110 protein-coding genes, 4 tRNA genes, 1 other RNA gene, 1 pseudogene and 1 CRISPR repeat array (1 of these 117 running past the window's edge) are annotated in these 115,343 nt (G+C 39.5%); of the genes and pseudogenes, 81 read left to right on the forward strand and 35 right to left on the reverse strand.

Annotated features, from left to right (window positions below; translation table 11 throughout):
* A partial coding sequence (locus tag HMPREF1128_RS01775; protein ID WP_007522938.1) for an EF-Tu C-terminal domain-related protein occupies positions 1-463 on the forward strand: 463 nt, incomplete at its 5' end.
* A 183-nt stretch (positions 464-646) separates the two neighbouring features.
* Here the strand turns inward: HMPREF1128_RS01775 and crp are convergent.
* From crp to coaBC, 5 genes are all read right to left on the reverse strand, one after another.
* The gene (crp, locus tag HMPREF1128_RS01780; RefSeq protein ID WP_007523820.1) at positions 647-1,321 is read right to left on the reverse strand and encodes a cAMP-activated global transcriptional regulator CRP; all 675 of its coding nucleotides are present in this window, start codon (positions 1,319-1,321) and stop codon (positions 647-649) included.
* A 64-nt stretch (positions 1,322-1,385) separates the two neighbouring features.
* Positions 1,386-1,610, reverse strand: coding sequence for a YheU family protein (locus HMPREF1128_RS01785; protein WP_007523824.1), 225 nt, complete (start codon positions 1,608-1,610; stop codon positions 1,386-1,388).
* An 8-nt stretch (positions 1,611-1,618) separates the two neighbouring features.
* Positions 1,619-2,227, reverse strand: coding sequence for a nucleoid occlusion factor SlmA (gene slmA, locus HMPREF1128_RS01790; protein ID WP_007523773.1), 609 nt, complete (start codon positions 2,225-2,227; stop codon positions 1,619-1,621).
* Positions 2,228-2,238: 11 nt separating this feature from the next.
* Positions 2,239-2,694 (reverse strand): dUTP diphosphatase, encoded by a 456-nt coding sequence (dut, locus tag HMPREF1128_RS01795; RefSeq protein WP_007523795.1) that lies wholly within the window; start codon positions 2,692-2,694, stop codon positions 2,239-2,241.
* A 70-nt stretch (positions 2,695-2,764) separates the two neighbouring features.
* Positions 2,765-3,964, reverse strand: coding sequence for a bifunctional phosphopantothenoylcysteine decarboxylase/phosphopantothenate--cysteine ligase CoaBC (gene coaBC / locus HMPREF1128_RS01800; protein WP_007523912.1), 1,200 nt, complete (start codon positions 3,962-3,964; stop codon positions 2,765-2,767).
* A 162-nt stretch (positions 3,965-4,126) separates the two neighbouring features.
* On the opposite strand from coaBC, the gene radC reads away from it, so the two are divergent.
* The 22 genes from radC to trpS all read left to right on the forward strand — a co-directional run bounded on the left by radC (position 4,127) and on the right by trpS (position 26,699).
* Positions 4,127-4,804, forward strand: a complete 678-nt coding sequence (radC, locus tag HMPREF1128_RS01805) for a RadC family protein (RefSeq protein WP_007523887.1) — start codon at positions 4,127-4,129, stop codon at positions 4,802-4,804.
* 155 nt (positions 4,805-4,959) lie between these two features.
* Positions 4,960-5,196, forward strand: a complete 237-nt coding sequence (gene rpmB / locus HMPREF1128_RS01810; protein WP_005599762.1) for a 50S ribosomal protein L28 — start codon at positions 4,960-4,962, stop codon at positions 5,194-5,196.
* A gap of 11 nt (positions 5,197-5,207) precedes the next feature.
* Positions 5,208-5,378 (forward strand): 50S ribosomal protein L33, encoded by a 171-nt coding sequence (gene rpmG / locus HMPREF1128_RS01815; protein WP_005613503.1) that lies wholly within the window; start codon positions 5,208-5,210, stop codon positions 5,376-5,378.
* Between the two features lie 344 nt (positions 5,379-5,722).
* On the forward strand, positions 5,723-10,957 hold the full coding sequence (locus HMPREF1128_RS10140) for a S6 family peptidase (RefSeq protein ID WP_007523761.1): 5,235 nt from the start codon (positions 5,723-5,725) through the stop codon (positions 10,955-10,957).
* A gap of 271 nt (positions 10,958-11,228) precedes the next feature.
* The gene (gene glyQ / locus HMPREF1128_RS01830; protein WP_005695296.1) at positions 11,229-12,137 is read left to right on the forward strand and encodes a glycine--tRNA ligase subunit alpha; all 909 of its coding nucleotides are present in this window, start codon (positions 11,229-11,231) and stop codon (positions 12,135-12,137) included.
* A 53-nt stretch (positions 12,138-12,190) separates the two neighbouring features.
* On the forward strand, positions 12,191-12,841 hold the full coding sequence (locus tag HMPREF1128_RS01835; protein ID WP_007523757.1) for an FABP family protein: 651 nt from the start codon (positions 12,191-12,193) through the stop codon (positions 12,839-12,841).
* Positions 12,841-13,104 carry a hypothetical protein gene (locus tag HMPREF1128_RS01840; RefSeq protein ID WP_007523739.1) on the forward strand — a complete coding sequence of 88 codons (264 nt, stop codon included), beginning with the start codon at positions 12,841-12,843 and terminating at the stop codon, positions 13,102-13,104. The genes HMPREF1128_RS01835 and HMPREF1128_RS01840 overlap by 1 nt, the downstream gene beginning before the upstream one ends.
* Positions 13,101-13,481, forward strand: coding sequence for a hypothetical protein (locus HMPREF1128_RS01845; protein WP_007523747.1), 381 nt, complete (start codon positions 13,101-13,103; stop codon positions 13,479-13,481). The genes HMPREF1128_RS01840 and HMPREF1128_RS01845 overlap by 4 nt, the downstream gene beginning before the upstream one ends.
* Positions 13,481-13,927 (forward strand): hypothetical protein, encoded by a 447-nt coding sequence (locus HMPREF1128_RS01850; RefSeq protein ID WP_007523658.1) that lies wholly within the window; start codon positions 13,481-13,483, stop codon positions 13,925-13,927. Before HMPREF1128_RS01845 ends, HMPREF1128_RS01850 begins: the two co-directional genes overlap by 1 nt.
* A 9-nt stretch (positions 13,928-13,936) precedes the next feature.
* A complete protein-coding gene (locus tag HMPREF1128_RS01855) occupies positions 13,937-15,202 on the forward strand; it encodes a histidine-type phosphatase (protein WP_007523858.1) in 1,266 nt (421 codons plus the stop codon).
* 5 nt (positions 15,203-15,207) lie between these two features.
* Entirely contained in the window at positions 15,208-15,573 is a 366-nt protein-coding gene (locus tag HMPREF1128_RS01860) for an endonuclease domain-containing protein (protein ID WP_007523755.1), read from the forward strand.
* Between the two features lie 279 nt (positions 15,574-15,852).
* Positions 15,853-17,919, forward strand: coding sequence for a glycine--tRNA ligase subunit beta (gene glyS, locus HMPREF1128_RS01865; protein WP_007523771.1), 2,067 nt, complete (start codon positions 15,853-15,855; stop codon positions 17,917-17,919).
* Between the two features lie 50 nt (positions 17,920-17,969).
* On the forward strand, positions 17,970-19,415 hold the full coding sequence (locus HMPREF1128_RS01870; protein ID WP_007523768.1) for an SP_1767 family glycosyltransferase: 1,446 nt from the start codon (positions 17,970-17,972) through the stop codon (positions 19,413-19,415).
* Between the two features lie 39 nt (positions 19,416-19,454).
* Complete coding sequence (locus HMPREF1128_RS01875) at positions 19,455-19,742, forward strand: DUF5377 family protein (protein ID WP_007523880.1); 288 nt, start codon at positions 19,455-19,457, stop codon at positions 19,740-19,742.
* A gap of 123 nt (positions 19,743-19,865) precedes the next feature.
* Positions 19,866-20,777, forward strand: a complete 912-nt coding sequence (gene xerC, locus HMPREF1128_RS01880; RefSeq protein WP_007523901.1) for a tyrosine recombinase XerC — start codon at positions 19,866-19,868, stop codon at positions 20,775-20,777.
* A gap of 3 nt (positions 20,778-20,780) precedes the next feature.
* Entirely contained in the window at positions 20,781-21,704 is a 924-nt protein-coding gene (locus HMPREF1128_RS01885; RefSeq protein WP_007523729.1) for a DMT family transporter, read from the forward strand.
* A 341-nt stretch (positions 21,705-22,045) separates the two neighbouring features.
* A complete protein-coding gene (rppH, locus tag HMPREF1128_RS01890) occupies positions 22,046-22,678 on the forward strand; it encodes an RNA pyrophosphohydrolase (RefSeq protein ID WP_007523869.1) in 633 nt (210 codons plus the stop codon).
* Positions 22,675-23,466 (forward strand): sulfite exporter TauE/SafE family protein, encoded by a 792-nt coding sequence (locus HMPREF1128_RS01895; RefSeq protein WP_007523848.1) that lies wholly within the window; start codon positions 22,675-22,677, stop codon positions 23,464-23,466. Before rppH ends, HMPREF1128_RS01895 begins: the two co-directional genes overlap by 4 nt.
* A 7-nt stretch (positions 23,467-23,473) precedes the next feature.
* Complete coding sequence (lgt, locus tag HMPREF1128_RS01900; protein ID WP_007523759.1) at positions 23,474-24,268, forward strand: prolipoprotein diacylglyceryl transferase; 795 nt, start codon at positions 23,474-23,476, stop codon at positions 24,266-24,268.
* An 84-nt stretch (positions 24,269-24,352) separates the two neighbouring features.
* Positions 24,353-25,018, forward strand: a complete 666-nt coding sequence (locus tag HMPREF1128_RS01905; protein ID WP_007523670.1) for a phosphoglycolate phosphatase — start codon at positions 24,353-24,355, stop codon at positions 25,016-25,018.
* 63 nt (positions 25,019-25,081) lie between these two features.
* Complete coding sequence (locus HMPREF1128_RS01910; protein ID WP_007523914.1) at positions 25,082-25,531, forward strand: hypothetical protein; 450 nt, start codon at positions 25,082-25,084, stop codon at positions 25,529-25,531.
* Positions 25,532-25,670: 139 nt separating this feature from the next.
* Positions 25,671-26,699, forward strand: coding sequence for a tryptophan--tRNA ligase (trpS, locus tag HMPREF1128_RS01915; protein ID WP_007523865.1), 1,029 nt, complete (start codon positions 25,671-25,673; stop codon positions 26,697-26,699).
* Positions 26,700-26,760: 61 nt separating this feature from the next.
* On the opposite strand, the gene matP is transcribed toward trpS, so the two are convergent.
* Positions 26,761-27,207, reverse strand: coding sequence for a macrodomain Ter protein MatP (gene matP / locus HMPREF1128_RS01920; protein ID WP_007523829.1), 447 nt, complete (start codon positions 27,205-27,207; stop codon positions 26,761-26,763).
* Between the two features lie 75 nt (positions 27,208-27,282).
* On the opposite strand from matP, the gene HMPREF1128_RS01925 reads away from it, so the two are divergent.
* From HMPREF1128_RS01925 to ptrA, 8 genes are all read left to right on the forward strand, one after another.
* Positions 27,283-28,923 (forward strand): S16 family serine protease, encoded by a 1,641-nt coding sequence (locus HMPREF1128_RS01925; RefSeq protein WP_007523791.1) that lies wholly within the window; start codon positions 27,283-27,285, stop codon positions 28,921-28,923.
* A gap of 111 nt (positions 28,924-29,034) precedes the next feature.
* On the forward strand, positions 29,035-29,565 hold the full coding sequence (gene fabA / locus HMPREF1128_RS01930) for a bifunctional 3-hydroxydecanoyl-ACP dehydratase/trans-2-decenoyl-ACP isomerase (RefSeq protein WP_007523727.1): 531 nt from the start codon (positions 29,035-29,037) through the stop codon (positions 29,563-29,565).
* 96 nt (positions 29,566-29,661) lie between these two features.
* Complete coding sequence (locus tag HMPREF1128_RS01935) at positions 29,662-30,204, forward strand: pilus assembly FimT family protein (RefSeq protein ID WP_007523677.1); 543 nt, start codon at positions 29,662-29,664, stop codon at positions 30,202-30,204.
* Positions 30,164-30,856 carry a hypothetical protein gene (locus HMPREF1128_RS01940; protein ID WP_007523714.1) on the forward strand — a complete coding sequence of 231 codons (693 nt, stop codon included), beginning with the start codon at positions 30,164-30,166 and terminating at the stop codon, positions 30,854-30,856. The genes HMPREF1128_RS01935 and HMPREF1128_RS01940 overlap by 41 nt, the downstream gene beginning before the upstream one ends.
* Positions 30,853-31,509, forward strand: a complete 657-nt coding sequence (locus HMPREF1128_RS01945; protein ID WP_007523676.1) for a DUF2572 family protein — start codon at positions 30,853-30,855, stop codon at positions 31,507-31,509. Before HMPREF1128_RS01940 ends, HMPREF1128_RS01945 begins: the two co-directional genes overlap by 4 nt.
* Complete coding sequence (locus tag HMPREF1128_RS01950) at positions 31,502-31,795, forward strand: DUF5374 domain-containing protein (protein WP_007523871.1); 294 nt, start codon at positions 31,502-31,504, stop codon at positions 31,793-31,795. The genes HMPREF1128_RS01945 and HMPREF1128_RS01950 overlap by 8 nt, the downstream gene beginning before the upstream one ends.
* A gap of 72 nt (positions 31,796-31,867) precedes the next feature.
* On the forward strand, positions 31,868-35,116 hold the full coding sequence (recC, locus tag HMPREF1128_RS01955) for an exodeoxyribonuclease V subunit gamma (RefSeq protein ID WP_007523874.1): 3,249 nt from the start codon (positions 31,868-31,870) through the stop codon (positions 35,114-35,116).
* A 9-nt stretch (positions 35,117-35,125) separates the two neighbouring features.
* Positions 35,126-38,095, forward strand: coding sequence for a pitrilysin (gene ptrA / locus HMPREF1128_RS01960; RefSeq protein ID WP_007523837.1), 2,970 nt, complete (start codon positions 35,126-35,128; stop codon positions 38,093-38,095).
* Between the two features lie 274 nt (positions 38,096-38,369).
* Positions 38,370-39,408: direct repeats of the CRISPR family, unit length 37 nt; unit sequence GTCGGAAGACATTGCCCTGTTCCAAAGGGATTGAGAC.
* 87 nt (positions 39,409-39,495) lie between these two features.
* Here the strand turns inward: ptrA and HMPREF1128_RS01965 are convergent.
* A complete protein-coding gene (locus tag HMPREF1128_RS01965; RefSeq protein WP_007523781.1) occupies positions 39,496-40,374 on the reverse strand; it encodes a DUF3298 domain-containing protein in 879 nt (292 codons plus the stop codon).
* An 11-nt stretch (positions 40,375-40,385) separates the two neighbouring features.
* Complete coding sequence (gene hemH / locus HMPREF1128_RS01970; protein WP_007523749.1) at positions 40,386-41,345, reverse strand: ferrochelatase; 960 nt, start codon at positions 41,343-41,345, stop codon at positions 40,386-40,388.
* A gap of 202 nt (positions 41,346-41,547) precedes the next feature.
* On the opposite strand from hemH, the gene rpmH reads away from it, so the two are divergent.
* The 3 genes from rpmH to yidD are packed head-to-tail and all read left to right on the forward strand — an operon-like array spanning position 41,548 to position 42,365.
* On the forward strand, positions 41,548-41,682 hold the full coding sequence (gene rpmH / locus HMPREF1128_RS01975) for a 50S ribosomal protein L34 (protein ID WP_005599701.1): 135 nt from the start codon (positions 41,548-41,550) through the stop codon (positions 41,680-41,682).
* A 30-nt stretch (positions 41,683-41,712) separates the two neighbouring features.
* Complete coding sequence (gene rnpA / locus HMPREF1128_RS01980) at positions 41,713-42,093, forward strand: ribonuclease P protein component (RefSeq protein WP_371475854.1); 381 nt, start codon at positions 41,713-41,715, stop codon at positions 42,091-42,093.
* Positions 42,036-42,365 (forward strand): membrane protein insertion efficiency factor YidD, encoded by a 330-nt coding sequence (gene yidD / locus HMPREF1128_RS01985; RefSeq protein WP_035529997.1) that lies wholly within the window; start codon positions 42,036-42,038, stop codon positions 42,363-42,365. Before rnpA ends, yidD begins: the two co-directional genes overlap by 58 nt.
* Here the strand turns inward: yidD and rsmC are convergent.
* Positions 42,362-43,351, reverse strand: a complete 990-nt coding sequence (gene rsmC, locus HMPREF1128_RS01990) for a 16S rRNA (guanine(1207)-N(2))-methyltransferase RsmC (RefSeq protein WP_007523656.1) — start codon at positions 43,349-43,351, stop codon at positions 42,362-42,364. The genes yidD and rsmC overlap by 4 nt on opposite strands.
* 82 nt (positions 43,352-43,433) lie before the next feature.
* On the opposite strand from rsmC, the gene HMPREF1128_RS01995 reads away from it, so the two are divergent.
* From HMPREF1128_RS01995 to ypfJ, 3 genes are read left to right on the forward strand one after another with little or no spacing between them, the layout of a single operon-like run.
* Complete coding sequence (locus HMPREF1128_RS01995; protein WP_007523913.1) at positions 43,434-43,844, forward strand: DNA polymerase III subunit psi; 411 nt, start codon at positions 43,434-43,436, stop codon at positions 43,842-43,844.
* The gene (gene rimI, locus HMPREF1128_RS02000) at positions 43,841-44,278 is read left to right on the forward strand and encodes a ribosomal protein S18-alanine N-acetyltransferase (RefSeq protein ID WP_007523737.1); all 438 of its coding nucleotides are present in this window, start codon (positions 43,841-43,843) and stop codon (positions 44,276-44,278) included. Before HMPREF1128_RS01995 ends, rimI begins: the two co-directional genes overlap by 4 nt.
* A 29-nt stretch (positions 44,279-44,307) precedes the next feature.
* Complete coding sequence (ypfJ, locus tag HMPREF1128_RS02005) at positions 44,308-45,135, forward strand: KPN_02809 family neutral zinc metallopeptidase (RefSeq protein WP_007523733.1); 828 nt, start codon at positions 44,308-44,310, stop codon at positions 45,133-45,135.
* Positions 45,136-45,173: 38 nt separating this feature from the next.
* Here ypfJ and dtd read toward each other — a convergent pair whose 3' ends face one another.
* The 8 genes from dtd to HMPREF1128_RS02045 all read right to left on the reverse strand — a co-directional run bounded on the left by dtd (position 45,174) and on the right by HMPREF1128_RS02045 (position 54,921).
* On the reverse strand, positions 45,174-45,611 hold the full coding sequence (gene dtd / locus HMPREF1128_RS02010; protein WP_007523904.1) for a D-aminoacyl-tRNA deacylase: 438 nt from the start codon (positions 45,609-45,611) through the stop codon (positions 45,174-45,176).
* Entirely contained in the window at positions 45,586-46,437 is an 852-nt protein-coding gene (locus HMPREF1128_RS02015) for a virulence factor BrkB family protein (protein WP_007523745.1), read from the reverse strand. The genes dtd and HMPREF1128_RS02015 overlap by 26 nt, the downstream gene beginning before the upstream one ends.
* Positions 46,438-46,443: 6 nt before the next feature.
* On the reverse strand, positions 46,444-47,121 hold the full coding sequence (locus HMPREF1128_RS02020) for a 7-cyano-7-deazaguanine/7-aminomethyl-7-deazaguanine transporter (RefSeq protein ID WP_007523804.1): 678 nt from the start codon (positions 47,119-47,121) through the stop codon (positions 46,444-46,446).
* Between the two features lie 117 nt (positions 47,122-47,238).
* Entirely contained in the window at positions 47,239-47,523 is a 285-nt protein-coding gene (locus HMPREF1128_RS02025) for a hypothetical protein (protein ID WP_007523674.1), read from the reverse strand.
* Between the two features lie 38 nt (positions 47,524-47,561).
* Entirely contained in the window at positions 47,562-48,812 is a 1,251-nt protein-coding gene (gene pgaC / locus HMPREF1128_RS02030; protein ID WP_007523662.1) for a poly-beta-1,6-N-acetyl-D-glucosamine synthase, read from the reverse strand.
* 2 nt (positions 48,813-48,814) lie between these two features.
* A complete protein-coding gene (gene pgaB, locus HMPREF1128_RS02035; RefSeq protein ID WP_007523731.1) occupies positions 48,815-50,536 on the reverse strand; it encodes a poly-beta-1,6-N-acetyl-D-glucosamine N-deacetylase PgaB in 1,722 nt (573 codons plus the stop codon).
* 18 nt (positions 50,537-50,554) lie between these two features.
* A complete protein-coding gene (pgaA, locus tag HMPREF1128_RS02040; protein WP_010129394.1) occupies positions 50,555-53,029 on the reverse strand; it encodes a poly-beta-1,6 N-acetyl-D-glucosamine export porin PgaA in 2,475 nt (824 codons plus the stop codon).
* Positions 53,030-53,289: 260 nt separating this feature from the next.
* Positions 53,290-54,921 (reverse strand): ABC transporter substrate-binding protein, encoded by a 1,632-nt coding sequence (locus HMPREF1128_RS02045; RefSeq protein WP_007523889.1) that lies wholly within the window; start codon positions 54,919-54,921, stop codon positions 53,290-53,292.
* Positions 54,922-55,358: 437 nt separating this feature from the next.
* Here HMPREF1128_RS02045 and HMPREF1128_RS02050 point away from each other — a divergent pair, with 437 nt between their 5' ends.
* Positions 55,359-55,667, forward strand: coding sequence for a toxin-antitoxin system YwqK family antitoxin (locus HMPREF1128_RS02050; protein ID WP_007523891.1), 309 nt, complete (start codon positions 55,359-55,361; stop codon positions 55,665-55,667).
* 56 nt (positions 55,668-55,723) lie between these two features.
* Here the strand turns inward: HMPREF1128_RS02050 and HMPREF1128_RS02055 are convergent, their stop codons facing one another.
* Both HMPREF1128_RS02055 and HMPREF1128_RS02060 read right to left on the reverse strand, forming a co-directional pair.
* A complete protein-coding gene (locus HMPREF1128_RS02055) occupies positions 55,724-56,290 on the reverse strand; it encodes an acetate uptake transporter (RefSeq protein ID WP_007523841.1) in 567 nt (188 codons plus the stop codon).
* A 132-nt stretch (positions 56,291-56,422) separates the two neighbouring features.
* Positions 56,423-57,463 carry an extracellular solute-binding protein gene (locus HMPREF1128_RS02060; RefSeq protein WP_007523906.1) on the reverse strand — a complete coding sequence of 347 codons (1,041 nt, stop codon included), beginning with the start codon at positions 57,461-57,463 and terminating at the stop codon, positions 56,423-56,425.
* A 188-nt stretch (positions 57,464-57,651) separates the two neighbouring features.
* On the opposite strand from HMPREF1128_RS02060, the gene HMPREF1128_RS02065 reads away from it, so the two are divergent.
* The 4 genes from HMPREF1128_RS02065 (at position 57,652) to HMPREF1128_RS02080 (ending at position 61,948) form a co-directional block, all read left to right on the forward strand.
* Positions 57,652-58,311 (forward strand): trimeric intracellular cation channel family protein, encoded by a 660-nt coding sequence (locus tag HMPREF1128_RS02065; protein ID WP_007523789.1) that lies wholly within the window; start codon positions 57,652-57,654, stop codon positions 58,309-58,311.
* A 127-nt stretch (positions 58,312-58,438) separates the two neighbouring features.
* Complete coding sequence (locus HMPREF1128_RS02070; protein ID WP_007523753.1) at positions 58,439-59,362, forward strand: aminoimidazole riboside kinase; 924 nt, start codon at positions 58,439-58,441, stop codon at positions 59,360-59,362.
* A gap of 73 nt (positions 59,363-59,435) precedes the next feature.
* Complete coding sequence (locus HMPREF1128_RS02075) at positions 59,436-60,851, forward strand: glycoside hydrolase family 32 protein (RefSeq protein WP_007523893.1); 1,416 nt, start codon at positions 59,436-59,438, stop codon at positions 60,849-60,851.
* A 77-nt stretch (positions 60,852-60,928) separates the two neighbouring features.
* Entirely contained in the window at positions 60,929-61,948 is a 1,020-nt protein-coding gene (locus HMPREF1128_RS02080) for a LacI family DNA-binding transcriptional regulator (RefSeq protein ID WP_007523907.1), read from the forward strand.
* Between the two features lie 12 nt (positions 61,949-61,960).
* Here HMPREF1128_RS02080 and yccS read toward each other — a convergent pair whose 3' ends face one another.
* Positions 61,961-64,180, reverse strand: coding sequence for a YccS family putative transporter (gene yccS, locus HMPREF1128_RS02085; RefSeq protein ID WP_035530002.1), 2,220 nt, complete (start codon positions 64,178-64,180; stop codon positions 61,961-61,963).
* 107 nt (positions 64,181-64,287) lie between these two features.
* Positions 64,288-65,988 (reverse strand): YadA family autotransporter adhesin, encoded by a 1,701-nt coding sequence (locus tag HMPREF1128_RS02090; protein ID WP_007523725.1) that lies wholly within the window; start codon positions 65,986-65,988, stop codon positions 64,288-64,290.
* Positions 65,989-66,311: 323 nt separating this feature from the next.
* On the opposite strand from HMPREF1128_RS02090, the gene rnr reads away from it, so the two are divergent.
* The 3 genes from rnr (at position 66,312) to HMPREF1128_RS02105 (ending at position 71,228) form a co-directional block, all read left to right on the forward strand.
* Positions 66,312-68,657, forward strand: coding sequence for a ribonuclease R (rnr, locus tag HMPREF1128_RS02095; protein ID WP_007523897.1), 2,346 nt, complete (start codon positions 66,312-66,314; stop codon positions 68,655-68,657).
* A 236-nt stretch (positions 68,658-68,893) separates the two neighbouring features.
* A complete protein-coding gene (recN, locus tag HMPREF1128_RS02100; protein WP_007523845.1) occupies positions 68,894-70,573 on the forward strand; it encodes a DNA repair protein RecN in 1,680 nt (559 codons plus the stop codon).
* Between the two features lie 76 nt (positions 70,574-70,649).
* Positions 70,650-71,228, forward strand: coding sequence for an NAD(P)H-dependent oxidoreductase (locus HMPREF1128_RS02105; protein ID WP_007523793.1), 579 nt, complete (start codon positions 70,650-70,652; stop codon positions 71,226-71,228).
* Between the two features lie 181 nt (positions 71,229-71,409).
* Here HMPREF1128_RS02105 and HMPREF1128_RS02110 read toward each other — a convergent pair whose 3' ends face one another.
* Complete coding sequence (locus tag HMPREF1128_RS02110; protein ID WP_007523665.1) at positions 71,410-72,363, reverse strand: GlxA family transcriptional regulator; 954 nt, start codon at positions 72,361-72,363, stop codon at positions 71,410-71,412.
* A gap of 140 nt (positions 72,364-72,503) precedes the next feature.
* Between HMPREF1128_RS02110 and HMPREF1128_RS02115 the strand changes: the two genes are divergently transcribed.
* Together HMPREF1128_RS02115 and HMPREF1128_RS02120 are read left to right on the forward strand one after the other, a co-directional pair.
* Positions 72,504-73,376 carry an MBL fold metallo-hydrolase gene (locus HMPREF1128_RS02115; RefSeq protein ID WP_007523751.1) on the forward strand — a complete coding sequence of 291 codons (873 nt, stop codon included), beginning with the start codon at positions 72,504-72,506 and terminating at the stop codon, positions 73,374-73,376.
* A 9-nt stretch (positions 73,377-73,385) separates the two neighbouring features.
* A pseudogene (locus tag HMPREF1128_RS02120) lies at positions 73,386-73,631 on the forward strand (NAD(P)H-dependent oxidoreductase); the annotation flags it as partial.
* 93 nt (positions 73,632-73,724) lie between these two features.
* On the opposite strand, the gene HMPREF1128_RS02125 reads toward HMPREF1128_RS02120, so the two are convergent.
* The 4 genes from HMPREF1128_RS02125 to ssrA all read right to left on the reverse strand — a co-directional run bounded on the left by HMPREF1128_RS02125 (position 73,725) and on the right by ssrA (position 78,027).
* Complete coding sequence (locus HMPREF1128_RS02125) at positions 73,725-75,851, reverse strand: DEAD/DEAH box helicase (RefSeq protein WP_007523778.1); 2,127 nt, start codon at positions 75,849-75,851, stop codon at positions 73,725-73,727.
* Entirely contained in the window at positions 75,851-76,756 is a 906-nt protein-coding gene (locus HMPREF1128_RS02130) for a HamA C-terminal domain-containing protein (protein ID WP_007523854.1), read from the reverse strand. Before HMPREF1128_RS02130 ends, HMPREF1128_RS02125 begins: the two co-directional genes overlap by 1 nt.
* A 422-nt stretch (positions 76,757-77,178) precedes the next feature.
* Positions 77,179-77,424, reverse strand: coding sequence for an integrase arm-type DNA-binding domain-containing protein (locus HMPREF1128_RS02135; protein ID WP_007523802.1), 246 nt, complete (start codon positions 77,422-77,424; stop codon positions 77,179-77,181).
* Positions 77,425-77,660: 236 nt separating this feature from the next.
* Positions 77,661-78,027, reverse strand: a transfer-messenger RNA (tmRNA) gene (gene ssrA, locus HMPREF1128_RS10195).
* 86 nt (positions 78,028-78,113) lie between these two features.
* On the opposite strand from ssrA, the gene rpoH reads away from it, so the two are divergent.
* From rpoH to HMPREF1128_RS02160, 5 genes are all read left to right on the forward strand, one after another.
* Positions 78,114-79,076 carry an RNA polymerase sigma factor RpoH gene (gene rpoH, locus HMPREF1128_RS02140; protein WP_007523743.1) on the forward strand — a complete coding sequence of 321 codons (963 nt, stop codon included), beginning with the start codon at positions 78,114-78,116 and terminating at the stop codon, positions 79,074-79,076.
* Positions 79,077-79,340: 264 nt separating this feature from the next.
* A complete protein-coding gene (locus HMPREF1128_RS02145) occupies positions 79,341-80,615 on the forward strand; it encodes a hypothetical protein (RefSeq protein WP_007523798.1) in 1,275 nt (424 codons plus the stop codon).
* Positions 80,616-80,724: 109 nt separating this feature from the next.
* Positions 80,725-82,989 carry an AAA family ATPase gene (locus HMPREF1128_RS02150; RefSeq protein ID WP_007523684.1) on the forward strand — a complete coding sequence of 755 codons (2,265 nt, stop codon included), beginning with the start codon at positions 80,725-80,727 and terminating at the stop codon, positions 82,987-82,989.
* 150 nt (positions 82,990-83,139) lie between these two features.
* Positions 83,140-84,249, forward strand: a complete 1,110-nt coding sequence (locus HMPREF1128_RS02155) for an AAA family ATPase (protein ID WP_007523847.1) — start codon at positions 83,140-83,142, stop codon at positions 84,247-84,249.
* A 1-nt stretch (position 84,250) separates the two neighbouring features.
* Positions 84,251-84,706 (forward strand): type II toxin-antitoxin system VapC family toxin, encoded by a 456-nt coding sequence (locus HMPREF1128_RS02160; RefSeq protein WP_007523908.1) that lies wholly within the window; start codon positions 84,251-84,253, stop codon positions 84,704-84,706.
* A 315-nt stretch (positions 84,707-85,021) separates the two neighbouring features.
* On the opposite strand, the gene HMPREF1128_RS02165 is transcribed toward HMPREF1128_RS02160, so the two are convergent.
* Positions 85,022-85,558, reverse strand: a complete 537-nt coding sequence (locus HMPREF1128_RS02165) for a KdsC family phosphatase (protein WP_007523827.1) — start codon at positions 85,556-85,558, stop codon at positions 85,022-85,024.
* A 55-nt stretch (positions 85,559-85,613) separates the two neighbouring features.
* Here HMPREF1128_RS02165 and HMPREF1128_RS02170 point away from each other — a divergent pair, with 55 nt between their 5' ends.
* Positions 85,614-86,309, forward strand: a complete 696-nt coding sequence (locus tag HMPREF1128_RS02170) for a YggS family pyridoxal phosphate-dependent enzyme (protein ID WP_007523833.1) — start codon at positions 85,614-85,616, stop codon at positions 86,307-86,309.
* 96 nt (positions 86,310-86,405) lie between these two features.
* Here the strand turns inward: HMPREF1128_RS02170 and HMPREF1128_RS02175 are convergent, their stop codons facing one another.
* Complete coding sequence (locus HMPREF1128_RS02175) at positions 86,406-87,845, reverse strand: DegQ family serine endoprotease (RefSeq protein WP_029495422.1); 1,440 nt, start codon at positions 87,843-87,845, stop codon at positions 86,406-86,408.
* A 263-nt stretch (positions 87,846-88,108) separates the two neighbouring features.
* Here HMPREF1128_RS02175 and mlaF point away from each other — a divergent pair, with 263 nt between their 5' ends.
* From mlaF to HMPREF1128_RS02280, 21 genes are all read left to right on the forward strand, one after another.
* Positions 88,109-88,912, forward strand: coding sequence for a phospholipid ABC transporter ATP-binding protein MlaF (mlaF, locus tag HMPREF1128_RS02180; protein ID WP_007523864.1), 804 nt, complete (start codon positions 88,109-88,111; stop codon positions 88,910-88,912).
* On the forward strand, positions 88,905-89,681 hold the full coding sequence (gene mlaE / locus HMPREF1128_RS02185) for a lipid asymmetry maintenance ABC transporter permease subunit MlaE (RefSeq protein WP_007523831.1): 777 nt from the start codon (positions 88,905-88,907) through the stop codon (positions 89,679-89,681). The genes mlaF and mlaE overlap by 8 nt, the downstream gene beginning before the upstream one ends.
* Positions 89,682-89,700: 19 nt before the next feature.
* Positions 89,701-90,216, forward strand: coding sequence for an outer membrane lipid asymmetry maintenance protein MlaD (gene mlaD, locus HMPREF1128_RS02190; protein WP_007523899.1), 516 nt, complete (start codon positions 89,701-89,703; stop codon positions 90,214-90,216).
* A gap of 114 nt (positions 90,217-90,330) precedes the next feature.
* Positions 90,331-90,969: a phospholipid-binding protein MlaC gene (mlaC, locus tag HMPREF1128_RS02195; protein WP_007523884.1), complete on the forward strand. Its 639-nt coding sequence runs from the start codon at positions 90,331-90,333 to the stop codon at positions 90,967-90,969.
* 7 nt (positions 90,970-90,976) lie between these two features.
* A complete protein-coding gene (locus HMPREF1128_RS02200; RefSeq protein ID WP_007523776.1) occupies positions 90,977-91,303 on the forward strand; it encodes an STAS domain-containing protein in 327 nt (108 codons plus the stop codon).
* 24 nt (positions 91,304-91,327) lie between these two features.
* Complete coding sequence (locus HMPREF1128_RS02205) at positions 91,328-91,588, forward strand: BolA family protein (RefSeq protein ID WP_007523722.1); 261 nt, start codon at positions 91,328-91,330, stop codon at positions 91,586-91,588.
* An 87-nt stretch (positions 91,589-91,675) separates the two neighbouring features.
* On the forward strand, positions 91,676-92,953 hold the full coding sequence (gene murA / locus HMPREF1128_RS02210) for a UDP-N-acetylglucosamine 1-carboxyvinyltransferase (protein WP_007523868.1): 1,278 nt from the start codon (positions 91,676-91,678) through the stop codon (positions 92,951-92,953).
* 54 nt (positions 92,954-93,007) lie between these two features.
* Complete coding sequence (locus HMPREF1128_RS02215) at positions 93,008-93,976, forward strand: aminodeoxychorismate synthase component I (RefSeq protein ID WP_007523911.1); 969 nt, start codon at positions 93,008-93,010, stop codon at positions 93,974-93,976.
* The gene (locus HMPREF1128_RS02220) at positions 93,954-94,553 is read left to right on the forward strand and encodes an aminotransferase class IV family protein (protein ID WP_007523685.1); all 600 of its coding nucleotides are present in this window, start codon (positions 93,954-93,956) and stop codon (positions 94,551-94,553) included. The genes HMPREF1128_RS02215 and HMPREF1128_RS02220 overlap by 23 nt, the downstream gene beginning before the upstream one ends.
* 218 nt (positions 94,554-94,771) lie before the next feature.
* Positions 94,772-95,896, forward strand: a complete 1,125-nt coding sequence (gene recA / locus HMPREF1128_RS02225) for a recombinase RecA (protein ID WP_007523835.1) — start codon at positions 94,772-94,774, stop codon at positions 95,894-95,896.
* 46 nt (positions 95,897-95,942) lie between these two features.
* Positions 95,943-96,419, forward strand: a complete 477-nt coding sequence (gene recX / locus HMPREF1128_RS02230; RefSeq protein ID WP_035530014.1) for a recombination regulator RecX — start codon at positions 95,943-95,945, stop codon at positions 96,417-96,419.
* Positions 96,420-96,424: 5 nt separating this feature from the next.
* Entirely contained in the window at positions 96,425-96,970 is a 546-nt protein-coding gene (locus HMPREF1128_RS02235; RefSeq protein ID WP_007523654.1) for a DNA topoisomerase family protein, read from the forward strand.
* Positions 96,963-97,517 (forward strand): Sua5/YciO/YrdC/YwlC family protein, encoded by a 555-nt coding sequence (locus HMPREF1128_RS02240; protein ID WP_007523766.1) that lies wholly within the window; start codon positions 96,963-96,965, stop codon positions 97,515-97,517. The genes HMPREF1128_RS02235 and HMPREF1128_RS02240 overlap by 8 nt, the downstream gene beginning before the upstream one ends.
* A gap of 2 nt (positions 97,518-97,519) precedes the next feature.
* The gene (gene aroE / locus HMPREF1128_RS02245; protein ID WP_007523850.1) at positions 97,520-98,341 is read left to right on the forward strand and encodes a shikimate dehydrogenase; all 822 of its coding nucleotides are present in this window, start codon (positions 97,520-97,522) and stop codon (positions 98,339-98,341) included.
* A 153-nt stretch (positions 98,342-98,494) separates the two neighbouring features.
* Positions 98,495-98,571, forward strand: a tRNA-Met gene (locus HMPREF1128_RS02250).
* Between the two features lie 3 nt (positions 98,572-98,574).
* Positions 98,575-98,659, forward strand: a tRNA-Leu gene (locus HMPREF1128_RS02255).
* Positions 98,660-98,683: 24 nt separating this feature from the next.
* Positions 98,684-98,758: transfer RNA gene (locus tag HMPREF1128_RS02260), tRNA-Gln, on the forward strand.
* 42 nt (positions 98,759-98,800) lie between these two features.
* Positions 98,801-98,875, forward strand: a tRNA-Gln gene (locus HMPREF1128_RS02265).
* A gap of 147 nt (positions 98,876-99,022) precedes the next feature.
* Entirely contained in the window at positions 99,023-100,663 is a 1,641-nt protein-coding gene (pgi, locus tag HMPREF1128_RS02270; protein ID WP_007523686.1) for a glucose-6-phosphate isomerase, read from the forward strand.
* A gap of 67 nt (positions 100,664-100,730) precedes the next feature.
* Complete coding sequence (locus HMPREF1128_RS02275; protein ID WP_007523915.1) at positions 100,731-101,657, forward strand: LysR family transcriptional regulator; 927 nt, start codon at positions 100,731-100,733, stop codon at positions 101,655-101,657.
* Between the two features lie 10 nt (positions 101,658-101,667).
* Complete coding sequence (locus HMPREF1128_RS02280) at positions 101,668-102,495, forward strand: NAD(P)H-hydrate dehydratase (protein WP_007523705.1); 828 nt, start codon at positions 101,668-101,670, stop codon at positions 102,493-102,495.
* A 69-nt stretch (positions 102,496-102,564) separates the two neighbouring features.
* On the opposite strand, the gene dxs is transcribed toward HMPREF1128_RS02280, so the two are convergent.
* The gene (gene dxs / locus HMPREF1128_RS02285; RefSeq protein WP_007523860.1) at positions 102,565-104,424 is read right to left on the reverse strand and encodes a 1-deoxy-D-xylulose-5-phosphate synthase; all 1,860 of its coding nucleotides are present in this window, start codon (positions 104,422-104,424) and stop codon (positions 102,565-102,567) included.
* Between the two features lie 121 nt (positions 104,425-104,545).
* Positions 104,546-105,358 carry an inositol-1-monophosphatase gene (suhB, locus tag HMPREF1128_RS02290; RefSeq protein ID WP_010130099.1) on the reverse strand — a complete coding sequence of 271 codons (813 nt, stop codon included), beginning with the start codon at positions 105,356-105,358 and terminating at the stop codon, positions 104,546-104,548.
* Between the two features lie 124 nt (positions 105,359-105,482).
* On the opposite strand from suhB, the gene HMPREF1128_RS02295 reads away from it, so the two are divergent.
* On the forward strand, positions 105,483-106,232 hold the full coding sequence (locus HMPREF1128_RS02295; RefSeq protein WP_007523800.1) for a class I SAM-dependent methyltransferase: 750 nt from the start codon (positions 105,483-105,485) through the stop codon (positions 106,230-106,232).
* On the opposite strand, the gene tusA is transcribed toward HMPREF1128_RS02295, so the two are convergent.
* Positions 106,229-106,471 carry a sulfurtransferase TusA gene (gene tusA, locus HMPREF1128_RS02300; protein WP_007523822.1) on the reverse strand — a complete coding sequence of 81 codons (243 nt, stop codon included), beginning with the start codon at positions 106,469-106,471 and terminating at the stop codon, positions 106,229-106,231. The genes HMPREF1128_RS02295 and tusA overlap by 4 nt on opposite strands.
* Positions 106,472-106,480: 9 nt before the next feature.
* Between tusA and pepQ the strand changes: the two genes are divergently transcribed.
* From pepQ to trmB, 6 genes are read left to right on the forward strand one after another with little or no spacing between them, the layout of a single operon-like run.
* Entirely contained in the window at positions 106,481-107,821 is a 1,341-nt protein-coding gene (pepQ, locus tag HMPREF1128_RS02305) for a Xaa-Pro dipeptidase (protein WP_007523852.1), read from the forward strand.
* Positions 107,822-107,830: 9 nt separating this feature from the next.
* Positions 107,831-108,298: an FxsA family protein gene (locus HMPREF1128_RS02310; protein ID WP_007523903.1), complete on the forward strand. Its 468-nt coding sequence runs from the start codon at positions 107,831-107,833 to the stop codon at positions 108,296-108,298.
* Positions 108,286-109,002, forward strand: a complete 717-nt coding sequence (locus HMPREF1128_RS02315) for a pseudouridine synthase (protein WP_007523710.1) — start codon at positions 108,286-108,288, stop codon at positions 109,000-109,002. The genes HMPREF1128_RS02310 and HMPREF1128_RS02315 overlap by 13 nt, the downstream gene beginning before the upstream one ends.
* A gap of 10 nt (positions 109,003-109,012) precedes the next feature.
* Positions 109,013-109,774: an NAD(+) diphosphatase gene (gene nudC, locus HMPREF1128_RS02320; protein WP_007523910.1), complete on the forward strand. Its 762-nt coding sequence runs from the start codon at positions 109,013-109,015 to the stop codon at positions 109,772-109,774.
* 54 nt (positions 109,775-109,828) lie between these two features.
* On the forward strand, positions 109,829-110,779 hold the full coding sequence (locus HMPREF1128_RS02325; protein WP_007523839.1) for a beta-ketoacyl-ACP synthase III: 951 nt from the start codon (positions 109,829-109,831) through the stop codon (positions 110,777-110,779).
* A 9-nt stretch (positions 110,780-110,788) separates the two neighbouring features.
* Positions 110,789-111,538: a tRNA (guanosine(46)-N7)-methyltransferase TrmB gene (trmB, locus tag HMPREF1128_RS02330; protein ID WP_007523672.1), complete on the forward strand. Its 750-nt coding sequence runs from the start codon at positions 110,789-110,791 to the stop codon at positions 111,536-111,538.
* A 41-nt stretch (positions 111,539-111,579) separates the two neighbouring features.
* On the opposite strand, the gene HMPREF1128_RS02335 is transcribed toward trmB, so the two are convergent.
* The 4 genes from HMPREF1128_RS02335 to HMPREF1128_RS02350 form a co-directional block, all read right to left on the reverse strand.
* Complete coding sequence (locus tag HMPREF1128_RS02335; protein WP_007523895.1) at positions 111,580-111,843, reverse strand: GrxA family glutaredoxin; 264 nt, start codon at positions 111,841-111,843, stop codon at positions 111,580-111,582.
* A gap of 128 nt (positions 111,844-111,971) precedes the next feature.
* Entirely contained in the window at positions 111,972-114,287 is a 2,316-nt protein-coding gene (locus HMPREF1128_RS02340) for a Tex family protein (protein ID WP_007523783.1), read from the reverse strand.
* A gap of 35 nt (positions 114,288-114,322) precedes the next feature.
* On the reverse strand, positions 114,323-114,865 hold the full coding sequence (pilW, locus tag HMPREF1128_RS02345; protein ID WP_007523764.1) for a type IV pilus biogenesis/stability protein PilW: 543 nt from the start codon (positions 114,863-114,865) through the stop codon (positions 114,323-114,325).
* A gap of 126 nt (positions 114,866-114,991) precedes the next feature.
* On the reverse strand, positions 114,992-115,343 hold the 3' end of the coding sequence (locus HMPREF1128_RS02350; RefSeq protein WP_007523681.1) for a bifunctional tRNA (adenosine(37)-C2)-methyltransferase TrmG/ribosomal RNA large subunit methyltransferase RlmN. It continues 818 nt past the right edge of the window; 352 of the gene's 1,170 nt are visible here — the last part of the coding sequence; its start codon lies off the right edge, out of view; the stop codon is at positions 114,992-114,994.

The following is a 115,343-nucleotide window of genomic DNA, read 5'->3' on the forward strand; positions in this document are numbered from 1 at the left end:
TGAAGTTGAAATCGTAGGTATCAAAGATACAGCGAAAACAACAGTAACTGGTGTAGAGATGTTCCGTAAATTATTAGACGAAGGTCGTGCGGGAGAGAACGTTGGTGCATTATTACGTGGTACTAAACGTGAAGAAATCGAGCGTGGTCAAGTATTAGCGAAACCGGGTTCAATCACTCCACACACAGACTTCGAATCAGAAGTTTACGTATTATCAAAAGAAGAAGGTGGTCGTCATACTCCATTCTTCAAAGGTTACCGTCCACAGTTCTACTTCCGTACAACTGACGTAACAGGTACAATCGAGTTACCAGAAGGCGTAGAGATGGTAATGCCAGGCGATAACATCAAAATGACAGTATCATTAATCCACCCAATCGCGATGGATGAAGGTTTACGTTTTGCGATTCGTGAAGGTGGCCGTACAGTAGGTGCTGGTGTTGTTGCGAAAATCATCAAATAATTAAGTTTAAGCTTAATTAGAGATAGCAATATCCGAGAAGGGCATATCGTAAGATATGCCCTTTTTGTATCTAAAAATTGGATGTCTTTTGTGATATTTAAAAATAAAAACAAGCGGTTAATTTTTATCTAACTTTTGCAAAAGTTTAGTAGAAATTAACCGCTTGTTGAATAAAGAAATCGTTTAGCGAGCGCGATACACTACGATGGTTTTACCATGCGCAGAAATGAGACCGTCATCTTCTAGCATTTTTAAGATTCTGCCAACCGTTTCACGGGAGCAACCAACCATCTGTCCGATTTCTTGACGGGTAATGCGAATTTGCATACCTTCAGGATGGGTCATTGCATCGGGTTGCTTTGTCAAATTCATTAAGGTTTGTGCAATTCTGCCAGCCACATCTAAGAATGCTAGGTTGCTCACTTGGCGAGAGGTTTGTCTGAGACGGCGCGCCATTTGGGCAGAAAGATACATTAAAATATCCGGATTCATATGGATAATTTGTTTGAACTTTTTATAAGAAATCTCTGCAATTTCACAGGTTTCTTTGGTTTTTACCCAAGCTGTGCGAGGTTGAGTTTTCTCTTCAAACAAGCTAATTTCGCCTAGAAATTCTCCTTGCCCTAAGTTGGTTAACAGCATCTCTTTGTGTTCATCATCTTTGACAAACACAGAAACTGAACCGTTTACGATGTAGTAAAGTGAATCGGCATCATCGCCTTCTTGAATAAGTGTATATTTTGCTGGATAGCGATGAACATGACACTGAGTTAAAAACCACTCGACTACAGGATCGTGGATCGAGGGTGATGGAGTTAAATTATCAATAGGTGCCGTGCTAAGCGTCATATCTTGCATAAAAATTCCTGTTTCCGCTTCTTTTGATGATTTAGAGGTAGTTCGGGGTATCTTAGCATAGAAATTAGTGAGAACCTAAAAAGGATTTTTTATCCTTAATATCTAGGCTTTCATGTAATTCAGACCAAACAATTACCACTTTTTCTGCCTTTAATTGCGCTAGCAGACGCGCTCTTTTTTCTTCAAGCGATAATTCTTGTCTGCCGTAGTCTGTCCCTTCTCGAAGAATGAAAGAGTCCAACACGTTATAAAGCGTACTTTCTTCTAGCTCTTCCCATGGAATGATCATAGATTCTCCTAGTCAAACAGAGGTCTTATCATGCTCCACTGTTTTTCAAAATTTTGATGTTGATTGGAGGTGAAATTTGAGCGAATCAAACGTAGAAATTGTCCTTCACAATAACTTACCAAATAGCCAGCTAAAAGGCGCTCATCTTCAAACCGTCTTCCCGGTTCCAATTTACGCATTTGCAGAATATTAGTTAGCTGTAACTCTAATCCATCAAAGAATTTAGCAATACGAGCTTTGAGCAACTGATCTTCAAACATAAGTGCATGGCCGGTTAGAATACGAGTTACCCCAGGGTTTTTGCGTGCAAATTCAATAATGGTATAAAGAATCGCTTTGATGACTGTCGCGGTTGTTTGTTCTTTGCGTTTGCAAGTGTAAATATAACGGGTAAGCGTTTGTTCAATACGTTCAATCAATGCCTCAAACATTTTGGACTTGCTTGGGAAGTAGCGATAAAGCGCACCTTCAGACACACCAACCGCTTGTGCTAAGCGTTCCGTGGTGACACGTTGCATTCCATCTTCTGAATTCAATAATCCAATGAGCACTTCCAATACTTGTTCTTGGCGCTCTTTAATGGATTTTTTGGGCATTTTGATTTTTGGTTCTGTCATAGTTTCTCGAATTATTGCTTGCCTGAGTGACCAAAACCGCCTTCACCACGTTCTGTTTGTTGGAAGTCGGTTACAATGTTAAAACTTGCCTGTACAACAGGAACAAAAACTAATTGTGCAATGCGGTCGCCTACTTCGATAGTAAATGGTTTATCGCTACGATTCCATAAAGAAACCATTAATGGCCCTTGATAGTCTGAATCGATTAAGCCAACTAAATTGCCCAGCACAATCCCATTTTTGTGACCTAAACCCGAGCGAGGAAGAATGACTGCTGCGAGATTTGGATCTGCAATATAGATTGAAATACCCGTTGGGATTAACACGGTTTGTCCGGCTTCAACGGTCATTGGTGCTTCAATTAAAGCGCGTAAGTCTAGGCCGGCTGAACCTTCAGTTGCATAAGTTGGCAGCGGGAATTCGGTGCCAATACGGCTATCTAGGATTTTTAAATCAATTTGTTTCATGGTCATTTTTACCTTTAAAGAAATGGGTTATGTTAATTTGGTTGAACGAATCATTTGTTATTTGAATGTGTTATTTACGATAACGTTCAACAATTTCATTAACCAATAATTCTGCTAATTTGCCTTTTTCAGCAAGCGGTAAGATTTTCTCGCCATTTTGCCAAAATAGATGGAGTGCATTTTGGTCTTGTCCAAAAACTTGCCCTCCAGAAACATCATTGGCGCAAATCATATCTAAATTTTTACGTTGAAGTTTGCTTTTGGCATATTCTGCCACGTTTTGCGTTTCTGCTGCAAAGCCGACCACAAATGGACGATTTTCCGTTAAATGGGCAACACTTGCGATAATATCGGGGTTTTTGACCAATTTCAGCGTAAGTTCATCGTTATCGTTAGTTTTCTTGATTTTCTGGGTAGCAATTTCCGCAACACGATAATCAGCGACAGCAGCGCAACCAATAAAAATTGCAGATTGTTGTGCAAATTTGACCGCTTGTTCTGCCATTTGCTCGGCTGAAACTACATCAATTCGTTTAACTTTAGCCGGTGTTGCTAAATTAACTGGGCCACTAATGAGTGTGGCTTTTGCGCCTCGTTTTGCAAAAGCCTCAGCAATCGCAAAGCCCATTTTTCCTGAACTATGATTAGAAATATATCGTACTGGATCAATAGCTTCTTGAGTTGGGCCAGCAGTAATAACAACACTGATATCAGCGAGATTTGGTAGCAGATTAAATGAATCGCTTACTGCTTGGAAAATCTCCATAGGTTCAGACATTCTGCCTTTGCCTACATCACCACATGCCTGAAAACCACTATTCGGACCAATAAAGGTGATGCCACGCTGAGCTAAAATTGCTAAATTCTCTTGTACAGCTGCTTGTTTGAACATTTGTTGGTTCATGGCTGGTGCCAATAAGATTGGTGCGCTTGTTGCCAAACAAAGGGTAGAGAGTAAGTCATTTCCCATGCCTAAGCGAAGGCGCGCAATAAAATCTGCTGAAGCAGGCGCAATCACAATACGATCTGCCCATTTTGCCAGCTCAATGTGCCCCATTGCTAATTCTGCTTGTGGATCTAACAGAGAAGTAGAGACCGCATTGCCTGAAATGGCTTGTAAAGTAAGCGGGGTAACAAAAGCTTCTGCAGCTGGTGTTAGTACAACGCGCACCTCTGCACCTGCATTTTTGAAATGGCGAATGAGCTCAATGGTTTTGTAAGCAGCAATACCGCCAGTGATACCAACGAGAATTTTTTTATTTGTGAGCATGGCTTTCAATAAATGTGAAAATAGTTCCAGTATTTTAACGAAACAAGCAAATGCTCACAACCAAAAATTTTTGCGATGTGACTCGAAAAATTTAGGATGAGTTTTTGCAGGACGAGCTTTGCCATTTTATGCTAAGCCTATTTAAAAAGAGCATGAGCAAAAATGGAACAATCAGAAATTGAGTTGATGCCGCGAGAAAAATTATTGCAATACGGGGCGCAATCATTAACAGATGAAGAGTTGTTAGCAATTTTTCTTCGCACCGGCATAAAAGGAATCCCCGTCATGAATTTAGCGGAAAGTGTGTTGATTGCTTTTGGCTCGTTGCGCGGTTTGTTAAGTGCTAGTCAAGAAACGTTCTGCCAAATAAAAGGATTAGGCTTAGCACAATATGTACAATTACAGGCGACTAAAGAAATGACCAAGCGCTACCTTTCTCAAGAAATGGAAGCCAAAGCGAGTATCACAGATCCATTATTGGCGATTATGTACTTTCAGGCTGAATTGGAAGATTATGAACGAGAAGTGTTTATGGTATTATTTTTAGATAACCAACATCGTTTAATTCATACCGAAAAAATGTTTTTCGGCACTATCAATCAAACTAGTGTTTACCCAAGAGAAGTGATAAAAGTCGCATTAAAACACAATGCTGCAGCAATTATTGTGGCGCATAATCATCCTTCAGGCAGCTGTGTGCCAAGTGAGTCAGATAGACAATTAACCCAAAAAATGGAGCAGGCGTGTGATCTTGTTGATATTCGGTTTGTGGATCATATTATTGTTGGAAAAGGTGACTATTTTTCTTTTACCGAAGAGAAAGTCCAAGCGAAAATGTAATAACACTTGAATTTGGACTCTGAGATGCGTATAATCGCAAGTCTTTAAATATGACTTTGGTCGGGTGGATACCTGACGAGGTAGTGGGTATGCTGTGTTGAGTCAGCCCCCATAGCCCGAACCATATAACTTACTTAAGTAATTGGAGAATTAAAATGTCAAGAGTTTGCCAAGTAACCGGCAAGCGTCCAGCAGTTGGTAACAACCGCTCACACGCATTAAACGCGACTCGTCGTCGTTTTTTACCAAACCTTCACACTCACCGTTTCTGGGTTGAAAGTGAAAACCGTTTCGTAACTTTACGCTTAACTGCGAAAGGTATGCGCATTATTGATAAAAAAGGCATTGATGCAGTTTTAGCTGAAATCCGTGCTCGTGGCGAAAAAATCTAAGGAGCTAACAAATGGCAGCTAAAGGTGCTCGTGAGAAAATCCGTTTAGTTTCTACAGCAGAAACAGGTCACTTCTACACAACTGACAAAAACAAACGTAATATGCCTGAAAAAATGGAAATCAAAAAATTTGATCCAGTAGTGCGTAAACACGTTATCTATAAAGAAGCTAAAATCAAATAATTTTAGTCAAATTTCAAAAACCCAAGCAAGGCTTGGGTTTTTTTATGAGCAATTACAAGCGGTTTAATTTTGCCAATTTTTTGCAAAATTAAGCTGCTTAATTTTCATCATAATTTGACATTTTTTAACCTTTATTAGCTGGCTACTTTCAAGTATAATCGCCGAAAAATATATTTTAAAAATCCTAATGGCTTAAAATTTACGTTTTAAGCCATTATTTATAGCATAAATCCTGCCTTTATATTCTCCAGTGCCTTTTAATGGTTTGATTAAAATCCCTTCAGAAAATAACCGCACTTTTATGTTTCATTATTTTAATTATGAGGTCTTTTTAGGTAATTTTTATGAAAAAAATTGCATTTCGTCTTAACTTTTTAACCGCTTGCGTTTCATTAGGGATAGCCTCGCAAGCATCGGCAGGACATACTTATTTTGGGATTAATTACCAATATTATCGTGATTTTGCTGAGAATAAAGGGAAGTTCACAGTCGGTGCTCAAGATATTGATATCTACAATAAAAAAGGAGAAATGATAGGTACGATGATGAAAGGTGTACCTATGCCTGATTTATCTTCCCTAGCAAAAGGTGGATATGCGACGTTGGTTGGTGATCAAACGTTAATCAGTGTTGCGCATAATGTAGGTTATCAAGATGTTGATTTTGGGATGACAGGACATAATCCCGATCAGCACAATTTCAAATATAAAGTCGTCAAACGTTATAACTATAAAAATGATAGTACGCACCGTTATATGACAGACTATCAACATCCAAGACTTGCTAAATTTGTCACTGAAGTTGCGCCTATTGAAATGGTTTCTCGCATGAATGGGAAGGTTTATACCGATTTGAAAAAATACCCAATGCGTGTTCGTGTCGGTAGTGGTCATCAATATTGGAAAGATGATAACAATAATACAAACGCAGACTTGGCCTATGGCGGTGCTTGGCTTACTGGTGGTAATACCTTTATGGATGGCGGCACGGGAGATGGTCATCTCTATTTAAATGGCAGAGTGCAAACCCCTAATGAATATGGTCCATTGCCAATTGCAGGCGCTCAAGGTGATAGTGGCTCTCCTTTCTTTATTTATGATAAGGAACAGGGAAAATGGCTATTAAACGGTGTGTTACGTGAAGGGCATCCTTATGCTGCGGTGGGCAATGGATATCAAATTGCACGCCAAGATTATCTTGAAGAGGTTCTAGAGCAAGATCTTGCTGCCAGATTCTTTTTAAATAACGCAAATTACACATTAAAAACAACTCAAGATGGAAATGGCACCATTACGCAAAATGGCAGACGTTCCCAAACCATTGGTTTGTATAATAGCGCTTTACCATTTGATTCTCGTGGCGGAAATAATGGTGATGAAGCTCCAACTTATAAAGGGCCGAATCCATGGTCGCCAGCATTACATCATGGTAAAAATATCTACTTAGGGGATATGGGAAAAGGTACACTGACTATCGAAAATACGGTAAATCAGGGAGCTGGTGGCTTATATTTTGAAGGGGATTTTGCCGTTAAACCAAGTGATAACACCGTGACTTGGCAAGGCGCTGGTGTCTCTGTTGGAGAAGAAAGTACGGTTGAATGGCAAGTACATAATCCGGAAGGCGATCGCTTATCCAAAATTGGGCTGGGAACCTTACTTGTTAATGGTAAAGGGAAAAACTTAGGAAGCCTGAGTGTGGGTAATGGTCTTGTTGTATTAGATCAACAAGCAGATGATGCGGGTCAAAAGCAAGCCTTTAAAGAAGTCGGGATCGTTAGCGGGAGAGCAACAGTTAAACTGAATAGCGAAAACCAAGTGGATCCGAACAACATTTATTTTGGTTTCCGTGGTGGGCGTTTAGATCTTAACGGTCATTCATTAACCTTCGAGCGTATTCAAAATATCGATGAAGGTGCGATGTTGGTTAACCGTAATGAAACTCAGGCAGCCAATATTACCATTACAGGAAATGCCACTGTTAATAGTGATGCAAAACAATTAACCAATAAAAAATATATCGCATTTAACGGTTGGTTTGGTGAGCAAGATAAAGCCAAAACAAATGGTCGTTTAAATGTGAATTATCAACCAGTTAATGCAGAAAATCATTTGTTGCTTTCTGGGGGGACAAATTTAAACGGCAATATCACGCAAAATGGCGGTACGTTAGTTTTTAGCGGTCGTCCAACGCCTCATGCTTACAATCATTTAAATCAAAATCATGCCAAAATGGAAGGTTCAACCCGAGGAGAGGTGATCATTGATGATGATTGGATTAACCGCACTTTTACAGCTGAGAATTTCCAAATTCAGAACGGACAAGCGGTCGTTTCTCGCAATGTTTCTGCAATTAATGGTAATTGGCAATTAAGCAATAATGCTAAAGCCACTTTTGGTGTGACACCAAATCAAGAGAATTTGGTGTGTATCCGTTCAGATTGGACTGGCTTAACAGAATGTAAATCAGAAAATCTAACAGAACAGAAAACAATCGACTCATTACCAAGAACAAAAGTCAATGGTAACGTGCATCTAATGAGCTCAGCAAGTGCGGTGGCATCTGGCTTAGTTGATTTAATCGGTAACGTGAGTTTAGCACAGAATAGTCAATTTACATTAAGCCATAATGCAACCCAAACCGGTTTGTTAAACCTTGTTAATCAGGCGAATGCTACTGTGAATAATGCACGGTTAATGGGAAATGTAACATTATCAGATTCTGCTCAGTTTAATTTAGCGAATAGTCGTTTTTCACATCAAATTAGCGGGACAGAAAGCACAACGGTTAATTTAGAAAACGCAAATTGGACAATGCCTGCAAGTACTACTTTAGGTAGTTTGGCACTCAATAATAGTGAAATTACGCTGAATCCAGATTTTGTTACTCAAGCGAACAATAGCCAATTTAATACGTTAACGATCAGCGGCAATTTAAATGGTAACGGTATTTTTAATTATCGTACTTATCTAAACCAATATTTAGGAGATAAGTTACAAGTTAATGGCCAAGCGCAAGGTGATTTTAAATTAAAAGTGCATAATACAGGTGCAGAACCAACCGCTTTAGAACACCTGACTCTGATGACGCTTCAGCAAATGCCATCTTCTGGGCTTAATGTTACTCTCGTAGATAATTATGTGGATGCGGGGACATGGCGTTATGAATTGGTTAAAGATGGTAATCAATACCGCCTTTATAGCCCAATGAAAGAGGCTGAACTACAAGCAGAAGAAGCAAAACGCCTTGCTGAAGAGCAACGTAAAGTGGAAGAAGCGAAACGTTTAGCAGAAGAACAACGCAAAGAGGAAGAAGCAAAACGCTTGGCGGAAGAACAACGTAAAGCTGAAGAAGCACGTAAAGCTGAAGAGGCACGTAAAGCCGAAGAAGCTCGCAAAGCCGAAGAGGCTCGTAAGGTTGAAGAGGCACGGAAAGCCGAAGAAGCTCGTAAAGCCGAAGAAGCACGCAAAGCTGAAGAAGCACGCAAAGCTGAAGAAGCACGTAAAGCTGAAGAAGCACGCAAGGCTGAAGAAGCTCGTAAAGCTGAAGAGGCACGCAAAGCTGAAGAAGCACGCAAAGCTGAAGAAGCTCGCAAAGCTGAAGAGGCACGCAAAGCTGAAGAGGCTCGTAAAGCAGAAGAAGCTCGTAAAGCTGAAGAAGCTCGCAAGGCGGAAGAAGCACGTAAAGCTGAAGAAGCACGTAAAGCGGAAGAAGCTCGCAAAGCTGAAGAGGCACGCAAAGCGGAAGAAGCACGTAAAGCCGAAGAAGCACGCAAAGCCGAAGAAGCTCGTAAAGCTGAAGAGGTTCGTAAAGCCGAAGAAGCACGCAAAGCCGAAGAAGCTCGTAAAGCTGAAGAGGTTCGTAAAGCCGAAGAAGCACGCAAGGCTGAAGAAGCTCGCAAAGCAGAAGAAGCTCGCAAAGCAGAAGAAGCTCGCAAAGCAGAAGAAGCTCGTAAAGCTGAAGAAGCACGTAAAGCCGAAGAAGCTCGCAAAGTGGAAGAGGCACGTAAAGCCGAAGAAGCTCGTAAGGTTGAAGAGGCACATAAAGCCGAAGAAGCTCGCAAAGCTGAAGAGGCACGCAAAGCAGAAGAGGCTCGTAAAGCGGAAGAAGCTCGCAAAGCGGAAGAAGCACGTAAAGCTGAAGAAGCACGTAAAGCGGAAGAGGCCCGTAAAGCTGAAGAAGCTCGTAAAGCTGAAGAGGTTCGTAAAGCCGAAGAAGCACGCAAGGCTGAAGAAGCTCGCAAAGCTGAAGAGGTACGCAAAGCCGAAGAAGCACGCAAAGCCGAAGAAGCACGTAAAGCCGAAGAAGCTCGTAAAGCTGAAGAAGCTCGTAAGGCTGAAGAAGCTCGTAAGGCTGAAGAAGCTCGCAAAGCCGAAGAAGCTCGTAAGGCTGAAGAAGCTCGCAAGGCGGAAGAGGCACGCAAAGCGGAAGAGGCACGCAAAGCCGAAGAAGCACGTAAAGCCGAAGAAGCTCGCAAGACGGAAGAAGCTCGCAAGGCGGAAGAAGCTCGTAAAGCCGAAGAAGCTCGTAAAGCTGAAGAGGCACGCAAAGCGGAAGAAGCTCGTAAGGCTGAAGAGGCACGCAAAGCGGAAGAGGCTCGTAAAGCGGAAGAGGCACGTAAAGCAGAAGAAGCTCGTAAAGCCGAAGAAGCACGTAAAGCCGAAGAAGCTCGCAAGGCGGAAGAGGCTCGTAAAGCAGAAGAAACTCACAAGCAAAAAGAGCTTATTAGTCGTTATTCAAATAGCGCTCTTTCTGAATTGTCTGCAACGGTAAATAGTATGCTTTCAGTTCAACATGAGCTTGATAGCGTTTTGGTTTCGGATTCAGATCTTTCAGTATGGACGAATATTACGCAAGATAAAAAACGTTATGATTCAGATGATTTCCGTGCTTATCAACAAAATATGAATTTACGCCAAATTGGTGTTAAGAAAAAAGTTGAAAATGGACGGATTGGGGCTATTTTCTCACATGGTCGTGCTAATAATACCTTTGATGATCAAATCTCCAATCAGATGGATCTCACGATGGTGTCAGCGTTTGCACAATATCAATGGCATGATTGGCAATTGGGTGTTAACTCCGGTTATGGGGTGAGTTCAAGTAAAATCTCAGGTGAACAAAGCCAAAAAATCCATCGTCGTGTGATGAGTTATGGCCTTAATGCGAACTATCAGTTCCGTTTAGGCGAATTAGGTGTACAGCCTTATCTAGGTGTAAGTCGTCACTTTATCGAAGGTGAAAATTACCAATACGAAGGTGTAAATATCCAGACACCGAAAATAGCATTTAATAGCTATACTACAGGGGTTAAGGTAGATTACACCTTTACACCAGCTCAAGATGTGACAATTAAACCTTATTTCTCGGTAAATTATGTCGATGCGTCAAATGCTCGTGTGCAAACTAAAGTCAATCAGGCGACTTTACAACAACAGTTCGGGCGTTATTGGCAAAAAGAATTGGGCGTAAGTGGTGAGATCTCGCATTTCCATATGTCGGTATATGCGGCTCAATCTCAAGGTTCACAATTAAGTAAACAGAGAACACTTGGCGTGAAATTAGGGTATCGTTGGTAGGCAACGTATTTAAGTAAACAGCAATGTTCAAAATGAGAGTTTTCTTTATTTAGCATAGGGATATGTCAGAATAAAGAGACTCTCATTTTTTATGCTCGTTATCTTTTGATCAATCTCTTTTAAATTTAGTTAGATTAACTTTAGCCAACAACAGAAAAATTTGGTGTGATATAAGATCCAAGATTTTCTGACCGCACTTTTTCGCCTTTATCCGCCTTATAGTTTCAAGTATAATGCCTGTATTTTTCATCACATTGTTATTAAAAAAATTATGAGTACAAAATTCAACGTAAAAACATTCCAAGGCATGATTTTAGCCTTGCAAGAATATTGGGCAAATCAAGGCTGTACTGTTGTTCAACCTTTTGATATGGAAGTGGGCGCAGGGACTTCTCACCCAATGACTGCATTACGCGCATTAGGCCCAGAGCCAATGGCATTTGCTTATGTGCAACCTTCACGTCGTCCGACCGATGGTCGTTATGGCGAAAACCCAAACCGTTTACAACATTACTACCAATTCCAAGTGGTGATTAAACCGTCTCCAGACAACATTCAAGAACTCTATTTAGGTTCCCTTGAAATGCTCGGTTTTGATCCAACGCAAAACGACATCCGTTTCGTGGAAGATAACTGGGAAAACCCAACCTTAGGGGCTTGGGGGTTAGGCTGGGAAGTGTGGTTAAACGGTATGGAAGTGACCCAATTTACTTATTTCCAACAAGTGGGTGGCTTAGAATGTAAACCCGTAACAGGTGAAGTGACCTATGGTTTAGAGCGTTTAGCGATGTACATTCAAGGTGTGGATTCTGTGTATGACTTAGTTTGGTCTGACGGCCCGCTGGGCAAAACGACTTATGGCGATGTATTCCATCAAAATGAAGTAGAGCAATCAACTTATAACTTTGAATACGCAGATACCGATTTCTTATTCTACTGCTTCGATCAATACGAAAAAGAAGCGAAAAGTTTATTAGAATTAGAACGTCCGTTACCATTACCGGCTTACGAGCGCATTTTAAAAGCCGCACACAGCTTCAACTTGTTAGATGCACGTAAGGCGATTTCGGTCACAGAGCGTCAGCGCTATATTTTACGCATTCGTGCATTAACTAAAGGCGTGGCGGAAGCGTACTATGCGAGCCGTGAAGCCTTAGGTTTCCCTGGTTGTAAAAAATAAAGCGAAAAACGACCGCACTTTAAGCATTAACACAACGATATAAGGAGAAAATGATGAAAGATTTTCAATACCCCGACGATATCTACACGGAAGCAGAAACTGATCCTAATACACTCGCGAATTTAGGCCCATTGGCTAGATTAGCAGGTGTTTGGGAAGGTAAGCGTGGTGTGGATATCAACCCGAAAGCAGAAGGGCCAGAAAAAGATCCTTATATCGAACGTTATGAAGCCCATCCGACAGATGGTCAAACTAATGGTCCGCAACTCTATTATGGATTGCGTTATCACGCTCATATTGTACAACCGGGCGAGGTAGAAACCTTCCATGATCAAGTCGGTTACTGGTTATGGGAACCTGAAACTGGCAATATTTTGTTAACGGGTAGCATTCCACGCGGTCAAGCGTTTATTGCAGTCGGTAATGCACCGGCGGATGCGAAAGAGTTTACGGTAAAAGCGGTACGCGGTTCATTAACAAACGGCATCATTTCGAATCCGTTTTTAGAACGTTCATTTACCACGGAAAGTTTTGAAATGACGGTGAAATTCCATGATGATGGCACTTGGTCATATGATCAAACCACAACCATGATTATCCCAAATTATGATGCACCATTTGAACATCGTGATCGTAACCGTTTGACAAAAATTGGCGAACCGACATTAAACCCAACCGCGGCAGCAGAACAAGGAGGTGAATAATGAAACCCATTCTCTATTATGCGGCAGATTGCCCTGATACAGCGCCATTTGTGGCGGAATTAAAACGCCTAGGCGTGGATTATGAGGCTGTGGAAGTCTTATCTTCTATTCCAAATTTGAAACAATGGTTGCGTTTGCGTGATCGTCACCCAGCATTTGATAATGCCAAAGCGCAAGGCTATGCAGGCTTTCCGGCATTATTGTTAGATGATGATCGTGTTATTTTAGATGAATCCAAATTAAAAGAGATTTTTCTAAAATGATGAAAAAAGCGTTAGCCTTTGCAACTTCAGCGATGATTTTGACCGCTTGTAGCAATGCACAACCGCAAGCTGAAATACCAACCGTGGGCGGGGAAACCGATGCTCACGGTTGCTTACCCAGTGCGGGTCAGTCTTATTCTTATTTGAAAAAAGCTTGCGTACAAGTGTTTGATGTAGCGGAAATTAAGTTAGACGATCCCGCCAATAAAACTCAAGCGGTTTATGGCATTCTTTCGGAAGATAAGCAACAGGTTGAAGTGTTTGCTTCTGATTTGCCTGAAAACACGATTTTAGAGGTAGTCAAAGGCGGCTATGTCTCCAAAGACGGCAAAGTGCGTTTAATGAAAACCAAGAAAAGTTGGAAAATTCGTAAGTAATGAAGAAAGTCAGTTTTTTGCAATTTTTATTTAGAATTGGTGATGACTATTTAATGTTTTTGCGAAATTTAACACCCGCTGTGTTGTTTTTATCACTCGCGTTATTTATGTATTCTGAGCTGAATTGGACACATTGGGCGTGGAGTAATGTGCTAGTGCTGTTTTTAAGTTTGGCTTCAGGATTTATTGCACTCAGCGTCATGGCAATAAATACTGTCGCTTTTGTACGCAAGATGCTGAAAATCTTAAGAACACTAAGCGGAGAGAGCGAACTTGATGAAAATATTGGTACGCTCGCATTATTTAAAATGCTCTGGGTGGAGAGCAACAGTAAACAACTAATCTTTTTTGCGGTAGTCAATATTGTTGCAGTATTTATGGTGTTAGTTTACGGCACCAAATATGCCTTGAATTTTTATAGCTCAATTTCAACATTAAATGATTAGGTCTCGAATATGAAAAAAATAACCCTAAAATTCACCGCACTTTTGCTTGGCTCAGCTTTAGCAAGTAGTGCGTTTGCAACAGAAAATGGTCAAACTTCCTCAAGTTCTGATTATGAATTAGAGAAAGTATTGATTTTCAGCCGACACGGATTGCGTTCACCAGTGGAAAAAGATCCGCAAGAAATGGCGAAATATTCCCCTTATGAATGGGCAAAATGGAATGTACCATCTGGCTATCTCACTGCAAAAGGGACGGTGCTAGAAACCTATTTCGGACAGTATTTAGGTCAATGGCTTGCAGATAAAGGGTTACTAACAACAGAACGTTGTGCATCGGGCGAAGGTATTTTCGCTTATGCGAATGGTGTGCAACGCACCATTGCAACAGGGCAAGCGATTGTTTCTGGTGCATTTGCGGGCTGTAATGTTCAACTGCAACATCACGGTAAAATTGGTTCAGAAAAAGATCCAATTTTTAATACGCAGGCGCATAATCCAAGTCAAGCCTTGATTGAATCTGCAAAAAATAATGTTGATTTAACCGCTTTACAGCAAAAATTAGCACCAAATTATGCGCTATTAAGTGAAATCATCGATTACAAAAACTCACCAAACTGCTTGCAAAAAGGCGAGTGTGATTTAGGTGGAAAAGTCGGTGAATATAGTATTAAAGACGGCAAGTCGGTCAAGATTACTGGTTCTATCAGCACCGGGAAGAAAATTGTCAGTGCATTATTGCTCGCACATTATGTGGGTAAACCTGATTCAGAAATCGCAAACGGCCGAGTGGATAGCCAAGAAAAATGGCGTGCAATTAACGAAATTAAAAACGAATATTACCGCACATTATTTAAAAATAACGAAGCGTTAGCACAAAATGCATCATACCCGCTATTGGCATTTATTCAGCAACAGCTAAATAGTGAAAACAAAATTAACTTATTGGTTGGACACGATTCTAATATTGTTGCCCTGCTTGCAGCACTAGGTGTTGAACCTTATGAATTAGATGATTCATTGGAAAATATCCCAATCGGTGGCAAGTTACTATTTGAAGTGTGGAAACATAAACCAAGTGGTAAGCTCAAATTTAAGTTGGATTATGTTTATCAAACCACTGAACAGCTGATTAATATCACGCCATTAAGTTTAGCGACACCACCAAACCAAACGGCATTAACCCTCAAGGGCTGTGAAAAAGATGAACATGGTTTTTGTGATTATGAGCAGTTTAAAAAGGTGTTGAGTGAAGGGATTGAGAACGGTAAGAAATAGCGTTCATGCAACCCTATGAAAAATACTTAAAAGAGAATTCGCAAAAATTGCGAGTGGATCAAACGGATGCGGAAAGAAAGCTATGGCAACGCATCAATCGAGATCAATTATTAAGTTTTCGATTTAATCGACAAAAGCCACTTTTAAGTTATATCGTTGATTTTTATTGTGCAAAAGCAAAGTTGATTATCGAATTGGACGGTAGTCAGCACTATGAACCTGATTATCAGGAAAAAGACGCATTGCGAGATGCAGAATTAAATTCACTTGGTTTTACGGTGATGCGATTTAGTAATGATGAAGTCATGTGTGAAATTGAAGCGGTAGTCGAGCAAATTTATTTATTTTTAGAGAATGTAAGGGCTGATTGAGTATGAGGTTGGATTAACATCTGCCAAATCTCCCCTAACCCCTCTTTGCTAAAGAGGGGAATTCTTTAGTAAATTGATAGTAACTGACTCATTTACATTTTAATGTCAATAAAGATTAAATTATCTGCTTTCAAAAAACGTTAAAGTAGGACGTAAATATTTAACTCTCCAAAGATCCAATCCCCTCTTTAGCAAAGAGGGGTAGGGGAGATTTGGCAGAAGTAATAACGAAGAAAATAAGAATTTAAATCTACAGAATTTTTAAATAAGAGAAACAAAATGACAACCCAAAACTTCCTAGTAGAAATCGGCACGGAAGAGCTGCCACCAAAAGCTCTCAAAACATTAGCGACCTCTTTTGCGGATAACGTTGAAGCGGAGTTAAACCAAGCGGGTTTATCATTCGACAAGATCGAATGGTTTGCGGCACCGCGTCGTTTGGCGGTGAAAGTGTTGAACTTAGCCACACAGCAACCAAGCAAAGAAATCGAAAAACGCGGACCTGCAGTGTCTGCAGCCTTTGATGCGGAAGGTAAACCAACAAAAGCAGCTGAAGGCTGGGCGCGCGGTTGTGGTATTACCGTTGAGCAAGCAGAACGCATTTCAACTGATAAAGGTGAATGGTTAGTTCATCGTGCAAAAATTGAGGGGCAGCCAACCAAAAACTTACTTAACGACATTGTGGCAAATGCGTTGGCGAAATTGCCAATTCCAAAACCAATGCGTTGGGCTGACAAAACCGTGCAGTTTATCCGTCCGGTTCACACCGTAACTATGTTATTGGGTGATGAGTTAATTGAAGGTGAAATTTTAGGTGTAGCAAGCGCACGCACCATCCGCGGTCACCGTTTCTTAGGTGAAAAAGAATTTGAAATTCAACATGCCGACCAATATCCGCAATTATTGCGTGAAAAAGGATCTGTGGTAGCCGATTTCAACGAGCGTAAAGCAGAAATCCTTGCAAAATCTCAAGCCAAAGCGACTGCACTTGGCGGCGTGGCTGATATTGAAGAAAGCCTGCTTGAAGAAGTGACTTCGTTGGTGGAATATCCAAATGTTTTAGCGGCAAAATTTGAAGAACGTTTCTTAGCCGTGCCTGCGGAAGCCTTGGTTTACACTATGAAAGGCGACCAAAAATATTTCCCAATTTATGACAAAGACGGCAAATTATTACCGCACTTTATTTTCGTATCGAACATCAACCCAGAAGATCCAACCGCGATTATCGAGGGGAATGAAAAAGTGGTTCGTCCACGTTTAACCGATGCGGAATTCTTCTTCAAAACCGACTTAAAACAAAAACTGGTTGATCGTTTACCGCGTTTAGAAACCGTGTTGTTCCAACAACAACTGGGTACATTGAAAGACAAAACTGACCGTATTGAGCAACTGGCAGGTGAAATTGCAAAACAAATCGGTGCAGACGAAGCGAAAGCAAAACGTGCGGGATTGCTGTCAAAATGTGACTTAATGACCAACATGGTATTCGAATTCACCGATACACAAGGCGTAATGGGTATGCACTATGCTCGTCATGATGGTGAAGATGAAGAAGTTGCGGTGGCGTTAAACGAACAGTATATGCCACGCTTTGCGGGTGATGAATTACCAAAATCACTTGTTGCAAGTGCGGTCGCTTTAGCGGATAAATTTGACACCTTAACGGGTATCTTCGGTATCGGCCAAGCACCAAAAGGCAGCGCAGACCCATTTGCATTACGTCGTGCAGCATTAGGTGCGTTACGTATTATCGTAGAGAAAAACTTGCCGCTGGATTTAGAAGATTTAGTGAAAAAATCAGCCGCACTTTTCGGTGATAAACTCACGAATCAAAATGTGGTTGCTGATGTGGTGGACTTCATGCTTGGTCGTTTCCGTGCGTGGTATCAAGATGAAGGTATCGCAGTGGATGTGATTCAAGCGGTATTGGCGCGTCGTCCAACTCGCCCTGCTGATTTTGATGCGCGTGTGCGTGCGGTTTCACACTTCCGTACTTTAGATTCAGCAGAAGCGTTAGCGGCAGCAAACAAACGTGTAAGCAATATCTTAGCCAAAGCGGATGCTGCAATTGGCAAGATTAATTTGACCGCTTGCGTAGAGCCAGCAGAAAAAGCCCTTGCTGAAGCGGTACTTGCATTACGCACTGAAGTACAACCGCTTATTGCAAAAGGCGATTACACCGCAGTATTAGATAAATTAGCGAACTTACGCGCACCGGTAGACAGTTTCTTTGATAACGTAATGGTAAATGCTGAAGATCCAGCATTACGCCAAAACCGCTTAGCGATTTTAAACACGTTACAAGGCTTGTTCCTACAAGTGGCGGATATTTCGCTATTGCAATAATCTCAAATAGCCCCTTTATGGGGCTTTTTATTATCAAGTGAATAGAATCTATGAAAGGATTTGTGATTTATCTGCCAAGTCAGAAAACTGAACTTGCTCATTTCTTGGCTCAAGCAGATGGCTGCAATTATACGCCTATCGTTTCTGTTTCATCTGAGTTAGTTTCTCAGTTTGGTGGTGAAACGGTATTTAATTTGTCAAAAGCTAAAGCGATTTTACATCGAGAAATCACGGTGGATGAAATCGCTAATACGCTTTCACATATTGAATGTTGGCGGAAAATAGCGGCAGATGAAACGATTGCTGATAATGAATTTGCGATTGTCGCGGAAGCAGATTTACAGCTATCGCCAAATTACTTTAGTGCATTGCAAGAATATGTGAATGGTTATCTAGCAGGTTCTCAGTATCAGCTTGCATTACTAGAATGTTCACGTCAGCATGAGTTTTGGGATGATAAAATTTATCAGGGAGAAGGGCGACTTAATTCGGCACTTTTCCGACGGATAGAACATTACAATCTTGCACATTGTCAGATGTATTTGATTCGTAAGGCTTTCATCAAGGACATGCTGAATAAATTGACGAGCGAGAAACCTTATTGGTTGGCTCATCGATTAGGTGATTTTTGTGATATAGATAATCTTATCCAAACGTTACCTCTAATTGCTCAGGCAAATCATAAAGTTTTACCTCGTCAAATAAAGGTGAAATCTGTAGATGAAACCTTGGATTTTATGTTGCAAAACCCTTGCTCAGTGATTCGTTTTGGTGATGGTGAATTTATCCTGATTAAAGGGAATTGGATTGTTTACCAAGATTATGATCCAAAATTAGCGGCAGAATTAGAAAATATTTTACGCATGGAAAGCAATGAAAATCGCTTGATTTGTTTGCCTCCGATGTTTGATTCACTTTCTCCTTACATTGATTCGACACAAAGCTATTGGCGAACTCATTTAAACAATCATTCTCTTTATTATGAGAACGTATGTACTGCGAGTGAATATGCGAATACTTTTCTCTCTCGCCCTTATATCGATTGGCAAGATAAAACCCAGTCTGCTCTTTGGTTCGAGAAATTAAAACAGCTTTGGCAAGATAAAGATTTATTGATTGTTGAAGGGGTGACTTCGCGTTCTGGAGTGGGAAATGACTTATTTGATAATGCTCATTCCATTAAGCGAATTATTTGCCCTGCCAGAGATGCATATTCTTACATCGAACAAATTCAGCAAGCAATCATTCAGCATGCAGAAAATCGTCTCATATTACTTATGCTTGGACCAACTGCAAAAGTGTTAGCCTATAATTTATCCGAATTAGGTTATAGAGCTATTGATATTGGTCATATTGATTCGGAATATGAATGGTTTAAAATGGGCGCGACAGAAAAAGTCAGATTTACCCATAAACATACCGCTGATTTTAATGAAGATGGAATTAAGCTAGAGAATGATGCCGTTTATGAGCAGCAAATAATCTGTCGGATTTAAAGAAACATCACAATAATTTTTATATAAAAGGAAAACACAATGTCAAAAACTGAAACTTTATTTAGCAATCATTGGAATGTTCGAGTAAGCGATCCCGGTGAAGAGGGTAATGTAAACCATTTTTTTGAAACGGTTTATTTAACGCTTGAGGTAAAAGTTGAGAACGGTCAGGCAACTTACGAATTTGTGCGTAAGGTTGAAGACGATATCAAGGTTCAGCAACAGTTTACCGTGTTAGATGAATTGTTTGAGTTTTTGGGGCAGTATTTAAGTCCTGTGGCATTAGGTCATGTTGGCGTGAAAATTGGGCAGCTAAATCTTGCTTAATGTTTAAGTTTACGCACGCAATCGGTCGTTTTTTACAGAAAATTTGCAATGCGTGCGTAACTTTTTCAAGTTATATGTCATTATCATAAATTCGTAAATCTTAAACAAAATCTTACCGCTTGTATGCAAAATTCTAATCCGCTTTTCGCCCAAACCCAACCTTATTGGGATTTCCTTCGTATCGAAAAACAAGCCAGCCCTCATACTTTAAGTAATTATCAACGCCAACTGATGGCATCTTGCGAACTTTTTCTTCAAGCTGGCGTAAAAGACTGGGTTGATGTGGATAGTAGTGCCGTACGCTGGATGATTAGCCAAAGCCACAAGCAAGGGTTAAGTGCTAAAAGTATTGGATTGCGCATTGTTGCACTTCGTCAATGGTTACAGTTTCTCGTTGGGCAAGGTGTATTGAAAGTGAATCCTGCTGTTGGCATCAAAGCACCAAAAGTGGGAAAACATTTACCGAAAAATATAGATGCTGAACAGCTTGGCGAATTATTAAATATTGAAGAAACAGGGCCGTTGGCTGTGCGTGATCTAGCTATGATGGAATTAATGTATAGCTCAGGGTTACGTTTGTCTGAATTGCAAGGGCTTGATTTGGGCGATATGGATTTAGAGGGCGCAGAGGTGCGTTTATTCGGGAAAGGGAGTAAAGAGCGTATTGTGCCAATTGGGCGAAAAGCTATCACTGCATTGCAAAATTGGCTAGCTGTTCGAGCTAGCTTTGCTCCGAAAGATAATGCAGTATTTCTGAATCGCCGTGGAGGCCGACTTTCTCACCGTTCTATTCAGTTGATTATGGAAAAATGGGGTAAAAAGCAAGGGCTAGCAACGCATCTAAATCCACATAAATTACGCCACTCTTTTGCAACACATATGCTAGAAGGGAGCGGTGATTTACGTGCAGTGCAAGAGTTACTGGGACATAGCTCGCTATCAACCACGCAAATCTATACCCATCTAGATTTCCAACATCTGGCAACGGTTTACGATCAAGCGCATCCACGGGCAAGACGGAAAAAAGAGGAATAATTGATGACTCAAAAGCCTATTTTAGGATTTGTATTAGCGTTACTCGCTACGATGATGTGGGGAAGTTTACCCATTGCAGTAAAACAAGTCATGAAAGTAATGGATGCCCAGACATTGGTTTGGGCTCGGTTTGTTGTTGCGAGTGTAGGATTGTTATTAGTACTTGGATTTGCAAAAAAACTGCCAAAATTGACCGCTTGCAATGCCAAGACTTTGGGGTTAATTGCCTTAGGTACATTGGGGCTTTCAGGTAATTTCTTTTTAATTGCGGAAAGTTTGCATTCTATTTCTCCTACTACAACACAGGTGTTATGGCAGTTCTCACCTTTTACGATGATTTTTTTAGGCGTGTTGTTGTTTAAAGAACAATTTGGTTTTTTTCAAAAAATAGGCTCATTATTGCTATTGTTAGGATTAGTTGCTTTTTTTAATGATAAGTTTGACGAGCTGTTGCAATTAGGCGCTTATGCTATTGGGATCTTTGTTAGTTTATTAGGAAGCCTTATTTGGGTTTGTTATGGTATTGCCCAAAAATTGTTGCTAAAGCAATTTAGTTCGCAACAAATCTTGTTGATTATTTATACTTGTTGTGCCGTGTCGTTTTCCTTTGTGGCAACGCCAACACAAATTCCACAAATTGAAGGAGCCTTCTTTTGGGGATGTTTTATTTATTGCTGTTTAAATACCTTAATTGCCTATGGTTCTTATGGTGAGGCTTTGAATTTATGGGATACTTCAAAAGTCAGCCTAGTAACAACTTTGATTCCGATTTTCACAATGATTTTTTCTTTGCTTGGACATTTCTTTTTTCCTGAAATTTTTGAGCCATTAGAAATGAACCTGATTAGTTATTTGGGATCGATAGTTGTTGTAATAGGGGCTATGTTAGCTGCTGTAGGGGATAAATTTTTTCACCGCTATTCTTGACGTTAATCACGGGTTTATCCACAGATGATGGGGATAATTTTCTTCCTAATGTGAATAAGCGGTCATTTTTGTATAGAGATCTGCAAATTTATCCATAAGAAGAGGATTTTTCCACCAAAAAATTGCGTTTATCCAGTAGTTAAGATCCAAAATTTGGATCTTTTTTCGTTTTTAACGCAAACAAGAGATGACAACATTGCGTTGGGTTATCCTGAGTCTTTTCACATCTTTCCTTTGATTTATCCACAGATTTATTCACACAGGGGGATTTTCTTGTATAAAAGCCGGATTTATGAAACAATCAGGACATTTTTCAGTATTGATAGAATTAAGGTGGTCGAGTGATCGATTTCGATGGCTACCGCCCAAATGTTGGTATCGTTATTTGTAATAAACATGGACAAGTTCTGTGGGCAAAACGGTTTGGACAGAATTCGTGGCAGTTTCCGCAAGGAGGCATTAACGAAGGTGAAAACATTGAAACAGCAATGTACCGTGAGCTCTATGAAGAAGTCGGTTTAACGAAAAAAGATGTACGACTTATCTGGGCGTCAAAATATTGGTTGAAATATAAACTCCCGAAACGTTTGGTGCGTAATGAGGGAAATTGTAATCAGCCGGTGTGTATCGGACAAAAGCAGCGTTGGTTCTTACTGCAGTTAACGGCAGATGAATCGACTATCAACCTCAAAGCAACCAAGAATCCAGAGTTTGATGGCTGGCGTTGGGTAAGTTTTTGGTATCCCGTTAGACAAGTGGTTTCTTTTAAGCGCGATGTTTACCGTAAGGTAATGAAAGAGTTTGCTTTCGTATTATTTAATGAAAATCGCAAAACAGATTTAGAGCGAAATAGAAAACTTGAAAGAAAAGAGATTGTGCAGGTTGAGCGTTATGAGCCGAAGTCTGAAGGTTATAAGAAAGACGTACGCAGACCTTATCGGGCATGGCAATCAAATAAAGGGCGAGCATCATGATTGAATTTTTTGCACTTTGCTTATTATTGGGGACTGTAGTCGGCTTTTTAGCTGGCTTATTTGGTATCGGCGGTGGGTTAATTATTGTCCCAAGTTTGGTTTATCTCTTACCGATGATTGGGATTCCGCATGAATATTTAATGTCCACCGCATTAGGTACCTCTTTTGCAACAATTGTGGTGACAGCCTTTTCTTCAGCTCAGCGCCATCATAAATTAGGTAATGTAGATCTTTCAGTCAGTAAGATCTTTATTCCTACCATTATGGCATCTGTTTTCCTAGCAGGCTTGCTGATCAGCAATTTAGATACCCAGTTAATGACGCGTTTATTTGCGCTGATGGTATTTTACCTCGCAGGCAGAATGATCTTCTCTTTGAAAAAAGGGCCGGAAAATAAGCCATTAAATACCAAAGTGTTAGTGAGTGCTGGTGCCATTATTGGTGCGCTATCTAGTGTAGCTGGTATTGGCGGTGGTGCTTTTATCGTTCCGTTTCTTAATAGCCGTGGGCTTGAAATGAAAAAAGCAATCGGCACTTCTTCTTTCTGTGGTGCTTTTTTAGGGCTATCAGGCATGTTTAGCTTTATGGTTAGTGGCTGGGGCGTAAACGGTATGCCAGATTATTCATTGGGCTATATTTATTTACCTGCACTAGTTGGCATTACGTTAACTTCTTATTTCACTTCAAAATTAGGCGCCAATGCGGCAAATGTGCTGCCAGTGCCAATGCTTAAAAAAGCGTTTGCTGTGATGCTGGTTCTGATTGCCATCAATATGTTTTTAAAATAGGAAAATTATGCACGAACAATTTATTCAATTCCCGCAAATTAGTCCGATTATTTTCAGTTTAGGGCCGATTTCATTGCGCTGGTATGGTGTGATGTATCTTATCGGCTTTGGTTTTGCTTATTGGTTGGGAATGCGCCGTGCGAAAGCTTCAAACGGTATTTGGAGTACAGAACAAGTTGATCACCTTATCTACACCTGTTTCTGGGGCGTTGTGCTCGGTGGTCGCATTGGTGATGTCTTTTTTTATAATTTTCCCCGCTTTTTAGAAGACCCACTTTATCTATTTAGAATTTGGGAAGGCGGAATGTCGTTTCATGGTGGTCTAATTGGCGTTATTTTAGCCATGATTTGGTGCTCAGTTCGTCAAAAACGGAGTTTCTGGCAAACTGCAGATTTTATTGCGCCGTTAGTGCCATTTGGATTAGGGATGGGGCGCATTGGGAATTTCATTAACGACGAATTGTGGGGGCGCGTGACTGATGTGCCTTGGGCATTTGTTTCCCTAGGCGGTAACTTCCAACCACGTCATCCTTCACAGCTTTATGAATTTTTCCTAGAAGGCGTTGTGCTGTTTATTATTTTAAACGTCTTTATTCGCAAACCTCGCCCAATGGGTTCTGTAGCAGGATTATTTCTCATTGGTTATGGTGTGTTCCGCTTCTTAGTAGAATATGTCCGTGAGATGGATTTCTCTGTTAACCAAGTTGGCGATTTAATTACCCGTGGGCAATGGCTTTCTATGCCGATGATTTTCGGTGGAATATTGATTATGCTCTGGGCATATAAAACTAAAAAACAATAGCAACAAGCGGTCGGATTCAGGCAACAATTTGCAAAATGCCTTCAAAATCAGACCGCTTATTTTTTTGATAGAAGGAGAGAGAAAATGAGTCGATATAAAGTCATCGGATTTGATTTAGATGGGACTTTGGTAAACACTTTACCAGATTTAACATTAGTCGCTAATGGTATGTTTAGTGAGCATGGGTTACCAACCACGACCCAAGAAACTGTGCTTAGTTGGATTGGAAAAGGCGCAGATATTTTCTTCCAAAATGCGGTCGCTTCGACCGGTAAAGTATTTGATGCTGAGCAACTGAGCCAAATGCGTGCGAGTTTTGATAAGTATTATGCCACTTACGTTTGTGAAAAAAGTGAGCTCTACCCGAATGTGAAAAGCACGTTAGTTGCACTCAAAGAGAAAGGTTATACTTTAGTGGTGATTACCAATAAGCCTACACATTTAGTTGAGCCGGTATTAACCGCGTTTGGTATTTTTGAGTTATTTAGTGCAACGTTAGGTGGGCAATCTCTCCCTAAAATCAAACCGCACCCAGATCCAATGTTCTTCATTTGTCAGCAATTTAATATTGCGCCGCATGAAATGTTGTTTGTTGGCGATTCAGAGAATGATGTGATTGCCTCAAAAGCCGCAGGCTGTGATGTGGTTGGACTGACTTATGGCTATAACTACAATGTGCCGATTGCGAAAGCTGAGCCAACTTTTGTGGCGGATGATTTTGCTGATGTATTAAAAATAGTGGAAAAGTGATATGCTTAATTAAACATAGCACTTCTAATCACAATAATTAAACTTATTAAATAAGGATAAACCATGAAAAAAATAGTTTTAACATTATTTGCCTCTGCAACATTATTAACTGCTTGTGATCAAAATGTTCAAACAAAAAGTACACAATCGGCAGCGCCTGCAGCACAAACGGCACCAGCTCAACAAGCAGCACCTGTAATTGATTATAAGCAAGTGGCTCAAGAAAAAGCAGAAAAAGCAAAAGCAGCAGCCGAGGTTGCTAAGGCTAAAGCAGCACAAGCTAAGGAAAATCTGAAGCTAATGACGCAAAAATATGACGAAGCTAAAGCAATTTTAGCTCAAGGTGGTGAACAAGCTCAGCAGTTAGCAGATCAGAAAATTGCGGAAGGGAATGTATTCCAACAACAAGTCATCAAACTTTCTCAAGAAGCACAAGAAGCTGCAAAACAGGCTGATGGATTTGCAAAAGAGGCCGATGCGGCTTCTCAGCAATCTCATGCAAAAGCAAAATAAGTAAACTATACATACAAGCGGTCGAATTCTTACTAGATTTTGCAAAAAATCTATGGAATCCGACCGCTTGCGCTTTTCTCATGCCTTAATAACGGCTAAGATAGCCACCATTCCTTTCTAATCAATAAAAGAGATAATTATGAGCAAACCTATTGTATTTAGTGGCGTGCAGCCTTCTGGTGAATTAACGATTGGTAACTATTTAGGTGCACTACGCAACTGGGTGAAAATGCAAGACGATTATGACTGCCTATTTTGCATTGTTGATCTTCATGCTATTACCGTTCGCCAAGACCCACAAGCCTTACATAAAGCAAGTTTAGATGTTTTAGCCCTCTATTTAGCTTGTGGTATTGATCCTGAAAAAAGCACAATTTTCATTCAATCTCACGTGCCAGAACATACGCAATTAGCATGGATTTTAAACTGCTACACCTATTTCGGTGAAATGAGCCGCATGACGCAATTTAAAGATAAGTCTGCTCGTTATGAAGAGAATGTGAATGTTGGGTTATTTACTTATCCTGTGCTTATGGCGGCAGATATTCTGCTTTATCAAGCAAATCAAGTGCCAGTAGGGGATGACCAAAAACAACACTTGGAAATTACCCGTGATATTGCTAACCGTTTTAATGCGCTTTATGGCAAAAAATATGCAGAAGGCAATGTGATAGAGCCTGTTTTTGCTATTCCGGAAGTGTTTATTGCAAAAGCTGGTGCACGTGTGATGTCGTTGCTTGAGCCAACTAAAAAAATGTCTAAATCGGATGACAATCGTAATAATGTGATTACCTTGTTAGAAGATCCAAAATCAGTCGTGAAAAAAATCAAACGCGCGATGACCGATGGCGATGAACCACCTGTAGTGAAATATGACCCACAAAATAAAGCGGGCGTATCTAACTTGTTAGATATTCTTTCTGCAGTAAGTGGTAAAACCATTGCTGAATTAGAAGCTGAATTTGAAGGAAAAATGTATGGTCACTTAAAAACAGAAGTGGCAGAGCAAGTTTCTGGTTTACTCAGTGAATTACAAGCGCGTTATCATCACTATCGCCAAGATGAAGCATTATTAGAAAAAATCTTCCGAGAAGGCGCAGAAAAAGCGCGTGCAAGAGCGAAAAAAACCATTGATGAAGTTTACCGCTTAGTTGGCTTCGTACAATAATTTCTGTTATAGATTTTTAATAAAATAAAAACCTCTCAGGAGATATGCTGAGAGGTTTAGATTATTTAAGGAGTTCTGAAATACTAGATTTCATTTTAGCAATTTGTTCGCGATAAATATCTTGGTTTTCTACTTCATCAATTAACTGATTGACGGCTTCTGATAAGGTAATGCCTTGCGATTTGGCATATTTTGAAAGGCTTAACCAGCTAGCATATTCTAAATCAATTGATTTTTTACGCGTACTGAGCTTTTCGGCATTAAAGAAACGTTTACGTCGTGCGCGAATAGATTGTCGCATTTTTTTACGCTGCTCGGCGGTCATTTCTGATTTAATCCATTGCTCAATTTCTGCAGGAGAGTTTTGTAGGGTCGTCAGTAATTGCACTTTTAGCTCAACCAAACTTTGCTCTTCATGCTTAGTAATGTTTTCGCCTTCACGGTACTTTTTTAAGAGATATTTCCATTTCCAATTGGCTTCTTGGCTCTCTAATTTCTGATATCGCATTTTTCCCCCTTTTAAACCCCAACAGTATAGCGGAATTCGGTATAATAAACCAAATTTCTATAACGAGGTATTTTTGTGAGATTAAGCCCATTAGCTTGGCAATCGCTAACCCCCCAACATACTTTTTCGGACACTGCACAAGCGGTGCATTTTTTTGATTTTCAAACCGAAGCCAAACAAGCACTCAATCAATTTAAACGTCGTGCTTGTGGTAGCTTATTGGTAATGAAAACGGAAACATTTCCAGAATATATTCAAGCTATTGAAGATGATTTAATACAAGGTGCAACGCAACCTGTTTGTACCCAAATACATTTTGATAGCCAAATGCTTTTTGGTTATCAGGTTTTCTTAGAAAAAGAGAATCGTATTCAAACCGTTGATGGGCTACTAGCAAAAACAGAACCTCAAACAATAGTTTTGAGTATTAAAGCCTTATTATCAGATATTGCGCAGTGGGATAAATTAAAACAAGCGCTATTATTGGGCGAATACACACCGTTAGCGTTAACTCCGATTCCACAGAAAATTTTACCGATTAAAACCGCATTTAAACTGTTATTAGTGGGCAGTCGGGAAGACATCGCCGCATTATTTCAATATGACGATTCGCTTTATCATTTTGGTGAATATAGCGAAATTCATAATTATTTAACGGTAGACGCAAATAATATCCAGCAATGGGGCGATTATGTCCAAACGTTGACAAAACGCTATACCGAACAATCTTTGACGACTTCAGCATTAAGTGAGTTTTTTGCTCAGTATGCACGAGAAAGTGAAAGCCAAGATTTAGTGACGATTTCACCGACGAAAATTAAAAAAGATGTTACTTCGCTTGCAAATTATTTTGAAAATTTGACCGCTTGTCAGTCAATTTCAGCATATTTCCGTTATCAAGAAAAACAAGCTGCACAGCTCAACCAGTTTGCATTAAATGATATGTTAACGGATCAACTGCATATTGAAACGGAAGGAGAAAAGATTGGACAAATCAATGGGCTTTCGGTGATTGAGTTTGATGGCGTTCCCACCGCTTTTGGTGAGCCTTTACGAATCAGTTGTCAGGTGCGTTTTGGTGATGGCGAAATTACCGATATTGAGCGAAAAGTAGAATTAGGCGGGCATTTACACGCAAAAGGTATTCTTCTTGCTGAATCTTGCTTGATGAATTTATTGGAATTGCCCACTCAACTGCCATTCTCTGCCTCTCTCGCTTTTGAGCAATCTTATGGTGAGGTTGATGGTGATAGCTCTGCATTAGCCATTTTTTGTGTTTTAGTCAGTGCATTAGCAAAATTGCCATTACCACAATCTATTGCGCTGACTGGTGCGATTGATCAATTTGGTCAAGTACAAAGTGTGGGTGGCGTAAATCAGAAAATCGAAGGATTTTTCCAGCTTTGTCAGGCTCGCGGATTAACTGGAACACAGGGCGTGCTCATACCAAAAAGCTGTCTTTCGCATTTAAGCTTAAAATCTGAGCTAATTGAAGCAGTAAAAGCTAAACAATTTCATCTTTGGGCTGTTGAAGATGTGTTTGAGGCTTGCGAATTGCTATTTGGTTTACCGTTCTTTGAAGCAGAATCAGACGAAGAACAAGATACGCTTGCAAAAAGAATTCAGCAAGAATTGGCAGCACATCCAGATGAAGAGCATGCATCTATTTGGTCGCGTTTATTTGGGATATTTCTCAAACGTAACTCATCCGATTAGTTAGAATAATTTCAGCTAACAGTTGTTCACTAATTTAAAAGCCTGTACTATGCCAGTTAATTCTGAGCGCTGTGATAACAGGCTTTTTTTCTTTAAATAGGATTCTAAAAAATGAACAGTTGTACACCAAACATCAAATCTAGCTATACTTACGAAGACTTATTAGCCTCTGGTCGAGGAGAGTTATTCGGTAAAGAAGGCCCGCAATTACCTGCGCCAACCATGCTTATGATGGATAGAATTAACCTCATGACTGAAAACGGTGGTTTATTTGATAAAGGTTACATTGAAGCAGAATTAGATATCCATCCAGATCTTCCATTCTTTGCTTGCCACTTTATTGGTGATCCCGTCATGCCGGGCTGTTTAGGGCTTGATGCAATGTGGCAATTAGTCGGTTTCTTCCTTGGATGGATTGGTGGTAAAGGTAAAGGTCGTGCGTTAGGCGTGGGCGAAGTGAAATTTACAGGTCAAATTTTACCAACGGCAAAAAAAGTGGTTTATCGCATTCATATGAAACGTGTGATCAATCGCAAATTAGTGATGGGTTTAGCTGATGGTGAAGTAGAAGTAGATGGCCGCGTGATTTACACTGCAACCGACTTAAAAGTAGGTTTATTCCAAGATACTTCTGCCTTCTAATTATTTTTGCGATCTTGATCGAATAATCGCTTTCGATTGATTTACAGATTTTTATAAACGGTTCATATTCTGCTAAAAGAAGATGAACCGTTTTTTATGTCGCATTATTTTAAATTATTTCCTGCCTTTAGTCTGATTGAAGGGCTTATTACCCTAGCCATTTCTGTAATTGCACTTTATTTCATTTCGATGGTGGCTTTTCATTTACAAGATATTACTGCGCTAAACCAAGAAATTAACCAAATCCAAGCCTTTATTTATAAAATTCAAAGCAAAGCCCGTTATGAAAAGCGAAGTTATTCCTTAACTATTTCACAAAATGAAAAACAAAAATCCTGGTGTTTAATTGCGATTGAAAAACCTAAAAATAACCGAAAAGAAATGATATGCGACTGCCTAAATTTGACCGCTTGTTCATTACAAACAGACTATTTCTTATATCGCAATCAACATACTGATATTTTATTAAAAAATAAAAGTTTATATCCAAAAACGTTTATTAATATTGACGGCAGTGCTGGCAATCTTGAATCAAAATGTTTGCAAATTAACCGTCATGGTGTCATGGAGATTTTACAATATCAAGGAGGGCGGGCTTATGTTATTGATAAAGCGAAACGTAGCCAATGTAAGGATTAGCGCTTTTACCTTGATTGAATTATTACTGAGCTTAAGCCTTGCTAGTTTAATTTTATTAGGTGCCAGTAAGCTATATAGCGATTTTCAACTGAATCTACAAAAACAACAACGGCTGATGTGGTTACAAAAAGAATCGCATCAGTTGCTGAATTATTTACAGCAGCATTTGCAACATCTGGGTTATCAGGGAAGCTCCAGAGATCAGAGCAATTTTGAATTGTTTGAATATCAAGGCAGACGCTATGCTGAGTCAAATAAGAACTGTTTTATTTTTTTCTATGATGCGAATCATGATGGCTGTTTAGGCAAACGCAAAACAAAAAAATCTGCCTGTCGAATAGGAGAACTGAACCAAACCAGTGAATTAGCGAAAGAAATATTTGGCGTAAAAGTGGAGCATGGCGAACTTTCATTTTATGCAGATAATCAGTTAGAAAATTGTACTGGGGAGCTTTGCCAACAATTATTAACAAATTGTAGTAGTGGAAAGTGGCAGAAATTGATTACGCAAGCTGATTTTAAAGTAGAACAATTAACCTTTAAGTGGCTGGCAAAAAATCTTGTTAGTATTGCTTTAGTCTTAAGCTATCAAGATATTCGTTATGAGAATGAAGCGAAAGTGTTTATCTTAAATGCGGAAGATATGCCATGAACAAACAATTATTTCATGCCAGTAGTTTATTAGCTTCGTTAATTTTATTAAGTGGATTACTAATATTGCTTTTTCTCCATAAAGAAAGTTGGTTAGGTTTAGAATCTTCCAGTTTAATGGATTATGAGCGTTATTTATCGAGAAGAATTACCCTCTTAAACTCAATGTATAAAGAGGATGTTTGTCATGATAAAAAAGAATCTTTTGTAAAAATCAAAGTAGGTGAGGAAAGTTACCAATATGCTTGCCAAGAAAAGAGTATTTTTATTCATCCTAAACCCACTAAAGAAAAATATATTCAAGTAGATAATATTAAACATTACTTAGATGTTGATACTTATCGTTCAGAAATTTATTTCATTTCTCATTTGTCAGAGTTGCCAGAAACGACGATTTCAACACCTAAAATTGTAGTCGCAAAAAATGCGATTGATGAAAAATTAGAAAAAAACTTTTATGGCATAATTATTACCGATTATTATTTTGATATTACAGGCTCAAAAAAGATTTATGGTGTTTTATATTCTAGTTTTGATAATTTGAGAGAAGAGCGAAATTTAACATTTAGTCGTGCGGTAGTAGAGAATATTGCTGCCCGTTACGCACATTGGACACGTTTACCTTATTCTAATTATTTTTCAACTTATGAATAAATTATATCAAGCAGAAAGTTTTATCAGTATATTGGCTGCGATTGGTGTGTTGAGTGTAATGTTGCTTGGTTATCAAGGTTGGCAGCATCAACAAAATCGGCATACGATGCAACTTTATCAGCGCCAACAAGCGCTACAAATTGCAGAAAATCAATTAGCACTGCAATTTGCAGATAAGTCATGTGAACAACAAGCGGTGCAAAATTCACTAAAATTTACCATTTCTTGCCAGAGTGAAAAAGTGGAGGTGCGTTATCCACTCGGCAAGGTTGAAATTACACCTTAGCATCCGCTAATCGTTGAATCTTCCTGTTAATTCAAGCAAAATGCATATCGTATTTTTTGATGAGGTGGGAAGATGTTTACGGTTTATTACTCTAATAAATTATCGCCATTGAGCGAGATGCTAATTGAAGTTCAAAAAGTGGCACCCAATGATAATCCGTTTGAGCCTGAAACCATTTTGGTGCAAAGCCAAGGTATGGCTCAATGGTTGCAAATGCGAATGGCGGATGCTTTTGGCGTTGCTGGCCAGTTTGATTTCCCTTTCCCTACCAGTTTTTTATGGCAACAATATCGCCTATTATTTCCGCATTTGCCTAAAGAGAATATTTTTGAAAGACAAACCATGATTTGGCGCTTGATGCGGATTATTCCTAATTTATTTTCAGAACCAGAATGCCAAGTTTTAAAACATTATTTATCTGAAGAAAAATCAGCAACAGCATATCAATTAAAATTATTCCAACTTTCGAGTAAAATTGCAGATTTATTTGACCAATATTTAGTTTATCGTCCACATTGGTTATTGGCTTGGGAAAAAGAAGACTATCAAACAATTTTAAATGAATTACGTTCATCAGCTAATTCAACTGAATCGGATTCAGATGCCTTATTAACTAATATTATTTGGCAAGGTAAATTATGGTTGGCTTTAGTAAAAGATATTCAATCAGATACAGATGAATTAGTTTTCACTACCTCACATCGTGCTTATTTACAACAACAATATTTCTCTCGCTTAGATAATTTAACCGAAGAAGAGAAATTACTTTTACCGAAAAGAATTTTTATTTTCGGGATTTCCTCATTGCCAGCGAGTCAATTAGCCGTATTAAGTAAATTAAGTGAACATATTCAAGTGCATTTATTTTTCTTAAACCCAAGCGAAATGTATTGGGGAGATAATATTGAAGATCGTGTGGTAGAGAAAATTGCGCTAAAACAGTCTCTTTCTGAAGAAGATCTTCAGGCATTATTAGCACAACAAGGCAATCAATTATTGGCAATGTGGGCAAAACAAGGCCGAGAGTTTTTAGCGCAGTTAGTTGAGCTAGAACCCAACCAAATTGAGGTCTTTTTGCCACATGAAGAAACGCACGCATTAGCACAAATTAAAAATGCGATGCTTAATAATGAAAATGCGGTTATTCGTGAAAAAGATAGCTCTATCCAAGTGCATGCTTGCCATAGTTTGATGCGAGAAGTGGAAGTGCTACATAATCAGCTATTAAGCTATTTTGAGGAAAATCCTGCGCTTTCCCCGAAAGATATTATCGTGATGGCAGCGGATATTGAGCAATATGCGCCTTATATTCAAGCGGTCTTTTCTCGCTATAAAAAAGAAGATAGTCGTTATATTCCGTTTACGATTTCAGACCAACGGATGAGCCAGCTTGATCCAGTTATTGCGAGTTTCTTGCAATTACTCTCCATGAAAGAGAGCGAATTTAGCGCCGAAACCGTCTTTTCCTTATTAGAAGTGGTTGCAATTCGTGAAAAATTTTCGATAAGTGAAGCTGAGTTAGCGCGTTTAAGAAGTTGGATTAACGCAGCTGGCGTACGTTTAGGATTAAATATCGAACAACCAAATTGGCAAAATTACAACGCGTGGGAAAATGGTATTGAACGATTGTTGCTCGGTACCTGTTTGAAAGCAGAAAATGGTATCTGGGAAGAGCGGATAGCGCTAGATGAAAGCTATGGGCTGAGTGCTGAAAATGTGGGGAAATTAGCAAATTTCTTACAAAATCTGACCGCTTGGGCAGCGCTTTTACATCAAGAAAATTCCATTCAAATGTGGGCTGTAGCGCTACGTGATTTTGTGCAACGTTTTTATGCCGATACCGCAGAAGCACAGATGGCACTAAGCAGTATTGCAACAGAAATTGAGCAGCTTGAAACGCGCATTACCCAAGCGCATTTTACCGTGCCGATTAGTCTTGAAGTATTGAATTTATTATTACAAGAGCGACTTAACCAAACGCAGAGTCATTTGACCTTTTTAGCCGGTAAAGTGAATTTCTGTACGTTGTTACCTATGCGGGCAATTCCGTTTAAGGTAGTGTGCTTATTAGGCATGAATGAAGGTGAGTTCCCGCGTCAGCATACGCATAACGGTTTTGATTTAATGCAAATTAAGCCACAAAAAGGCGATCGTGCTAGACGAGATGATGACCGTTATTTGTTCCTCGAAGCGCTGCTTTCCGCTCAAGAAATTTTCTATGTCAGCTATATTGGGCATACCTTAACCAAAAATGAACCGCTTTATCCATCTATTTTGGTTTCCCAGCTGTTAGAACAATTAGCGGGCGAATCAGGTGAAATCAAGCCAGCTGAGATGATAACCGATCATCCAATGACTAATTTTAGCCATAAAAATGAAGTGAGTTTTGATAATGAATGGCTACAAGTGTTTGCAAACCATGCAGAAATACAGCCGTTTATGGATACCCAAGAAACCAATGCACAAGATGTTGGTCAGATAAACCTAGATGATTTAATTAGTTTTGTTCAGTCACCAATTAAACATTATTTTAATCAGAAATTAGGTATTTATTTTAATCATGTAGAAGATGGAATTGCAGAAACTGAACCATTTTCTTTTTCAGCACTAGAAAATTATCATGTATTAAATGCCTTGGTTGAAATTCAAGAAGATGAACTTAAGACGTTCATTTCGCATGAAAGATTAAAAGGACAGTTACCAGTTTCTTATTTTGGAGAATTAACGGCTAAAACATTAAATCAGAAAGTTTCAATATTACGTGAAGCCTTATCTGAATATTTAGTCATGTTGCCAGAAAATATTCATGTTGAGATGGATTTTACACCATGGCTAGATTTTAAATGCAAATTAGAAGGGCTTATTCCACACCGTTATCACAATAAAATCGTATTATGGCGGGTTGGTACTTTGCGAGATAAAGATTTGATTCAACTATGGATTTATCATTTAGTGTTATCGGCATTAGAGCGGAAAGAATCTGTTGTTTATTACTATTTAGATAAAGAAAAGCAAAATGAATTATCTATTTGTAAGTTTGAAGATATTTCTTCAGAACAAGCTAAACAACAACTAGCTATTTATTTAAAAGATTATTTTACTTCTACAAGCCAACTTGCATTGGTCGTGACTGAGAAAATTGAAGAATATTTAGAAAATGGTAAAGAAACGACATTAGAAATGTTAGAAAAACTCACAGAAAGAAAAGATGGTATTTATTTAAAACGAGTATTAAAACAAACAGAAAATATTAATACTCAACAAATTTATCAAACCACAGAAAATTGGTTTAAAACGATGTTTGAACATCAGATTATTTAAGGGAAAAGCATGCAAAAATCTTATTTAACTCGGGCAGTGGCTACGGCTCTTTGTTCTCTTTTGGTATTAAGCAGCAGTACAAATGTCTTTGCAAAATCTTCTGAAAATCCGACCGCTTCTCAGGCTGCAGCATCAGTAATACCTGCGCAATCTGGATTCTCACTGATTCATACCACAATTAACAAAAGCCCAAATGATAAAGCAATTTATCAAGCAATTAAGTTAAATAATGAAATGACTGTGCTGTTAATTTCGGATGAAAAAGCGAATAAATCGCTCATGGCAACGGCAGTGCCGATTGGCTCAATGGAAGATCCGAATACGCAACAAGGTTTAGCGCATTACCTTGAGCATATGATTTTAATGGGCTCTAAACAGTATCCTGAAACCAATAGTTTAGATAACTTTCTCACTAAAAATGGAGGATATAATAATGCCTCAACGACAAGTTATCGCACAGCTTACTATTTTGAAGTGAATCATGATGCGTTTGATGAAGCGGTAACACGTTTTGCTGATACTTTCGCTTTTCCATTATTATCTGAAAAAAATGCGAAAAAAGAAATTAATGCTGTCAATGCAGAAATGATTCGTGCGAAATCTAGCGATGGACATTTATTAAATAGCGTCAATTTAGCCACGGTAAACCCAGCACATCCTGCCACAAAATTTACTGTTGGTAATCATGAAACATTATCGGATAAACCGAATAGTCAATTACAAACTGAATTAGAAAACTTCTATAAAAAGTATTATTCAGCTAATTTAACCAAAGCGGTTTTATATTCTAATCAACCCATTGAGAAATTAGCGAAGCTGGCAGAAAACACTTTAGGAAAAATGGAAAATAAACATTTAGTTGCACCTAAAGTCGATATTCCTTATTTGTGTGAGGAAGATAAAGGCGTCGTGATTGAATATAAACCAATTCAACCTGCTAAATTATTAGCAATTTCGTTTGATATGCCAAATGATGAAGATAAATTTGCTAATAAAAGCGGTGAATATTTAGCTTATTTGTTTAATAACAATACGGATGGCACTTTATCTGATTATTTAATTAAACAAGGGCTTTCTGATAGTGGTATTTCTGCAAGTAGTAGTGCAAACACGGTCAGAAATCGTGGTGATTTTACTTTTTATATTGCATTAACCGAAAAAGGTCTGAAAGAGAAAGATAGAATTATTTCGTTAATTTTCCAACAAATTGAGCAAGTAAAAAAAGCCGGCATTCAAGAAAGTTATTTCAAAGAATTACAAGAGAGCTTAAAACAAGAATTTGCCCACCTGCAAGTAGAAAAAGATGGCAATTATATTGAATGGCTTGCTGAACAAATGTTGTTTTATCCGTTAGAACACGTTTTAGATGAAAGTTATTTAGCTGAGAAAATGGATACTCAAGCAATTGAAGCAAAATTGGCTGAAATGACATTGGATAATGCGCGTATTTTAGTCGTTTCCGAGCAAGCAAAAACGGATCAAAAAACACCTTATTTTGAAGCAGGTTATCATATCGCCAAAATCAGTGAGGCAGAAAAAGCAAAATGGTTAGATTTTAGTCAAAACCCTGAATTAAAACTGCCGGCGCTTAACCCTTATTTTGCAACCGATTTTTCGCTTATTGAGCGTGATGATCGCAATAAGCCTAAAATGATCGATACCGCAAAAGGCACTAGAATTTATGCGATGCCAAGCCATTATTTCCCACAAGATCCAAAAGCGCGGGTCTTAATCAATTTTGGGATTATGCCGAAAAATGACGATCTCAAAACTACCGTGGCGAGCGCATTGTTAAATTATATGAATGCATTATCGCAAACGCAGTTGGATTTTCAGGCTTCTGTAGCAGGAATGGAAAGTAGCGTAAGCGGGAAAACGAACGGCTTATCGCTACAAGCGGAAGGGTATACCCAACATTTAGCAAAATTGATGATCGATAAACTGCGTAATTTCAGCGAATTTGAACTTAATGAAGTTTTCCTAGCGCAAGCGAAGCAGCGTTATTTGGAAGGGTTAGATGGCTTGAAAAAAGCAAATAGTATGAACCAAGCTAATGAAACAATTAGCAATTTCAGTGGGTATCCTTATTTTGAAGAGCAAGCGCAACGTGAAATGCTCAAACAAATTACCCTAGCGGATATTCAAAAAGTACGCGAAAGATTACTAAATGCCCCAACAAGCCTCACGCTACTTTCTGTCGGGAATTTTACGGATGCGCAAGTAAAAGCATTAGCACAAGCGGCAGAAAAGATCGTAAAAAATCAAAATAGCGAATTAGCACGCTCACGTTATTTGTCGGTAGAAGGTTCAACGCGTAAATTAAATGCGATTAAAAATGTGCCTAATGAAGATAATGCGCTGATTGTCATGATGATGTCGAATGGCTATGAAGAATTTAGCGGTAGAGCGCGAGCATCATTATTACGCGATATTATTGGACGTTGGTATTTTGATGATTTACGTACCAATAAACAGCTTGGCTATGTAGTGTATGCAACTGATGCGCATATTGGTACCACATCAGGATTACGCTTTATGGTACAAAGCCCGAATAGCCCACCTAAAGCGATTATGGCGCATAACGAACGCTTCTTTAAAGAAACGCTCACTAAATTAGAAGGTTTAACAGAAGCTGAATTTAACCGCTATAAACAGAGTTTGCTAGAAAAATTGGATCGTAAGCCCGAATCGTTGGCATTAGAATTTAGCGAGTTTACGTCTGATTTAGCCCGTAATAATCCAGACTTTAATCAACGCGCTAAAATGATTGAGGCAGTGAAAGCACTCACACACCAAGATATTGTGAAATTCTATCGAGATGCGGTGATTGAGCAAAAAGGTTTAGTCTTTATTAGCCAAGCATTAGGGACAAAAACGAAATCGGAAGAAGCAGTGCAACCTGCCGAATTTGAGAGAGTTGAAAGCATTGAAGCATTGCAAAAAGGATTTGAAGTGAAGTTTTACGATGAAGTGAAATAGCTTTTAATAATTTGAATAAAGCAACGAAGTGAAATGCATTTCGTTGCTTTTTATTATGCGTTTAGATTAGATCAGTTATAGCACATGGAATCTATTTTCTTTTCTTACAAATTCTCGTAAAATAATGCTGTCTTTTAGATTGTATAGATGAATTCAGAATGGTTAATTTTGTTCAAAAATTAAACAAATCGATAGCTAACTCTGAAGGAGTGATAAAAAATTGCGAAGTGCCTTTGGCAAGCCTTGCGGCACAATGCTCTAGCACCCCAGTACAGTCGGAAGACATTGCCCTGTTCCAAAGGGATTGAGACAACTTCTAAGCCGTAGTTTTCAACAAGTTTACGCGTCGGAAGACATTGCCCTGTTCCAAAGGGATTGAGACAATAACATCCTCAGGTGTTTCCCAGTTGACCAATTTGTCGGAAGACATTGCCCTGTTCCAAAGGGATTGAGACTTGTAACTTGTTTTTTAATTCATCTGCTTTTTTGTCGGAAGACATTGCCCTGTTCCAAAGGGATTGAGACTCAGATGGCGGATTTTCTAAAGCCGCCAATGTGTGTCGGAAGACATTGCCCTGTTCCAAAGGGATTGAGACATGTGCCCAAACAGTTAGAGCGTAGTCATTGTTTGGTCGGAAGACATTGCCCTGTTCCAAAGGGATTGAGACTTCCACGGCTCCAATTAATTGGTCTTTGGTTAATTGTCGGAAGACATTGCCCTGTTCCAAAGGGATTGAGACGTAATCTTTTTGCCAGCGTTCTCTCCATTCTGGAAGTCGGAAGACATTGCCCTGTTCCAAAGGGATTGAGACAAGCTTTAAAATTTGCATTATCAACCACTCTTTCTAAGTCGGAAGACATTGCCCTGTTCCAAAGGGATTGAGACTTTTATCTTGTACGTTTGTAGGAGCAATTACGTCGGAAGACATTGCCCTGTTCCAAAGGGATTGAGACTCCTAATAGTGATTCTAATGCTTGTAATTTTTCGGTCGGAAGACATTGCCCTGTTCCAAAGGGATTGAGACACCATTCATTACGATGGTGTTAGCTCTACCTAATACGTCGGAAGACATTGCCCTGTTCCAAAGGGATTGAGACGTTTTCATCAATACCGTTAAAAATGCCAGCAAAATAGTCGGAAGACATTGCCCTGTTCCAAAGGGATTGAGACTAAGAATAGAGTGGCACAGCATCCATAACCTAAGTCGGAAGACATTGCCCTGTTCCAAAGGGATTGAGACTATATTCATAACCTTCGAATTGCTGGATTGTTGTCGTCGGAAGACATTGCCCTGTTTTAAAGGGATTACTTTTGAGTGAAATCGGTGGAATGTGGAATATTGAAAGGTTGGTTAATATAAAGAAAAAATGCGGCTAATGCCGCATTTTTTATGTTTGTGTTATTCCCCAAAAGAAGAAATATATTTTTGTTGAATAAATTTAGGTTTGAGCAGATCTTCAATTTCTGCCCAATCTAAAGCAAGGGTGGTTTGTGTATCTGGTTCAAGTTCGCCAGGATTATAGTGGAAATTAAACCCTTCATCGTTAAAGTCGAAGTTGGTATTTACTTTAAAATTCTCTTTGCGCATATCCACGTCTTTGCGTGCGCCATAATCAGTATATTTTTCCCAAAGTAGCGCGTTAAGTTTAGCTTGGCTATCGGCTTTGAACACATCATTGAATTCAATTTGCTTACGAGTATCAAGATCAAAATTTAAGAAATAGCTATGTCCTGCGCCATGAGCACCGCCGCCAAATTCGTAATCGTTAACAATAAAGGTGGCAAGTTTTCCTTTTTGTCTTAAGAAGTAAATACTTAAACTTTTATCAATGCCAAAAACAGCGCCTTGAGCCATCTCTTTTTTAGTTTCCTGATAAAAGGCTTTATAAGCTTCGGCTAGTTGTGTTTTATCTAAATTTTTAGTTTTATCCAGTTGAATCGCATTTAATAATTTCGCATTAAGCCAATCAATATTGGTGTGTAGTGTAGCGATCTCAAAACGAAATTCTTCTTCACCTTCTCGGTGATAAGATTTTGGATAAGGTAGCATTTCTCTTGCTTCAAAAATGAATTCTTTCTCAGCAAAAATGGCTGGAATGATATTTTCTAGCTTGGCTTTTTCGGCATTTAATGCGGCTTTTAATTGGGTATTTTCTGTCGTCAGCTGGTTAATGATTTGCGTTTGTTCCGCCAGCTTAGCTTGTGCCTCTTTATCTTCACAACCACTTAAAAAAGTAGTTGCCACTAACATGGCAGCAACAAAGATGTTTTTTTTCATATTATCCTCGTTTATAGATAACGTTCTACTAATTTTGCCAAAGCATGAATATGTGCAGGGTTTGCATTCAACGCTGGAATATAGCGATAACTTTCGCCACCCGCATTTATAAAGTTCTCTTTATTTTCTTCTGCAATTTCTTCTAAGGTTTCTAAGCAATCAGCAGAAAAACCAGGGCAGATAACCGCTACTTTTTTTATTCCTTGTGCTGGGTATTGCTCAAGAGTGATATCAGTATAAGGTTGTAGCCATTCTTCATTACCAAAGCGAGATTGGAAAGCCATTTGCCATTGTTCAGGTTGTAAATTGAGTGCTTCTGTCACAAGTTTCGCGGTTTCACGGCAGTGATCTGGATAAAAATCGCCTTCGGTTTCATAGCGTTTTGGAATGCCATGAAATGAGAAAAGTAATTTTTCATCTTCGGTTAATGTAATGGTTTCAGCTAACGCTTGGATATAAAGAGGATCATCGTGATAGTGATGGATAAATTCAAACGGCACGATGCCACGTTGCTGGAGAAGCCCTTTCGCAAAAGCATCAAATACTGAAGCGGTAGTTGTGCTGCTATATTGTGGGTAAAGCGGCAGAATAATAATTTTACTAACGCCTGCACGAATAAGACGATCGGTTGCGCTTGCCATACTTGGATTGCCGTAAGTCATGCCTAATTCAACGATTACATTTTGTTCAGTTTCATCAAAATAGGTTTGTAGCGCTTGCTGCTGCTGGCGAGAGATGGCTAAAAGCGGAGAGCCGTTTTCTGTCCAAATTGCTTGATAAAGCTTGGCGACTTTTGGTGATCGGCGAGGGAGGATGATCGTATTTAAAAGCGGCTGCCAACGCCATTTCGGTAAATCAATGACGCGGGCATCGTTTAGAAATTGCTTTAAATAGCGTTTTACCGCATCAGTGGTAGGTTCATCAGGCGTGCCTAAATTGGCAATAAGGAGGCCGATTTTTTGGGTTGTCATAGAAATTTCTCTCGGTCAGTAAAATAATCTCCCCTATTATACAGGGGCAAGCGGTTGAATTCTTAGAAATTTTTGCAAACAAATTTAGGACTGATTGCGTTTTTACCTTGCTTTTTGTTTTATTAGTCGATAAAATGACGACCTCTTTTTATGGTTCTTATTTGGCATTAAATGCCAATAATTTAAATTTTAGGTAGATAGAATGAAACGTACATTTCAACCTTCAGTATTAAAACGTGCTCGTACTCACGGTTTCCGTGCTCGTATGGCTACTAAAAACGGTCGTCAAGTTTTAGCGCGTCGTCGTGCTAAAGGTCGTAAATCTTTATCTGCATAATTTGCAGCTAAAGCAAGCTAAATCACAATAGTGAAGATGCTAACTTTTTCTCGGGAGCTACGTTTGTTAGCTCCCGTTCAATTTAAAGCTGTCTTTGAAAATCCTCATCGTGCCAGCACCCCTCAAATGACACTTTTAGCGCGTGAAAATGATGCTAATTTGCCTCGTCTCGGTTTAACTGTTGCTAAAAAACATCTTAAAAGAGCACATGATCGCAATCGTATTAAACGTATTGTGCGAGAATCTTTCCGTTTAAAACAACACGAATTGCCGCATTTTGACTTTGTCTTTGTTGCCAAAGGTGGCATTGGTAAGTTAGATAATCAAACGCTGTTTGAAACTTTGGAAAAACTATGGGCAAGACACATCCGTCTAAGCAAACAAGCTGCAACGAGCGAAAAACGTCCGTAACCTCTCCTTCTTTCGGGGCGAAATTATTATTGCTCCCAATCTATTTTTATCGTTATGCCATTAGTCCACTCATTGGTCCACGTTGTCGTTTTTACCCAACCTGTTCCACTTATGCTGTTGAAGCAATTAAATTACACGGCGCATTGAAGGGCGGTTGGTTAGCCTTAAAACGGATTGCTCGTTGCCATCCGTGGAGCGAAGGTGGCGAAGATCCTGTTCCGCCAGCAAATAAAAAAGCTTGCTGTGAACATCACAACAAGCTTGATCATTAACGATAATTTTTCGCTGAATAAACCTTAAATTTATTGGATTTGGCTAACAGTTGGTGTGAGCCAAAGGCTTTATCTAATAAATCTGGATAAGGTAAAAAGGCATTCGCGACAATGCGTAATTCCCCACCGCGATTAAGATGTTGTTTGGCTTCTAAAATCAATTTTTCGACCGCTTGATAGGCGGTATCAATCCCATCATGGAATGGGGGATTGGAAACAATTAAATCAAAACGGCCATCAATATGTGAAAAGACATCACTGGCAATGACTTCTCCCTTTAATGCATTTTCTTCTAGCGTACGTGTTGTCGAGGCAAGTGCCATAGCATGAATATCGCTAAGGGTCAGATCAATATTGGGATTTTGCTGTTTTAAAGTCGCCCCAATCACACCCGCTCCGCAACCTAAATCTAATACTTTTCCGCCCAATTTTTCTGCCTCAAAAGTGGAAAGTAATAAATGTGTGCCACCATCTAATTCTGCTGAACTGAATACGGCAGGCAGTGCGAAAATATTTAGCGCTTGCAAGCGGTAAGATTTCCAAAAAGTTTTGCAATCAAAGTTAGGGTTGGTTTGCAAGTTGAAATAGTAGAGTCCACAGCGACGAGCAGAATCAATTTTTGCGATTTCACCGAATGGAGAGAGCATTTTTTCGACTGAGCGCACGCCCGCACGATTTTCTCCAACGATAAGTAGCGTTTGCCCAATGGGTGCTTGAGAAAGCCATTGATAGAGTTGAAATTGGCATTCTTGTTTATTTTTTGTCCAATAAAAAATACCTAAATCAGCTTGATGATAGTTTTCTAGGCTAAATTCTACCTTAGTATGCTGATTTGCATAGTCAAAGTATTGACTTACGACTTCCACTTTTGTACTGTTTTTACATTGTGAGGCAAAATTATCTCGAATATGCCCGAAAAATAGCAAGGACTTACCGTCAAATAAATGTTCATGGCGAGCAAGTACTTCGCTTTCAATGGTTAACATAAGGTTCCTTTTCTAATTAAAATAATTTCCGCATTTTACCGAGTTTTGCTACTATTCCCTATCTATTTTTATGAGGAAACTTATGAATCGGCGAGATTTATTATTGCAAGAAATGCAAATAACGCAATGGGTACTCACTAAGCCGCAAGTTTTGAAAGGCGAGGCGCAGATTCATCTGAATGAACAGACCAAATTAGTGGTAGTGTGTGATGAAGATCAGCAGCAAAGTCCGCTTTTTGAAGATGTGTTACGCGCGCTGAAATTGCCGATGAATGCGGCGCAGTGGTTTGATACGGAGCAGGCAAAGCGTATCAGCTTTACACATTCGCCGATGTTTTGGCTAATTGTTCCGCCAGTCACTGCAGATGAATTTGCAAAAAAATGGGCAAATCAGACCGCTTGGCAAACGCCTTCTTGGCAGGCTTTAGAGCAGGCACAAACGAAGCGCCAACTTTGGCAGCAAATTGCCGATTTTTGTTTGGATGAAATATGATTGAAAACGTTTTACCTGAAGACTTTTCTCAGCTGTTTGAGATTGAACAAGCTGCACATTTAGTGCCATGGAGTGAAGGAACATTACGCAATAATCAGGGCGATAAATATTTGAATTTAAAATGGCAAGCGCAAGGTGAAATTTTAGCTTTTGCTATTTGCCAACAAGTGTTGGATGAAGCAACGTTATTTAACATTGCCGTTCATCCTAAAGCACAGGGAAAAGGCATTGGCAAGCAATTGCTCAGTGGCTTGATTGAACAACTTCGTTGTCGTGATGTATTAACTTTATGGCTAGAGGTTAGAGCCTCAAATCAGGTGGCAATACAGCTTTATCAATCGTTAGGTTTTAATGAAGTAACAGTACGAAAACGTTATTACCCAACGCCAGATGGCGGACGAGAAGATGCCATAGTCATGGCGTTTTATTTGTAGTCGTGATTTAAAAAGAATAGGAGAAGCTTATGCGTTGGCAAGGGCGTGAAGAAAGTAAAAATGTCGAAGATAGAAGAGGAAGTGGCGGGAATTTTCGCAGTGGTAAAAGCACGGGTATTCTTGGTGTGATTATTTTACTGGTAGGCGCTTATTATGGCGTTGATTTATCTGGGTTAGTGGGCAATGATTTCTCACCACAGGTAACACAGCAAACGAATAGCCAAGAGGAACAGCAGCTTGCAGGTCTTTCTAAAGTGGTATTGGCGGATACGGAGAAAGTTTGGGGTGCTTATTTTAAACAGATGGGGCGAACTTATCAGGAGCCAACCATGGTGCTTTATAATGGCAGTACACCGACCGCTTGTGGGACAGGACAATCTGCAATGGGGCCATTTTATTGTCCGAACGATCACAAGGTTTATCTGGATCTCTCTTTCTATCATGAGATGAAAACGCAATTAGGTGCAGGCGGTGATTCTGCATTTTCCTATGTGATTGCGCATGAAGTTGGACATCATGTTCAAAATTTATTAGGCATTTTACCGCAAGTACATCAAGCACAACAAAGAGGCGATCGCAAACAAGCGAATCAGTTATCGGTGCGCTTAGAATTACAAGCAGATTGTTTTGCTGGTATTTGGGCAAATCAAGCGGTAAAAAGTGGCTTATTTGAGGCTGGTGATGAAGAGAAAGCCTTTAAAGCGGCAGAATCGGTAGGCGATGATCGCCTGCAAAAACGTAGCCAAGGTTATGCAGTGCCAGATAGTTTTACGCATGGCACTTCTGCACAACGTTTAACTTGGTTTAGAAAAGGCTTACAGAGCGGTAATCCTGCAGTATGTAATACTTTTGAATAAAATAAAAAAAGCTGACTGAGGTCAGCTTTTTTATTGCGTTAAACTTGTAGCCAAAAGGTGACAGGCCCGTCATTTTGGAGGCTGACTTGCATATCTGCAGCAAATTGTCCGGTTTCGGTCACAATGTGTTTTGCAGCTTGTTGATGAAAGTATTCGTAAAGGGCTTCAGCTTCATCTGGGGCTGCGCCTTTTGAAAAGCTCGGACGTAATCCTTTTTGAGTGTCTGCCGCAAGAGTAAATTGCGAAACAACCAGCAATCCGCCACCCGCTTGTTGCACGTTCAGATTCATTTTGCCTTGTTCATCTGCAAAAATGCGATAGCCCAAGACTTTCGCTAACAGTTTATCGGCTTTAGCGCGGTCATCTCCTTGTTCTACCCCTAATAAAACAAGTAAACCACCTTGCGGAATTTGTCCTACGATACTGCCTTCTACTTCGACTTTAGCCCATTTAACTCGCTGAATCAGTGCAATCATCTTTTACTCCTGTTTTTGCCATATTGGCACGTTCTTTCAATACGGAAGCCAGCTGCGCTCCAAAAAGTACTACGTTCCAGCTTAAATGAATCCAAACTAACATAATTGGCAAAGTGGCCAATGTGCCATAAATGACTTGGTAAGAAGGGAAACTCGCGATATACCAAATAAAGACTTGTTTACCCAAAGTAAAAAATATCGCAGCAAAAAATGCGCCAGTCGCGGCATATTTGAATTTCACCTCTGTATTTGGCACCCATTTATACACCATGCTAAACAGCAACCAAATAAGAAAAAATGGTGTGTATTCTAATAATGACTCGCCAAAGGAAAGCACGCCATTTTCGCTAAATAGAGAAAGCGACATCACATAGGAGCTGATTGCAATACTGGCGCCAGCAATTAGCGGTGCGAAGAATAAAATAGCGGTATATAGTAAAAAAGAGAGAAAAACTGACCGCTTGCGTGCACCGTGCCACATTTCATTGAGAATATTATCAATGCTTGAAATTAGCATAACTGCCACAACTACCAAACCAATAATACTGATAATCCCCATTTTACGAGAGTTGCTGACAAAGAGGTCGATATACCCTGCCACCATTTCACTGGAAGTGGGAGCAAAGTTGTCATAAATGAGTGATTTGAGTGATTGTGTTGCCTGTTCAAAAAAAGGAAAAGCGGTAATAATTGAAAAAACCACCATAATCAACGGCACCAAAGCAAGCATTGTGCTATAAGTTAAATAGCCCGCCGCCATAGGCAGGCGGTTTTCTTGGGCACGCTGAATAAAGTATTTAATGAAAGCAATCAATTCAGTTTTCATAATTTCTTAACAGGAAGTTTCGTTCAGTCGTAATTTTCGCATAATCAGATTGAGGATCACACCATAAAGCGGTAAAAAGAGCAGTAAGCTCACAAATAACTTAAAGGCGTAATCAACCGAACCGATAGTGAACCAATGTTCTGCCATATAAGGATCGCTACTTTGATAAAACGCAACTGCGAAGAAAACAAAAGTATCGATAAGTGTGCCGAAAATTGTTGAGCAAGTCGGTGCTAACCACCATGTTTTGCCTTGACGTAAGCGGTTAAACACAAAGACATCTAATAACTGCCCCACAACATAGCCACTAAAGCTAGCTAGTGCAATACGAAACACGAAGGTATTAAACTGTGCTAATGTAGCAAAACCTTGGAATTGGGTCTCAAAAAAGAGTACCGAAATCACATAGCTGATAAGCAATGCCGGTAGCATGACCGCAAAAATAATCTTCCGTGCAAGTGATGCACCAAAAACCCGAACCGTTAAATCGGTTGCAAGAAAGATAAAAGGAAAAGTGAAGGTTCCCCAAGTGGTAGGAATTGTCCATTCTGTTCCAGGAATATTTACTTCAAACGCAATTTGCACTAAATAATTGCTGAGCGTAATAATGAAAATATGGAAAAAAGAAAGTAAAACGAGCGCGCGACGCTTGTTTGCATCTGAAAAGTCGATAGATAATTGCATAATAATCCTTTTTAGTGAAAGTACCGAGGTAAGGGAACTCGGCAAGAAATAAGGGGCGCATAATACACAAAGCGGTCGGATTTGACAAATCTTTTGCAAAATCCGACCGCTTGTTGATTAAGCTTCTTTTGTCTTATCTCTTGAGATATGAGACCAGATGATTGCCGTAATCAATAGGCTGAATACGAAATAGAAGGCATAAATAAGCACTTCTGAAAGGTAGAGATTAGCCACGATTGGGCTAAGGAAAATTTTATCAAAATAGCTGATGATAAAATAAACCAAATATCCCCAAACTGTCCATGCGGCTAAATCGAGGAGCAAACTTTTGAGTTTAATTTGCCAGCCAAGCTGATTACGTTTGTTGATAACCATTAATTGTTGTAATTCGATGCTGCTCATTGGTAATGATTTCCTCCCTATAAGGTTGTTATTATTTCTTAAACGCCGCGATCCGGACTGGTCCAAGTTGCTAGGCGAGATCTATTTCTAAAAATCGCTTTTGGAATACCGCAAAGTAGGGTGACGGTATTTAGCATCCAGTACCACCATGGGTACCAAATACAGACCAAAGCGTATCTCCAAACCCCTTTTTCATAGCGAGAGTCGATATACATACTAAAGAACATCTGCATGAAGAAGGCTAAGAATAAAATCGATAATGTTGGTTTGATGACTAATGGATTAAGAAAGTTCTTTAAATTGTTGTAATCCATTAAACTTGCTACCCAACAAGCTGAAGCAATGGTGAGTAGAACGGCCCAAATAGCGGTAACGATATACTCTACATACATTGGCCAAAGACGGCGGTTTCTCCAACGCCAAATTTGCGGGAAGTATTTGAGCATTGTTTCAGCTCCGCCTTGTGCCCAACGTAAGCGTTGTTTAAATAAACCGGTCATCGTTTCTGGCATTAATGTCCAACAGAGTGCACGTGGTTCGTAATAAATATCTAAACCGGCAGTTTGGATTTTCCAACTCACGTCAATATCTTCTGTGATCATGTTGGTACTCCAACCACCGATTTGATGCATTACGTCTTTACGGAATAAACAGCACACCCCTGAAACAGTAAAAATGGTGCCCATTAAGCATTGTGCTCGTTTGATTAAACCGATAATGGAGCTAAATTCAGAAACCTGTAACATACCTAAAACCGTACTGCGGTTACGTACACGTGGATTACCCGTCACGGCACCATAGTTTTGATTGGCTTCAAGAGATTGCACCATGTAATCCAATGCTTTGTATTCCAACACGGCATCACCATCAATACAGCCCACATATTTGCCTTTTGCAATACTTAAACCATGATTGAGTGCACTTGCTTTTCCTGAGTTCGTTTGGTGTAGTGCAACAATGCGGCTATCTTTTTTAGCCCATAAATCAATCAATTCGCCCGTGTTATCTGTACTTCCATCATTGATAAAAATCAGCTCATAGTTTGGATATTTCAAGCTTAATAAGTGCGGAATAGATTCATTTAAGTTGTCGCCTTCGTTATAGCAAGGCACCATGAGACTAACCATTGGCACAAATTCTTCTTTCATTTTAGAAAAGCCCGGTGGGACCATATGGCGCTCTTTAAAGGTAAAGTAGACCATGCCAGCCGTTGCCCAATAAAATGCCATTAAAGCGGGATAAGCAAAAATAAATAAACCAACTGCTTCAATGATCAAATTGTGTTGCATAACTAATTCCTTGTTACATCTCTATTCGTTGAAATATAAGGTTTCAATTCATTTAATGTTTTTTCTTCCGTTAAAAAATGATTAAACGTGTAACTTAAATTCATTAAGCCAGCTTTTTCTAATTGCTTGGTTTTTTCTATTAGTTGACGGCTGGAGATGAGCTGTCCGTTTTCCTTATTGTTAAAATTAAAAATAATTTTATTCGCAGGCAGCTGATGTTGTTGCACGCTTTCAATGATGGTTTTTGGATTATCTTCTACATTCACAACAACCATGTTGTATGCTTGGCGGTAATTTGCAAAAGTTTGTGTAAAATCGACCGCTTGTGGATTCAGATTTCGTGCAGTTTTAATATTTTCGTTGCCCCAGTAAAAATAAGGTGCCATGGCATTTTTTGCATTTTCTGTTAGGCGAATTGTTGAAGCATCATGACTTGCCCAATCATTCGGATTGAGGTGGTCATCAAAAAATACGCCATCAAATTTTGTGTATAAAGCTAATGACTTGAACAGATTCACCATTGCTGATTCTGTGCGAGCTTGCGGTGGTAAGTTGTTTAATGAAGAAGGCATCCACGCATACACATTTACGCCAGCTCGTTTGCGTAGCTGCCAAGCAACTTGGCTGAAACGATCGGCTTTAACCGGTAATACGGTGTTAGGGAAGTAAACTGCATCAATCACGCCATCTTGATTTGGATCAGAGAAGCCTGAAAGATAAACAGTTGTTACGCCGGATTTGTAAACACGGTTAATGAGTGCGTTGTAATTTTTCTCGAACTGTGCGGGATTTGGGTCATCAATTTCGTCTAAGCGAATTTGTAACACGCGCTCAACAGTTGTGTTATGTGGATCTTCAGTACGCTCTAAATAGTTTTTAAGCACACCAAGTTCCGTTTCAGCATCGACTAAGAAACGACCAACATGTGCATCACCAATGCGGTTAATTTTTTCTTTAAGCGTAAAGTAGTAAGGCATTCCAGCAGATTTTGCTTGTTCAATCGAGACATTGTTAAACGCACCGTAAGGCCAAACAATAATGCTTGGTGCTTTACCAGCCTGTTTTGCAATATCATTGGCAGAGCGACGTAAATCTTGATTAACACGAGCTTTGTATTGTGCTTCGCTTTCATATTTGCCATTTTGGTAAATAGGAGCAAGCATTGCAGGTTGTTGGCTGCCAGTTGGGTTTGCAACAATACCATGATGTGAATCATAAGAATGTGAGGCAATCTCAACTAACCCGCTGCGACGCATTTCACTAATTTGTGCCCAAGTGCTGAAGAAGGTTGCACGATCCAGCATTTGATTTCCATAATCGATTTTTCCACCAGCAGGCGTGTTAATCCATTTGGTTACTGGTGCAAAGACGGCTGGGTATTGATAGGCTTTTAGTAGTGGATAAACTACGCTATACATCGTTTCATAGCCATCATCAAAAGAGAGCACAACCGCTTTTGGCGGTAGTGTGCCTTTGCCTTTTTCGGCATCAATGACTTGTTGCCAGCTAATCACGTTATAACCGTTATCTTTTAACCAGTTAAAATGGCTAATCAATTTTTGAACGGGAATAGTTTGTGAAATAAAGAGTTGTTGTGATTTAGGCGCACTTTCATCTACCACAGAGTGATAAGCGAGTACGCTATAGTTATCTTGTGCGAAAGCTTTTCCTGCCATTAACGAAAAGCTAAGCGTTAACATTGCACCGAGTATTTTAAAATTCATGTTTAATTGCTCAAAAAATTAAAAAGAGACTGAAAGATTTACATTTCCGTAGTTATTCATTTCGCTTACACCGTCGTACATATTTTTCTTACGACCAATTTCATAAGAAAGCGAAATTTTTTTATTCAGTTTCCAGTCGTGTCCATAGCTGACTGCCCATGTGGTTGCACTATTTTTTCTTTCACACCAGTTTTGGTTACACCAGTTGTTTGTCACGTTGGTTTGTTCTAACTGTTTATTTCGTCCTACATTTCCACGTAGATGATGGGTGAGTGTGATACCATAATCGAACGGTTGGTAATAGCTTAAGTCGCTAGAAAACTCTAGGCTTTGCGTCTTAGCTGGGTTGTAGTAATAAGCAGAAGGCGTAAATTGGTTACGTTGGAAGTCGTAACGAACACCATTATTTAGTGTCCAGCGGTCATGCTTATAGGTTTCTACATTCAACCAAACATTTGCCATTTTGCGTGTATTGCCATCATCCAATTTCATTTGGTTTATACCAGCGCCGACTTGGAAGCGATTGCTGAAGGTGTAAGCGGTCGAAAAACCATAATCATTTGCATAAACGCCTTGACGAATAGCTTTAATCGGTGTGCTTTGGCTATTAATGTTTGCTGCTGCACTGAATTGCCAGTACTGATTCAGTAGATAATCAATGTTAAAGGAAGCATAGCTTTTCTTGTTTAAGCGTGTGCCTGAACCTAATTCCATACCAAGATTAAACGGATAGAAATTAGCATGCGCTCCTAAACCGAAACGTTGCAGACGTAATGTTTCGCTGTCAGTGGGCACTCTAGCCTCAAACTGATGTGCGTAAACATAATGCCCATCTTCAGTCATTGGCGAAGAGAGATAGTATTCTTGGGTAAGCTCATTGCTTGCCGTTTTAGCTGGTAGCACATCTTTTGGATGAGAAATCCCAAGTGAGGCAGTAAAACGTCCTCTTCTTGCTTCTTGATATTGTTTTAAGAATGAGGCTGAATCTTCTTTATCTTTCTCGCTATAACTGTTTACTAATTTTTTAACATAAGCGTAATTGCCTTGGGCTAAAGCAATACTGCCAAGTTGATTGCGATAAAAAATTTGCTCTTCTTCTTTTAAGTAGAATTTGGCTTTTTCTGCCATTTCCACTGCATCATCATAGCGATGACGAGACGCCTCTAATTCGCTATATGCTAACATTGCCCACGGTTCACCTGGTGTGATGTTTGTTAAACGATTTTCTAGAAGAGAGAATGCTTGGGTTTTATTGCCACGCCAGTTATGTAGGTTCACTTGGTTGTAAAAACTACGGTCGTAATTTGGGTTTGCTAAACGGGTTGTTTTAGTGAAATCCCAAATTTGAGGTGGCTCTTTAATTTGATCTTGGTAGTGCTGCGCTTGTTTAAATAGTCCAGCATCGCTTGATGCAGCAACTAATTTAAACAATAGTGCGCTTCTCACTTCTTTTGTTGGAGAGGCTTTACGGGCTTCTGCTTCCATCTCTTGATAAACCGCTAAGGCTTGATGAGGGGAGCCCTGACGCAATAAGGTATCGCCATAAGCTTCTTGAACATAAGCGGGGATAGGCTGATTTAATTCAGTTAAATGACGGTAATCTGCCATGACTTTCTTAGTGTCATTCAGGCGGTTTGCAACAGCTAAGCGATCACTAAGTGCTTGGATATAAAGCGGATTTTGGCTGTCTGTTTGTGCCATTAAATCGCTTAATTGCTGATAGGCTTGTTCTAATTCAGCGTTTTTTAAACTGGTGTTGCCACGAATTGAAGTAATAATTTCATCATGGGCTAACCATCGTTTATCTTTTTCGCTAAACAGTTCAGGATAGGTTGCGACCAGCTTATCTTGTAGTGGACGAACGCTCAATTTGGCAGAAAGGCGATAGAGATCTAAAGCAAGTCGTGTATTTTTCGGATTTTCTTTTAGTTCATCTTGCCAACGACCTAGTTTTGCTACATCGGGTTCAGTTTTGTTGAGTAGGTAGCTATTGGCTTCTTTAAAAGCATCATCAGCACCAAATTTAGTGCGATATTGATTGAGTGCTTGTTTGGCTTTTGCATATTCGCCCAGTTCGGTTGCGACCAAACCTTTACCTAATAATCCGTTAGGGTTATTAGGCTGTTTTTGAGCAAGTAAACTATACAGTGCTAATGATTTTTGTGGATTTTTTACCATTCGGTACGCTTTAGCGAGGTTTTCTAATTCGTTTTCAGAAAAATGACTATTGGCGCATGAAGCACAAACATCTACTGCCTCTTGAAAGCGAGATTGACGAACCAATAATGTAATTAAATCGCCACGAACTTTGCTGTCATGAGTTTGCTGATATAACTTTTGCAGTTGTGGAATCGCTTGATTAAGTTGCGCTTCCCCTTGACGTGAGAAAATAATAATTTCTTCACGTTTTATATCTGTTTGAGTCATAGTGGCGCTGACGGCTTGACTAACACACAGAGCCAAGAGTGAAAGCGCTAAAGATGAATGTTTCATTAAATAATATCCACGATAATTTTGTAAAAACTAAAGATGTTTTTTCCTTTAAAAAGATAACAAAACTATAAAAAACTTAAATTTCAAAATAATATGTGTGTTAATAGAGTTATTTACTTGGTTTAAAGTTCACAAAATTTACAAAATTCTTTGTAAATTTGGGGAACAAATAGAAAACAAGTGTTTTAGTTAAATTTTTTTCATAAAAAAAGCCACTAAGTTGAAATAAACTTAGTGGCTTTTTATTTATTAAATATTATTTAATCTGTTAATTTCGTGCCGTATAAATAAGTATAACCAAATGGGCTTTGTTTATAATCTTGAACGCGTTTACTTACTGGCGCAAAGTTAATGGAGTGGGCAACATCAATCCATGGCGCTTGTTCACGTAATAAAACTTGCGCTTGCTCATAGATTTTTGCACGCTCATTTTTATCAGTTAGGCCAAGCGCTTTCTCTAACATCGCTTCTAGTTCTGGGCTATTAAAGCGCGCATAGTTGCTATTTCCAATATTAGATGCACCGAATAGTGGAGAAAGGAAGTTATCTGGGTCACCATTATCGCCAGACCAGCCAAAAGTACCTGCAGTGAGTTCGCCTGCTTTCGCACGTTTTAAATAATCACCCCATTCATAAGTCACTAATTTCGCTTTTACGCCAATTTTTTCCCAGTCTGCTTGAATAATTTCAGACATACGGCGTGGGTTTGGGTTAGATGCACGCACAACAGGTTGTACCCAAAGTTCGGTTTCAAAACCATTTGGATAGCCAGCTTCTGCTAATAACTGTTTTGCTTTCTCAATATTGTATTCAGAAGGCGGCAAGTTTGCATTGTAACCCCAAATTGTTGGTGGTAGTGGGCTGTTTGCGGCTACACCAGCACCTTGATAAACCACGTCAATAATCGCTTTTTTATCTACGGCTAAATTTAAGGCTTGGCGCACTTTAACATTATCAAATGGGGCTTTTTCATTATTGAAAGCGATGTACGCAATGTTCAGACCAGGGTTAGCTAACAGCTGAATTTTTGGATCTTTTTTCATCTTCTCAATGTCAGTGGCATTAGGGAAGTCCATTAAGTCACATTGTCCAGCTTGTAATTTGGCATAACGCGTGGTCGCATCAGGGACAATTTCAAAGATCAAGCGGTCAAAATCCGCTTTTCCTTTCCAATATTCTTTATGTGCAACATAACGGCTTGCCTGATCTAATACATAACCCGTGAAAGCAAATGGCCCGGTACCAATTGGTGTGGTATCTACCGTTTCAGGTTTACCGGCTTTTAGCATGGCATCCGCATATTCCGCAGAGTAAATCGATGTGAAATCCATCCCTAGGCTAGATAAGAAAGTCGCATCACGTTTGTTTAATGTGAATTTCACAGTCTGATCATCGACTTTTTCTACCGATTTTAACAACGCTGGGAATTTCATTGCTTTAAAGTACGGATAGGTTGCTTTTGATACGTTATGGTAAGGATGATTCGGATCTAATTGGCGGTTAAATGAGAACACCACATCATCGGCATTGAACTCACGGCTTGGAGTGAATTCTTTATTTGAGTGGAATTTTACCCCTTTGCGCAGATGGAAAGTATAAGTTAAGCCATCTTCAGAAATATCCCAACTTTCTGCTAAAGCTGGTTCAATCTCCGTTGAACCGCGTTTGAATTCTACTAAACGGTTATAAACTTGTTGTGAGCTGGCATTATAAGAGATGCCATCCATTGCTAATGCTGGACTAAAGAATTGTGGGGAACGACTTACACAGTTCACAAATGTTTTTTCGGTATTTTTTGCACTCGTATTTTCTGTTTTTTCTTCATTACAAGCGGCTAATGCAAATACTGCTGCTAAACCTGCTGCGATAGAAGTGATTCGATTTAATTTCATACTGTCTCCTAAAATCGGAAAATTGGGGGCAAGGTTACCTGTTCTTATTTCATGAGTAAAGAACAAAACGCCTCTTGTTATAATTAAAAGATATAACAAGCGGGCGAATCTAGCCTAAAATCTGCAAATTTCTACTAAAACCCGACCGCTTAGTGATTTATATTGAATAAAATAAATAGAAAATACGCTGATTTTCTAGCATTACAAGCCTTTCATCTTATTTTATGTCAAAGTTGTGAAGCAGATCACATAAGTAGAGAGATATCTGGATTTGGTCAATGAGTAAAAATTTCACAGAATTTTACCGCTTGTTTTATAAATTTTATGTTCTAAATGCATAAAAGTAAAAAGCGCTACTTTACACGTTTGTTTTGTTAGGTTATACTTTTTCCAGAAATTACTTTGATGACTCTCTATTTAATATGAGGAAATTAGCTATGAAAAAATCTCTATTTACTGTTTTAGCACTTTTTTGTATTGGTTCTGCTACGGCACATATTCGTTCAACAATAGATAATCAGACTTTTCATCCTAACGGTAATATAAAATCGGAGGTGGTTGAAATAAATGGCGTCAAAACGACTAAATATTATGATGAATCAGGAACACTTATCTCGCAAGGCGAATTAAAAAATGGTGTAGAGCAAGGAACGTGGAAATATTTTGATAAAGATGGCAATGTTATCTTTACTAAGTACTATGTGAATGGGCATATTATTGCGGAAGGATTAGGTCCTAAAAAGTAGCAATCTAGATAAATAAAAGGGCGAATTAAATAAATTCGCCCTTTGTTTTCATTAAATTATTTTGGGTTACCCACTGGTAAAACTTCACGGCCGAAGCTATCGTTAATGATATCTGCTGCGGCTAAATAGAAAGCTAATAAGGCAGTTAATAAACCGAAATTACCACCAATATTCGTGATGGTTGTATTGTGAGTAAAGTCACCAGCTGCCAATAAGTAGAAGGTGATGGTTAATGCCAAGAAGATAGCTTGTAGTGCACGCGCTTTCGCTAAAGTGCCGATAAACATCATTAAAGTAAATGTCCCCCAAGCAATTAAGTACCAACCAACGAAAGCAGCACTTACGCCTTCAGCAAAGAAGATTTTAAATAGTGCAAATGAAATCCAGAATGCACCGTAGCTAGTAAATGCGGTGAAACCGAAAGTGTTGCCTTTTGAGAATTCAAAAAGTCCTGCAAGCATTTGTGCTAAGCCACCAAAAGCTAAGCCCATTGCTAATACTAGACCAACATTTTCACCACCAAAGGTGCCATTGTTAATTAAGCTTAAAAGCCAAGTTGTTAAAGCAAAACCACATAAACCTAATGGCACTGGATTTGCTGTTAAAGATTGATGATTTGACATAAAAGACCTCTATATGTCGAATAAAAAATATTGGCTCTAGTTCACACTAGAACCAATATTAAGAAAAACGGCACAATGACTTATGCCAGTAAAATCGTCATCTAAGCTATATAATAGCCAGCATACAAGCGGTTATTTTCCGCCGGTTTTTAGCAGATTCCAGTATTTCTCGTAGATTTCTACTGCTGTACCAACATCTGATTGTAAGATCCCTTTATTGATTTCTTCCGATGGTGGGAAAATAAGAGGATCATTTACTAATTCTGGAGAAAGTAATGCTTTTACACCTTCGTTAGGCATTGAGAAGCCCATGGTTTCGATCACTTCTTTCGCACTTTCAGGGCGTAATAAGAAATCAATAAATTTATGTGCCGCTTCTTTATTTTCTGCACCTTTTGGAATGACATAGTTATCCATCCAAAGTACCGCACCTTCTTTCGGGAAAATAAATTTTAAATCTGGGTTTTCACTTTTCGCACGATGTGCCGAGCCAGACCATTGCATACCCACAGAAACTTCACCTTGTAAATAAGGCATTTCTGGCGAATCAGAGTTAAATACGAGTACGTTTGGAACGATTTTTTGTAAGCGCTCATAAGCCGCTTTAATTTCCGCTTCGTTTTCGCTATTTGGTGATTTGCCGTCTAGCAATAATGCAATGTGGAATACTTCACGCGGATCGTTCATAAGCAATAATTTGCCTTTGTATTCATCACGCCATAAATCGCCCCAGCTAGAAATCGTACTTGGATCGATATCTGTTGCATTCACGCCAATACCAGTTAAACCGTAAACATAAGGAAGTGAAAATTTATTTTCTGGATCGAATGGTTTTCCCATTAAATCAGGCGAAACATTTTTTAAATTAGTTAATTTTGATTTATCTAATTCACTTAGCATACCTTCTTTCATCATTTTGCCAACATAGTAGCTCGATGGAAAAACAATATCGTAACCTTTTGAATTAGAGAGTTTGAGTTTAGAATACATCTCTTCATTACTCTCAAAAGTAGAGTAAATCACTTCAATGCCGGTTTCTTTAGTAAACTGTTCTAATAACGAAGAAGGAACATATTCCGTCCAGTTATAAACATAGAGCTTTTCAGCCGCCTGAGCGACCATTGCTGAGAATGCCATGCCCACAAGGGCAATTTTAGCCAAAATCTGTTTCAATTTTTTGCGCCTCTGTTAGAGAAAAAACACGCAGGTTGCCCTGCCCAAAAAGTGCGCAATTATAACGATTTTTGATGCTTTTGGCTAGAGGAAAAGGCAGGATTCTTTTTCTTTACGAAAGGTTTGGAGTTCATCCTTTTTCTCGCTTATCATAGTGCAAGCGGTGCTTTTTTAAGGATATTTTACCTATGTTATTTGTACTTTATATTATCGGGATTACAGCAGAAGCCATTACTGGCGCCTTAGCCGCAGGGCGGGAAAAAATGGATATGTTTGGTGTGATTATTATAGCTTCAGTTACTGCCATTGGAGGCGGCTCAGTTCGTGATGTATTGCTAGGACACTATCCGCTTGGTTGGGTGGCGCATCCAGAATATTTAATGATTGTGGCAGGTGCGGCAGTCTTTACCATGTTTATTGCGCCATTTTTAGGTTATTTCCGTACGATTTTCTTAGTGCTTGATGCGCTGGGGTTAATTGTCTTTTCGATTATTGGTGCGCAAGTTGCGTTAGATATGGGCTATGGCTTACTGATTGCTAGCGTTGCCGCTGTCATTACGGGCGCTTTTGGTGGCGTGTTGCGTGATCTGCTCTGTAACCGCATCCCTTTGGTTTTTCGTAAAGAACTTTATGCCAGTGTTTCTTTTCTCTCTTCATGCATTTATGTGGGATTACAATCTCTAGGTTGGTCGCAAAATATTGTGGTGCTTTTAACGTTATTATTAGGTTTTAGCATTCGTTTATTAGCGATTCGCTTTAAGTTAGGTTTGCCAGTATTTGAGTTTGATGAAGCACAGTATTTAGGCAAAGGGGATTTAGTTGATAAACTCTCTAAGCGTAAAAAATAAACATAAAAAATGAGAGCTAGATCACAAAACTGTGTAAACAAGCGGTCAAATTTTCCATTTAATTTGCAAAGCTAAATCGTTTTAGCTAAGATGTTTTTATTGTTTTTACTTCAAAAGAGAACGAGTTATGAGCAAAATTTGGGTAACAGGTGATGCGGTCGTGGATTTAATTCCCGATGGTGAAAATCATTATTTAAAATGCGCAGGTGGTGCACCAGCCAATGTGGCAGTTGGTGTAGCAAGATTGGGTCGTGACGCAGGCTTTATCGGCCGAGTTGGATTTGACCCGCTTGGTAAGTTTATGCAAGAAACACTGAATGCTGAGAATGTTTCTACTGAGCATATGATTTTAGACCCTAATCACCGCACTTCAACCGTGATTGTTGGATTAGACAACGGTGAGCGTAGTTTTACCTTTATGGTTAATCCAAGTGCCGACCAATTTTTAGAAGTTGGGGATTTACCGCCATTTCAAGCGGGAGATTTCTTACACTGTTGTTCAATTGCCTTGATTCATGAGCCATCTCGTTCAACAACGATTGAAGCCATTCGTCGAATTAAAGGAGCAGGCGGTTTTTTCTCGTTTGATCCGAATTTACGCGATTCGCTTTGGCCTTCTTTAGAAGAGATGAAAACGGTTGTAAACCAAGTTGTTGCCATGGCAGATATTTTAAAATTTTCTGAAGAAGAGCTCACTTTATTAACGAACACCACCACTTTAGAAGAAGCAACGCATGTTATTACCTCTCAATATCCAGAAAAATTGATTATTGTGACTTTAGGTAAAGATGGTGCGGTTTATTATTTCAATGGTAAGAGTCAATTAGTTGCAGGCAAGGCGCTACAACCTGTTGATACAACCGGAGCAGGTGATGCGTTTGTCAGTGGTTTATTAGCTGGGCTTTCTGAAGTCAGCGACTGGAAAAATGAAGACGCATTGGTTAGTGTTATTCGCAAGGCGAATGCTTCGGGTGCCCTTGCAACTACTGCTAAAGGGGCGATGGCTGCCTTACCAAATAAAGCACAATTAGATGCATTTTTAGCAAACTAATTTTGACACATTTTTCCTTCTTTTATCCCTCTCGTGAATTTGTCGCGAGAGGGCTCTTTCAGGATGCCACCTCATGCATATTTTCAATCAAGGCAAATACAAAAATTTGCACGCTCAAACAGAAGGCGAATTAGAAGCAGTTCGTCAAACGGTTTTATCTGACCAAGATTTTTACCCTACTTACCATTTAGCACCTAAAACAGGGCTATTTAACGATCCAAATGGGTTAATTTTTGATGGTGAGAAATATCATATTTTTGCGCAGTGGTTCCCTTATGATGCAATACATGGAATGAAACACTGGGCGCATTTTATAACCAAAGATTTTCAAACCTTTGAACGTGGGGATTTACTCATTCCTGATGAATTATTTGAATCGCATGGCTGCTATTCTGGTGGGGCGATTTTATGGGAAGATCAAATTGTTGCGTTTTATACTGGCAACACGCGCCGACCAAGCGATAATGCGCGCATTCCACATCAAAATATTGCGATTTTTGATAAATCAGGCAAATTGCTAGAAAAACGCTGCATTATTGACAAAGCGCCAGAAGGTTACACGGAACATGTGCGCGATCCTAAACCATATGTGACGAAAGAAGGCAAAATTCGTTTTGTATTAGGGGCGCAGCGTGAGAATTTAACGGGAACTTGCTTAGTCTATGAAATGGATAATTTGCAAGATACACCGCGCTTAATCGGTGAGTTGTCGGTGCAAGATTTTAATAACGAGCACGTATTTATGTGGGAATGCCCTGATCTCTTCCAGCTTGGCGGGAAAGACTGCTTTGTTTGGTCACCGCAAGGGAAATTACGTGAAGCGAATCGTTTCCAAAATAATTACCATGCCACTTATGCTTTAGGCAAATTAACTGATAATGTATTGGTGGCGGAAAGCATTGACGAATTAGATTACGGCTTTGATTTTTATGCGCCACAAACGGTGCAAAATTCTGACCGAATTCTGTTTGGCTGGGTGGGATTGCCAGATTTAACTTACCCGACAGATGAATTCAAATGGCACTCTATGTTAACCATGCCACGTCAAATTTCCGTGGAAAATGGTGCGATTAAGCAACGTCCAATCGTGAAAACTTCCACCTTACAAGCGGTCGAATTATCAGGAGAAATTGCAAATTTAGATACTAGCTATTTGCAAATCCAAGTTGAAAATCAACCGCTTGATCTGACTTTCTTCGGGCAACTACAGCTCAGTTATGCTAACGGTAAAGTGACCCTTGACCGTAGCCAAACCGAACAAACAGATTGGATGTTAAAATTTGATAGCGTGCGCCATTGTGAAGTGGAGAAATTAGAACGAATTGATATTTACTTCGACCGCTCTGTGGTGGAAATTTTTCTTAATGGTGGCGAAAAAGTGATGACTTCTCGCTTCTTTATTCGCCAGCGCACAAATAGCGTTAGTGCTTCGCGTCCAATGACAGCGAAAATTGCTCAAGTGATGCCAATTCACTTATTGGATATTTAATTCAAATACGATGGAGTGCTGATGCCAGTTGATGGCATCAGCAATCGATTTTTCAGACACCCATATTACGGATAACTATGGATGCCCCAGTAAAAAAACGTTTAACACTCAATGATATTGCACAGCTAACAGGATTATCGAAAACGACTGTCAGCATGGTGCTAAACGGGAAAAGCGACCGTTTTCGGATTAGCCCAGAAACACAAGAAAAAGTCCGCCAAGTTGTGGAAAAACATGGCTATCGCGCGAATGCTTATGCCAAAGCGCTTCAAGCACAGCGCACCAATGTAATTGGCTTGGTAGTACCAGATTTAACCAACTATGGTTTTGCATTAACCGCAAAAACGTTAGAAAAACTGTGTCGCCAGCAAGGATTATACTTGCTGATTGCTTGTTCAGATGATGATCCGCAACAAGAAAAAATGGTGATCGAGCGATTATTGGATAGACAGGTTGATCTGATTGTGACTGCACCAACACATCAAGATGCCAGCTATTATAAAAAAGTGATTAAACATACGCCGATTGTGCAAATTGACCGTCATATTCCAACGTTAACGATTCCATCCTTGGCAAGTGACGACACGCCTTACATTGCTCAATTAGTAGAAAATATTGTGCGTGCTTATGAGCTGAATGAATTTTATTATTTCGGCGGGCAGCTTTCGCTTTCACCAAGCGCTTCACGCTTGGAAGGCTTTTATGAAGGGTTGGAGCAAGCAAAACTTACGCCGACAAGCGGTTGGATTTTACATAAAGATTACCAATCGGATTCCGGCTATGAAATGATGAAAGAAACGGTGGAGCAGTTAGGGCGTTTGCCACAAGCGGTGTTTACGGGCGCTTATACGTTAATGGAAGGAGTACTGCGTTATTTAACGGAGCATCACTACACAAATAAAGTGCTTAACGGCGAATTAGTCTTGGCAACCTTTGATGATCATCATATGCTCAATGCACTGCCGTTTAAGGTTCATTCTATTAAACAGCTACATGAAGAAATTGCCCATCAAGCCTTTGAAATGATTCAAGCACGCTTACAAGGGCATAAAGTTAAAAATCAGAAAATCGCCTGTGAAATTATTTGGCGACATTAAATAAGGCGGCGATTAGTCCGCCTTATTTTCTATCTCTTCTTGTTGATGATAGAGTTTTTCTTTTGCTACTAACGTTTGCAGTTGCGGGAGTAATTCCACGATTAAACGCAATTGCTGAATCAATACCAATGCGGATGCATCACTTTTTTGTTGATGTGTTTGCTCAAAGTGGTTCAATTCTTGTGCAATCATGGCCAGTTGATCGTCCATTTTGGCAGAGGTTGTTTTTCCTTCTGCAATGCGTTCAATCCAATTCGCGACCTCTCTTCCTTGAGTATAAAACAAGGCAGAGAAATCTAATTGGCGATCTAGCGATGCTTGCGCTATTCGATAGGCGCCTAATGCTGAAATATAACTTAATAGCGTATAAGTCACCCCTAATAATGTTGGGGCAAAACTGAGCGCATCTTGATATTTTTTCGGCTCGCTATGCATATTGGAAATTGCGCCACTGAGGGCTGAAATATAGTTCTGCACATCTCGTCTTGCAATGCGATATGGAAGATTATCGTTATAGCCAAATTGCAGTTGCGCCATAATATGACGCAAATAATGCCCGCTGGCTTTTAGGGTATTTTTCAAGTTCTCGTGCAGATTTAAGTATTTCCAGTCTGGGTAGATAAATGAAACCGCAAACCACGCAATCGCCGTGCCACCTAAGGTATCTAACACACGAGGTAGAATACCTTCATCCGCGCCAATGCCTGTAATATCTAAGCTAACTAAGACTAAAATCGTAATATAGCAAGTGGAGAAACCATAATTTCGGAAACGAAAGAAGGTATAAAGGCTGCCACTAATGACAATTAGTCCCAGTTTCGCTTCGAGTGTGGAAGTAATGTAATATTCTCGCACTAACATTCCGAACAATACGCCTAAAATTGTGCCGACAACCCGCTGAATAAGGCGTTTTTTGGTGGCGGAGTAGTTGGGTTGGCAGACAAAAATGGCAGTCAGTAAAATCCAATAGCCTTTGTTATCAAGCTGGAAAAGTGGCACTAGGCTGCCACATACGCCTACCACAAAGGCAATACGAACGGCATGGCGAAAGAGCTGCGATGAAAGTGTGCATTGTGCCCATACCGCACGAATCATATTACGAAAGCCAGAAACGGGTTCACCCACCAAGCGGTTGGATTTTGTTAAATTTTTGCGAATTTCGACCGCTTGTTCTTCATCTTCACCCGATTCAATTTGGTTAAGTTGCCCTTCAATGTTACGGAGGTTTTCTGCAATAGAGAACCAGCGGTGGATATTTTTTAGCCCTTGTTCTTGATGGTAATTTAGCGAGTTAAAGAGCCCTTGTAAGGCTTTTTCCACACGAATGCCATGTTGATAAATTTCCCCGTGGCGTAGTGCATAAGCAATATGTAAGCAAGCTGCTGCTTCCAGCTCTAACACTCGTTGGAAACGGAACATTAAGTCGCTGTTATTAAGTGCGCTAAATAACTCGTAATATTGATAATGACTAGAACTCGCTCGCTCTAAAATATCTTGTGCTGTGAAATAGTAGCGCAACATTCGCTGCGTGCGTTTTTGGCGGGTATGGCGTTGTAGTCGATAGAAGAGAGAAAGCCGAGTTTGGTCAAAAGCATTGACTACCTGCGTATTTGCTTGTGCTAGGAGCATCTGTTTTTGTGCTAAATCATCATCGTCTGGATCGAAATAGGCAGATTTTGCTTGTAAATAAGCGCTCAATGCTTCATATGAGCGGGCAAGATTTTCTTGTACTGTGCGATTAGGAAAAATGATATGCACCAACATTGCCATTAAACCATAAAGTAGCGTACCGGTAAGTATCATCGCCATATTTAATATAGACGAGCTATTTTCGCTATAAGTTAGAGAGGTATAAACTGCTACGGCTAATGTACCAAAAGCAATGGTGTTGTATCGCTGACCTAATGCCCCAAGCATTACCAGACCGAATGCACAAATGGTCGCAAATGGAATAAACAGCCAGCCATAGCTAAGCGCTAAGGTTGCCCCCCAACAAGAAGTCGCAAAAGCAATGAGCGTTAAAATGAGGTTTTTGAAGCGACCAGACAGGCTATTATCTAAATCAACTAATCCTCCCGCAATAATGCCGAGCACCAGTGGCATGGAATAGTGAGAAATCTGAAGTGTCCAGATAATTACTGCGACTAGATTGGTGGAAATGAAGATCGGCAAGGTTTTGATAATGCCGTCTGAAAGCCAGTCGCTTTGGATTTTTTTTAGCAGTTTATTCATGAAAGCGGTCAAGTTTGCACATCTTTTGCAAATTTTAGATCAAATTTGACCGCTTGTGGAAAATAAAAGGTTGTTCCGAAGAACAACCTTGTTATTAGTCTGAGAGATTACCACTCATAACCGACACCAGCACCCACTGTAAATTGTCCGCGAGTATCGCTCGCACCATTTACGTTGCTTGACCACTTACCGTTATCAGAGTTACGAGAGGCCTTAATTGCAATAGCGCTTTCACCACGGTGATGTGCTACACCTGCAGAAATCATGCTCTTACCATCTTTACGCGCATTCGGTGCAGAGGCAATTGCCGCAACACCAGCAATACCTGCACGAGAGCGACGATCAACGCGATTGATTTTACGATCGGTATCGTTTACTCGACGTTCCAATTGATTAATTGCATTTTTGTTATTAGCAATATTTTGCGTGTTTTGGTTAATTAGCTGCGTATTATTCGCGATATTGTCTGCATTTTTGGTGATGTTTGCAGTGTTGTTCGCGATGTTGCCTGCATTTTGGGTGATGTTTGCAGTGTTGTTCGCGATGTTGCCTGCATTTTTAGTGATATTTGCAGTGTTGTTCGCGATATTGCCTGCATTTTTCGAGATATTTGCAGTATTGTTTGCAATGTTGTCTGCATTTTTGCTGATGTTTGCAGTGTTGTTTGCAATATTGTCTGCATTTTTGGTGATGTTTGCAGTATTGTTTGCAATGTTGTCTGCATTTTTGCTGATATTTGCAGTATTGTTTGCGATATTGCCTGCATTTTTCGAGATATTTGCAGTGTTGTTCGCGATATTGCCTGCATTTTTCGTAATATTTACTGTGTTATTTGCAATATTATCGCCGTTTTTTGAAACTTGCGAAGCAACAGCATATAACTGGCTACCATTAATGGCATCAGTCGAGGTTGCTGAAATATTACCAGCGCCAACATTAACAATTTGGCGAGTAAAATCTTTTCCTACAGAAACTACAGCGGTACCATCTGTGCCAGCAAAACCTGAATAAGTAATATTACCAACAGTCGCTTGTGTTTCTTTAGTGGCATCTCTAGTAGTTGATGCACTGCCTAATGCTACGGCATTTTTATGAGAAGAGTCAGCTCGAGCACCAATTGCCACAGCATTTTCATTAGCAGCATTTGAGCTTTGACCAATAGCAATCGCATTTTCTTTTGAGCTGTTTGACTCTGTGCCGATTGCAAGACTAGATTCACCAGATGCTTTTGCATTAGTTGAAACTGCTACGCTGCGAGTACCTGATGCGCTAGATGAATCACCGATTGCAGTGGAGAATACGCCTGTTGCATTAGTCGATTCACCGATTGCAACGGATGATTTAGCAGTTGCGTTGGCATCATTACCAATAGAAACTGCAGAATCAGCGGTAGCGTTTGAGCCAGAACCTAATGCTAAGGCACTTTCACCTGATGCTATTGCTTGTGAACCAAATGCATTGGCATTTTGTTTAGTGGCTTGCGCGCTTTCACCAATTGCTACAGTTTCAGCAGCTTGTGCTTTAGCTTTTGTACCAATAGCAAGAGGGTTTGAAGGTTTATCAGAGTTAGCTTCAGCAGGTACAGCAATCGTTGCTTCAGATTCAACACCAATGGCGATAGCATTTCCTACGCTAGCTTTGTTATTGGTTCCGACAGCCGTTGCTCTTAGCCCAGAAACAATGTTGCCATCGCCAAAAACGACAGCAGAGTCACTGCTTATTTGATTGGTTCCTTGCTCGGTTTTTGCGGTAGTAATTGATGAGGTAATCGCTAATGAAATGGCGATAGAGAGGGTTTGTTTATTCACCTTAAAATTCCTTATTATTTAAAATCCTCTTCTAATGAGGTCAATATGTATAAATTAGGGTGAAAATTTTATGTTATGTAGATAGGACAGTAAGCCACGATTGATGACTGTTTCTGTCAACTATCATTATAACTATTTTAAAATGAAAATGAAGGTTTATTGATAGATTTTACAATTCAATTTGTAAGTTGAGAATTGTTATCATCGATTGGATTTTCCATAAGTTCAAAAAAGTAGAGTTTTGCAAATGTTTTAACTTTTATTAGGTAACACATCTTGAAAAGCGTAGAATGCCTAATAACACATAATTTAAAGAGAATAATATGATTATAGATCCGAATTACCAACAAGAATTAGAAAAATATGAGAATCCTGTGCCTTCGCGAGAATTTATTTTACAAACGATTCGTGAATTTGATGCCCCGATGAGTCGAGAGGACTTGTTAGAAGCTTTTCATATTTATGATGAAGAGCGTATAGAAGGCGTTCGTCGTCGTTTGCGGGCAATGGAAAATGATGGGCAGTTAGTGTTTACTAAACGCAATTGTTATGCCTTGCCGGAAAAAATGGATTTAGTTAAAGGAACCGTAACGGGGCATCGTGATGGATATGGCTTTTTGCAAGTGGAAGGTGCAGATAAAGGCGATGATTGGTTTATTCCCAATGTACAGATGAACCGTGTTATGCACGGTGATTTTGTGTTAGCTCAACCTAATGGTACAGATCGACGTGGTCGTAGAGAAGTGCGGATTGTACGAGTGTTAGAAGCACGCAAAAAACACATTGTTGGCCGCTTTTTCTTAGAAAGTGGGATTGGTTTTGTGGTGCCCGATGATAGCCGTATTCAGCAAGATATCCTGATTCCTGAAACTGAACGTTTAGGTGCAAGAATGGGGCAAGTGGTGGTCGTGGAATTACAACCACGTAAATCGGGTTCCCACCGTCCAATTGGCGTGATTACTGAAATCCTTGGGGATAATTTAGCGCCTGGAATGGAAATAGAAATTGCGTTGCGAAATCACGATATCCCGCATGTTTGGAGCGAAGGTGTTGAAAAACAGATTCGACAATTTCAAGAAGAGGTGCCTGAAGAGGCTAAGTTAGGTCGTGTAGATTTACGCCATTTGCCATTAGTGACTATTGATGGCGAAAGCGCTCGGGATTTTGATGATGCGGTATTTGCACAAAAAGAAAATGAGGGTTGGCGCTTATGGGTGGCTATTGCTGATGTCAGCTATTATGTACGCCCAAAAACGGCTTTAGATATTGAAGCAGCAAACCGCGGGAACTCGGTTTATTTCCCAAATCGAGTCATTCCGATGTTGCCAGAGATTCTTTCAAATGGGCTTTGTTCGTTAAATCCGCAAGTTGATCGGCTTTGTTTAGTTGCAGAAATGACGGTATCAGCAAGCGGTGAATTAACAGGTTATCGTTTTTATGAAGCTGTTATGAATTCACACGCCCGCTTAACTTATACGAAAGTGTGGAAAATTCTTCAAGGCGATGAGCAATTACGTGAACGTTATGCACCGCTAGTTCCGCATTTAGAAGAGCTTTATGCGATGTTTAATGTGTTAGTCGGCGCACGCCAAAAACGTGGTGCAATTGAGTTTGAAACAATCGAAAATCAATTTATTTTTAATCCACAAGGGCGCATTGAGCGTATTGAACCCGTTATTCGTAACGATGCACATAAATTGATTGAAGAGTGTATGATTCTCGCCAATATTGCAGCAGCACGTTTTGTTGAACAAGCAAATGAGCCAGCACTTTATCGAATTCATGATAAACCAAGCGAAGAAAAATTAACCAGCTTTAAATCTTTTATTAAAGAGTGCGGTATTACTTGGTCAGTTGGGTTAGATCCGACACCACAAGATTATGCACAATTATTAACACAAATTGCAGACCGCCCAGATCGCGAACTTATTCAAACAATGTTGCTTCGCTCGTTAAAACAAGCGGTTTATGCGGCAGATAACATTGGGCATTTCGGGTTAGCATTAACCGAATATGCGCATTTTACTTCACCGATTCGCCGTTATCCGGATCTTTTGTTGCATCGCGCGATCAAATATTTAATTGAAAAAGAGAAGGGAAATACCCGTAATTATACGGATGGCGGTGGCTATCATTATCGTTTAGATGATATGGATCAATTTGGCGATAAATGTTCTGCAACGGAGCGTCGCGCGGATGAAGCAACGCGTGAAGTAGCAGATTGGTTAAAATGCGAATTTATGCAAGATCACTTAGGCGAAGAATTTGATGGTGTAATTTCTTCAGTCACAGGATTTGGCTTATTTGTTAAACTCAATGAGTTATTGATTGATGGTTTAGTGCATATCTCAACACTAGAGAACGATTATTATCACTATGATGCAGATAGACAGCGCCTTGTGGGTGGAAGTGGCATTATTTATCGAATTGGTGATCCTGTTCGGGTAAAAGTGATTAACGTGAATTTAGATGAGAAAAAAATTGATTTCGCGTTGTTAAATAATTTTCGCAAAGGCATTCAAGTAGGAAAAACGGCAAAGAAAAAGGCAAAAGCGGCAGAAAAATTGCCTATTTTTAAAGAGCCGAAAACGGTGAAAAAGGCGAAGAAAAATAAAACGCAAGCGGTCAAAAAAGCAAAAAGATCTGCAAAAACCTCTCGGAAAAAGTAGCCAAAAAACCTAAATGAGAAAAGTTCTCATTTGTAAGTTTTTGTAAATTACCTTGCTTGAATTGTTGAGAATTATTATCATCTTATTACTTCAAAAATAATAGGTAATCACTCCAACTCTTTACGCTATATCCCCCCACAAGATGTAGCGTTTTTTTTGCTTCTCGCATATTTACTGTTTGAAAAACTACTGGTATTATTATCAATAAATTGGTTTTTTATTCAGGGATTTTCATTATGCTTACCCAACTTTCTGTCAATAATTTTGCCATTGTGCGCCATCTAGTTTTAGATCTAGAACAAGGAATGTCAGTCATTACTGGTGAAACTGGCGCGGGTAAATCTATTGCGATTGATGCGCTTGGGCTTTGTTTAGGTTATCGTTCAGAAAGTAGCATGATTCGCCATGGTGCAGATAAAGCAGATATTTCGGCAACTTTCTTTATGCAGCCTAATAGCCCTGCTTATCAGTGGCTTGCTGAGCGAGAGTTACTGGATGAAGAGAATCCTCAAGAGTGTATTTTGCGTCGAATGATTAACCTTGAAGGACGTTCTAAAGCTTTCGTGAATAATCACCCGATACCAGCTTCTCAACTGCGAGAACTTGGGCAGTATTTAATTCATCTTAATGGGCAGCATGCACCGCAACTTTTGCTGAAAAATGAATATCAATTGGAGCTTATCGATAATTATGCGAATTTACATGCTGATTTAGCAGAAATGCAGCAAAGTTATCAATACTGGCGCAAGCAATATCAATTACGTAAAAATTACTATCAACAATGTGCAGAAAATGAAGCGCGTAAGCAGCTTTTACAATATCAAGTGGAAGAGCTAGATGAGTTTGCGATTAAAGAAAATGAATTTGAAGAGATGGAAGAAACGCACGCTAGACTCTCGAATGCTGAATCGTTAACTGAGCTTTCTCAATCTGTACTAGAGGTATTAAGTGATGATAATGTCAATGCTGATATCTTGATTTATCAAGCTATTCGCGATTTAGAAGACTTAGCAGAGGTGGATACTCGCTATCAATCAGCCTTAGATATGCTAAATGAAGCGCTTATTCAAGTACAAGAAGCGAGCTCAGAAGTGCGAAATTTAGCGGATCATATCGAACAAGATCCAGAAATGTTGAAAGAATTAGATGAACGCATTGCCAAAACGATCTCACTTTCACGTAAGCATCATGTTTTGCCAAATCAACTATGGCAACATCATGCGAAGTTACAGCAAGAACTACAAGAATTATTAGATCATTCACAAAATGAACAAGCACTAATTGAACAAGAGCGAGCCGCACATCAACAGTGTTTGCAATTAGCTGAGCAAATTTCAGTGAAACGCAAGCAAGCTGGGGAAAAATTAGCGGAACAAGTTACCCAACAAATTAAGCAGCTTTCCATGGAAAATGGAGAATTTTTTGTAGATGTTAAATTTGATCCAAAAAAATTATCTCCACAAGGGGCTGATTTTGTCGAATTTAACTTACGCAGTAACCTTGGACAGTTAATGCAACCGTTAGCAAAAATTGCTTCAGGTGGTGAGTTATCACGTATTTCTCTTGCCGTACAGGTATTAACCGCAAATAAACTTTCTACGCCAACAATTATTTTTGATGAAGTGGATGTTGGCATTAGTGGTTCTGCTGCAACCACAGTTGGAAAATTATTAAGACAATTAGGCAAAAAATGCCAGGTTTTATGCGTGACTCACTTACCGCAAGTGGCGAGCTACGGGCATCATCATTTCAATGTACAGAAATATGTAGAAAACAATCAAACAGAAACACAGATGACTCATCTTAAAGAAGAGGAAAGAATTAGCGCATTAGCGCGCTTATTAGGAGGCAGCAAAATTACTGAAGCTGTCTTAGCCAATGCTAAAGAAATGCTGGCATTGGCAAAGCAAGAGTAAATACACTTTTAAAATATAAAGTAAAACTACATAATGGCAGCCCCAGTTTTTAGCATGATTTATTTTAGGAGCAAAGATGAATATTTTATTATTAGATGGTGGTAAAGATTTCGGACATTCACACGGTGAGTTAAACCATACACTTCACAAAAAAGCGAAAGAAGTTTTGACCGCACTTGGACACAATGTACAAGAAACCATGATTGATGCCGGCTATGATGTTGAAGCAGAAATCGAAAAATTCTTGTGGATGGATGTCGTGATTTGGCAGATGCCAGGTTGGTGGATGCACGAACCTTGGACAGTGAAAAAATACATAGACGAAGTATTAACCGCTGGACACGGCAAGCTTTACCACAGTGATGGCCGCCATCGTGTAAATCCAACCGAAGGCTACGGCACAGGTGGCTTGTTGCAAGGCAAAAAACACATGCTTTCGCTTACGTGGAATGCGCCGATTGAAGCGTTCACCCGTGAAGGCGATTTCTTCGAAGGCAAAGGCGTAGATGCTGTGTACATGCCTTTCCACAAACTCAACGAATTCATTGGCTTGACCCGTCTGCCGACATTCTTATGTAACGATGTGATTAAAAATCCACAAGTAGAACAATACTTAGCAGACTACCAAGCACATTTGGAAAAAGTGTTCGGCTAATTGCAAAATATGAGTTTAGAAGGTGAGCATTTTAGCTCACCTTTTTTATTTTTATCTAATCAAATTTCCTAACAGGGAGAGGAAGAGGAATAGACTGAGTTTAGATCACACAAGCGGTCTAATTTTGAATTGAATTTGCAAAAATACTTTGAAATCTGACCGCACTTTAAAATAAAAAGATCTAAACATCCTCAATTTGAAACTGCTTACGCCAGCGATTTGGTGAAATTTTATGTTTCTTCAAGAAATGCTGACGCAAGGCAGTATCGCTATGAAATCCACTTTGTTCTGAAATGTCAGTAATAGATAAATCTGTGCTTTCCAAAAGCTCTCTTGCTCGCTGTAGCCTTGCTTCAATTAACCATTGATTTAATGACATTCCGGTTGCTTTGCGAAAATGTCGGGTGAAAGTGCTACGGCTCATTGACAAACGTTCGGCAAGGCTATCAGTCGAATGAAGTGCGGTCAGATTTTCATTTAAATAAGCAAGCAACGCATTGATATTGTGATTAGGTGTGGAACGAGAAATAGGGCGTTCGATAAATTGTGCTTGTCCGCCTTCACGATGAGGGGGGATAACCAGTATTCGGGCAATATGATTGGCAATTTTCACACCATATAATTTACGGACAATAGAAAGGCAACAATCCATGGAAGCGGCCGTTCCTGCAGAGGTAATCAGTCGATCTTGTTCCAAATAAATGGGATTTAAATCCCATTTCACCTGCGGAAAACGATTAGTAAAATCACTATATCCCAGCCAATGTGTGGTTGCTTTTTTGCCGTTAAGTAGGCCACTGCACGCCAACACATAGGCGCCATAACATAAACCCACTACTGTCGCACCACGTTGATACGCTTGCCGTAATGCTGTTAATAAAGCCTCACTCGGCATCACTTGAGTATCATGCCATCCAGTCATCACAACAATATCGGCATTCTCCAACCATTCTAAACCTCCATCTAAATGTATGTGAAATAGCGAGTTTGTCAGGTTGTCCGAATCGTTAACGATTTTACAGTTAAATAACGGCTTGCCGTTTAAATCCGACATAGAAAAAACGGAATATGCCATCGCAAAATGAATGGGCATTATTTGTTCATACACAATCAAAGCAACTGTGGGTGTATTCATTTTATTTCTCCTACTTTGATATGAGCATAGCACAAAATGACCCGATTATTACGTTTATTGATTTTTTATCTATTTTTGCGCAATTTTGTTCTCACTATAATATGTTTATTCATTCAATAACGTACAGAAAAGGAAAAACAATGAACTTAAAAACCTTAATTAGCATTACAGCATTGGCTATTAGCGCAAATACTTTCGCTGTAGATCTTGCCTCTAAAAACACTGATAGCTACCAACATATCCGAAATGCCACGGGTCGCCTGAACTACGCAGGGAAAACTTTTTTAATTGATCCGATGCTTGCTGAAAAAGGACGTTATGCAGGCTTTGAAGGGACATTAAATAGCCATTTGCGTAATCCACTTGTAGAATTGCCGATGAAAGCAGAAGATACTTTCAAAGATGTTGATGCCATTATTTTGACTCATACACATGAAGATCATTGGGATGAGGTTGCACAAAAAATTTTACCTAAATCCATCAAAATTTTTGTGCAACATGAACGGGATGGCGACTTACTCAAAGTGCAAGGTTTTACTAACATAACCAGTTTATCGCTAGAAAAACCGGTGGAGTTCGAAGGTATTATTTTAAATAAAACCGGCGGTTCTCACGGCACAACGGAAATGTACGCTGTACCACAATTAGCTGAGATTTTAGATGAGGCGATGGGTGTAATATTCCAAGCGAAAGGTCATCCAACTGCTTACTTGGTTGGTGACACAATTTGGACTGCCGAAGTAAACAAAGCCATTAATCGTTATAAACCTGATGTAATGATTATGAACACCGGTGATGCGCGTACCTTAGCTTTTCCGAATGACGGCATTATTATGGGGTTACAAGATGTTGCCCATGCTCGCCAAATGCTACCAAATACAAAACTTATCACAGTGCACATGGATGCGGTAAACCATATGTCTGTTTACCGTAAGGATTTACGCCAATTTATCCAAGCAAACAAGCTTGAAAATGTAGTAATTCCAGAAGACGGTGAAACAGTGAAATTTTAAAATAAGCACTTGTTGCAAGGCAAAAAACACATGCTTTCGCTTACTTGGAATGCGCCGATTGAAGCATTCACCCGCAAAGGTGACTTCTTCGAAGGTAAAGGTGTGGATGCTTTATATATGCACTTCCACAAACTCAACGAGTTCATCGGTTTGAACCGTCTGCCGACATTTTTATGTAGCGACGTGATTAAAAATCCACAAGTAGAACAATACTTAACCGATTACCAAGCACATTTGGAAAAAGTATTTGGCTAATTGCAAACTATTAGTTTAGAAGGTGAGCATTTGGGCTCACCTTTTTTATTTTTCTATCATCAAATCTACAGGCAGGGAGAGAGAGGAATATCATTAAATATAATTTTTAACGTCTTGGAGGAGCTTTTTTTCAAAGGCAGTTAGATTATTTAAAAGCTCAAGGTCTAATTTAGATAAGTTATCTATTGCAATATCCAATTTCCCTTCTGGGTTTAATTTATTTTCTATTTTTTCAGCTAATGGCAATGGTAATCCATACTCATCTAATGCGATCAAGGCTGGATCTTTAAATAGGTTTTCAACTTGAGTACAAAAGAAAGAGTAATCTGATTTTTCTATTCCTAATCTCTCTGCTAATTCATTCTGAATACGAGAAACAGCCATTGCAAATCGAGGAAAGTGGAATTGAGCCCACTGTCTGATAAAGTTTAATGTATTTTCTACAGCATCATCAGCCTCAATACCTTGGCTTATTTCATTTAATATAATCTCTTTAAGTTGGTTATGCTTTAGCTGATTTAACTTAAATGCCAGTTGTTTTCCTGAATAAATATCAGAATAGCTTTTCGAATGAATAAAATGATCCCAAATTAAACAACATAATACTTCCAATTGTTCGTAACTAGGATTTGAGATAAAACTTAATCCTTCTAAAATATATTGATGTTCCAATAAATATTTTGCGAGCTCAATTTGATAATCTGGGTTTATTCCTGAATTACTACGCAATGTATCAATACTTAAAATAGATTGGTTATGATACTTCTGAATACGCTTCCAAGACTCCATTGTCATATCATCTTTATCAAGCTGAATTAAAAGAGAATCCGTGGTATTAGATTCATCTTGAGAAAAAATAGGAATATCAACTAGAGGAAGTTCTTCTTGGGGAGGGTTATTAAACAAATATACATTTCCAATAAAATGTTTAAACATTCGTCCTGAGCGACCTTTTATATTATTAAAAGTAAAGAAATCATACTTATTTCTGGCAATTTTGTTATCAAAAATAATTACATTTTTTGCTTTTGTATTTACTCCTTCAATTAACGTTGAAGTACAAACTAAAAATTGTATCTTTTCTTCATTGAAATTTTTAACACATAAATATGCTATGGCTCTAGGAATTTTTCCATGATGCATACCAATACCTTTTCTTAATCCTTTAACTAAAGTCCAGTCTGGGTGATAATTTTCTGCAATCCAGTTGGCTTCATTATTTAGATAATTATCTTTTAACTGCGAGCATTTTTCAGTAAGTAGTCTTGTAATCTTTCTTGCTTTATTAGGAGATGCACAAAAAATTAGTGTTGAACCTTTAATTGAATTACATAAATTTATCAATTCATCAAAATGATCTTTTTGAGGATGGATATGGATTACTTCAGTCACAACTGTCGAATAGTCTGTTTTAATAAATTTACACTGGAAGCGTTCGGGTAATCCATTAGGTATGTTGTTTATATTTGGACCTAATAAATAAAATTGTTTGGATTTCTTATACAATTTATAGAAAGCAAGATTTAAAGTCATCGCTCTTTCGGAATCCTCTCGAGGATCTAATTTGTAGAATTCATCCAATATAAAAAGATCGAAATTAGGAAGATCAGGAAAGTCAATTGCTCGTTCTTGTGTTAGTATAAAGATATTTTTCGATAATTTTTCCTGTGAAGCATGTGTAATAACTTTATGTTCTGTTTTTAGAGAGGATATCCTTCTTCTAGTTTCATCAATAAGTGCAATTGTTGGCACAATAATAATAATATTTTCAAATTTTTGACTTTCAATTAAAGAATCTATTAAAGTACTTTTTCCAAAACTAGTTGGCGCACTTAGTATAATATTTTCCCCATTTATTAGATGTTGGAAAATTTCAGATTGTACTTTGTGGAAGACTATCCCTTCATTACCTGAGTTATTTTCTGTCAATAGAGATGGTCTATGTAGCTCCCTTACAAAAGCATCTTTTATGGTAATATTATCAGTGTCTAAATAAGGATATAAGCCAAAATGACGAACAAGGCCATTTAAAGCATCACTAAAAGAGTTAAATTCCTCTTTTCTATCTAAAATTCTAAGAAGAAGCTGTTGAGTGCTGTTATCTTCTATATTATTAGTATTTGCTAGGTAATACATTGATTGAAGAATAATAAATGCAGTATCAACATTAATAGGATTACTATTTTTGAGAATCTTCTCTATATCATTTCTTGTAAACATTATTGTAACCTTTTTAATTCTTCATCTAATTTTTTAATTAACACTGATTTTTCTTGAAGAGGTAATAGAAAAACATGAAGTTTAATTGGTATAGTTAGATTTGATATTTTATTTTTAAAATCATCAAAAACTTTCATTACTTCATGTTCTAATTCAAGATTAAATTCTTTAGTTGTTTTTGTGTGTTTCTTTAAAGTTTTACTATCGTAAGTGATAAGAATTGGAATACAGGCACAATCAAATAATTCATCTAAAGATGTATTAGGAGCAAGTAATTTTGATAAGATAGGATAAAAAGGTGATTTTGGGTCGATATCAATTTTATTCAATAACAGCATCTTTTCATTTTTTAGATAATCTTGTTTAGTATGCTCCTGAATTTCACCTATTACATCATAAATAGCTTGTCTAGCATTGTTATAAAACTTAACTTCTCCTAGCCATAATTCAAATGTATCCTTTGTATCCTTTGTATCCTTTGTATCCTTTGTATCCTTTGTATCCTTTATATTAATGATATGGACTGCATCAAAACCTTTTACAGTATTATTAACTGCGTCTTTAAAATAAATCTTACTGATAGCAGGAATAGAACTATAAATCTGGCGTAATATTATATGTAAGAAAAGTTCACCAAACTCGCCACGGTTTTTATATTTATCTGTTTGGTACACTGATTGTGCAGCTTTTCTAATCATTTTTAAAGCATTACTAGAAGTGATACTTTTCAATTCGTTAGCAGTTAGGCAGAATTCAGGTAACCATTCCATAGCATGTTCAGCTAATTGAGAAGATCTCCACTCTCCACATTCATAGCCTGCACACAGAGCAGATATTGGCGGGGTTGAATCAAGATTATGAATTTTTAGTTCTAAAAAAGGTTCTGGATGTTTTGGATAATCCATAATAGGTTACTCCTTATCTATACGAATAATAAGTCAAATTATTACATAAATTGATATTACAATATTTCCATAAAAATAAAAGTTAAACTGTTGTTGATTCTATCATTTTATCAAAAGAACATATAGCCAATTATTGGTTGGATGATGATATAAGCAAACTAGATATTTTACTCATCGTATTGATAGCTATTTATTGGAGATATTACAAGGAAAATTAGCAGGGATGTTGAGTGATTTCTTGTGTGATCCTTATCTAAAATCAGGGCAGCTTGTTCGCTTGTTTCCTGAAGTGGAGATTCAAAAATGACAACTGTTTTTATACCGTCCATACGAAACCGTTACGCCACCAAGGGGCTTGAAAGACTTTGAAATACTGGAAGGAATTTTGAAAAAGGAATTTGAGAGATAGTCAAGCGGTCAGATCATAATGAGCGATATTCATCTTTTATTCTACGAGCTTGAGCAAGCGACAACTCAGGGTAAATACCTAAACTGATATTTTTACGTTTTTTAGTGAAAGGATGATAATAATTAAAGATCCATAGCTTAGAACCATTAGTTTTAACTCTTAAGGATAATCCATTGCCATCGGAAAGGTTGTATTCCTTTTCAGCCGGCTTTGCTCTGTCTATTTCGGTGTTTGTTAAAGATTTTGTTGTTCTTGGCATAGCAGAATCACCTGTCATTTAAGAAATATAAGAAGCGGTAAAAGCCTTGCAGCACAAGGTTCTTAATGCTTGTAGTAACATCGGTTTAAGTTATTTTATTATGGTGTTACTATCGGTGTTACTAAAATCGTTGGATTAGGTTGGAATGGATAGGATTAAATAGGACAATAAAAAAGCCTTGGGCTTTATATACCAAGGCTTTATCGGACTTTATAACACTTGTTTGGAATTCAATTTGGTGGAGCTGGCGGGAGTTGAACCCGCGTCCGAAATTACTCTACCTTCAGCACTACACGTTTAGTCTAGTCTTTAATTTCACCTACCGCCAGCGGACAGACACGCAAGTGATAGGCTAGTTTGATTTAATTTAGTGTTTCGATCCTCAAACGGCGGCGTCCACACGATCTCGTTTTGGGTGACTTATCGAACTCCTCGTCTTACGAGCGGAAGCTGAGGCGATAAGGCTTTAAGGCAGGTTATTAAGCTGCTAAAGCGTATTGTTCGTCGTTTGCGACTATTTTTTTGCGGTTTGTTTACGAGGCCTACCGCACCTCGACGTGCACCTTGGGCTTCGCTAATCCCGTCGAATCCAGAATCAGCCCCAAAAAGTTTGGAAATTTTAAAGGAAAGCGGTAAGATCTGCAAACATTTTTGCAAGTCTCCCGCCGAGACAAAATAAAGAGACGCTTATGAATAAATATGATGAAGATTTGATTGAAGATGCAGAAGTGATTGAATCGGAAGAGGCTGAGCCTATTCATCCTGATGAATTAGAAGCATTGGAAGCAGAGAAAGCCGTTCATCCAGCATTGCTTCAAGGCGGTATGCCTGTTCCGCAAGGAAATTTGGATAGCTATATTCGCATCGCTAATCAATATCCGATTCTAAGCGCCGAGCAAGAAAAAGAACTTGCGGAACGTTATTACTATGATGAAGATTTAGAAGCTGCAAAACAGCTGATTTTATCGCATATGCGTTTTGTCATACACATTGCCCGTGGGTATTTGGGCTATGGCTTACCGCTCGCGGATTTGATTCAAGAAGGGAATATTGGGTTAATGAAGGCAGTAAAGCGCTTTGACCCAAATGTTGGCGTGCGTTTGGTTTCTTTTGCCGTACACTGGGTAAAAGCAGAAATTCACGAATATGTGCTGAAAAATTGGCGTATTGTGAAAGTGGCAACCACGAAAGCACAACGTAAATTGTTCTTTAATTTGCGTAAAAATAAGCATCGTTTGGCATGGTTTAATGAGGACGAAATTCAGAAAGTTGCAGATGATTTAGGTGTTTCTCCGCAAGAAGTGCGAGAGATGGAATCTAGAATGACTGGGCAGGATTTAGGTTTTGATTTGCCAGTAGGCGAAGATGATAGTGAAGCCTACACTCCTTCCATGTATTTAGAAGACAACAGCTCAAATTTTGCAGACGAACTGGAAGATGAAGAGCAAATGGGGGAAGCAACCGCTCAACTTGCTTATGCGCTTTCGACGCTTGATGAACGTAGCCAAGATATTATCAAAACCCGCTGGTTAGATGAAAATAAAGCGACGCTTCAGGAACTTGCGGATAAATATAACATTTCTGCCGAGCGTGTGCGCCAGCTAGAAAATGCAGCACTGAAGAAAATTAAAGATGCCGTTACGCTAGACTAATCACAAGCGGTCTGATTTTGCAAAAGTTTATAAATTATGTGGCTTTGCACAAATTTTTTATCAGTTATATTTTACGTAGTTCTTATAGAGATGGGAGGATTTTTTTCAAATAAGATAATCGTATCTTATTTTGTGAGATCAAATATATGTTCAGAACTTTTTTAAGTTAAATTTACAGACTTTTTAAATTCTTTTTTATGAATCAACTTCGCAGTAATTTTTGCTAAAATAGTCTTGAATTCCTATTTTTTCGAGGCTATTTTTATGCAAGACAATCAAATCACCACTCAGGTACAACAAATCGACCAACTTTTCAAAAATCTTAAACAAGATGAAACTCAAAATGCATTGGCAGAAAAAGCAGAAAATGCACTTTTTGCCAATGATGAGGCGAAGAAAAACACTTTTCAAACCATCAATGCCTTTTTAGATGATTATTTGGCTAGCGGTCGCCATCAACCGATTGATCAGTGGCTGAAATTTCGTTTTGACCTATATCCTGATATTTGGGAAAGTGAGCAAGAGAAAATCGACACGGCAAATACCATTATTAGCACGATTGAAAACCTTGCAACCAATCAAGTAGCATTAGAAAAACATCTTGAGAAAAGAGGCAAAACTGTAGAAGGTTTTTACAAGAATAAGATCAATGAAATTGCACAAGAATATCAGCTTGATGCAACGGAATTAGCCCAAAAAATAGACAGTTCTTTGGCGGAGGCTAACCGTAATCAATTTGGTACGTTAACAGGGCAAGTGATTGATCTTCCTGTTGAAGAGACTACGATTGTAGAAAAAACTATTAAGAGGGCAAAATTAAACGCTCAATTAAACCTGATGGGGTGGGGTTTAAAAAGTGCTACTGCTCGTTTAGTGAATTCGTTTTTGGGTAAGGAAAATCTTTCGCACGAAGAAGAATTGCAGAAAATTATTCGTGGCGCGGTGGATAGTGCTGAAAATAAAGGTGTGCAAATTGCGGTTTCAGGTGGTGTGGTAATTTCTGCCAAAAAAGGTTGGATTAAAGATGCCTTTGCAGGATTAGATAAATTGGAAGAAGTTGCGGGTAAAGCAGGTGCGATTTTAAGTCGCGTGCAAGATCTTACCTTAAATGTGGCAAATGGTTGGGACGATATTCGCTTATTTGATAAAGTTGAGCAAGGTGTTATTTCTGCAACAGAGGCAGTCGCAGAAAAAGCAAAATTTGTGGCAGCTCAAACCATTACCAATTTGGAGCAAAAGGCGGATCTGTTTTTACGCCAAAATGGGACGAAATTAGGAACAAAATTAGGTGCGATGGCAGGTTCACTTTTTAGCCCAGCAGGTGCGGCAATTGGCGGCATAGTTGGTGGTTTTCTTGGAGAAAAAGCAGGTGGTTGGGTTAGTGGCAAGGTGGTTAAACCAATGGCAGAAACTGCAAAGAAAGTTGCGGATAAGGCAATTGATTCAGTAAAAGACGCTATAAAAACAACGATTTCTAAGGGAAAAGAGGTTTGGGATGCAGTAAAAGAAAGTAAATTAAATCCTCTTAATTGGTTTTAATAGGAAAAGTGTGTAGATTTGAGTAATCCACATACGTATTGCAAATATTCTTTAAAAATAAACCGCTTTCGTGCGTAAAATTTCATTTCATCCCCCACTATGAATAAATATGAAAGAACAAAATTTAACACAACAAATTATTGATTATATTCAAGCAGGTTACACGGCCTTTTATTTAAAAACGAGCGAATTAGCTCGTGCGGATAGATTAATTGGTGAGGTGGTTAATCAGCTTCGATTTAATGTGATCGAATATAATTTAGCTTACGGCAGAGTGAAATTTGAGAATAAAGAAAGTATTGATGACAGCCTAACCAGTTTTGAGAAGATATTTAATCATCTTCGCTACGAAGATTTAGAAAATAATCTCATTTTAATTAAAGATGTTAAATTAGGATTAGAAAATAATCCTGTGGCATTAGCCCGTTTAAAATATCTATTAGATACCTTGAATGATTATAAAGGCGAGAGTGCAGTAATTTTACAATCTGCCGATGTGTATTTGCCGAATGAAATTGAACCGCTTATTACGCTTTTAGAATTAACACTGCCTGATCAAAATCAAATACAAGCGGTGTTAAAACAAGAAAAAATTGCAAATGAATTAACGGTTCGTCTAAGCACCGCACTTTCTGGTTTGAATGAATTAGATATTCAGCAATTATTAAATTTACTCAAAAATAAACATGGAGAATTAAACGCAGAAAATGAAAAAGCCATTCTTGCCGAAATCCAACAACAAAAAGAGCAAATTATTGCCAAAAGTGGCGTGTTGGAAATGGTGAAGGTGAATGAAGAAATTGAGGATATTGGCGGTTTAGAAAAACTCAAAGCGTGGTTGCAAGATCAAAGCTATATTGTGAAAAATCTTCAAGCGGCAAAAGAGTTTGGCGTAAAAGCTCCAAAAGGCACGTTGATTGCGGGGATGCCTGGTTGTGGTAAATCGCTTACGGCAAAAGCAGCGGCAGCATTATTTCAACAACCGCTGTTGCGTTTAGATATTGGCTCGTTGCTGGGTAAATATGTGGGCGAAAGTGAAACCAATATGCGAAAAGCGTTAGCAATGGCGGAGAGCATCAGTCCGTGCGTGTTGTGGGTAGACGAACTGGAAAAAGCCTTTATAGGGATGACTGGTAACAACGCTTCTGAAGTTAGCTCGCGTCTGCTCGGCTATTTCTTAACGTGGCTACAAGAGAAAAGTGCTCCTGTGTTTATTATCGCTACTGCTAATGATATTACCGCATTGCCACCTGAATTATTACGCAAAGGGCGTTTTGATGAGATTTTCTATGTCGGCTTCCCAACCAAAAAAGAGCGTAAAAAAATCATTGAAATCCATCTTACCAAAGCGAAACAAAAGGCAAGCGAATTTGATATTGATGTCCTTGCCAGCGAATGTCGCGACTATGCGGGGGCTGATATTGAAAATGCGATTTTTGAAGCGGTGAAAAAAGCGTTTATTAGCAATAATAAAATCCTTACACAAGATTTATTATTAGAAGCCATCCGCAAAACCACGCCACTGCGTAAAACTTTAAAAGATAAAGTGGGCGAATATGAGAAAAAATTTGATGAACTCTATTTATCGCCAGCGTCTGAGAATGATGGATTGAGTATTGCTCAAATGGTAAAAATGGCAAAAGATCCGAACTATCTTGTGCGTGTTAAAGTAGCTCAAGATGAAAATGTTACCGAAGAAATTCTAGAGCAACTGGTTAAAGATGAGGACAGTGATGTCTATGAAGCCGCATTTAGAAATCCAAATTGCCCAACTAGATTATTAGATGAACAATTATCTTTAGATAAAGAGCACGATGATTATAATGAAGATTTATTAGATATTATTTATCAACATAAAAATATATCGTTTGCGTTAGCGTTATCTTATTGGGCTGATGGAGATAAGAAATCAAGAATTGATGACTTATTTAAGAATAATAAAATTGATCTGTTGGAGAACCAAGAAGTTATATTAGAATATGGGGCGAATTATCCTAAAATACTTCTTGCTAAAAATAAATGTATGTTTTCTGAAATAGTAAATAAATTAGTCCTAAGTGAAAATCGAGAAATAAAAGATGCTTTAATAAGAAATACGGAATTGAATAAAAAACTTATTTTTGTTGGTAGTGATGACGATAGAATTATAGAAACTAACTGGCTTAGTAAAAATGGGGAGTTTGTATCTAAAGGTGATTTAATATGTAGTGTTAGGAAAGCATTTAAGAAAAAACGACGAAACTCTTCGCTAGCGTGGGGAGTAGAATATACGCAAGAAGTGACGCAAGCTATTTTTGCTGAATACAGTGGGATTTTGCTTACTAGTTCAGGGGTAATGCATTCGGAAAGATTTTTAGGTGCAATTATTCAATAACCTAAAGTAACTAGATTATAGTATCTATAGTCCTTTTCCTTTGAAGGCGGTCGTTTTTCGCAAAATTTTTGCTGAATTTAATCGCTTGAGTTCACTAAATGGTAAACTAACCTTATATCTATACTTTACAAGCAAAAATAGGATTGCAGTATGTTATTAGATCAGCATATTGAATTTAAAAATGTAAAGGGAGTTGGCGATATTAAGTTACAGCTCTCTAATAAAAAAATGAATGTGATTATTGGTTCTAATGGAGTTGGTAAAACAAAAACGTTGGAATCTCTTTACACGCAACTATTATTCTCGAATAAATATGTGGCGAATAATTTTTATGTTGATTCTGCCAAAATTGTATTTGAAAAGGCATTGGTTAATAAGACTCAGGTTTCTGAATTTGTCCGCAAAGATTTATATATAACAATAGCTGATGCTATGAAAATTAAAGATTTTCATGATTTCCCCGTAATTTATTTAGCTGCACAAAATCGTGGGGAAATTCAACAAAAACAGGGTAATGTTGATGGGGCAATAGGTGAATTTAAGGCAAGAAAAGAAGCTTATATAAAATCTGTTATTAATAAAATGCAACATGGTTTTTCTACCTTAAATATGCAAGGGTCGATTGATGAATGGTTTATCCAAAGAGCAAATTCATCTAATCGGTATCAACTTCGTGAAAATAATCGTGAAGTGGAATTGTTAGCTGTATTGCGAATTTTAAATCAGATCGATGCTCGCATTAGTGCTGATCCTGAAGATTTTAAATCGCCAGATGGGGAACGTGTAACCATTAAATTAGATGGAAAAACGCATTATTTGAGTGAATTAAGTAGTGGGTTTGCTTCTTTAATTAAAATTGTTCAATCTATTGTTGCAGGCTATTCTTACTTTACGAATGCAGAAGATATTGAACAAGTAGAAGGTTATGTTTTGATTGATGAAATTGAAAGCCATCTACATATCGAATGGCAAACAAAGATATTGCCGTTGCTGACCAAAATTTTTCCTAATACCTATTTTGTGATTACCACTCACTCTTCCTTGGTATTAACTCAACTTGTTGATGGGGCAGCTTATCAATTAGTTCGAGAAAATGATGTTGTGGTCACTAAACCTATTCAAAATGCAGGGCAAGCCGCGTTAATTGATTTATTAGAAGAAGCATTTGGGGTAAACCTTAATAAATTACGACTTGAAAATACTACAGCAGAAAGCCAATCTGATATGAAGAAGGCGTTATTATATCTATTAGGAGCTTAATATGTCGGTAAGTCAAGCTTCTTCAAACAATAAAGTATTATTAGATGCGAATATCTTAATTGCGGCAATTAAAGATAATCAAAGCCTAGAAGCAGAGCTTTTACGTAAGTTGTTATCAGATTCGCAAAATGTTGTTTATATTACACCACTTATTTATTATGAGGTATTGCGTGGTGTTGATTGGGCGGATATTCCTAATTACGAAAAACATCTTGAGGTATTAAATAGCCTAAGCAATTTGAATATTGATAAGCCGATTGCAGATTTGGCGGCTGGACTATTTCGATATGAAAGACGTTTGCGCCAAGATAATGGACAAACGCCAAAGAAAATTAATAAGCATAATTTTGATATTATGCACTTTGCCACAGCTAAGCAGAATGGGCTTATGTTAGCTTCTGAAGATGAAGATATTGCTGCGTGGGAATCGCTTTATTCTGAATTTACGAATCAATAGCGCGATATTATATATCTTAACCAATTTTTTGACGAACGATAAAGTTCTTAGGTTTTTTCAACCTCATTTTAGAAAATTGGTATACCAGTTAATGTTCCAAATGATTAAATTTAGTAAAATTTTTACTGAATTTGACAGCGTTCTTTTTAGGTTTCTAGCAAAATATATGCTAACTTTTAAGTAACCTAGGCACATAGATTCAGTTTAACAGATATCTTAAGGTTTTTAATTGGTTTAGAACATTATAAAAAGGCATACATAATGCTGCAAAAGTTTGACAAAATCAGACCGCTTGTTTAGTGATTGTGGATAAAACTACTGCGCCATTTTTTGTGCAATAGTTAAGAAACCATCTGCAGTGCTAAAAATTTCTTCAAATCCTTGTGCTGCAAGGATTTTATCTGACACTTCTCGAAATGCGCCTTCACCACCTGCTTTTTCTAAAACCCAGTCCGCTTGTTGCTTCACATAATCGTGAGCATTGCGAGTAGCAATCGCTAAACCGCAAACTTCAAATGCAGGTAAATCAAGGGTATCATCGCCGATAAATGCGGTTTGTTCAGGGGTTACGCCTGCGGCTTCCATCAATTCAAAACATGCCGTGCGTTTTTCCATTTTGCCTAATTTGGCAAAATTCACTTTTAACACTTCAAGACGTTTGCGTAATAGTGGATGATCCCCACCTGAAATGACGCCGACTTGAATGCCACAAGTTTGGAGCATTTTCATGCCAAGTCCGTCATGTACATGAAAACGTTTCATGACTTCACCTTCTGCGGTGTAATATAAACCGCCATCAGTGAGTACGCCATCGACATCAGTGATGACTAATTTAATCTTGGTTAAATCCATTCTGTCAGTTCCTCAATATGATAAGATGACACTATTATAATTTTAGGAGGGTAAAATGTCGATTTCACAAAATTTAGCGCAAATTCAGCAACAAATTGAATCACTTTCCGCGCAGTTTCAACGTGAAAATGTGCGCTTATTGGCGGTATCAAAAACTAAGCCAGTCAGCGCTATTGAAGAGGCAATTCAAGCAGGGCAAAAAGCCTTTGGTGAGAATTATGTGCAAGAGAGCGTGGAGAAAATTGCTTATTTTAATCAGCAAACCGACCTAGAATGGCATTTTATTGGGCCACTTCAATCAAATAAAACCAAATTAGTGGCTGCTCATTTTGATTGGATTCAAACGGTGGATAGACTTAAAATTGCTCAACGTTTAAGTGAGCAACGCCCAGCTGATAAGGCGCCATTGAATGTGCTGATTCAAATCAATATTAGTGATGAAGCTTCTAAGTCTGGTATTGCGCCAGAAGAAATGCTGCCGTTAGCCAAAGAAATTGCGTTATTACCAAATTTAAAACTGCGTGGTTTAATGGCTATTCCAAAACCTGAACATGAACCAGCGCAGCAAAAAATCGCACTGAGTAAAATGCAGCAACTTTTTAACCGCTTGCAAACAGAATTTGAAGGAATAGACACGCTTTCAATGGGAATGAGTGATGATATGGCGGCTGCAATTGAATGTGGTTCAACGATGGTGCGTATTGGCACTGCCGTTTTTGGCGCCAGAGATTATGGCGTGAAAGCTGAATAAAGAAGCGTTATGCCAGATGGAATACAAAAGATTTTGATTCTGTAATGACTAAAATGCCCGCAAACAAGCGGGCATTTTTTATCGAGATTTTACAAATTATTGAATAAGTACATAGAAATTTGCGCCATCACGCACGATGTTAAGTGCAATTGCAGATGGTTTTGCATCAAGGGCTCTACGTAAATCACTGATGGTTTCAGTTTGGGTGCGGTTAATACCGATAATCACATCGCCTTTTTTCAAGCCACGTAACTCTGCAGGTGAACCTTTTTCTACTTTAGAAATTTCTACCCCTTTTAAGCCATCTTTACTGTAATTGCTATATTGTGCCCCAGTTAATGCAGGTAACAAGTCAGTTGCGCTTGCAGTTGGTGCATCGCCATCAGATTGTAATGTTACTTTCGCTTTTTCCACTTTTCCATCGCGTAAGTAGGTTAATTCAAACTCTTTACCTGCGCCTGCCGTAGCAATTTTGGCACGTAATTCAGCAAAGCTACGTAATTTTTGACCGTTTAATTCGGTAATGACATCGCCTGCTTTTAAGCCAGCTTTAGATGCTGCAGAGTTTGGTAAAACTTCGCTAATGAATGCGCCTTGTTGTGCATCAATATTGAATTCTTTCGCAAGATCGGCGTTAAGTTCGCCTCCTTTGATGCCAAGCATACCGCGTTTTACTTCACCAAATTCAATGATTTGTTGAATTAAGTTATTTGCCATGTTTGCAGGAATTGCAAATGCAATACCCGCATTGCCACCGCTTGGCGAAAGAATAGCAGTGTTAATACCGATCAATTCGCCTTTTAAGTTAATGAGTGGGCCACCTGAGTTACCTTGGTTAACCGCAGCATCTGTTTGAATATAGTTTTGGTAGCCATCATCAATATTGCCCGTTGAACGACCTAATGCAGAAACAATTCCCGAAGTCACGGTTTGTCCTAAGCCGAATGGGTTGCCGATAGCCACCGCAAAGTCACCCACGCGTAATTTGTCTGAATCTGCAAATTTAATTTCAGTTAAGTTTTTCGGAGATTGAATTTGAACTAATGCAACGTCTGATTGCGGATCTGCACCCACTAATTTTGCTTGGAATTCACGGCCATCTTCTAACTTAATGGTAATTTTATCCGCATCTTTAATCACGTGGTTATTGGTAATCACATAACCTTTTTCTGCATTGATAATTGCGCCAGAACCTAATCCTCTAAATTGACGTTGTGGAGCGCTACGTTCAGATGATCGGCTGCTTTGACCACCAAAAAATTCATTAAATAAATCTTCTAAATCTTCTGGAAGACCGTCTAAACTATCACGGCTAGAACTGCGGCTTTGGCTAGTTTTGGCTTTGCCTTCTACAGAAATTGCAACCACAGCTGGGCGGACTTTATCTAACATATCCGCTAAAGACGGTGCTTGTTCTTGTGGGTTGTTTGAGAAAAATGGAAGGCTGATTTCTGCTTGTGCTTGTATTGGTAAGCTAGCCATGCCAAGGCCTAAAATTGCTGCAGATAAAATAGATTTTTTAAATGTTTTCATTATGTTTCCTGTTTATGTTTGTGTTGTACAAAATCAAGCGATGCCACTTGGGGAACCAAGCGCGTTTGCTTGTGTCGATAAGACAGACTCATTTTGAGATTGGTTCATCAAAATGTAAATAAATGAATGAAAAATAGTCAATAAAAAATTTGCAAGCGGTTAAATTTTATGACTAGATTGCAAATGTCAACTTTTAAAAGCTCTTTGACATTAGAAACAAATTGATAGAGCATACACGCTTTATTATAAGGAAGAAGATTATCTGAATGCATAGTACAGAGAACTTGATTGAGGTAAAAAACCTCACCTTTAAGCGAGGTGAGCGAGTCATTTACGACAATCTGAATTTGCAAGTGCAGAAGGGAAAAGTCACCGCCATTATGGGGCCTTCAGGGATTGGGAAAACCACCTTGCTCCGCTTAATTGGCGGCCAGTTAATTCCTAATGCCGGCGAGATTTTATTCGATGGCGAAGATGTCGTGAAAGCCTCAAATAAACAGCTTTACCAAATTCGCCAGCGAATGGGCATGTTATTCCAATCGGGCGCATTGTTTACCGATTTATCTACTTTTGACAATGTGGCATTCCCGATTCGTGAACATACCAATTTACCTGAAGCAGTGATTAGAAAATTGGTGTTGATGAAATTAGAGTCAGTTGGATTAAGAGGCGCAGCAGATTTAATGCCCTCTGAGCTTTCTGGCGGGATGGCACGTCGTGCAGCATTAGCACGCGCGATTGCGTTAGATCCAGATTTAATTATGTACGATGAGCCTTTTGCGGGCCAAGACCCAATTAGTATGGGCGTTATCGTAGAATTGATTAAAAAATTAAACCAAGCGATGAACTTGACTTCTATTGTGGTTTCGCACGATGTAGCAGAGGTGTTAAGTATTGCCGATTACGCTTACATTGTGGCAGATAAGCATGTGATTGCAGAAGGTACACCACAAGCATTGTTAGCCAGCCAAGATGAGCAAGTCGTGCAGTTCTTGTCGGGTAAAGCAGATGGGCCGGTTCGATTCCATTATCCGGCGAAAGATTATACAGAGGAGCTATTTAATGATTGATTTTATTAGTCGAGTTGGCGCTTCTGTCATTCATTTTATTCGCGCCTTCGGACGTTCTGCTTTTATGCTTTGGGGCGCTTTGGTTGGCAAACCTAATTTCCGTAAGCACAGCCCGCTTTTAATTAAACAGCTATATTCAATAGGCGTACAATCTTTATTGATTATTATGCTTTCCGGCTTGTTTATCGGCATGGTATTAGGTTTACAAGGCTATGTGGTACTGGTTGATTTTGCCGCAGAAACAAGTTTAGGAACCTTAGTTTCACTTTCTTTATTGCGTGAGCTAGGGCCTGTGGTAACGGCATTATTGTTTGCAGGTCGAGCAGGTTCGGCATTAACGGCAGAAATTGGTTTGATGAAGGCAACAGAGCAGCTATCAAGCCTTGAAATGATGGCAGTTGACCCACTACGCCGAATTATTGCACCGCGTTTTTGGGCAGGTGTGATTTCAATGCCTGTATTAGCAGCAATTTTTACGGCTATTGGTATTTGGGGTGGCTCATTAGTTGGGGTCGATTGGAAAGGCGTTGATAGCGGTAGTTTCTGGTCGGTAATGCAAAACTCCGTTAATTTAAGCGACTTAACTAATGGCTTTATTAAAAGCATTATTTTTGCGTTCGCAGTAGTTTGGATTGCTTTATTTAACGGTTATGACTCAATGCCAACTTCAGAAGGTATTAGCCAAGCTACAACTAAAACGGTGGTAAACGCCTCGTTAGTGGTTTTAGGATTAGATTTTATTTTAACAGCCATTATGTTTGGCGGTTAATTCACAAAAGGAAAAGACAATGCGTCAATCAATTAAATATGAATTTTGGGTCGGCTTATTTGTACTATTAGGCTTAGCAGCTCTTGTATTTTTAGGCTTGCGTGTCGCGGGTGTGCAAGGATTTACTTCCGAGAAAACTTACACTCTTTACGCAACTTTCGATAACATCGGCGGACTAAAAGTGCGTGCACCGATAAAGGTCGGCGGGGTTGTGGTAGGGCGTGTTGAAGACATTCAATTAGATGCACAAACCTATACACCGAAAGTAGCATTAGCAGTGAATCAAGATTTTAATAAAATCCCAGACACTAGCTCACTTTCAATTAAAACCGCAGGTTTATTGGGTGAACAATATATTGCGTTAAACATCGGCTTTATGATGGAAGGCGAAACGGAATATATGAAAGAAGGCAGCAGCTTTACAGATACCAATTCAGCTATGGTATTAGAAGATTTAATCGGTCAGTTCCTATATGGCGACAAAAAGTCATCGAATAGTGAAACTGAAAAAACTGAGGCGTCGAAAGCTGAATAATACACGCTATTTTGCGTGCCTATTCCCCGAACTTCGGGTAAAATGAAACAATTTCCTGCATATGGCATTTTAACTGCCGTATGCAATTTTCTAAGACATATTGGAGTTTATTCAATGTTCAAACAAATTAAAAAAATTATCGCAACCGCAGTGGTTGCATTTTCAACTTTTGTTTCTGCACAAGCTTTCGCAGAAACTAGTCCTTATGTATTGACTCAACAAGCGTCAGACAAATTATTTGGCGATATTAAGGCTAACCAAAGTAAAATTAAATCAAATCCAGAATATTTACGTACTATTGTGCGCAACGATTTAATGCCACATGTGCATGTCAAATATGCAGGTCAATTAGTGTTAGGTAAAAACCTTTCATCTGCCACTGAAGCACAACGTGAAGCATTCTTCAACGCATTTGGTCAATTTGTTGAACAAGCTTACGCGCAAGTATTAACACAATACACAGACCAAAAAGTACAAATCGAAAGCGAAAAACCGGTTGATGGTAAAACTATCGTAAGCATTCGCGTGAATTTAGTACAAAATAATGGTGCACAGCCAATTAAATTAGATTTTAAATGGCGCAAAAACAGCAAAACTGGCGAATGGCAAGCTTATGATATGGCGGCTGAAGGCGTAAGTATGGTTGCAACGAAACAAAATGAATGGAGTGGTGTGTTACGCCAACAAGGTATTGATGCGTTAACAAACCAAGTTGCACAAGCAGCAAAACAACCTATCAAATTAAGCAAATAATCGTTTTATGCAATCGGAAAAAACATTACAATGGGCGGTCTCTCAAAACAATGAAAGTGTAGTGGTAACGCTCATTGGTGAATTAACCCGCAACACGTTGCTTCCTCTTTGGAAGCAACGTGCTTCTTTTTTATCGCCAAGCGGTAACCAACAGATTTATTGGGATTTAGCAGGGCTAACCCATCTAGACTCAGCAGGATTTACCTTACTTGCTGAAATGCTCAATCATTATGGCAAACAAACGGCCAATCACTTAATTCATACACCTAAAGTTATTTTTACTTTGGCAGAATTATATGATTTAGATGAGTGGTTAGCGCAATATACCCTCTAACGAATATTTTTAAGGATTGTTTCAATGGAACCTAAACAAATTGAAGAAATGCTCAAGCAAGCATTCCCTAACGCTTCAGAAGTTCACGCACAAGGCGAAAACTCGCATTATGGCGTGATTGTCGTCAGTGATGAATTAGCACAGTTGACTAAAGTTAAACAACAACAAGCAGTTTATGCGCCGTTAGCTGAGCTATTTTCGACCAACGCTATCCATGCATTAACCATTAAAGTGTTCTCGACCGAACAGTGGAAGAAAGAACGCTTATTAAATATCGTTGGCTAATCATTTCAAACAAGCGGTCTATTTTGCAAAATAATCTGCAAAATAGACCGCTTGCATCTTATAAAAAGAATTAAAGGTAGGATTTAGATGGAAAAATTCCGTGTGCAAGGGCCGGTTACTTTAAGTGGAACGGTTGATATTTCGGGCGCAAAAAATGCTGCGTTACCCATTTTATTTGCTGCAATTTTAGCGCAAGAACCCGTTACTTTAACTAATGTACCTGATTTAAAAGACGTTGATACTACATTCAAAATTTTACGCCAATTAGGTGTGGTTGTTGAACGTGATGAAAAAGGTGCGGTACAAATTGATGCAAGCAAAATCGATCACTATATTGCGCCATATGAGTTAGTGAAAACCATGCGTGCGTCTATTTGGGCGCTTGCGCCGTTAGTGGCGCGTTTCCACGAAGGACAAGTATCATTACCAGGCGGTTGTACTATCGGAGCTCGTCCTGTAGATATGCATATCTCTGGTTTAGAAAAAATGGGCGCTGCGATCGAATTAGATGAAGGTTATGTGAAAGCAACTTCAAATGGTCGTTTAAAAGGCGCGCGTATTTATATGGATAAAGTGAGCGTAGGCGCAACCTTATCTGTCATGATGGCGGGCACCTTAGCGGAAGGAACAACCGTAATTGAAAATGCAGCGCGTGAGCCGGAAATTGTCGATACTGCAGATTTCTTAAACGCCATGGGCGCAAAAATTTCAGGTGCGGGTACAGATACCATTACCATTGAAGGCGTTGAAGGATTAGGTGGTTGCTGTCATCGCGTCGTTGCAGACCGTATTGAAACGGGAACCTTCTTAGTTGCGGCAGCTATTTCAGGCGGCAAAATTACTTGTCGTGGTACAAAAGCAGATACTTTAGACGCAGTGATTGAAAAATTACGTGAAGCTGGTATGGAAGTGACCGTAACGGAAGACAGCATCACTTTAGATTCTAAAGGACAACGTCCGAAAGCAGTTAATATCCGTACAATGCCACATCCAGGTTTCCCAACGGATATGCAAGCGCAATTTACTTTATTGAACGTAGTGGCAGAAGGCACCAGTCGCATTACGGAAACCATTTTCGAAAATCGTTTCATGCACATTCCAGAGCTCAATCGTATGGGGGCAAAAGGCGAAATTGAAGGCAATACTGCTATTTGCCAAGGCGTGGAAAAATTAAAGTCTGCAGAAGTAATGGCGACTGACTTACGTGCATCAATCAGCTTAGTGTTAGCAGGTTGTATCGCAGAAGGGGAAACTATCGTAGATCGTATTTATCACATTGACCGCGGTTATGAGCATATTGAAGAGAAATTACGCGGTATTGGTGCAAACATCGAACGTTTTCGTGCCCCGTTTGAAGGGGAGTAATTTCCTAGTTTTGAAAATGGCCGCATTCGCGGTCATTTTTTATTCGGATAGATGATGAATAATTTTATTAACCTCGCAAATCAATTAGGAAAAGCACGCCAACCTTTTTTCTTTTTAATTGATTTTGAACAGGAAAAACCGCTGATTATGTCGGTTGAAGAGGCTACTGCAAGCGGTCTATTTTTTGAATTCGATTGCAAAAAAAATGCTGAGTTGCCTCAGCCGATAGCGCCTTTTCATTTTGAAATGAGACCGATGCCATTTGTGCATTACGAGCAAGGTTTTTCGTTAGTGCAACAAGCGATTCAGCTCGGCAATAGTTATTTACTGAATTTAACTTATCCAACACAAATTGAGATGAATTACAGCTTGGCGGATATTTTTGCGGCAACAAGTGCGAAATATAAGCTTTATTTGCCAGATCAGTTTGTCTGTTTCTCACCAGAAACCTTTGTTCGTACCCAAGCAAATAAAATTTATGCCTATCCAATGAAAGGCACCATAAATGCTGAACAGCCCAATGCACTGACAACGCTTATGGAATCTGATAAAGAACAAACCGAACATAATACGATTGTGGACTTAATCCGAAATGATTTGGCGTTGGTTTCTAAGCATATCGAAGTAACTAAATACCGCTATGCAGAATTAGTCCAAACCCATCGAGGCGCTATTTATCAAACCAGTTCGGAAATTTGTGGTGAATTAGCTGAGAATTGGCAAGCGGAAATTGGCACAATTTTAGCAAAACTACTGCCTGCCGGCTCAATTAGTGGCGCACCGAAAGTGAAAACGGTAGAGGTGATTCAGCAGGCAGAGCAAGGAAAGCGTGGCTATTATACAGGCGTGTTTGGCTATTTTGATGGAGAAAATCTCGATAGCGCCGTTGCCATTCGCTATATTGAGCAAATCAACGGTCAGTTCTGGTTTAGAAGTGGCGGCGGGATTACAGCTAAAAGCCAATTGAAAGAAGAGTATCAAGAGTTATTGGAGAAAGTCTATGTCCCTATTTCCGCTGTTTGAAACCATTGCGATTATAGATGGTAAGCCTCAAAATCTAGCTTATCATCAGGCTCGATTTGAACATGCTATGCGCAATTATTTTCAAATTGAGCCGAATCTTCAATTAGCCGAAGTGATTAAAGTTCCAGCTGAGCATCAGCAAGGGCTTGTTCGTTGCCGAATAGATTATTCGGCACATCATTTTGAATTAACGTTTTTTCCTTATCAGCCACGCCAGATTCAAACCTTGCAATGTGTTTATGTTGATGAGATCGACTACCGCTTTAAATATAGTGATCGTAGTCAACTAGAAGCGCTGAAAAATAGCCAAAGTGATGAAGTCGTGATTGTTCATCAAGGTTATGTGAGCGATTGCACGATTGGTAATTTATTGTTTTTTAAAGCAGGACGCTGGTATTGCAGTGAGGATTATTTACTTAAAGGCACGCAGTTAAGCAAATTGTTAGATGAGCAAAAAGTAGAGCTGATTAAGCTTCCAATATCGGATTTATTTCGTTACGAAAAAGTGATGATCATTAATGCACTAAATTTATTTGAAAATGGTCATATTTTACCCATTTCTAATATAAAATTATAAAAATTGATAAATATCCAATCATTTATTGACTAAAAATTAAACTTTTCATCCACTATTTTGGTGCTTAGATCAGCAAACGATCCTAAAAAGTCATTTTGTGCTCATAAAATAAGCATAAAATGCTTGAAACTGGATGGTAATACACTATACTAATGTCCAGTAAATGATGCACAAGCGGTCATTTTTTCCAAAGAATTTACTAAAATAAGGAGCCTAGCATGGCAGCAGAAAAGAAAAACCAAAAAAATAGTGTTGTAAAACAAACCGATCCTGAACAACGCGAGAAAGCACTTTCCGCTGCGCTTGCTCAAATTGAAAAACAATTTGGTAAAGGCTCAATTATGAAACTGGGGCAAACGCAAAGCTTAGATATTGAAGCAGTTTCAACAGGATCAATCGGTTTAGATATGGCTTTAGGCATCGGTGGTTTGCCAATGGGACGTATCGTTGAGATCTTTGGACCAGAATCTTCTGGTAAAACAACATTAACCCTGTCTGCGATTGCACAAGCACAAAAAGCCGGCAAAACATGTGCTTTTATTGATGCCGAGCACGCACTTGATCCAATTTATGCACGCAAATTAGGCGTAGATACTGATGAGTTATTGATTTCTCAGCCAGATAACGGTGAGCAAGCTTTAGAGATTTGTGATGCGTTAGTTCGTTCAGGTGCAGTAGATGTTATCGTGGTGGACTCGGTGGCGGCATTAACACCAAAAGCGGAAATTGAAGGCGATATGGGGGATTCTCATATGGGCTTACAAGCTCGATTAATGTCACAAGCACTACGTAAATTAACCGCTAACATTAAAGCAACCAATTGTTTGGTGATTTTTATCAACCAAATTCGTATGAAAATTGGTGTTATGTTTGGTAACCCAGAAACGACAACGGGTGGTAATGCACTGAAATTCTACTCTTCTGTACGTTTAGATATTCGTCGTACAGGCGTAGTAAAAGATGGTGATAACATTATCGGTAGCGAAACACGTGTTAAAGTGGTAAAAAACAAAGTTGCTCCACCATTCCGTGAAGTGAATTTCGATATTATGTATGGTGAAGGTATTGCGCGTACTAATGAATTATTGATTTTAGCTGAAGCGAATGATCTGATTAAGAAATCAGGCGCGTGGTTCTCCTATGAGGGTACCAAAATCGGGCAAGGTAAAAATAATGCCGTGAAATGGTTAAAAGAGAATGCGGATATTGCGCAAAAAATTGAACAAGAATTGCGTGAGAAATTTAGCAACAACACACCAACAGCATTAGTTTCAACTGATGAAGATGTGTTAGACGATGACAATTTCACAGAAGACGACGATTTTAACGACGAAGATCTATAAATAAAAAATGCGGTTTTCTAAACCGCATTTTCTTTATGAGAAATTTATGGACAAGCAGTCAACACAGAAATACAGTGCGACAAATTACTTGCTTTATTTACTCTCAAAACGAGATTATAGTGAGCAAGAATTGCATCGGAAGCTGAAATTGAAAGAATATTCAGCTGAGGAGATCGAGCAAGCTATTGAAACTGCAAAAGCGCACAATTGGTTAAGTGATGAACGATTTTGCCAAACTTTTATCCGTTATCGCGCTCAACAAGGTGTGGGGCCTCGCCGATTAAAGCAAGAATTAAAGATGAAAGGTGTGGCAGATTGGCTGATTAGTCAATGCCTTGAAGTTGCAGAGGCTGAAGAAGGGTTAGATTGGTTTGAACTTGCCGAGCAGATTTTTGAAAAAAAACGTCCGCGAGTTTGGGATTTGAAGGCCAAACAAAAAATGTGGCGTTTTATGGTCAGCCGAGGTTTTTACCAAGATCATTTTAGCCATTTGCTCAATCAAGATTATGATGAAGATGAGTAACGTGGATGAGTTTATTTAAATCAACTAAACAAGCGGAGTTTTGCCCGCAATGTCAATCGCCGTTACAACTAAAGCGCGGTAAACAAGGGCTTTTTTTAGGTTGTAGCGCTTATCCTGCTTGCGATTATATTAAACCGCTGCATCAAGAAAGTCGCATTATCAAAGATTTAGCTGAAACTTGCCCAGAATGTGGGGCATTTTTGCAAGTCAAACAGGGGCATTTTGGTATTTTTATTGGATGTAGCCAATATCCAAATTGCCATTTTACCGTACATGAAGAGACACCAGCAGACAGTGAAGTTGAATTTGATTGTCCAGAATGTAAAACGCATAAATTAGTCGCGAGAACAGGCCGTGCAGGTAAGGTATTTTACGGATGTAGTGGCTTTCCGCAGTGCAAATTCACGTTAGCGAGTAAGCCAATTTTAGCGCATTGTCCGCAATGTGGCGGGACAATTGCCTGTGAAAAAAAAGTGAAAGGAACGCGATATTTACAATGTGCGAATAAACATTGTCAGGCAATCTTTGAGGCAGAGATAGAAAATGAGTAATTTAGATGAAATTATTGCCCGCTTGCAAAACAATGAAGTGGTCGCTTATCCAACGGAAGCCGTTTTCGGTTTAGGTTGTAATCCGAATAGTGAAGCTGCCGTTCAAGCATTATTAACTTTAAAACAACGGCCGGTAGAAAAAGGTTTAATTTTATTGGCTTCCGATTTGCGTTATTTACGTCCTTTTATTGATGAATCTTGTTTAACTGAAAAAGAGTGGCAAAGTCTAACGCAAGTTGGCACACAGGCGATTACTTGGGTCGTTCCTGCAAAAAAATCTGTGCCGCGCTATTTAACCGGGCAATTTGACACTATCGCTGTACGGCTTTGTCATTTACCCGCAGTAGTGATGCTTTGTGAAGCTGCTGGGTTTGCGCTGACTTCAACCAGTGCCAATTTAACAGGTCTGCCTCCTTGTCGAACCGCACAAGAAGTTTATGCCCAATTTGGCAACGATTTTCCTGTGTTAGAGCAGGCAACTGGTGGGGCAAAACAACCCTCTGAAATTCGAGATATTTTTACCCAACATATTTTTAGACAAGGATAAGCATGAATCAGTATGCCGTATGGGGCAATCCGATTGCTCAAAGCAAATCTCCTCGCATTCATCAGTTATTCGCTGAACAAACTGGTCGAAATTTACAATATATAGCGAAATTAGGGGATGAAACTAATTTTGAGGCAGAACTGGCAGCATTTTTTACGCAAGCCAAAGGTGCCAACATTACGGCACCGTTTAAAAACCGTGCATTTGCGATAGCGACACAATACAGTGAACGCTGTTTGTTGGCAGAAGCTTGTAATACATTGAAAAAATTAGCAGATGGGCAACTTTATGCGGATAATACAGATGGGGTGGGTTTATGTGCCGATCTTGCTCGTTTAGGTTGGTTAAAACCAAATCAGAAGATGTTAATTTTAGGGGCGGGGGGCGCAACGCAAGGTGTGTTATTTCCTTTGTTGCAAGCCAAGCAGCAGATTACGCTCTACAATCGCACGCCAGAAAAAGCGGTCATTTTAGCGGAAAAATTTGCAAATTACGGACAAATTCAGACCGCTTGTTGGGAAGAATTGGTGAATCAATCATTTGATGTCATTATCAATGCAACATCTTTAGGGTTACAAGGGAAATATGTTCCAGTCCCAGCAAGTTTATTAGCATCATCCGTGGTTTATGATATGCAATATGCTCCGCATCAAGATACGCCATTTTTGCGTTATGCTAAAAGCCAAGGCGCAAAACATTGTAGTGATGGTTTAGGGATGTTGGTCAATCAAGCGGCTTTTGCTTTTGAATTATGGGAAGGTGTGTTGCCAGATGTTGCGCCAGTACTTGCCCAGCTTCAAGCGGAAATGGAAGCTGGCAGTTAATTTAGTACAAGAAAAAGCTATCGTTTTTTTAGCAAAATGTTGAATCTGTAAGCAAAAAGACAGAAAACAAGACTTTTTTGCAAAAAAGTATTTGACGAGGTTAGTCAAAATCAGCATAATACGCCTCGCAAAGCCGATATGGTGACGCAAAATGGCTACATAGCTCAGCTGGTTAGAGCACAACACTCATAATGTTGGGGTCGCAAGTTCGAATCTCGCTGTAGCCACCATTTGCGGGACTGGCGAAATTGGTAGACGCACCAGATTTAGGTTCTGGCGCCGCGAGGTGTGTGGGTTCAAGTCCCTCGTCCCGCACCATTTATCGATTTGCAAATCAGTAGTTGGGGTATCGCCAAGCGGTAAGGCACCGGGTTTTGATCTCGGCATCCCTAGGTTCGAATCCTAGTACCCCAGCCACTTCTTATCTTAGTAAGCTAACCAATGGTTAGTTTTTTCTTTTGGGGTATCGCCAAGCGGTAAGGCACCGGGTTTTGATCTCGGCATCCCTAGGTTCGAATCCTAGTACCCCAGCCATCTTTCTTCTATTTATTCATTTTCTTCAGTAAATCTATTCAATAGCCTATTTCTTCTTTAGATTTCTTTCAAAATTTATTAGAATTTACGCATTATGAGGGATTTTTCTCCCGTTACTAACGATTTCTAAGCACTGAAGGATATGTTATGAAAAAAATTAACCCGACCCAAACAGCCGCATGGCAGGCATTAACTGCACATCAAGCTGAAAACCTAACTATTGCCCAATTATTTCAAGCAAACCCACAACGTTTTTCACAATATCATGTCAATTTCGAAGATCAAATTTTAGTCGATTTTTCTAAAAATGCAGTAAATGAAACCACTTTAGCGTTATTACAACAATTAGCTGAAGAATGTGGCTTAGCGCAAGCGAAAGAGGCTATGTTTAGTGGAGAGAAAATTAACTATACCGAAAATCGCGCGGTATTACACACTGCATTGCGTAATCGTAGCAATACGCCAGTATTGGTTGATGGTAAAGATGTAATGCCTGAAGTCAATGCTGTTTTAGCTAAAATGAAAGCATTCTGCCAACGAGTCATTTCTGGCGAATGGAAAGGTTATACGGGTAAGGCAATTACAGATGTCATCAATATTGGTATTGGTGGTTCTGATCTTGGTCCTTATATGGTGACAGAAGCATTACGCCCTTATAAAAATCATTTAAACGTGCATTTTGTGTCAAATGTGGATGGCACGCATATTGCCGAAACGCTCAAAAAAGTAAACCCAGAAACAACGTTAGTATTAGTGGCTTCTAAAACCTTTACTACCCAAGAAACCATGACGAATGCGCATTCGGCTCGTGATTGGCTTTTAGCGGCAGCAAAAGATGAATCTGCGGTTGCTAAACATTTCGTAGCGCTTTCTACCAATGCAAAAGAAGTGGAAAAATTTGGTATTGATACGGCCAATATGTTTGAATTCTGGGATTGGGTTGGTGGCCGTTATTCTTTATGGTCAGCGATTGGATTATCTATTGCTCTTTCTATTGGTTTTGAGCAGTTTGAACAATTGTTATCTGGCGCGCATGCGATGGACAACCATTTCAGACAAGCACCAGTTGAGAAAAATATTCCAACCATTTTAGCGCTTATCGGCATTTGGAATAGCAACTTCTTAGGTGCAGAAACAGAAGCATTATTGCCATATGATCAATATTTACATCGTTTTGCGGCGTATTTCCAACAAGGCAACATGGAGTCAAACGGAAAATATGTAGGGCGTGACGGTAAAGTGGTGAATTATCAAACTGGCCCAATTGTTTGGGGTGAGCCGGGTACTAATGGCCAACACGCATTTTATCAATTGATTCACCAAGGTACGAAAATCATTCCTTGTGATTTTATTGCGCCAGTGCAAACACACAATCCATTAAGTGATCATCATGAAAAATTGTTGTCTAACTTCTTTGCACAAACCGAAGCCCTTGCTTTTGGTAAATCCAAACAAGCAGTTGAAGAAGAATTCTTAGCCGCAGGAAAATCACTTGAATCGGTTAAAGAAATTGTGCCGTTTAAAGTATTTACGGGCAACAAACCAACTAACTCGATTTTATTGCAAAAAATTACGCCTTACAGCTTAGGTGCATTGATTGCCATGTATGAACATAAAATTTTCGTACAAGGTGTAATTTTCAACATTTACAGCTTTGACCAATGGGGTGTTGAACTTGGCAAACAACTTGCTAACCGCATTTTACCTGAGTTAAAAGGCAGTGAGTCAGTTGAAAGTCACGACAGCTCAACCAATGGTTTAATTAACCAATACAAAGCTTGGCGTTAAGTTTAGCTTTTTACAAGCGGTAGTTTTTCATCAAACTTTTGCAAAAATTACCGCTTAGTCTTACATTATGAAACCAATTTTCCTTGAAATCCGTCATTTACGTACGTTAGTGGCAATTAAAGAAAGCGGCAATTTGTCATTAGCCGCGAAACGCTTGCATTTAACGCAATCGGCTCTTTCTCACCAAATTAATGTGTTAGAAAGCCAATATGATTTAACGTTGTTCGAGCGTAAAACTACCCCGATTCGTTTTACGCCGGCAGGGGAGCGTCTTTTAGCGCTTGCCTATGAGATTCTGCCTAAAATTCGTGATGTTGAACGGGATTTAGTGCGTGTGAAACAAGGTGAGCTAGGCAATCTTCGCATTTCAATTGAATGCCATACTTGCTTTGATTGGCTGATGCCTGCTATGGCGACTTTCCGTCAAAGCTGGCCGTTAGTGGAGCTAGATATTGTTTCTGGTTTCCATACCGATCCAGTTGGCTTATTGCTGAGCGATCGTTCAGATTGGGCGGTGGTCTCTGAAATGGAAGATAATCCGAATGTGATTTATAAGCCGTTATTTTCTTATGAAATGGTCGGCATTTGTGCGAAAGATCATCCTTTGGCAACCAAACCAATTTGGACGGCGGAGGATTTCAAAGAAGAAACCTGGATTACCTATCCCGTTCCGGATGATATGTTAGATTTACTGCGCCAAGTGCTTAAACCAGCGGGGATTTCACCTAAACGCCGAACGACTGAACTCACCATTGCGATTATTCAATTAGTGGCAAGCAAGCGAGGTATCGCAACCCTACCTTATTGGGCGGTGAAACCTTATTTAGAGTTAGGTTATGTGGTAGCCAATAAAATTACTGAACAAGGCCTGTATAGTAATTTATATGGTGCGATTAGGGCGCACGATGCGCATAGTGCCTATTTAGAAGATTTCCACAATACAGTTAAAGCACAAAGCTTTGCCACTTTACCAGGGTTGATTGTATTGGATTAAGGAGATAAAGATGAAAATGCTCCGCTATGAAGATATTTTGCATAAACTGCCTAAACGACAAGCTGATTCGCATAAAGGGGATTATGGTAGAGTTTTACTGATTGGTGGTAATGCGAATATGGGTGGAGCAATTATGATGGCAGCGAAAGCTGCTGTGCATAGTGGTGCGGGTTTAACTACAGTGGCAACCGACGCTTCAAATCATACCGCATTACATTGCTATTTACCTGAAGCGATGGTGATTGACTGGGAAAATACCGAGTTATTGCTGGAAAAGCTTCATCAATCAGATGTAGTACTTATTGGCTGCGGTTTAGGGTTAAGTGAACAAGCTACGACATTATTAAGCCTAGTGCTGAGCCATTTACAGCCATCGCAAAAGCTGATTATTGATGGCGATGCCATTACTTTATTTGCCAAATATTCACAGAATCATTATGAATTTCCCATTTGGGCAACCCCGCATCAAAAAGAGTGGGAACGCCTTTCTGGTTTAGCGATTGATGCGCAAACGCCAGCCAACAATTTACACGCTGTCAGCCAATTACAACTTAATGTGATTCTCAAAAAACATGGTACAACGCTTTATTTGCTCAATCATGAGCCACTTTGTATTGATGTTGGAACGCCCGCCATGGCAACAGGGGGAATGGGAGATACACTTGCTGGCATGATTACAGGGTTGCTTGCGCAATATCCAAAACAATCGGAACAAGCCGTTTGCACTGCCGTTTATCTACATAGCTATATTGCTGAGCAATTAGCGAAAACTCGGCATGTCGTCCTTCCTACTGAGATTATCGGTGGGATTTCTTCTTATCTTAAATTAGTGATTTAAGTTTTTCTAAAAGTAAGCGGTCGAATTTGCAAAAAAATTTGCGAATTCGACCGCTTGTGTTATGAGTCATTAACGATTTGCTAATGCTTGTTCAATTTTTTGTTTGATACCTGCACTATCTAATCCAAGCGCTTCATAGGCTTCTTGTTGGGTAGATTGTGGGATAAATTCATCTGGAATACCAAGCATGACAAGCGGTTTGATTTTGCCAATTTTTTGCAAATATTCATTTACCGCAGAGCCAGCACCACCTTGGATAGCATTTTCTTCTAGCGTTACTAGTAAATCATGGCTATTCGCTAATTCTTGGATTAAGGCTTCATCAAGTGGTTTGACAAAGCGCATATCTACTAAGGTATAGTTGCCTGCTTCGGCAACTTTTTGAGCTTCAGTTAAGAAAGTGCCAAAGTTGAGAATAGCCACTTTTTCGCCTTGACGGATAAGTTTGCCTTTACCAATTTCTAAAGACTGCATTGGCTCAAGTGCCACACCTTTAGCGTTACCTCTTGGATAGCGTACTGCAGTTGGCGTATTCATCTGATAAGCCGTATATAACATTTGACGCATTTCGTTTTCATCGCTTGGTGTCATAATAGTCATATTCGGAATACAACGTATAAAGCTTAAGTCAAACGCGCCTTGGTGGGTTTGGCCATCAGCACCAACAATACCCGCACGGTCGATAGCAAAAATCACAGGTAGATTTTGAATAGCCACATCATGAATCAGCTGATCGTAAGCCCGTTGTAAGAAACTAGAATAAATAGCAACGACCGGTTTGTAGCCAGCAATCGCTAAACCTGCCGCAAAGGTAACCGCATGTTGTTCAGCAATGGCAACATCAAAATATTGTGCAGGGAAGCGTTTAGAAAATTCCACCATGCCTGAGCCTTCACGCATAGCAGGGGTAATGCCGATGAGCTTAGTATCTTGTTCAGCTGTTTCGCATAACCACTGGCCGAAAATATCGGAATAGGTTGGAATACTTTTTGCTTTTGGAAGTTGACCGCTAGCAGGATCGAATTTTGGTACGCCATGATAGCCGATAGGATCGTTTTCTGCGGGTTGATAACCTTTCCCTTTTTTGGTGCGAACATGTAAGAATTGCGGGCCTTTGAGCTCACGCATATTTTTAAGTGTTTTCACCAATTCTTCGATGTTATGCCCATCTACAGGTCCGATATAATTAAACCCAAGCTCTTCAAAAAGCGTACTGACAGGAGAAATTACTCCTTTCATATGCTCTTCGGTTTTTTTCATGAAGTTTTTAATTGGAGAAGGGACTTTATCTAACACCTTTTTACTGCCATCACGCACGGTGGTATAAAGTGAACCAGAGAAAATTTGGGCGAGGTGGTTATTCAGTGCGCCAACGTTTTCAGAAATAGACATTTCATTATCGTTGAGAATAACCAACATATCTGTGTGCAATGCGCCCGCATGGTTTAGTGCTTCAAATGCCATCCCCGCAGTAATAGCGCCATCACCAATAACACAAACGGTTTGGCGACCTGCATTTTCTTTTTGAGCTGCGACCGCAATGCCTAAACCGGCACTGATAGAGGTTGAGGAATGTCCTACGCTTAACACATCATAAACGCTTTCTTCGCGCCATGGGAATGGATGGATACCGTCTTTTTGGCGAATAGTTTTAATTTGATCGCGACGACCAGTTAGAATTTTATGTGGATAGGCTTGATGTCCGACGTCCCAAATAAGCTGGTCGAATGGGGTTTGATAAACATAGTGCAAGGCGATAGTCAGCTCAACTACCCCTAAGCCAGAGGCAAGATGCCCGCTACTTTGGCTTACGCATTTTAATAAGTAAGCTCGAAGCTCGTCAGCAAGCGGTTGTAATTGATCTTTATCGAGCAAACGGAGGGCTTCCGGCGAGTCAATTTGGCTTAATAGGGGATAATTTTTTTGCATAATGTTTATCTTTTATCAATAGAAACTCAACGCAAGGCGGTTAGGTCGGTCACTCTAACATTTTTGCAACAAAGTGGAAATAATTGACCGCTTGCAAATTCCTAACCGCGCTGATGCGTGATTAACCTTTAAGATCTTCAGTTAAAGTGGGTTGAAGTGCGTTTAAGATTTCTTTAACCACACGTGCTGGGCCTGCCACTACGTTACCAGATTTTAAGTAATCGGTGCCACCAACAAAGTTACATACAATCGCACCAGCTTCACGCGCGATTAAATCACCTGCTGCGCAATCCCATGGTTTTAAACCAATTTCAAAGTAACCATCAATGCGATTTGCTGCAACATATGCTAAATCAAGCGCGGCTGAACCTGTACGGCGGAAATCTGCTACGCCTTGGTTCATTAAGCCTTCAAGCATATTTAAGTGCGCTGCACGATGTTTAGTGGCTTTAAATGGGAAGCCGGTCGCTAATACAGTACCGCTTAGATCACGGCGGCTGCTATCCACGCGTAGACGGAACTCATTGAGTTTTGCGCCTTCGCCACGCACAGCAGTGAAAAGTTCATTACGGATAGGATCGTACACTACGCCGACAGTGGTGCGGCCATTTTCACGAATAGCAATCGACACACAGAAATGTGGTAAGCGTTTAACGAAGTTGGTTGTGCCATCTAGTGGATCAATTACCCACTGCACGTTTTTATTTTCGCCATCTAAAATACCAGATTCTTCCGCTACGATAGCGTGGTCTGGGTAAGATTTACGAATGACTTCGATAATCGCCGCTTCTGCCGCTTTATCAATTTCAGTCACATAATCATTTGTACTTTTTTGAGCAACTTCAGTCTCGCTTGGCGCTTGCTCATAGCCTTTTGCAATAATATTGCCTGCTTTTCGTGCAGCACGAATAGCAATGTTTAACATTGGGTTCATATTTCCACCAGATTTTAAAGAACGAATAAGGGGTTTGATTATAATGAAATTAGCAAGATAAAGGAATAACTAAGCGTAAAAATGCAGTAGAATAGCGCCTATTGTTTTGATAAAACCTATTGCTATGCAAAAAAGTATTTACGACACCCCCATTTTTTTTGAGCGCTATCAGCAGCTACGCCAAAATCCGATAAGTATGAATGAAGTGGTCGAAAAACCGATGATGTTTTCACTTTTACCGAATCTATCTGGTAAACGGGTGCTGGATTTAGGCTGTGGCACGGGCGAACACTTAGCACATTATTTAGCAAAAGGGGCTCGGCAAGTCGTGGGTTTAGACCTTTCAGAACGTATGCTAGAAGCGGCTGAAGCACGTTTACGCGCGCAGACATCAACTGCAGAAATGGCTTTTTATGCTTTGCCAATGGAAAAGTTAGATGAGATTGCTGAAAACGAATTTGATGTAATTACTAGCTCATTTGCTTTTCACTACATTGAAGATTTTCCTGAGCTGTTAGCAAAAATTTCTGCAAAATTGACCGCTTGCGGCACGTTAATTTTCTCGCAAGAACACCCAATTGTGACGTGTTATCGACAAGGTTATCGTTGGGAAAAAAATGCAGAAAAGCAGCAAGTGGCTTATCGCTTAAATTATTATCGCGAAGAGGGTGTGCGTGAGCGGGCTTGGTTTCAACAATCGTTTAAAACCTATCATCGCACGATGGCGACGATTCTTAATCAACTTATTGCTGCAGGCTTTGAGATTGAGCAGGTTGAAGAGCCTATGTTAGCTAATCAAACGCAATGGCATCAGGAATTTAAAGATTTACAACACCGTCCGCCATTGCTATTTGTTAAAGCGAAAAAACGCTAGGCTAGCCCTTTTTTGACCCAATATTGATAAGGTAAGGTTTCAGTTTGACTAGCCAGCAGCTGGTGATCCATAAAGGCACAAAAGCTAGGGATATCGCGGGTTGTAGCAGGGTCGTCAGCTAAAATATAAAGTACATCGCCATCATTGAGGTGGCGAATTGCCTTACGGGTAAGCATCACGGGCTCTGGACAGCGAAGCCCAACGGTATCTAAAGTTTGACTAATTTCAATCTCTCTCATGGTTTTCCTATGCTAAAACAAAATGATTTATCACAACGGTTTTCCGAACATTTAGCGCAGCTACAACAGCACGTTAGACAAATTCTAGAAAGCCATTTTCTTCAAGGTATTTGGATTCATGCAGGGGTGAGTTATCGCTATTTTCAAGATGATTTAACTGCACCGTTTAAAATTAACCCGCATTTTAATTATTTTTTTCCGTATGCTAAAGCGGAAAATAGCTGGCTTTATTTAGATGGCGTGAATAAACCGAAAATTTATTTCTATGCGCCGCAAGATTATTGGCATTGTGCGCCTACACCACCCACGGAAGCATTTTTCAGTGAAGCATTTGATTGGGTGATTTTTCACGATGCCCAAGACATTGCAAAATGGATTGAAAATCCGACCGCTTGTTTATTTATTGGCGAAGATGAAGAACTCGCAAAATCTCTTGGTTTTGGTGCAATTAACTCACAAAAGGCGCTGAATATACTGCATTTTGCACGCTCAATCAAAACGGAATTTGAGATTGAACAACTCTATCAAGCGCAATTTCCCGCATTAAAAGGGCATCATGCCGTGAAACAGGCTTTTTTAGAAGGTCGCAGTGAGCGAGAGATTCATTTAGCTTATTTGCAAGCGAGTGGGCAACTTGAAAGTGAACTGCCATATGGCAATATTGTAGCATTAAACGCGCATGCGGCTATTTTGCATTACACCGAGCTTGAACTTTTCGCGCCAAGTTCTCGCCACAGTTTTTTAATTGATGCTGGTGCAACGCATCTCAATTATGCTTCAGACATTACGCGGACTTATGCAGCTGATCCGCAAAGTGAATTTGCGGCACTGATTAAAGCTGTTGACGGTTTTAAACATGAAATTATTCAGCAAATGCGCGTGGGCGTGAATTATCTACAATATCATACACAGATGCATCAATGGATGGCGAAATTGCTTCACGATTTTGATTTTGTGCGGTTAAGCCCGGAACAGATTTTTGAAGAGGGTATTTCAAGAGCATTTTTCCCACATGGGCTAGGGCATTTATTGGGCTTGCAAGTGCATGATGTTGGCGGTTTTATGCAAAATGCGCGGGGCACACAAAAACGTCCACCTGAAGCTTATCCAAGTTTGCGCTGTTTGCGAGATCTACAGCCAGGTATGGTGTTAACGGTTGAACCCGGTTTCTATTTTATTGAGATGTTATTAGCGCCATGGAAATCATCACATTTAGGCCATACATTTAATTGGCAGAAAATTGCGGATTTTTCGGCTTATGGTGGGATTCGTAGTGAAGATAACATTGTTATTCGCCCTGAAGGTGCGGAGAATTTAACTGAAAAAGCGTTGATAACACTCAACGCTTAAGGAGGAATTATGCCGGTTTTATGGGGATTATTAGGCATCATTTTTTACATTTATTGTGAGATTTCGCTATTAGTAGAAGTCGGTAGTGCATTAGGGGTATTGCCAACGCTATTATTACTCATTGTAATTTCCTTTGTTGGATTATGGTTTGTGAAATTACGCGGGGCTTATACCTTAATGGCTGTGCGTCAGCAGCTAGCAAAAGGCGAATTACCAACGGATGCAGTAATCAATGCCGTGCTATTCATTTTGGCGGGGATATTGCTCATTATTCCTGGGTTTCTCAGCGATATTTTAGCGGTGCTAATGGTACTGCCGATTACTCGGACACTGTTTAAATTATGGTTTTTCAAATTTTTCAAAAATCGTGTACGCTTTACCCGTTTTACACAATTCCGTTCGGAACAAGGCGCTGAGTCTGAAGTGTTTGAGGCAGAATTTACCCGCGAACAGGATAAAAACAAATGGATAAAATAAGCCCCAGTCACTCAAGATTTGGCACCAAGCAAGCGCGTTTTAAAAGCCCTACTGAGCAAAATCGTGTAGGTAAGCGTTGGCAAAAAAAAACAGAAAAACGACCGCTTGTTCCTCGCTTAAGCATTGAAGATACAGTGGTTATTCTGTTTAACAAGCCTTATAACGTGCTTACTCAATTTACTGATGAGCAAGGGCGACATACGTTGAAAGATTTTATCCATACGCCTGATGTTTATCCGGTTGGGCGTTTAGATCGAGATAGCGAAGGGCTGCTCTTGTTAACGAATAATGGCTGGTTACAACATCGTTTATCGCATCCGAAATTTGAGAAGCGTAAAACTTATTGGGTGCAAGTAGAAGGTGTACCTGATGAAGCGGCGTTAACAGCTTTACGAAAAGGGGTTCAACTTAAAGATGGACTTACATTACCTGCGACAGCGAACCAGATTGAACCACCTGATTTTAATTGGTCAACCGCACCGAAAATCCGTGAGCGAAAGACGATCCCAACAAGTTGGTTAGAAATCGGGTTACATGAAGGTAAAAACCGCCAAGTACGGCGCATGACTGCGCATGTTGGCTTTCCGACATTACGACTTATTCGAGTAGCACTGGGCGATTATCAACTGGGGGATTTAGCCAGTGGCGAGTCTAGAGAATTATCGCTTGCAGAAAAACAGCGACTCTTTAAATCATTAAAATAATAAGGCAAATATGAAACAGGCATATTGGATTATCACCAAAGATTTTGATGTGGCATTAGTGAATGGCGAAATACCGTTTGGTTGCGCAGATGAAGTGCAATTAAGCGGGCGAAATTTCTTAACGATTGGTGAATTAAATGGCTTTCCCGTGCATTTAGTGCAGGCTGACGCGCGTGATGAAATGCGAAATTTTGCTTTTCTACGCACGTTAATTGCTAAGCCTGAAGCGAATTTATTGCATCGTGCAGTTTCTTTGTCCCAATTTTTACAATCTCACCGTTTTTGTGGGCGTTGTGCTGCACCATTGCATTTAGCTGAATCTGAAATAGCTTTGGCGTGTGAGGCTTGTGGGCACCGAATTTATCCCACTATTTCTCCGTCTATTATTGTGGCGGTGCGGAAAGGGCGACAAATTCTTTTAGCCAATCATCAGCGCCATAAAGGCGGAATTTATACCACGCTGGCTGGATTTGTTGAAGCAGGCGAGCCGATTGAGCAAACCGTGCAGCGCGAAGTTTGGGAAGAAAGTGGATTGAAAATTCGGAATGTTCGTTATTTTGGTAGCCAGCCGTGGTCGTTCCCGCATTCGTTGATGTTAGGTTTTTTAGCTGATTATGATTCAGGCGAGATCAAGCTACAAGAGAGCGAACTTTGTGATGCAAGATGGTTTGATTGTGATGAGCCATTGCCAGAATTACCGCCTAAAGGTACGATTGCCTTAGCATTGATTGAAGCCACTCTTGCGCTGTGTCGTACAGAAAGCCCGCTATAAATTATGCCAAAATTACGCTATAATCTCCCAATTAACTGAATAACAGAGAACACTATGAAAAGTCGAATTTTAGCAACGGGCAGCTACTTGCCAAAGCAAGTGCGCACCAATGCAGACCTAGAAAAAATGGTCGAAACTAGCGATGAATGGATTTTCACCCGCTCTGGCATGAAAGAGCGTCGCATCGCCGCAGCAGATGAAACGGTGGCCACAATGGGTACCGAAGCTGCTAAAAAAGCCTTAGAAATGGCGAATATTGATCCAAATGATATTGAACTCATTGTGGTAGGAACCACGACTAATTCACATGCGTACCCAAGTGCTGCGTGCCAAATTCAGGGTGCATTAGGCATTCGTGATGCGATTGCTTTTGATGTTGCTGCGGCTTGTACAGGCTTTATTTATGCGTTGAGCGTCGCTGATCAATTTGTGCAATCAGGTAAAGTGAAAAAAGCGTTAGTGGTTGGTGCAGATCTAAACTCGCGTGCATTAGATGAAACCGATCGTAGTACAGTCGTTCTTTTTGGTGACGGTGCGGGCGCGGTGATTTTAGAGGCAAGCGAACAAGCAGGGATTTTATCGACCCATTTACACGCATCTGCAGATATGGATTATATGCTAGCCCTCCCAGCTCAAAAACGCGGTGAGGAAAAATCAGGGTTTATCCAAATGCAAGGTAATGCAACTTTCAAACTTGCAGTAGGCCAGCTTTCAAGTGTTGTAGAAGAAACTTTAGAAGCGAATCAATTAGACAAGTCTGATTTAGATTGGTTAGTGCCACATCAAGCTAATATTCGTATTATTGCAGCCACTGCAAAGAAACTCGAAATGGATATGTCACAAGTAGTATTAACGGTTGAAAAATACGGTAATAACAGTGCTGCAACTGTGCCAGTGGCATTAGATGAGGCGGTGCGAGATGGTCGTATTCAACGTGGGCAATTATTGCTATTAGAAGCCTTTGGTGGCGGTTGGACATGGGGTTCAGCTTTGGTGAGATTCTAAGGTAAACCGATGTCAGAAAAACAAACTTTTGCAGATAAAAAGCGTAAAACCGTAGAACAAGCCGAGTTTACCGAAGATGGTCGCTATTTGCGCAAAGTGCGTAGTTTCGTGTTGCGTACTGGTCGCTTAAGTGATTATCAGCGCGATATGATGAATAGTAACTGGGCAAATTTAGGGTTAGATTATCAGCCAACCCCATTCAATTTTCGTGAGATTTTCGGCAATGATAACCCAGTCGTATTGGAAATTGGTTTTGGGATGGGGCGTTCATTAGTTGAAATGGCAGCACAAAACCCAGATCGCAATTATATCGGCATTGAAGTTCATACCCCTGGTGTGGGCGCATGTATTGCTTATGCGTTAGAAAAACAGGTCAAGAATTTACGAGTGATTTGCCATGATGCGACTGAAATTCTACGTGATGCGATTGCAGATAATACGTTAGGTGGCTTACAGCTTTATTTCCCAGACCCGTGGCAGAAAGCGAAACACCACAAACGTCGTATTGTTCAACCAGCATTTATTACGCGCGTATTAAGCAAATTGAAGAGTGGTGGCTTTATCCATTTTGCCACAGACTGGGAAAATTATGCGGAGCATATGTTAGAAGTTTTACGTCAGTTTGATGCTGAATTGGAAAATACTTCCGCTACTAATGATTTTATTCTACGTCCAGATTTCCGCCCATTAACCAAATTTGAAGAGCGAGGGCATCGATTAGGGCATGGTGTGTGGGATCTCTATTTCATCAAGCGATAAAAATAAAGTCGTTTATCTTGGATAAACGACTTTTTCTTTCATTATACTTCAATACCAAATTTTGCTTTGACTAAGGCTTGGAAATCGGTGCAACCTCCAACATGCTGATTGTCCAAAAAGATTTGTGGCACGGTTGCGACAGGTTTTCCTACTCTTGGTTCCAAATCTTCTTTTGAAATGCCTTCTGCAATCATATCAATGAATTTAAAATCAAAATCAGCTAATTCGCCTTTCATTTTTTCTGCTAACGCTTTCGCTCTTACACAGTAAGGGCAAGTTAAGCGGCCATAAATTTCTACAAACATAATTGTTCCTTTTATTTTTCCGGCTTGCGCGGGAGAGGGTACAAGCGGTATTATTTTACCAAAAATTTACTAAACCATGACAGAAAAGCAGTACTTTTGAGCCAAGTTATTGCACAAACTTCATGTTTTTATTTTTTCCAACCTTTTAACGCATCAGCAAAGGCATTATTCGCAAATTGGTTGCGAGATGGTGCAGCTGATTTTTCTCGTCTAGGCTCAGTTGCCTTTTGTCCAACAGGTTTAGATTCCGCTTTATCTTCTAAGCGCATAGTGAGTGCAATGCGTTTACGAGCCACATCAACCTCTAACACTTTGACTTTCACTACATCACCCGCTTTAACCACTTTGTGTGGATCTTCAACAAATTGGTGGGAAAGCATGGAAATATGCACTAAACCGTCTTGGTGAACCCCAATATCGACGAAAGCACCAAAGTTAGCCACATTGGTGACGGTTCCTTCTAAAATCATTCCGACTTTGAGATCTTTGATATCTTCTACGCCATCCATAAAAACAGCGGTTTTGAACTCACCACGTGGGTCACGTCCTGGTTTTTCTAATTCTTTGAAGATATCCAGCACGGTTGGTAAACCAAACTGTTCATCTACGAAGTCTTTAGCTTGCAGTTGATGAATTTGACTACTATTGCCCATCAATTCCTGTAAGGTAGAGTGAGTAGCTTGTAAGATTTTCTCTACGACTGGATAAGCTTCTGGGTGAACACTTGAAGCATCAAGTGCATTTTTGCCCCCTAAAATACGCATAAAGCCAGCACATTGTTCAAAAGCTTTTGGCCCTAAACGAGGGACTTTTTTCAATTCAGAACGGCTAGCAAAACGTCCATTTTCATCGCGATAATCAACAATATTTTGCGCTAAAGTTTTACTCATACCTGCAACGCGAGCAAGTAGGGCTGCAGATGCGGTATTTAAATCTACCCCAACGGCATTTACACAATCTTCTACTACCGCATCCAGTTTGCGAGCTAATTGGCTTTGGTTAACATCATGTTGATATTGCCCAACCCCAATCGCTTTTGGTTCAATTTTCACTAATTCAGCAAGTGGATCTTGCAAACGACGGGCAATTGACACCGCACCACGCAAAGATACATCTAAATTTGGGAACTCATTCGCTGCAAATTCAGAGGCTGAATAAACTGATGCACCGGCTTCACTAACTACCACAGTTTGTGGAATGAGCATATCTGGTTTAGAGGCTTTAATTTGCTTAAGCACATCTTTCGCAAAACGTTCGGTTTCACGTGATGCCGTTCCGTTACCGATGGCAATCAATTCCACATTATGCTGTTTAATCAATTTATAAAGCGTGACTTCTGCAGCAGCTTTGCCGGTGGTATGCGGGTAAATGGTTTCGGTATCGAGCAATTTCCCCGTATTATCAACCACTGCCACTTTCACCCCTGTACGTAAACCTGGGTCAAGCCCCATAGTATTGCGTGCGCCGGCAGGTGCGGCCATTAACAGTGCTGAAAGGTTACGCGCAAAAACATCAATCGCTTCTTCTTCAGCTTTTTCACGTAAGCTTGCCATCAATTCTGTTTCAAGATGTAGTGCTGCTTTAATTTTCCACGTCCAGCTAATGACTTGCTCACGCCATTTATCGGCAGGTTGCTGATTGAAAATTACCCCTAAATGTTCACGAATGATCGTTTCACAGTGGTTTTGTTTGCTGCCTTCTTCAGCTTCTGGATCGGCATTTAAACTTAGCGCCAAAATACCTTCGTTTCGACCACGGAACATTGCTAAAGCACGATGAGAAGGAACTTGTTTGAACGGTTCGCTGTGCTCAAAATAATCACGGAATTTCTCACCTTCGCTTTCTTTTCCTTCAATAACGCGGCTTTCTAACGTTGCGCAAGCGGTCAAATATTGGCGAAGTTTTGCAAGTAATTCGGCATCTTCACTGAAGCGTTCCATTAAAATATAACGTGCGCCATCTAAGGCTGCTTTTTCATCTGCCACCCCTTTTTCCGCATTGACGAAGGCTCTTGCAGCTTCTTCTGGGGTTAAAGATGGATCTTGCCAAAGCATTTCAGCTAATGGTTCTAGCCCTGCTTCAATCGCGATTTGTCCGCGGGTGCGACGTTTTGGCTTATAAGGAAGATAAAGATCTTCTAATTCTGTTTTACTTTCACAAGAGAGAATTTTTTCTCGTAGTGGATCAGTCAATTTGCCTTGTTCTTCAATCGATTTAAGAATAGTTTGGCGGCGATCGTCTAATTCGCGAAGATAAATCAAGCGTGTTTCAAAATGACGCAGTTGCGTATCGTCTAACCCGCCAGTGACTTCTTTACGGTAACGTGCAATAAAAGGAATGGTGTTGCCTTCATCGAGTAATTGCATTGCGGCAAGGATTTGATGACTGCCGACATTCAGTTCGCCAGCAATAATTTGGCTGATTTGGAGATTAAGTTCTGACATGGGGTTCCTATGAATAAAATCTTATCGTTAAATCACTAACGAAGTGTTGCTGCGCGAGCTTGATCAAGTTTTTCTAATTGAGCTAATGCTTGTTGCATTTTTGCTTGATTCGGCTCAGCTTTAGCGCATAGCACGATGTTTTCTAAACTATCGGCTTGGTGATAATAAGGTTCAGGGCTTTTAACCGCTTGTTCAAATTGCTGATAAGCCTGTTGAAACTGACCTTGTTTACATAAAAAAGTGCCGTAATTATTTAGCACATCTGGGCGAGAATCACTTAAACGCAACGCTTGCTGATAGGCTTGTTCTGCTGAAGTTGGTTCGCCGATTTGCTGATAGTAATAAGCCATCACCGAATAAGGCAGATAATCATGAGTATCATGTTGATGGGCTTTATCGATATTCTCTTTGGCTTTTGGGTAATCTTGCTGTTCAAGATAGGCAAGCGCTAAGTTCAATCGAGCTTTGACTGCTTCTGAACGAGGTGCTTTTTGTGGCGGGGATGAAGTAGTACAGCCGACAAGCAGAATAATTAAACTACAAGCGGTCAGATTTTTCAGAAATTTTACAAATAACATAAAGCGCCTTGATAAGAGAGAGGTTACCAATGATTGCCTTGCTATCATACAAGCTTTATTACGAAGTGCAATGGCAAGAAAGCGGCAAACTGCCGCTCTCTTTATTCAATTTTTATGAGTAGGCAATTACTGATTTTTTACCGCAATGCCTTGCCCAAATTTTCGTTTTTCTAATGTACGTTTGGTTCGGTCAATAACTTCACCAGCAAGTTGTCCACAAGCCGCATCAATATCATCGCCACGTGTTTTACGAACAATAACAGTAAAACCATATTCCATTAACGTTTTTTGGAATCTGTCCACTCGGCTATTAGAACTTTTACCGTAAGGGGCTTCAGGGAACGGGTTCCATGGAATTAAGTTGATCTTACATGGCGTATTTTTTAACACTTCAGCTAATTGATGAGCGTGCTCAGTGCCATCATTAACATGATCAAGTAACACGTATTCTATGGTGACTTTACCGTGGTTCGCGTTA

The sequence above is a fragment of the Haemophilus sputorum HK 2154 genome (genome assembly GCF_000287615.1).
Classification (GTDB): domain Bacteria; phylum Pseudomonadota; class Gammaproteobacteria; order Enterobacterales; family Pasteurellaceae; genus Haemophilus_A; species Haemophilus_A sputorum.

What these genes read in the sequence shown, in the direction of transcription:
- crp (WP_007523820.1), bottom strand. Translation starts at nt 1,321, where the DNA reads ATGCAAGATATGACGCTTAGCACGGCACCTATTGATAATTTAACTCCA.
- HMPREF1128_RS01785 (WP_007523824.1), bottom strand. Translation starts at nt 1,610, where the DNA reads ATGATCATTCCATGGGAAGAGCTAGAAGAAAGTACGCTTTATAACGTG.
- slmA (WP_007523773.1), bottom strand. Translation starts at nt 2,227, where the DNA reads ATGACAGAACCAAAAATCAAAATGCCCAAAAAATCCATTAAAGAGCGC.
- dut (WP_007523795.1), bottom strand. Translation starts at nt 2,694, where the DNA reads ATGAAACAAATTGATTTAAAAATCCTAGATAGCCGTATTGGCACCGAA.
- coaBC (WP_007523912.1), bottom strand. Translation starts at nt 3,964, where the DNA reads ATGCTCACAAATAAAAAAATTCTCGTTGGTATCACTGGCGGTATTGCT.
- radC (WP_007523887.1), top strand. Translation starts at nt 4,127, where the DNA reads ATGGAACAATCAGAAATTGAGTTGATGCCGCGAGAAAAATTATTGCAA.
- rpmB (WP_005599762.1), top strand. Translation starts at nt 4,960, where the DNA reads ATGTCAAGAGTTTGCCAAGTAACCGGCAAGCGTCCAGCAGTTGGTAAC.
- rpmG (WP_005613503.1), top strand. Translation starts at nt 5,208, where the DNA reads ATGGCAGCTAAAGGTGCTCGTGAGAAAATCCGTTTAGTTTCTACAGCA.
- HMPREF1128_RS10140 (WP_007523761.1), top strand. Translation starts at nt 5,723, where the DNA reads ATGAAAAAAATTGCATTTCGTCTTAACTTTTTAACCGCTTGCGTTTCA.
- glyQ (WP_005695296.1), top strand. Translation starts at nt 11,229, where the DNA reads ATGAGTACAAAATTCAACGTAAAAACATTCCAAGGCATGATTTTAGCC.
- HMPREF1128_RS01835 (WP_007523757.1), top strand. Translation starts at nt 12,191, where the DNA reads ATGAAAGATTTTCAATACCCCGACGATATCTACACGGAAGCAGAAACT.
- HMPREF1128_RS01840 (WP_007523739.1), top strand. Translation starts at nt 12,841, where the DNA reads ATGAAACCCATTCTCTATTATGCGGCAGATTGCCCTGATACAGCGCCA.
- HMPREF1128_RS01845 (WP_007523747.1), top strand. Translation starts at nt 13,101, where the DNA reads ATGATGAAAAAAGCGTTAGCCTTTGCAACTTCAGCGATGATTTTGACC.
- HMPREF1128_RS01850 (WP_007523658.1), top strand. Translation starts at nt 13,481, where the DNA reads ATGAAGAAAGTCAGTTTTTTGCAATTTTTATTTAGAATTGGTGATGAC.
- HMPREF1128_RS01855 (WP_007523858.1), top strand. Translation starts at nt 13,937, where the DNA reads ATGAAAAAAATAACCCTAAAATTCACCGCACTTTTGCTTGGCTCAGCT.
- HMPREF1128_RS01860 (WP_007523755.1), top strand. Translation starts at nt 15,208, where the DNA reads ATGCAACCCTATGAAAAATACTTAAAAGAGAATTCGCAAAAATTGCGA.
- glyS (WP_007523771.1), top strand. Translation starts at nt 15,853, where the DNA reads ATGACAACCCAAAACTTCCTAGTAGAAATCGGCACGGAAGAGCTGCCA.
- HMPREF1128_RS01870 (WP_007523768.1), top strand. Translation starts at nt 17,970, where the DNA reads ATGAAAGGATTTGTGATTTATCTGCCAAGTCAGAAAACTGAACTTGCT.
- HMPREF1128_RS01875 (WP_007523880.1), top strand. Translation starts at nt 19,455, where the DNA reads ATGTCAAAAACTGAAACTTTATTTAGCAATCATTGGAATGTTCGAGTA.
- xerC (WP_007523901.1), top strand. Translation starts at nt 19,866, where the DNA reads ATGCAAAATTCTAATCCGCTTTTCGCCCAAACCCAACCTTATTGGGAT.
- HMPREF1128_RS01885 (WP_007523729.1), top strand. Translation starts at nt 20,781, where the DNA reads ATGACTCAAAAGCCTATTTTAGGATTTGTATTAGCGTTACTCGCTACG.
- HMPREF1128_RS01895 (WP_007523848.1), top strand. Translation starts at nt 22,675, where the DNA reads ATGATTGAATTTTTTGCACTTTGCTTATTATTGGGGACTGTAGTCGGC.
- lgt (WP_007523759.1), top strand. Translation starts at nt 23,474, where the DNA reads ATGCACGAACAATTTATTCAATTCCCGCAAATTAGTCCGATTATTTTC.
- HMPREF1128_RS01905 (WP_007523670.1), top strand. Translation starts at nt 24,353, where the DNA reads ATGAGTCGATATAAAGTCATCGGATTTGATTTAGATGGGACTTTGGTA.
- HMPREF1128_RS01910 (WP_007523914.1), top strand. Translation starts at nt 25,082, where the DNA reads ATGAAAAAAATAGTTTTAACATTATTTGCCTCTGCAACATTATTAACT.
- trpS (WP_007523865.1), top strand. Translation starts at nt 25,671, where the DNA reads ATGAGCAAACCTATTGTATTTAGTGGCGTGCAGCCTTCTGGTGAATTA.
- matP (WP_007523829.1), bottom strand. Translation starts at nt 27,207, where the DNA reads ATGCGATATCAGAAATTAGAGAGCCAAGAAGCCAATTGGAAATGGAAA.
- fabA (WP_007523727.1), top strand. Translation starts at nt 29,035, where the DNA reads ATGAACAGTTGTACACCAAACATCAAATCTAGCTATACTTACGAAGAC.
- HMPREF1128_RS01935 (WP_007523677.1), top strand. Translation starts at nt 29,662, where the DNA reads ATGTCGCATTATTTTAAATTATTTCCTGCCTTTAGTCTGATTGAAGGG.
- HMPREF1128_RS01940 (WP_007523714.1), top strand. Translation starts at nt 30,164, where the DNA reads ATGTTATTGATAAAGCGAAACGTAGCCAATGTAAGGATTAGCGCTTTT.
- HMPREF1128_RS01945 (WP_007523676.1), top strand. Translation starts at nt 30,853, where the DNA reads ATGAACAAACAATTATTTCATGCCAGTAGTTTATTAGCTTCGTTAATT.
- HMPREF1128_RS01950 (WP_007523871.1), top strand. Translation starts at nt 31,502, where the DNA reads ATGAATAAATTATATCAAGCAGAAAGTTTTATCAGTATATTGGCTGCG.
- recC (WP_007523874.1), top strand. Translation starts at nt 31,868, where the DNA reads ATGTTTACGGTTTATTACTCTAATAAATTATCGCCATTGAGCGAGATG.
- ptrA (WP_007523837.1), top strand. Translation starts at nt 35,126, where the DNA reads ATGCAAAAATCTTATTTAACTCGGGCAGTGGCTACGGCTCTTTGTTCT.
- HMPREF1128_RS01965 (WP_007523781.1), bottom strand. Translation starts at nt 40,374, where the DNA reads ATGAAAAAAAACATCTTTGTTGCTGCCATGTTAGTGGCAACTACTTTT.
- hemH (WP_007523749.1), bottom strand. Translation starts at nt 41,345, where the DNA reads ATGACAACCCAAAAAATCGGCCTCCTTATTGCCAATTTAGGCACGCCT.
- rpmH (WP_005599701.1), top strand. Translation starts at nt 41,548, where the DNA reads ATGAAACGTACATTTCAACCTTCAGTATTAAAACGTGCTCGTACTCAC.
- yidD (WP_035529997.1), top strand. Translation starts at nt 42,036, where the DNA reads ATGGGCAAGACACATCCGTCTAAGCAAACAAGCTGCAACGAGCGAAAA.
- rsmC (WP_007523656.1), bottom strand. Translation starts at nt 43,351, where the DNA reads ATGTTAACCATTGAAAGCGAAGTACTTGCTCGCCATGAACATTTATTT.
- HMPREF1128_RS01995 (WP_007523913.1), top strand. Translation starts at nt 43,434, where the DNA reads ATGAATCGGCGAGATTTATTATTGCAAGAAATGCAAATAACGCAATGG.
- rimI (WP_007523737.1), top strand. Translation starts at nt 43,841, where the DNA reads ATGATTGAAAACGTTTTACCTGAAGACTTTTCTCAGCTGTTTGAGATT.
- ypfJ (WP_007523733.1), top strand. Translation starts at nt 44,308, where the DNA reads ATGCGTTGGCAAGGGCGTGAAGAAAGTAAAAATGTCGAAGATAGAAGA.
- dtd (WP_007523904.1), bottom strand. Translation starts at nt 45,611, where the DNA reads ATGATTGCACTGATTCAGCGAGTTAAATGGGCTAAAGTCGAAGTAGAA.
- HMPREF1128_RS02015 (WP_007523745.1), bottom strand. Translation starts at nt 46,437, where the DNA reads ATGAAAACTGAATTGATTGCTTTCATTAAATACTTTATTCAGCGTGCC.
- HMPREF1128_RS02020 (WP_007523804.1), bottom strand. Translation starts at nt 47,121, where the DNA reads ATGCAATTATCTATCGACTTTTCAGATGCAAACAAGCGTCGCGCGCTC.
- HMPREF1128_RS02025 (WP_007523674.1), bottom strand. Translation starts at nt 47,523, where the DNA reads ATGAGCAGCATCGAATTACAACAATTAATGGTTATCAACAAACGTAAT.
- pgaC (WP_007523662.1), bottom strand. Translation starts at nt 48,812, where the DNA reads ATGCAACACAATTTGATCATTGAAGCAGTTGGTTTATTTATTTTTGCT.
- pgaB (WP_007523731.1), bottom strand. Translation starts at nt 50,536, where the DNA reads ATGAATTTTAAAATACTCGGTGCAATGTTAACGCTTAGCTTTTCGTTA.
- pgaA (WP_010129394.1), bottom strand. Translation starts at nt 53,029, where the DNA reads ATGAAACATTCATCTTTAGCGCTTTCACTCTTGGCTCTGTGTGTTAGT.
- HMPREF1128_RS02045 (WP_007523889.1), bottom strand. Translation starts at nt 54,921, where the DNA reads ATGAAATTAAATCGAATCACTTCTATCGCAGCAGGTTTAGCAGCAGTA.
- HMPREF1128_RS02050 (WP_007523891.1), top strand. Translation starts at nt 55,359, where the DNA reads ATGAAAAAATCTCTATTTACTGTTTTAGCACTTTTTTGTATTGGTTCT.
- HMPREF1128_RS02055 (WP_007523841.1), bottom strand. Translation starts at nt 56,290, where the DNA reads ATGTCAAATCATCAATCTTTAACAGCAAATCCAGTGCCATTAGGTTTA.
- HMPREF1128_RS02065 (WP_007523789.1), top strand. Translation starts at nt 57,652, where the DNA reads ATGTTATTTGTACTTTATATTATCGGGATTACAGCAGAAGCCATTACT.
- HMPREF1128_RS02070 (WP_007523753.1), top strand. Translation starts at nt 58,439, where the DNA reads ATGAGCAAAATTTGGGTAACAGGTGATGCGGTCGTGGATTTAATTCCC.
- HMPREF1128_RS02075 (WP_007523893.1), top strand. Translation starts at nt 59,436, where the DNA reads ATGCATATTTTCAATCAAGGCAAATACAAAAATTTGCACGCTCAAACA.
- HMPREF1128_RS02080 (WP_007523907.1), top strand. Translation starts at nt 60,929, where the DNA reads ATGGATGCCCCAGTAAAAAAACGTTTAACACTCAATGATATTGCACAG.
- yccS (WP_035530002.1), bottom strand. Translation starts at nt 64,180, where the DNA reads ATGAATAAACTGCTAAAAAAAATCCAAAGCGACTGGCTTTCAGACGGC.
- rnr (WP_007523897.1), top strand. Translation starts at nt 66,312, where the DNA reads ATGATTATAGATCCGAATTACCAACAAGAATTAGAAAAATATGAGAAT.
- recN (WP_007523845.1), top strand. Translation starts at nt 68,894, where the DNA reads ATGCTTACCCAACTTTCTGTCAATAATTTTGCCATTGTGCGCCATCTA.
- HMPREF1128_RS02105 (WP_007523793.1), top strand. Translation starts at nt 70,650, where the DNA reads ATGAATATTTTATTATTAGATGGTGGTAAAGATTTCGGACATTCACAC.
- HMPREF1128_RS02110 (WP_007523665.1), bottom strand. Translation starts at nt 72,363, where the DNA reads ATGAATACACCCACAGTTGCTTTGATTGTGTATGAACAAATAATGCCC.
- HMPREF1128_RS02115 (WP_007523751.1), top strand. Translation starts at nt 72,504, where the DNA reads ATGAACTTAAAAACCTTAATTAGCATTACAGCATTGGCTATTAGCGCA.
- HMPREF1128_RS02125 (WP_007523778.1), bottom strand. Translation starts at nt 75,851, where the DNA reads ATGTTTACAAGAAATGATATAGAGAAGATTCTCAAAAATAGTAATCCT.
- HMPREF1128_RS02130 (WP_007523854.1), bottom strand. Translation starts at nt 76,756, where the DNA reads ATGGATTATCCAAAACATCCAGAACCTTTTTTAGAACTAAAAATTCAT.
- HMPREF1128_RS02135 (WP_007523802.1), bottom strand. Translation starts at nt 77,424, where the DNA reads ATGCCAAGAACAACAAAATCTTTAACAAACACCGAAATAGACAGAGCA.
- rpoH (WP_007523743.1), top strand. Translation starts at nt 78,114, where the DNA reads ATGAATAAATATGATGAAGATTTGATTGAAGATGCAGAAGTGATTGAA.
- HMPREF1128_RS02145 (WP_007523798.1), top strand. Translation starts at nt 79,341, where the DNA reads ATGCAAGACAATCAAATCACCACTCAGGTACAACAAATCGACCAACTT.
- HMPREF1128_RS02150 (WP_007523684.1), top strand. Translation starts at nt 80,725, where the DNA reads ATGAAAGAACAAAATTTAACACAACAAATTATTGATTATATTCAAGCA.
- HMPREF1128_RS02155 (WP_007523847.1), top strand. Translation starts at nt 83,140, where the DNA reads ATGTTATTAGATCAGCATATTGAATTTAAAAATGTAAAGGGAGTTGGC.
- HMPREF1128_RS02160 (WP_007523908.1), top strand. Translation starts at nt 84,251, where the DNA reads ATGTCGGTAAGTCAAGCTTCTTCAAACAATAAAGTATTATTAGATGCG.
- HMPREF1128_RS02165 (WP_007523827.1), bottom strand. Translation starts at nt 85,558, where the DNA reads ATGGATTTAACCAAGATTAAATTAGTCATCACTGATGTCGATGGCGTA.
- HMPREF1128_RS02170 (WP_007523833.1), top strand. Translation starts at nt 85,614, where the DNA reads ATGTCGATTTCACAAAATTTAGCGCAAATTCAGCAACAAATTGAATCA.
- mlaF (WP_007523864.1), top strand. Translation starts at nt 88,109, where the DNA reads ATGCATAGTACAGAGAACTTGATTGAGGTAAAAAACCTCACCTTTAAG.
- mlaE (WP_007523831.1), top strand. Translation starts at nt 88,905, where the DNA reads ATGATTGATTTTATTAGTCGAGTTGGCGCTTCTGTCATTCATTTTATT.
- mlaD (WP_007523899.1), top strand. Translation starts at nt 89,701, where the DNA reads ATGCGTCAATCAATTAAATATGAATTTTGGGTCGGCTTATTTGTACTA.
- mlaC (WP_007523884.1), top strand. Translation starts at nt 90,331, where the DNA reads ATGTTCAAACAAATTAAAAAAATTATCGCAACCGCAGTGGTTGCATTT.
- HMPREF1128_RS02200 (WP_007523776.1), top strand. Translation starts at nt 90,977, where the DNA reads ATGCAATCGGAAAAAACATTACAATGGGCGGTCTCTCAAAACAATGAA.
- HMPREF1128_RS02205 (WP_007523722.1), top strand. Translation starts at nt 91,328, where the DNA reads ATGGAACCTAAACAAATTGAAGAAATGCTCAAGCAAGCATTCCCTAAC.
- murA (WP_007523868.1), top strand. Translation starts at nt 91,676, where the DNA reads ATGGAAAAATTCCGTGTGCAAGGGCCGGTTACTTTAAGTGGAACGGTT.
- HMPREF1128_RS02215 (WP_007523911.1), top strand. Translation starts at nt 93,008, where the DNA reads ATGAATAATTTTATTAACCTCGCAAATCAATTAGGAAAAGCACGCCAA.
- HMPREF1128_RS02220 (WP_007523685.1), top strand. Translation starts at nt 93,954, where the DNA reads ATGTCCCTATTTCCGCTGTTTGAAACCATTGCGATTATAGATGGTAAG.
- recA (WP_007523835.1), top strand. Translation starts at nt 94,772, where the DNA reads ATGGCAGCAGAAAAGAAAAACCAAAAAAATAGTGTTGTAAAACAAACC.
- recX (WP_035530014.1), top strand. Translation starts at nt 95,943, where the DNA reads ATGGACAAGCAGTCAACACAGAAATACAGTGCGACAAATTACTTGCTT.
- HMPREF1128_RS02235 (WP_007523654.1), top strand. Translation starts at nt 96,425, where the DNA reads ATGAGTTTATTTAAATCAACTAAACAAGCGGAGTTTTGCCCGCAATGT.
- HMPREF1128_RS02240 (WP_007523766.1), top strand. Translation starts at nt 96,963, where the DNA reads ATGAGTAATTTAGATGAAATTATTGCCCGCTTGCAAAACAATGAAGTG.
- aroE (WP_007523850.1), top strand. Translation starts at nt 97,520, where the DNA reads ATGAATCAGTATGCCGTATGGGGCAATCCGATTGCTCAAAGCAAATCT.
- pgi (WP_007523686.1), top strand. Translation starts at nt 99,023, where the DNA reads ATGAAAAAAATTAACCCGACCCAAACAGCCGCATGGCAGGCATTAACT.
- HMPREF1128_RS02275 (WP_007523915.1), top strand. Translation starts at nt 100,731, where the DNA reads ATGAAACCAATTTTCCTTGAAATCCGTCATTTACGTACGTTAGTGGCA.
- HMPREF1128_RS02280 (WP_007523705.1), top strand. Translation starts at nt 101,668, where the DNA reads ATGAAAATGCTCCGCTATGAAGATATTTTGCATAAACTGCCTAAACGA.
- dxs (WP_007523860.1), bottom strand. Translation starts at nt 104,424, where the DNA reads ATGCAAAAAAATTATCCCCTATTAAGCCAAATTGACTCGCCGGAAGCC.
- suhB (WP_010130099.1), bottom strand. Translation starts at nt 105,358, where the DNA reads ATGAACCCAATGTTAAACATTGCTATTCGTGCTGCACGAAAAGCAGGC.
- HMPREF1128_RS02295 (WP_007523800.1), top strand. Translation starts at nt 105,483, where the DNA reads ATGCAAAAAAGTATTTACGACACCCCCATTTTTTTTGAGCGCTATCAG.
- tusA (WP_007523822.1), bottom strand. Translation starts at nt 106,471, where the DNA reads ATGAGAGAGATTGAAATTAGTCAAACTTTAGATACCGTTGGGCTTCGC.
- pepQ (WP_007523852.1), top strand. Translation starts at nt 106,481, where the DNA reads ATGCTAAAACAAAATGATTTATCACAACGGTTTTCCGAACATTTAGCG.
- HMPREF1128_RS02310 (WP_007523903.1), top strand. Translation starts at nt 107,831, where the DNA reads ATGCCGGTTTTATGGGGATTATTAGGCATCATTTTTTACATTTATTGT.
- HMPREF1128_RS02315 (WP_007523710.1), top strand. Translation starts at nt 108,286, where the DNA reads ATGGATAAAATAAGCCCCAGTCACTCAAGATTTGGCACCAAGCAAGCG.
- nudC (WP_007523910.1), top strand. Translation starts at nt 109,013, where the DNA reads ATGAAACAGGCATATTGGATTATCACCAAAGATTTTGATGTGGCATTA.
- HMPREF1128_RS02325 (WP_007523839.1), top strand. Translation starts at nt 109,829, where the DNA reads ATGAAAAGTCGAATTTTAGCAACGGGCAGCTACTTGCCAAAGCAAGTG.
- trmB (WP_007523672.1), top strand. Translation starts at nt 110,789, where the DNA reads ATGTCAGAAAAACAAACTTTTGCAGATAAAAAGCGTAAAACCGTAGAA.
- HMPREF1128_RS02335 (WP_007523895.1), bottom strand. Translation starts at nt 111,843, where the DNA reads ATGTTTGTAGAAATTTATGGCCGCTTAACTTGCCCTTACTGTGTAAGA.
- HMPREF1128_RS02340 (WP_007523783.1), bottom strand. Translation starts at nt 114,287, where the DNA reads ATGTCAGAACTTAATCTCCAAATCAGCCAAATTATTGCTGGCGAACTG.
- pilW (WP_007523764.1), bottom strand. Translation starts at nt 114,865, where the DNA reads ATGTTATTTGTAAAATTTCTGAAAAATCTGACCGCTTGTAGTTTAATT.